The organism is Pseudomonas sp. GL_135 (genome assembly GCF_057834665.1).
In genome coordinates this window covers 2183981-2299323 of sequence record NZ_CM174408.1, presented here as the reverse complement: position 1 = coordinate 2299323, position 115343 = coordinate 2183981, and the positions used below count along the sequence as shown (strand labels likewise).

77 protein-coding genes and 1 pseudogene (1 of these 78 cut by a window edge) are annotated in these 115343 nt (G+C 62.4%); 36 read left to right on the top strand and 42 right to left on the bottom strand.

What is annotated here, in order from left to right; translation table 11 throughout:
- Positions 1-1624, top strand: partial view of a dipeptidase gene (locus tag AC3ISG_RS10280; RefSeq protein ID WP_489299172.1) — the 3' portion only. Its footprint begins 113 nt before the window's first position; 1624 of the gene's 1737 nt are visible here — the last part of the coding sequence; its start codon lies off the left edge, out of view; the stop codon is at positions 1622-1624.
- A 68-nt stretch (positions 1625-1692) separates the two neighbouring features.
- Here the strand turns inward: AC3ISG_RS10280 and AC3ISG_RS10275 are convergent, their stop codons facing one another.
- The 6 genes and pseudogenes from AC3ISG_RS10275 to galU form a co-directional block, all read right to left on the bottom strand.
- A complete protein-coding gene (locus AC3ISG_RS10275) occupies positions 1693-1998 on the bottom strand; it encodes a DUF1883 domain-containing protein (RefSeq protein WP_489299171.1) in 306 nt (101 codons plus the stop codon).
- Positions 1999-2377: 379 nt separating this feature from the next.
- Positions 2378-3940 carry an alkyl hydroperoxide reductase subunit F gene (gene ahpF, locus AC3ISG_RS10270; protein ID WP_122534641.1) on the bottom strand — a complete coding sequence of 521 codons (1563 nt, stop codon included), beginning with the start codon at positions 3938-3940 and terminating at the stop codon, positions 2378-2380.
- A 159-nt stretch (positions 3941-4099) separates the two neighbouring features.
- Complete coding sequence (ahpC, locus tag AC3ISG_RS10265) at positions 4100-4663, bottom strand: alkyl hydroperoxide reductase subunit C (RefSeq protein WP_122534640.1); 564 nt, start codon at positions 4661-4663, stop codon at positions 4100-4102.
- 156 nt (positions 4664-4819) lie between these two features.
- Positions 4820-6478: pseudogene (locus tag AC3ISG_RS10260) on the bottom strand (hybrid sensor histidine kinase/response regulator); the annotation flags it as partial.
- 168 nt (positions 6479-6646) lie between these two features.
- Positions 6647-8002: a glutathione-disulfide reductase gene (gene gorA / locus AC3ISG_RS10255; protein WP_122624850.1), complete on the bottom strand. Its 1356-nt coding sequence runs from the start codon at positions 8000-8002 to the stop codon at positions 6647-6649.
- A gap of 136 nt (positions 8003-8138) precedes the next feature.
- The gene (gene galU, locus AC3ISG_RS10250; protein ID WP_489299170.1) at positions 8139-8981 is read right to left on the bottom strand and encodes a UTP--glucose-1-phosphate uridylyltransferase GalU; all 843 of its coding nucleotides are present in this window, start codon (positions 8979-8981) and stop codon (positions 8139-8141) included.
- A gap of 349 nt (positions 8982-9330) precedes the next feature.
- Here galU and AC3ISG_RS10245 point away from each other — a divergent pair, with 349 nt between their 5' ends.
- Together AC3ISG_RS10245 and AC3ISG_RS10240 are read left to right on the top strand one after the other, a co-directional pair.
- Positions 9331-9516: a hypothetical protein gene (locus tag AC3ISG_RS10245; RefSeq protein WP_065987194.1), complete on the top strand. Its 186-nt coding sequence runs from the start codon at positions 9331-9333 to the stop codon at positions 9514-9516.
- 181 nt (positions 9517-9697) lie between these two features.
- On the top strand, positions 9698-9979 hold the full coding sequence (locus AC3ISG_RS10240; RefSeq protein ID WP_065987192.1) for a hypothetical protein: 282 nt from the start codon (positions 9698-9700) through the stop codon (positions 9977-9979).
- Positions 9980-10035: 56 nt separating this feature from the next.
- Here AC3ISG_RS10240 and AC3ISG_RS10235 read toward each other — a convergent pair whose 3' ends face one another.
- Positions 10036-10392 (bottom strand): hypothetical protein, encoded by a 357-nt coding sequence (locus AC3ISG_RS10235; protein ID WP_122534636.1) that lies wholly within the window; start codon positions 10390-10392, stop codon positions 10036-10038.
- A gap of 202 nt (positions 10393-10594) precedes the next feature.
- Between AC3ISG_RS10235 and AC3ISG_RS10230 the strand changes: the two genes are divergently transcribed.
- From AC3ISG_RS10230 to alkB, 3 genes are all read left to right on the top strand, one after another.
- A complete protein-coding gene (locus tag AC3ISG_RS10230) occupies positions 10595-10900 on the top strand; it encodes a DUF1883 domain-containing protein (RefSeq protein ID WP_037010615.1) in 306 nt (101 codons plus the stop codon).
- A gap of 80 nt (positions 10901-10980) precedes the next feature.
- On the top strand, positions 10981-11160 hold the full coding sequence (locus AC3ISG_RS10225) for a hypothetical protein (RefSeq protein ID WP_122534635.1): 180 nt from the start codon (positions 10981-10983) through the stop codon (positions 11158-11160).
- A 24-nt stretch (positions 11161-11184) separates the two neighbouring features.
- Positions 11185-11868 (top strand): DNA oxidative demethylase AlkB, encoded by a 684-nt coding sequence (gene alkB / locus AC3ISG_RS10220; RefSeq protein WP_163023040.1) that lies wholly within the window; start codon positions 11185-11187, stop codon positions 11866-11868.
- A gap of 723 nt (positions 11869-12591) precedes the next feature.
- Here alkB and AC3ISG_RS10215 read toward each other — a convergent pair.
- From AC3ISG_RS10215 to gnd, 4 genes are all read right to left on the bottom strand, one after another.
- Entirely contained in the window at positions 12592-14397 is a 1806-nt protein-coding gene (locus AC3ISG_RS10215; RefSeq protein WP_489299169.1) for a glycoside hydrolase family 15 protein, read from the bottom strand.
- Positions 14398-14493: 96 nt separating this feature from the next.
- A complete protein-coding gene (locus AC3ISG_RS10210) occupies positions 14494-15312 on the bottom strand; it encodes an HAD family hydrolase (protein ID WP_489299168.1) in 819 nt (272 codons plus the stop codon).
- Positions 15309-16832 carry a glucose-6-phosphate dehydrogenase gene (zwf, locus tag AC3ISG_RS10205; protein ID WP_489299167.1) on the bottom strand — a complete coding sequence of 508 codons (1524 nt, stop codon included), beginning with the start codon at positions 16830-16832 and terminating at the stop codon, positions 15309-15311. The genes AC3ISG_RS10210 and zwf overlap by 4 nt, the downstream gene beginning before the upstream one ends.
- A complete protein-coding gene (gnd, locus tag AC3ISG_RS10200) occupies positions 16832-17809 on the bottom strand; it encodes a phosphogluconate dehydrogenase (NAD(+)-dependent, decarboxylating) (protein WP_489299166.1) in 978 nt (325 codons plus the stop codon). Before gnd ends, zwf begins: the two co-directional genes overlap by 1 nt.
- A gap of 321 nt (positions 17810-18130) precedes the next feature.
- On the opposite strand from gnd, the gene AC3ISG_RS10195 reads away from it, so the two are divergent.
- Positions 18131-18304 carry a DUF6026 family protein gene (locus AC3ISG_RS10195; protein ID WP_122624856.1) on the top strand — a complete coding sequence of 58 codons (174 nt, stop codon included), beginning with the start codon at positions 18131-18133 and terminating at the stop codon, positions 18302-18304.
- Between the two features lie 338 nt (positions 18305-18642).
- Positions 18643-20388 (top strand): phosphoethanolamine transferase CptA, encoded by a 1746-nt coding sequence (locus AC3ISG_RS10190; RefSeq protein WP_489299165.1) that lies wholly within the window; start codon positions 18643-18645, stop codon positions 20386-20388.
- A 93-nt stretch (positions 20389-20481) separates the two neighbouring features.
- Here AC3ISG_RS10190 and AC3ISG_RS10185 read toward each other — a convergent pair whose 3' ends face one another.
- Positions 20482-22038: a TerC family protein gene (locus tag AC3ISG_RS10185; RefSeq protein WP_489299164.1), complete on the bottom strand. Its 1557-nt coding sequence runs from the start codon at positions 22036-22038 to the stop codon at positions 20482-20484.
- A gap of 400 nt (positions 22039-22438) precedes the next feature.
- A complete protein-coding gene (locus tag AC3ISG_RS10180; protein ID WP_122534629.1) occupies positions 22439-22930 on the bottom strand; it encodes a GNAT family N-acetyltransferase in 492 nt (163 codons plus the stop codon).
- Positions 22931-23534: 604 nt separating this feature from the next.
- On the opposite strand from AC3ISG_RS10180, the gene glgA reads away from it, so the two are divergent.
- From glgA to AC3ISG_RS10140, 8 genes are all read left to right on the top strand, one after another.
- The gene (glgA, locus tag AC3ISG_RS10175; RefSeq protein WP_489299163.1) at positions 23535-25121 is read left to right on the top strand and encodes a glycogen synthase GlgA; all 1587 of its coding nucleotides are present in this window, start codon (positions 23535-23537) and stop codon (positions 25119-25121) included.
- 26 nt (positions 25122-25147) lie between these two features.
- Entirely contained in the window at positions 25148-26974 is a 1827-nt protein-coding gene (treZ, locus tag AC3ISG_RS10170; RefSeq protein WP_489299162.1) for a malto-oligosyltrehalose trehalohydrolase, read from the top strand.
- On the top strand, positions 26964-29036 hold the full coding sequence (malQ, locus tag AC3ISG_RS10165; RefSeq protein ID WP_489299161.1) for a 4-alpha-glucanotransferase: 2073 nt from the start codon (positions 26964-26966) through the stop codon (positions 29034-29036). Before treZ ends, malQ begins: the two co-directional genes overlap by 11 nt.
- Entirely contained in the window at positions 29033-31819 is a 2787-nt protein-coding gene (locus AC3ISG_RS10160; protein ID WP_489299160.1) for a malto-oligosyltrehalose synthase, read from the top strand. The genes malQ and AC3ISG_RS10160 overlap by 4 nt, the downstream gene beginning before the upstream one ends.
- 16 nt (positions 31820-31835) lie before the next feature.
- A complete protein-coding gene (locus AC3ISG_RS10155) occupies positions 31836-32309 on the top strand; it encodes a DUF2934 domain-containing protein (RefSeq protein WP_489299159.1) in 474 nt (157 codons plus the stop codon).
- Between the two features lie 174 nt (positions 32310-32483).
- Complete coding sequence (gene glgX, locus AC3ISG_RS10150; RefSeq protein ID WP_122534623.1) at positions 32484-34670, top strand: glycogen debranching protein GlgX; 2187 nt, start codon at positions 32484-32486, stop codon at positions 34668-34670.
- Between the two features lie 666 nt (positions 34671-35336).
- Positions 35337-35666 (top strand): hypothetical protein, encoded by a 330-nt coding sequence (locus tag AC3ISG_RS10145; RefSeq protein ID WP_074885710.1) that lies wholly within the window; start codon positions 35337-35339, stop codon positions 35664-35666.
- 220 nt (positions 35667-35886) lie between these two features.
- Positions 35887-36192, top strand: a complete 306-nt coding sequence (locus AC3ISG_RS10140; protein WP_122534621.1) for a DUF6482 family protein — start codon at positions 35887-35889, stop codon at positions 36190-36192.
- A gap of 782 nt (positions 36193-36974) precedes the next feature.
- Here AC3ISG_RS10140 and adhP read toward each other — a convergent pair.
- Genes adhP through AC3ISG_RS10120 form a run of 4 tightly spaced genes read right to left on the bottom strand, consistent with a single transcriptional unit; the run spans position 36975 to position 44063 of the window.
- Entirely contained in the window at positions 36975-38006 is a 1032-nt protein-coding gene (gene adhP, locus AC3ISG_RS10135) for an alcohol dehydrogenase AdhP (RefSeq protein WP_489299158.1), read from the bottom strand.
- A 54-nt stretch (positions 38007-38060) separates the two neighbouring features.
- A complete protein-coding gene (locus tag AC3ISG_RS10130) occupies positions 38061-40244 on the bottom strand; it encodes an ornithine decarboxylase (protein WP_489299157.1) in 2184 nt (727 codons plus the stop codon).
- A gap of 49 nt (positions 40245-40293) precedes the next feature.
- The gene (locus AC3ISG_RS10125) at positions 40294-42798 is read right to left on the bottom strand and encodes a phosphoketolase family protein (protein WP_489299156.1); all 2505 of its coding nucleotides are present in this window, start codon (positions 42796-42798) and stop codon (positions 40294-40296) included.
- Positions 42799-42857: 59 nt separating this feature from the next.
- A complete protein-coding gene (locus AC3ISG_RS10120; protein WP_489299155.1) occupies positions 42858-44063 on the bottom strand; it encodes an acetate/propionate family kinase in 1206 nt (401 codons plus the stop codon).
- Positions 44064-44271: 208 nt separating this feature from the next.
- Here AC3ISG_RS10120 and AC3ISG_RS10115 point away from each other — a divergent pair, with 208 nt between their 5' ends.
- Both AC3ISG_RS10115 and AC3ISG_RS10110 read left to right on the top strand, forming a co-directional pair.
- Complete coding sequence (locus tag AC3ISG_RS10115; RefSeq protein WP_489299154.1) at positions 44272-45012, top strand: helix-turn-helix domain-containing protein; 741 nt, start codon at positions 44272-44274, stop codon at positions 45010-45012.
- Between the two features lie 24 nt (positions 45013-45036).
- Positions 45037-45468 carry a potassium channel family protein gene (locus AC3ISG_RS10110; RefSeq protein WP_172612590.1) on the top strand — a complete coding sequence of 144 codons (432 nt, stop codon included), beginning with the start codon at positions 45037-45039 and terminating at the stop codon, positions 45466-45468.
- Between the two features lie 397 nt (positions 45469-45865).
- Here AC3ISG_RS10110 and AC3ISG_RS10105 read toward each other — a convergent pair whose 3' ends face one another.
- The 5 genes from AC3ISG_RS10105 to AC3ISG_RS10085 form a co-directional block, all read right to left on the bottom strand.
- The gene (locus AC3ISG_RS10105) at positions 45866-46651 is read right to left on the bottom strand and encodes a sulfite exporter TauE/SafE family protein (RefSeq protein WP_489299153.1); all 786 of its coding nucleotides are present in this window, start codon (positions 46649-46651) and stop codon (positions 45866-45868) included.
- 146 nt (positions 46652-46797) lie between these two features.
- On the bottom strand, positions 46798-47301 hold the full coding sequence (locus AC3ISG_RS10100) for a cupin domain-containing protein (RefSeq protein ID WP_489299152.1): 504 nt from the start codon (positions 47299-47301) through the stop codon (positions 46798-46800).
- Between the two features lie 71 nt (positions 47302-47372).
- A complete protein-coding gene (gene tam, locus AC3ISG_RS10095) occupies positions 47373-48137 on the bottom strand; it encodes a trans-aconitate 2-methyltransferase (RefSeq protein WP_489299151.1) in 765 nt (254 codons plus the stop codon).
- 150 nt (positions 48138-48287) lie between these two features.
- Positions 48288-49373, bottom strand: coding sequence for a glycoside hydrolase family 3 N-terminal domain-containing protein (locus AC3ISG_RS10090; protein ID WP_272635132.1), 1086 nt, complete (start codon positions 49371-49373; stop codon positions 48288-48290).
- 14 nt (positions 49374-49387) lie between these two features.
- Positions 49388-49585, bottom strand: a complete 198-nt coding sequence (locus tag AC3ISG_RS10085; RefSeq protein WP_489299150.1) for a hypothetical protein — start codon at positions 49583-49585, stop codon at positions 49388-49390.
- A gap of 88 nt (positions 49586-49673) precedes the next feature.
- On the opposite strand from AC3ISG_RS10085, the gene AC3ISG_RS10080 reads away from it, so the two are divergent.
- From AC3ISG_RS10080 to AC3ISG_RS10065, 4 genes are all read left to right on the top strand, one after another.
- A complete protein-coding gene (locus AC3ISG_RS10080) occupies positions 49674-50021 on the top strand; it encodes a hypothetical protein (RefSeq protein ID WP_122624867.1) in 348 nt (115 codons plus the stop codon).
- Between the two features lie 217 nt (positions 50022-50238).
- Entirely contained in the window at positions 50239-50802 is a 564-nt protein-coding gene (locus tag AC3ISG_RS10075; protein ID WP_122534615.1) for a type 1 glutamine amidotransferase domain-containing protein, read from the top strand.
- Between the two features lie 197 nt (positions 50803-50999).
- Entirely contained in the window at positions 51000-51665 is a 666-nt protein-coding gene (locus tag AC3ISG_RS10070; protein ID WP_489299149.1) for a glycosyltransferase family 2 protein, read from the top strand.
- Positions 51666-51815: 150 nt separating this feature from the next.
- Entirely contained in the window at positions 51816-53090 is a 1275-nt protein-coding gene (locus AC3ISG_RS10065; RefSeq protein ID WP_489299493.1) for an Nramp family divalent metal transporter, read from the top strand.
- Between the two features lie 430 nt (positions 53091-53520).
- On the opposite strand, the gene AC3ISG_RS10060 is transcribed toward AC3ISG_RS10065, so the two are convergent.
- Entirely contained in the window at positions 53521-54012 is a 492-nt protein-coding gene (locus AC3ISG_RS10060) for a copper chaperone PCu(A)C (RefSeq protein ID WP_489299148.1), read from the bottom strand.
- Entirely contained in the window at positions 54012-54620 is a 609-nt protein-coding gene (locus AC3ISG_RS10055; RefSeq protein WP_122534611.1) for an SCO family protein, read from the bottom strand. The genes AC3ISG_RS10060 and AC3ISG_RS10055 overlap by 1 nt, the downstream gene beginning before the upstream one ends.
- 439 nt (positions 54621-55059) lie before the next feature.
- Here AC3ISG_RS10055 and AC3ISG_RS10050 point away from each other — a divergent pair, with 439 nt between their 5' ends.
- From AC3ISG_RS10050 to AC3ISG_RS10040, 3 genes are read left to right on the top strand one after another with little or no spacing between them, the layout of a single operon-like run.
- Positions 55060-56106, top strand: a complete 1047-nt coding sequence (locus AC3ISG_RS10050) for an acyl-CoA dehydrogenase family protein (protein ID WP_489299147.1) — start codon at positions 55060-55062, stop codon at positions 56104-56106.
- Positions 56103-56864, top strand: a complete 762-nt coding sequence (locus AC3ISG_RS10045) for a PIG-L deacetylase family protein (protein ID WP_172612601.1) — start codon at positions 56103-56105, stop codon at positions 56862-56864. Before AC3ISG_RS10050 ends, AC3ISG_RS10045 begins: the two co-directional genes overlap by 4 nt.
- On the top strand, positions 56861-57460 hold the full coding sequence (locus AC3ISG_RS10040) for an SAM-dependent methyltransferase (RefSeq protein WP_489299146.1): 600 nt from the start codon (positions 56861-56863) through the stop codon (positions 57458-57460). The genes AC3ISG_RS10045 and AC3ISG_RS10040 overlap by 4 nt, the downstream gene beginning before the upstream one ends.
- Positions 57461-57468: 8 nt before the next feature.
- On the opposite strand, the gene AC3ISG_RS10035 is transcribed toward AC3ISG_RS10040, so the two are convergent.
- A complete protein-coding gene (locus AC3ISG_RS10035; RefSeq protein ID WP_489299145.1) occupies positions 57469-58200 on the bottom strand; it encodes a GNAT family N-acetyltransferase in 732 nt (243 codons plus the stop codon).
- Between the two features lie 355 nt (positions 58201-58555).
- Between AC3ISG_RS10035 and AC3ISG_RS10030 the strand changes: the two genes are divergently transcribed.
- Positions 58556-59353, top strand: a complete 798-nt coding sequence (locus tag AC3ISG_RS10030; protein ID WP_420793088.1) for a CAP domain-containing protein — start codon at positions 58556-58558, stop codon at positions 59351-59353.
- A 44-nt stretch (positions 59354-59397) separates the two neighbouring features.
- On the opposite strand, the gene AC3ISG_RS10025 is transcribed toward AC3ISG_RS10030, so the two are convergent.
- Positions 59398-59997, bottom strand: coding sequence for a hypothetical protein (locus AC3ISG_RS10025; protein ID WP_489299144.1), 600 nt, complete (start codon positions 59995-59997; stop codon positions 59398-59400).
- A 146-nt stretch (positions 59998-60143) separates the two neighbouring features.
- Entirely contained in the window at positions 60144-61295 is a 1152-nt protein-coding gene (locus tag AC3ISG_RS10020) for an ABC transporter ATP-binding protein (protein WP_489299143.1), read from the bottom strand.
- A 242-nt stretch (positions 61296-61537) separates the two neighbouring features.
- Between AC3ISG_RS10020 and AC3ISG_RS10015 the strand changes: the two genes are divergently transcribed.
- From AC3ISG_RS10015 to AC3ISG_RS09995, 5 genes are all read left to right on the top strand, one after another.
- Positions 61538-62872 (top strand): ABC transporter substrate-binding protein, encoded by a 1335-nt coding sequence (locus tag AC3ISG_RS10015; protein WP_489299142.1) that lies wholly within the window; start codon positions 61538-61540, stop codon positions 62870-62872.
- A gap of 155 nt (positions 62873-63027) precedes the next feature.
- The gene (locus tag AC3ISG_RS10010; protein ID WP_489299141.1) at positions 63028-63933 is read left to right on the top strand and encodes a carbohydrate ABC transporter permease; all 906 of its coding nucleotides are present in this window, start codon (positions 63028-63030) and stop codon (positions 63931-63933) included.
- A gap of 1 nt (position 63934) precedes the next feature.
- Positions 63935-64801, top strand: a complete 867-nt coding sequence (locus AC3ISG_RS10005) for a carbohydrate ABC transporter permease (protein ID WP_489299140.1) — start codon at positions 63935-63937, stop codon at positions 64799-64801.
- Positions 64802-64837: 36 nt separating this feature from the next.
- Entirely contained in the window at positions 64838-65818 is a 981-nt protein-coding gene (locus AC3ISG_RS10000) for a sugar-binding transcriptional regulator (RefSeq protein WP_489299139.1), read from the top strand.
- A gap of 23 nt (positions 65819-65841) precedes the next feature.
- Positions 65842-66561, top strand: coding sequence for an SDR family oxidoreductase (locus AC3ISG_RS09995; protein ID WP_489299138.1), 720 nt, complete (start codon positions 65842-65844; stop codon positions 66559-66561).
- Positions 66562-66582: 21 nt separating this feature from the next.
- Here AC3ISG_RS09995 and AC3ISG_RS09990 read toward each other — a convergent pair whose 3' ends face one another.
- Both AC3ISG_RS09990 and AC3ISG_RS09985 read right to left on the bottom strand, forming a co-directional pair.
- Complete coding sequence (locus AC3ISG_RS09990; RefSeq protein WP_489299137.1) at positions 66583-67302, bottom strand: dienelactone hydrolase family protein; 720 nt, start codon at positions 67300-67302, stop codon at positions 66583-66585.
- A gap of 131 nt (positions 67303-67433) precedes the next feature.
- On the bottom strand, positions 67434-67955 hold the full coding sequence (locus tag AC3ISG_RS09985) for a sterol desaturase family protein (protein WP_489299492.1): 522 nt from the start codon (positions 67953-67955) through the stop codon (positions 67434-67436).
- Between the two features lie 199 nt (positions 67956-68154).
- Between AC3ISG_RS09985 and ppnN the strand changes: the two genes are divergently transcribed.
- The 3 genes from ppnN (at position 68155) to AC3ISG_RS09970 (ending at position 70925) form a co-directional block, all read left to right on the top strand.
- Positions 68155-69528 (top strand): nucleotide 5'-monophosphate nucleosidase PpnN, encoded by a 1374-nt coding sequence (gene ppnN / locus AC3ISG_RS09980; RefSeq protein ID WP_065991552.1) that lies wholly within the window; start codon positions 68155-68157, stop codon positions 69526-69528.
- A gap of 209 nt (positions 69529-69737) precedes the next feature.
- The gene (locus tag AC3ISG_RS09975) at positions 69738-70331 is read left to right on the top strand and encodes a GNAT family N-acetyltransferase (RefSeq protein ID WP_122534596.1); all 594 of its coding nucleotides are present in this window, start codon (positions 69738-69740) and stop codon (positions 70329-70331) included.
- Between the two features lie 147 nt (positions 70332-70478).
- The gene (locus tag AC3ISG_RS09970; RefSeq protein ID WP_122534595.1) at positions 70479-70925 is read left to right on the top strand and encodes a CBS domain-containing protein; all 447 of its coding nucleotides are present in this window, start codon (positions 70479-70481) and stop codon (positions 70923-70925) included.
- A gap of 83 nt (positions 70926-71008) precedes the next feature.
- On the opposite strand, the gene AC3ISG_RS09965 is transcribed toward AC3ISG_RS09970, so the two are convergent.
- The 13 genes from AC3ISG_RS09965 to AC3ISG_RS09905 form a co-directional block, all read right to left on the bottom strand.
- Positions 71009-73003, bottom strand: a complete 1995-nt coding sequence (locus tag AC3ISG_RS09965; protein ID WP_489299136.1) for a methyl-accepting chemotaxis protein — start codon at positions 73001-73003, stop codon at positions 71009-71011.
- 116 nt (positions 73004-73119) lie between these two features.
- The gene (locus tag AC3ISG_RS09960; RefSeq protein WP_489299491.1) at positions 73120-73821 is read right to left on the bottom strand and encodes a hypothetical protein; all 702 of its coding nucleotides are present in this window, start codon (positions 73819-73821) and stop codon (positions 73120-73122) included.
- 410 nt (positions 73822-74231) lie between these two features.
- The gene (locus AC3ISG_RS09955) at positions 74232-74357 is read right to left on the bottom strand and encodes a hypothetical protein (RefSeq protein WP_272635146.1); all 126 of its coding nucleotides are present in this window, start codon (positions 74355-74357) and stop codon (positions 74232-74234) included.
- Between the two features lie 277 nt (positions 74358-74634).
- On the bottom strand, positions 74635-76851 hold the full coding sequence (locus AC3ISG_RS09950) for a TonB-dependent siderophore receptor (RefSeq protein ID WP_489299135.1): 2217 nt from the start codon (positions 76849-76851) through the stop codon (positions 74635-74637).
- A 175-nt stretch (positions 76852-77026) separates the two neighbouring features.
- The gene (locus tag AC3ISG_RS09945; protein ID WP_489299134.1) at positions 77027-78457 is read right to left on the bottom strand and encodes an aspartate aminotransferase family protein; all 1431 of its coding nucleotides are present in this window, start codon (positions 78455-78457) and stop codon (positions 77027-77029) included.
- Complete coding sequence (locus tag AC3ISG_RS09940; RefSeq protein WP_489299133.1) at positions 78450-94622, bottom strand: non-ribosomal peptide synthase/polyketide synthase; 16173 nt, start codon at positions 94620-94622, stop codon at positions 78450-78452. The genes AC3ISG_RS09945 and AC3ISG_RS09940 overlap by 8 nt, the downstream gene beginning before the upstream one ends.
- The gene (locus AC3ISG_RS09935) at positions 94622-104368 is read right to left on the bottom strand and encodes an amino acid adenylation domain-containing protein (RefSeq protein WP_489299132.1); all 9747 of its coding nucleotides are present in this window, start codon (positions 104366-104368) and stop codon (positions 94622-94624) included. Before AC3ISG_RS09935 ends, AC3ISG_RS09940 begins: the two co-directional genes overlap by 1 nt.
- Positions 104369-104496: 128 nt before the next feature.
- Positions 104497-105843: a lysine N(6)-hydroxylase/L-ornithine N(5)-oxygenase family protein gene (locus AC3ISG_RS09930; protein WP_489299131.1), complete on the bottom strand. Its 1347-nt coding sequence runs from the start codon at positions 105841-105843 to the stop codon at positions 104497-104499.
- A gap of 163 nt (positions 105844-106006) precedes the next feature.
- Entirely contained in the window at positions 106007-107701 is a 1695-nt protein-coding gene (locus AC3ISG_RS09925; RefSeq protein WP_489299130.1) for a multidrug ABC transporter permease/ATP-binding protein, read from the bottom strand.
- Between the two features lie 45 nt (positions 107702-107746).
- Positions 107747-108316: a sigma-70 family RNA polymerase sigma factor gene (locus tag AC3ISG_RS09920; RefSeq protein WP_272635152.1), complete on the bottom strand. Its 570-nt coding sequence runs from the start codon at positions 108314-108316 to the stop codon at positions 107747-107749.
- Between the two features lie 129 nt (positions 108317-108445).
- Positions 108446-109024 (bottom strand): GDP-mannose pyrophosphatase NudK, encoded by a 579-nt coding sequence (gene nudK / locus AC3ISG_RS09915; RefSeq protein WP_108119691.1) that lies wholly within the window; start codon positions 109022-109024, stop codon positions 108446-108448.
- A 1215-nt stretch (positions 109025-110239) separates the two neighbouring features.
- Positions 110240-111166: a Gfo/Idh/MocA family protein gene (locus AC3ISG_RS09910; RefSeq protein ID WP_489299129.1), complete on the bottom strand. Its 927-nt coding sequence runs from the start codon at positions 111164-111166 to the stop codon at positions 110240-110242.
- Between the two features lie 65 nt (positions 111167-111231).
- Entirely contained in the window at positions 111232-112419 is a 1188-nt protein-coding gene (locus tag AC3ISG_RS09905) for a XylR family transcriptional regulator (RefSeq protein ID WP_489299128.1), read from the bottom strand.
- Between the two features lie 188 nt (positions 112420-112607).
- Here AC3ISG_RS09905 and xylA point away from each other — a divergent pair, with 188 nt between their 5' ends.
- Positions 112608-113924, top strand: a complete 1317-nt coding sequence (gene xylA / locus AC3ISG_RS09900) for a xylose isomerase (protein WP_489299127.1) — start codon at positions 112608-112610, stop codon at positions 113922-113924.
- Positions 113925-114212: 288 nt separating this feature from the next.
- Positions 114213-115214: a D-xylose ABC transporter substrate-binding protein gene (gene xylF / locus AC3ISG_RS09895; protein ID WP_122534585.1), complete on the top strand. Its 1002-nt coding sequence runs from the start codon at positions 114213-114215 to the stop codon at positions 115212-115214.
- Positions 115215-115343: the final 129 nt, after the last annotated feature.

Below are 115343 nucleotides of genomic sequence, written 5' to 3'. Positions count from 1 at the left end.
CAGTTTCAAGGAAAACGCCGTTACGGATTTCCGCCAGTTCCTCAAGACCGTCAGCACCACCGACGTGGCCAAGGCTGCGGGCATCGAACCGGCGATCAACGCTTTCCTCGCCAACAAGAAGCTTTCAGCCGATGAGCAGAACGATATCCATCGCCTGCTGGGCATTTACGCGCGGGTGAAGTACGGCAGCGCCGCCACCGAAACCCTGCGCGAACTGGTCGCCATCCCGACGTTCCAGACCGCTGGCGTCGCGCAGCACGACAACCCGGCGTTCATCAAGATTGCCGAGAAAATCAAAACCCTCGCCCAGTCGTTCGACCTGACCTTCCGCAACATCGACAATCGCGTGTATGAAGTCTCGCTTGAGGGCTCAAGCCCTGAGGTGGTGGGGATTCACGCCCACGCCGACGTCGTGCCGGTCACCCCGGAAAACTGGGTGCTGGCCGACGGCACTCGCCTCGATCCATTCAAAGTGACCCTGATCGGCGACCGCATGTACGGGCGCGGCACCGAGGATGACAAGAACGGCATCGTCGTCGCGCTGTACGCGATGAAGGTGATCAAGGAAGAAAAGCTGCCCCTGGCGCGCAACTTCAAGCTGCTGATCGACACCACTGAAGAAACCTCCGGTGACGCCATTCCCTACTACTTCGAGCGCAACCCGACGCCGGCCTACAACCTGGCGCTCGACGGCAGCTACCCGGTGGTCATCGCAGAGAAAGGCTACGGCACGGTCATGGCCAGCTTCCCCCGTCGCACCGCCGAAGGCACTGGCGCGGAAATCACCTCGATGACCGGCGGCATGGCGACCAACCAGATCCCGTCAAAATCAGTCGTGACGCTGGTCAGCGACCACCCCGCTGAACTGGCAGCCGAGTTGCAGAAAGCCGGCGCCGAGTACGTCCAGCGAAACGGTGGCAACTTCAAGGTCGACGCAGAAGTCGCGGGCAAGGACGTCAAGCTGACGGTCACCGGCGTCTCGGCCCACTCCTCCGAGCCTGAATCAGGAGTTAACCCGGTGGCGCGGATGCTCGATTTCATCAACGGCCTGGACGGCAAAGTCGCGCTCAAGCACAACGCGATTACCGACGCCGCCCGCTACGCCGCTGACAACTGGGGCCTGGATTACCTGGGCGCCAAACTGGGCGTTGGCTTCAGCGATGAGTTCATGGGCCCGCTGACGGCCTCGCTGACCTACGTGGCGATGGACGACAAAGCCTTCAAGCTGGCGGTCAACCTGCGCGTGCCAAGGGGCAAAACACCGGAAGCGCTAAAGGCGGAAATCGCTCAGAAGCTGACGGCCTGGACCCAGCAGAGCCACATCACGCCGGGCTTTGATTACTCGATCGCCGAGCCGATGTACCGCAATCCCGAGGGCGAGTGGGTCAAGGCGCTGCTGGCCGTCGCGACCGAGAACCTGGGCATGGAGCACAAGTTCGGCACGTCCGCCGGCGCCACGTCAGTGCATGAGCTGCCGAACGGGGTGCAGTTCGGTCTGGCCAAACCCGACGTCAAATACACCGGTCACACCGACGCCGAGTTCAAGACCACCGAGCAGTTCCTGCTGGACCTGCAGATTGTCACCGAAATGATGGGCCGCATCGGTCAGCTGCCGAAACTCTGACCACACGTCCCGGGCCCGCTGCAATGGCGGGCCTGATTCGCGCCGCTGAAGATGCGTGCATCAAGAGCTCAGTGCTGAAGTTTTGAGCCTGTCCGGCGCACGATCTTGATCGAGTGTTTGAGGTTGGGCTTGCGCGTCACGCTGATTGCCCGCTGCGTGATCGTGTCGAGGGTGATGTTCCAGAAGCCGGTGCTGGGCACGACGATTTTCGCCGGAAAGCGGTCGAAGGCGCCGCCGTGATAAGTGTGCCGACCGCCGTTCTTGAAGCTGCGGAAGTTGGCGTCACTCATGAGGCGGATGTTGCAGGCGTTCGAGGACTCGATCACCACGATGTCGCCTTCATTCAGGTGTTCGCGTTGATGGATGAATTTCACGGGGTTTCCACGGCAGTGAATAAAAACGGGCGCGAGAATAGCACGGAGGCCCGCCCCTAGAAGGCAGAGATGTCATGAACGCATAAGTGACAGACCCAAAAAAAACCTCATGATCGCTCATGAGGTTTTTTTGTCTTTTTTAGTGGGACCGGCTTCAGCCGGGAAGAGGCTGGTGTGTACCCCATCAATTTCCAGTGTCGCAACCGACGCCTTCCCGGCTAAAGCCGGTCCCACGAGTCGGCGTACACCCGATCCCACTGAAAGCACGGGATGCCTTTAGTGGGACCGGCTTTAGCCGGGAAGAGGCCGGTGTGTACGCCATCATTTTTGCAATGTGGCAACCGACGCCTTCCCGGCTGAAGCCGCCTCTAATAAACCATCACGCCGGGGCGCTGGTGCGGATCAGGTGGTCAAAGGCGCTGAGCGACGCTTTGGCGCCCTCGCCGACCGCGATCACGATCTGCTTGTACGGCACGGTGGTCACGTCACCGGCAGCGAAAATGCCCGGGATGGACGTCTCGCCGCGCTGATCGATGATGATCTCACCCCGTGGCGACAGCTCGACGGTGCCCTTGAGCCATTCGGTGTTCGGCAGCAGGCCGATCTGCACGAAGATGCCTTCCAGCTCTACGGTGATTTCTTCACCGGTGAGGCGGTTCTTGTAGCGCAGGCCGTTGACCTTCTGGCCGTCGCCGGTCACTTCGCTGGTCAACGCGCTGGTCAAGACCGTCACGTTGGGCAGGCTGTGCAGCTTGCGTTGAAGGACCGCATCGGCGCGCAGGTTGGCGTCGAATTCAAGCAGGGTCACGTGGGACACGATACCGGCCAGGTCGATCGCCGCTTCCACACCGGAGTTGCCGCCGCCGATCACCGCGACGCGCTTGCCTTTGAACAGCGGACCGTCACAGTGCGGGCAGTACGCCACGCCCTTGTTGCGGTATTGCTGCTCGCCCGGGACGTTCATTTCACGCCAGCGTGCGCCGGTCGCCAGGATCACGGTCTTGCCTTTGAGCACGCCGCCGCTGGCGAACTTGACTTGGTGCAGCTCGCCGTTCTTGCCCGGAATCAATTGCTCGCCGCGCTGCAGGTTGATCACGTCGACTTCGTACTGCTTGACGTGCTCTTCGAGCGCAACCACCAGCTTTGGCCCTTCGGTGTGCTGCATCGAGATGAAGTTCTCGATCGCCATGGTGTCCAGTACCTGGCCGCCAAAACGCTCGGCCGCCACCGCGGTGCGGATACCTTTGCGGGCAGCGTAGATCGCTGCGGCTGAACCGGCCGGGCCACCGCCGACGACAAGCACGTCGAACGCTTCTTTGCCATTGAGCTTCTCGGCCTGACGATCACCGGCGCTGGTGTCAATCTTCGCCAGAATCTCTTCCAGGTTCATGCGGCCCTGGCCGAACAGCTCGCCGTTCAGGTAGATGCTAGGCACGGACATGATCTGGCGGTCGGTGACTTCTTGCTGAAACAGGCTGCCTTCGATGGCGACGTGCTGCACGTTCGGGTTGAGCACGGCCAGCAGATTCAACGCCTGGACCACGTCGGGGCAGTTCTGGCAGGTCAGCGAGAAGTAGGTTTCAAACTTGAACTCACCGGTCAGGCTGCGGGCCTGCTCGATGGTTTCCTCGGAGGATTTGGACGGGTAGCCGCCGACTTGCAGCAGCGCCAATACCAGGGAGGTGAATTCGTGACCCATTGGCAAGCCGGCAAAGCGCAGCTTGATGTCCTGGCCCGGGCTGTTCAGGGCGAAGGACGGCGTGCGTGCATCGCTGCCATTGGTGTCCAGGGTGATCTTGTCGGAGCTGCTGACGATGTCATTGAGCAGGGCCAGCATTTCCTGAGATTTTGCGCCGTCATCAAGGGACGCAATGATCTCGATCGGGCGAGTGATCCGCTCCAGGTAAGATTTCAACTGAGCTTTAAGATTGGCGTCCAACATGGTTCGGCTTCCTTCTTCACTTTCAGGGTCCGGATCCTGTTCAGAATCCAGCGAGTTCTACAAAAAAAAACGCCCGAGCGATAACCGCCCGGGCGTTTTTTGGGGGCGATGCGGTTTACGTGCCTATGGGCTCATAGCCCCCGATCCGGTCATGACGACTTAGATCTTGCCAACCAGGTCCAGGGAAGGAGCCAGAGTGGCCTCGCCTTCTTTCCACTTGGCTGGGCAGACTTCGCCCGGGTGTGCAGCAACGTACTGAGCGGCCTTGATTTTGCGCAGCAGCTCGGAAGCGTCACGGCCAACACCGCCATCGTTCAGTTCGACGATTTTGATTTCGCCTTCCGGGTTGATCACGAAAGTGCCACGGTCAGCCAGACCTGCTTCTTCGATCAGTACGTCGAAGTTGCGGGAGATGGTCAGCGTCGGGTCGCCGATCATGGTGTACTGGATTTTGCCAATGGCTGGCGAAGTGTTGTGCCAGGCAGCGTGGGCAAAGTGGGTGTCGGTGGAAACGCTGTAGATCTCGACGCCCAGCTGCTGGAAGGCAGCGTAGTTGTCGGCCAGGTCTTCCAGCTCGGTCGGGCAAACGAAGGTGAAGTCAGCCGGGTAGAAGAACACCACAGACCATTTGCCTTTCAGGTCGGCGTCCGACACTTCTACGAAGTTGCCGTTCTTGTAAGCGGTTGCTTTGAACGGTTTGACTTGGCTGTTGATGATAGGCATCGGTGAATCTCCTGAGGGTTGTGAAAATAGGTGCTGCAAATTCGATGGGGAGGATACTACGCAAAATCGTCGGCAAGAACTCATTGGCAAAGCTCATGCTAACGATTGGTTTTGACTATAAACGCGGATTATTAATAGAAGACGTTGTGAGCGCGGTCAGGGGGTCTCGATCAGCCGACTCACTCGCCGGGCAAGTTCGTCGATGCTGAACGGCTTGGTGAGCAACTCCATGCCATCGTCGAGAAAGTCGCCGCGCACTTGTGCTTCGCGCGCATAACCGGTCATGAACAATACCTTCAGCCCGGGGCGATGCTGGCGGGCGACTTCTGCCAACTGGCGGCCATTCAAACCCGGCAGCCCAACATCCGTCACCAGCAAATCGACCGGCTCGGCGCCCTGCAGGACCAGCAGCGCTTCATGGCTGTCGCAGGCCACCTGGACGCGATAGCCCAGGTCCTTCAACACATCCACCACCAGCATGCGCACATCGGGCTCGTCTTCGACCACAAGGACCCGCTCGCCCTGACTGGCGCGCAGCGGCTCGATGCTGCGATCGACGGCAGGCGCCTGCTCCGCCGCATCGTGATGACAGGGCAGCAGCAAATCGATTCGCGTGCCGCGCCCTTCTTCGCTGGTAATGCTGACGCGCCCCCCGGTCTGGTTGATGAAGCCATACACCATCGACAGACCCAGGCCGGTGCCCTGCCCGATCGGCTTGGTGGTGAAAAACGGATCGAACGCTCGCGCAATCACTTCGCTGGACATGCCCAGCCCGGTGTCCTGCACCCGAAGGCGAACGTAGTCGCCCGGCGCCAGAGCGTCCTGCAACAACGGGATGTGGGTGAGTTCGGTCTGGATCAGCAGCCGGCCGCCGTCGGGCATCGCGTCGCGGGCATTGATGACCAGGTTGAGCAAAGCGTTTTCGAGCTGATGCTCATCGGTGTTGGTCAGGCACGACGTCGCGTGCAGATCGACTTCCAGCTCGATGCTTTCACCGATGGTGCGGCGCACCAGTTCATCCATGGACATGACCATGTGGTTGACGTCGACGGGGCATTGATTGAGCGACTGGCGACGGGCGAACGCGAGCAGGCGATGGGTGAGCGACGCGGCGCGGTTGGCGGAACTCATCGCGGCCTCGATGTAGCGATCGATTTCCGACACTCGCCCTGCCGCCACCCGACGTTGAATCAGATCCAGCGCGCCGAGCACCCCGGTCAGCATGTTGTTGAAGTCGTGGGCAATGCCACCGGTCAACTGGCCGATAGCATCCATCTTCTGCGCATGGCGCAGCGCCTCTTCGGCCTGGGCGCGCTCACTGATTTCGACCTGCAGGCGCTGATTGCTTTCAGCCAGTTCACGAGTGCGCGCAGCGACGCGCTGCTCAAGGCTCTCGTTCAGCTCGCGCAGCGCGTCTTCGGCACTGACCTGCGCCGTGATGTCCGTGCTCGTGCTCAGCCAATGGATGATGCTGCCGCGCTCATCGCGGATCGGCAACGCACGGGAGAGGAACCAGCGGTACTGGCCGTCCTTGCCTCGCAGGGGAAAGGTGTCTTCCCACAACGAGCCGGTGGCGAAGCAGCGCTTCAGACGCGACTCGACGCGCTGGCCATGGTCAGGGTGATGCAGTGATCGCCAGCCCAGCGCCATCATCGCCTCGTGAGAGGTACCTGTGTAGCTGTACCAGCGCTCGTTGTACCAATGGATGCGCCCGGCGGGATCGGCGATCCAGGCCAACTGACTCATGTTGTCGGCGAGGCTGCGAAACTGCCGCTCACTTTCTTCGAGCGCTTCGGTTCTGGAAAGCGCCTGGTCGTCAGGTCCTGCTGGATTCAAGGGCATGGCTGCCGAAAAACTCGTGCTGGTCAAAGAGTGGGTCCGTCCCTAAAAACAATGGCTCGTCCAGCTCCCTCCATGGAGGCCGGACCGTTCACGTGTGCGTTGTGCTGTGTGCGATGTTGAATGACGCGTGCTGCGAAAGGCTTAGCGCGCCGGCGTGCGCATGGTGACGAATTCTTCCGCCGCCGTAGGATGCACGCCAATGGTGTCGTCAAAAATCTGCTTGGTGGCGCCGGCCTTGAGTGCGATCGCCAGGCTCTGGATGATCTCGCCGGCGTCCGGGCCAACCATGTGGCAACCCAGCACGCGATCGGTTTTGGCGTCGACCACCAGCTTCATCAGGGTGCGCTCCTGGTTGTCGGTCAACGACAGCTTCATTGGCCGGAACTTGCTTTCGAATACCTGCACCTCATACCCGTCCTTCATGGCTTCGGCCTCGGTGAGGCCCACCGTGCCGATGTTCGGCAGGCTGAACACGGCAGTGGGAATGTGGCGGTAATCCACGGGGCGGTACTGCTCGGGTTTGAACAGACGCCGCGCGACGGCCATGCCTTCGGCGAGGGCCACCGGCGTCAACTGCACGCGACCTATGATGTCGCCGACGGCGATGATCGAAGGCTCGGTACTCTGGTAGTCACCGTTGACCTTGATGAAGCCCTTGTCATCCAGCTCGACGTTGACGGTGTCCATGCCCAGGTTGTCCAGCATCGGACGGCGTCCGGTGGCGTAGAACACGCAATCGGTATTGAAACTGCTGCCGTCATTCAGGCTCAGTTGCAAGGTGCCGTCGGCCAGCTTCTCGATGCTGTTGATTTCGGTCTTGAAGCGAATGTCCATCTCGCGCTTGGCGAGTTCTTCATGCAGATGGGTGCGCACGCTTTCGTCGAAGCCGCGCAGGAACAACTCGCCGCGGTACATCAGCGAGACGTCAGCGCCCAGGCCGTTGAAGATCGAGGCGAACTCGACTGCGATGTAGCCGCCGCCGACCACGACGACGCGCTTGGGCATCTGTTCGAGGAAGAACACTTCGTTGGAGGTGATGGCGTGCTCACGGCCCGGAATCTCCGGCACCTGAGGCCAGCCACCGGTGGCGATCATGATGTGTTCAGCGGTGTGAACCTGGCCGTTGATTTCGACTTCGTGTGGGCCGCGCAGGCGCGCGTGGCCTTCCATCAACGTGACGCCGCTGCTGTCCAGCAACTTGCGGTAGACGCCATTGAGGCGGCTGATTTCCCGGTTCTTGTTGGCGATCAGGGTGGGCCAGTCAAAATGCGCCTCGCCACTGCTCCAGCCATACCCTTTCGCCTGTTCGAAGTCTTCGGAATAGTGCGCGCCGTAGACCATCAGCTTCTTCGGTACGCAACCGACATTGACACACGTGCCCCCCAGATAACGGCTCTCGGCCACGGCCACGCGCGCACCGAAACCGGCGGAAAACCGCGCCGCCCGGACGCCGGCCGAGCCTGCGCCAATTACAAAAAGGTCAAAGTCGTAACTCATGTGGATCTCCTAAGCGAGGCGTTAGCATAACCGCTTGAGCGCGCTCGGCAAGTTCCGTAGGACAGAAACGACAAAGCCACCCGAAGGTGGCTTTGTCTGACAGCACAGCTAAACGCTGACTACCGATACAGATGCATCACTGAGTCGATTTGCCGGTCTTGTAGAAGTGCTCGAAGCAGAAATTGGTGGCTTCAACGTAGCCTTCAGCGCCACCGCAGTCGAAGCGCTTGCCCTGGAATTTGTAGGCCAGCACGTTGCCTTCAGCCGCTTGCTTCATCAGGGCGTCGGTGATCTGGATTTCGCCGCCTTTGCCTGGCTCAGTGTTTTCGATCTTCTCGAAAATGTCCGGGGTCAGGATGTAACGACCGATGATGGCGAGGTTGGACGGAGCAACGTCAGGCGCCGGCTTCTCGACCATGTCAGTGACGCGGAACAGGCCTGGCTTGATTTCTTCGCCAGCGATCACGCCGTACTTGTTGGTCTCGTTCGGGTCGACTTCCTGAATCGCAACGATCGAGCACTTGTACTGCTGGTGCAGTTTGACCATCTGCGCCAGAACGCCGTCGCCATCCAGGTTTACGCACAGGTCATCCGCCAACACCACGGCAAATGCCTCGTTACCGATCAGCGGACGACCGCTCAGAATCGCGTGACCCAGACCTTTCATTTCGGTCTGGCGAGTGTAGGAAAAGCTGCACTCTTCGATCAGCCTGCGGATACCGACCAGGTACTTTTCCTTGTCGGTGCCCTTGATCTGGTGCTCCAGCTCGTAGCTGATATCGAAATGGTCTTCCAGCGCGCGCTTGCCGCGGCCGGTGACGATGGAAATTTGGTTCAAACCCGCAGCCAGTGCTTCTTCCACGCCGTATTGGATCAGCGGCTTGTTGACAACTGCCAGCATCTCTTTGGGCATGGCCTTGGTCGCTGGCAAAAAGCGAGTGCCGTAACCGGCTGCAGGGAACAAGCATTTCTTGATCATATAAATCCTTGATGAGCTGGGGGTGTTGCGGCGCAGTCTAATGAGGCGGCGATAACCTTACAATGCCGCTACTGGCCGTTCGCTGCCTAGGTAGAGGAACGCTGACGCGGATAGTTCCGCAAATGGCTGCGCAAATCGCTCAGCACACCGATCTCTCGCCACGCTTCACCCACTGATTGTTGGAATTCCATGCTGTCCTTCGTACGAGGGCATCCCGCGCCGCGTAACCGCCGTTCGGTGACCTTCGCAAGCGTAGCCCTGTTCGCCATCGCCCGTGGGAAATTGTGCGATTGCCCTTTGGCATTTGCCGATTATCATGGGCGCCTGAATTATCTATCGAGACGAGTCGATGTCTGAAGTCAAAAGCGTTAACGGGTACCAGATCAAAAAGCTCCAGGACGGCCAATGGTGGCTGGTAGGCCACGACGGTGAAGCCGTGGCAGGCCCGTTCTCCAGCGAGAGCAGCGCCATTGAAGTCGCCGCCGTGTTTGAGGACACGCCAGCCCCGCGTCGTCGGGCTGACAAGAAGGACTGATCAGGCGGCCCCGGCCCGCTCTGCAATGGAGTGCGGCCGAGGCCTTTCTTGCGCGGCTTCGGCCTCGAATGTGGCCGCAGGAGGCCTGCAAAAAATCTACGGTGATGCCGGAACGATGGCACAGCCTTTCAGTCTCAGACTAGCAATTCCCACACCGGCCCTCATTGCGAAGCATTCCACCATGATCAAGATCTTATCCGTCATTGCTGTACTGGCCCTGACCGGCTGCGCGACTGCGCAGAACACCTACCTCAAAGACGGCAAGCAGGCGTTGAGCATCGACTGCTCCGGCGAAGCCATGTCCTGGGCCGCCTGCTACGAAAAGGCTGACGCTTCCTGCGCGGGCACCGGTTACAACATCGTCAGCACCAACGGCACGCCGCAACCCAAGGAAGATGACAAAACCCTGGGTGTCGATGTCGGCAACTATAAAAACCGCACGGTGCTGGTGGTCTGCAAATAACGCCTCACCCGTCTAACCGTTGAAACGCGTCACGCTTGATCCGCCCCGCCACCGCATCACTCGCCCGAGATACAGGCCGTCACGGCGTGCTGCACGTCTTTGGGCCGCAGCGGGTTATTCGACAAGCGCTCGAACAGCTTGATAGAGCTGCCGCTGGAGCGGGTCTCGATGTCGACGATGGCAGCAGGGTCACTGGTCAGCAACTTCTGTGGAACGATGATGCGCAAGCCCTCTTTGTGGGGCTCGATCTGCGGCGGCTTGCGGCTGTCAGAGATACGTCCGACAAAGCACGCGGCATAATCTTTCGGCGACTTGCCGGACATGACGCTCATGGTTGCCGGGGTGTGTTCGATGTCCGTGACTGTGGCGCAACCGGTCATCGCCAGTGCCAGAATAACAACCGCCAGTTTCATACAATCCCTCCAGTAAAGGTGCTTACGACAAGCCTGATCCGGATTAAATCCCGCGCGTCAGCTTTTTTAACTGCCAGGCTGGCTGTCAAGGCCGCGTCGATAAAGCGAGTCCTTGTTTAATTAAACCCGCCGTGATGATCAATGCTCAGGCTCGCCGTGCTATCGTTTCGGGTTTTCGAGAACGCTGTCTCCGGAGACACCCATGAAATTCGTTCACCAGCGCGAGCATCTCAACGAAGACGACATGGTCGTCATCGAGTGCTCCCAGCTTTGCAACATACGCCTGATGAGTGATGCCAACTTCCGCAGCTTCAAAAACGGCGGCCGTCACACCTACCACGGGGGCGCATTTGATCGTTTCCCTGCCAAGATCGCGGTGCCCAGCACCGGCTTCTGGAACATCACCATCGACACCGCCGGCCGCAAACTCGACAGCCATGGCGGGCGCAAGACTGCCTTCACCCATTCGATCAAAATCGTCCGCCGCTCGTCCTCGCGTCTGAGCTGATGCGCCATTGAACACCGGCTGGCGTGAAAGCTTCGTGTTTTTTTCGCGGTCATCCGGTCAGCGTTTCCAAGGAGTCAAATGTGAGCACCCCTGCCCCCGTCGTCAAATACGCCATCAGCTACAAGCTCAACGGCGAGCGTCGTTTTGAATTCGCCCTGTTGCAGTCGCCTTCCGCCGATGAGGCGTTGGCGGCTCTGCAGAAGATGCACGGTGACAGCGCCGATATCATCAGCGATGTGAAGGTCAGCAAGGCCCTGTAAGCGAAATCTGAACCGGGGAAGCCCATGGTGATGCAGCGCAAAGGCACGACGCCGGCCACGTTCGATCTGTTCGCGGAGGATACCCCGCAAGCGCCCTCACGGGAGCAGATCGGGCCGGAGTCGTTCGTGTTCCGTGGCTTCGCCCTGCCCTTTATCAAGCGTTTACTGCCTGCGCTGGAGTCGGTTCTGACTCAGGCGCCGTTCCGCAACATGGTCACGCCCGGCGGTTACACGATGTCGGTGGCGTTGAGCAGTTGCGGGGAGTTCGGGTGGACCACTGATCGCAGTGGCTATCAATATTCTCCGAACGATCCTCTTACAGGTCAGCCGTGGCCGGCGATGCCCGACGTGTTTCTGGAGCTGGCGGTGGCGGCCGCTTCAGAGGCGGGGTTTGCGGCCTTTGTGCCGGATGCGTGCCTGATCAATCGTTACATTCCCGGGGCCAAGATGTCGCTTCATCAGGATAAGGATGAACGCGGTTTGGAGTGGCCGGTGGTGTCGGTGTCGCTGGGGTTGCCGGCGATGTTTTTGTTTGGCGGGCATCAGCGCAGTGATCCGACCGAGCGGGTGCCGTTGTTTCATGGGGATGTGGTGGTGTGGGGCGGGGTTGATCGTCTGCGCTTTCATGGGGTGATGCCGGTTCGGCAGGCGGAGCATCCGCAATTGGGGGAGCAGCGGATTAACTTTACGTTTCGCAAGGCGCGGTGATTGGGGTTTACGTCTACAGATCAAGATCAAGGGCGTCTGCCTGGGGGCAGACTGTTTCGCCTTCGGCGACTTACTTTTGAAAAGCACCAAAAGTAAGCAAAAGTGCCTGCTCTCGGTTGGGCCCTTCGTTCCTCAGGGTTCCTTCACTCCGGCCCCGCTCCGTGGGCCCGCGCCGAACGGGCATCCATGCCCTGACGGCGCTCTCGCCGCATCCATGCGGCTCGGCCCACTGCGCGAGACCTGCGTTCAGCCTGCACCCAAGTCGCGATTGTCGTCGCCTGGGCGTTATGTGTTTGAAGATCAACATCAAAAGCAGATCAACAGCTTCCCGGCTGAAGCCGGTCCCACAGAGTGCGCCGCCAATCTCAATGACTGCACGCGCTGCTTTTTTAGTGGGACCGGCTTTAGCCGGGAAGAGGCCGGTGTGGGCACTCTCAATCCAGCGGTGTGATTCCGACGCCTTCCCCGCTGATGCCATTTCCGCTATGACGGTGTGGCCGCGCGGCTCTTGACGGGGCAGACGACTCGGTGAAGATGTTGATCGTGCCCACGCTCCGCGTGGGTATGCATCCTCGGACGCTCCGCGTCCATCTCAGGCTGAGGCCGATCCAGCTGGCTGCACGAATTCTTGGTAGGACCGGCTTGAGCCGGGAAGAGGCCGGTGTGGGCACTCTCAATCCAGCGGTGTGATACCTGACGCCTTCCCGGCTGAGGCCGGTCCCGCTAGGACGGTGTGGCCGCGCGGCTTTTTACGGGGCAGATGACGCGGTGAAGGTTCAGGGCGGTGTTGATGATGCCGATGTGGCTGAAGGCCTGGGGGAAGTTGCCGAGCATGCGGTTTTGCTGGGGGTCGTATTGTTCGGCGAGGAGGCCGACGTCGTTGCACAGGCTGCACAGGCGTTCGAAGAGGAGTTGGGCTTCTTCGTCGCGGCCTTGGAGCACGTAGACGTCAGCCAGCCAGAACGAACAGACCAGGAAGGTCCCTTCGCTGCCCGACACGCTATCGGTGCTGCGTTCGCTGTCGTAGCGCAGCAGCAGGCCGTCCTTCATCAGCGACTGTTCAATCCGTGTGACGGTGCCGGTGACGCGGGGGTCGTCGATGGGGAGGAAGCCGGTCAGCGCGATCTGCAGGAGACTGGCGTCCATTTCCTGGCCGCCATAGGTCTGCACGAAGCTGCCCAGCGCGGCGTCGTAACCGTTGGCGCAGACGTCGGCGTGTATCTCATCGGCGACCGCCCGATAATGCCGTCCCCGCTTGCGGTCTTCAGGGTTCTCGCTGTGCGCAAGCACACCGGCATTACGATCGAACGACACCCACGCCATGACTTTGGAATGGGTGAAATGCCGCGGTGCCGAGCGGATTTCCCAGATGCCGGCGTCCGGCTGGTGCCAGACCTTTTCCAGAAACGGCATGATCACTTTCTGGATTTCCGTGCTGCGCGGTAACGCCGGCAAACCGTTTTTGAGTGCCTGGGTCATGGCGTCGGCCACTTCGCCGTACACGTCAAGCTGCACCTGACTGGCCGCGCCATTGCCAATCCGCACGGGACGTGACTGCTCGTAACCGGCCAGCCAGGGCAACTCATACTCCAGCAAGCGCCGCTCGCCCGCCAGGCCATACATGATTTGCACCTGCTCCGGATTGCCGGCGATGGAGCGCAGCAACCAGTTGCGCCACGCGGTCGCTTCTTCGAAGTAACCGAGGTTCATGAACGCCAGCAAGGTCATGGTCGCATCGCGCAGCCAGCAGAAGCGGTAATCCCAATTGCGTTCGCCGCCCAGTTGCTCCGGTAACGAGGTGGTCACCGCCGCGACAATCCCGCCGGTTGGCGCGTAGGTCATGGCTTTGAGGGTGATCAGCGAGCGCTTGACCTGATCCGTCCAGGGACCGACATCGGGACAACGGTCGGAAAAATCACGCCAGAACCTTTCGGTCTGTTGCAGCGCCGAGTCGACATCAAAGCCCGCGCGGACCGGCTCGTGGGAGACCTGCCAGGACAGCGCAAAACCCAGGCGCTGGCCGGCTTCAACGCTGAAGAAACTCTCGGTGTGATGGTCCATCGGGTGCAGTTCGGCGGGCGTGCGCAGCACCAGCATGTCCGGTCCTGCAACGGCGGTCATGGTGTGCGGCTCGCGTTTCTCGACCCACGGCACGGTGCTGCCGTAGTCGAAGCGAATCGCCAGATCCATAGAAAAATCCACACGCCCTTCCACGCCAACGACGATCCGGACCACGCTGCTGTCGATTTCCATGGGCATGAAATCGATAAGCAGCGCCTGTCCGGTGTCGGTAGTGAAAAGGGTTTCGAGAATCAGTGTGCCGTCCCGATAGCGACGGCGTGATTGCGCACTGCCGTCCACCGGGGCCAGCTTCCAGCGCCCGTTGTTGCTGTCGCCCAGTAGCGCGGCAAAACAGGCGGGCGCATCAAAGCGCGGGAAACACAGCCAGTCCAGCGACCCGTCGCGGGCCACCAGCGCTGCGGTCCGACAGTTGCCGAGCAGCGCGTAGTCTTCAATCAACACAGCCATCGGGCGGTTATCCCTCTTGGTGAGCACTTTATTCTTGTTGTCCGCCGCGCCCTCGAGTGGCGATACCCGTGAGCAGCAGCGCAACCGCTGCCCCGATTATCGAGGCAGGATGTATCGCTCGATGGCCTTGGCCAACCCGTCATCGGCATTGCTGTCGGTGACGTAATTGGCCTGAGTCTTGACGCCGACTTCGGCCTGCCCCATCGCGATCGACAGCCCGGCGCGCAGGAACATCGCCACGTCGTTGCCCGCATCACCGATCACTGCCGTGTGGGACAGCGGCACCCCCAACGCATCGGCCAGCGTCTCAAGGGCTGTGCCCTTGTTAGCGTCCAGCGCGGTGACGTCCAGGTAGTAGGATTGCGAACGCGCTGCCAGTGCGGACTTGGCAATCAGCGGGTTGAGTTGGACCTCAAGGCGCTTGAGCAGCTCGAAGTCCTTGCTCGCCGCGACGATCTTGTCGATGCGGTCCAGGTAGTCGTCGAAGCTGTCGACCTGAACGAAGTCATAGCCCAGCGTGTTGCGCTCATGCTCCACGTAATACCCTTCGGGATTGAGCAGCAGCCACTGGTCATCCGCAAACACCCAGACCGCCACCGCTTCGCTGGCGAACAGCTCAAGGCTGGTACGCGCCGCGGTGGCAGGGATGCGGTGAGCCTTCAACAGGCTGCCGTCCGGATTGATGATGTTGGCGCCGTTGAACGCCACGGTCGGCAGTTTGATGCCAAGGGCCTCGATCTGTTGACGCATGGCCCGTGGCGGACGGCTGCTGGCGACCGAGAAATGAATCCCGGCCTCCTGCAGTTTGCGCACCGCGTCGATATTGGCCTGGCTGAGGCTGTGATCGGGGTGCAGCAGCGTGCCGTCGATGTCGGACAACATGAACTGGATGAGGGGTTGCGAGACCTCACTCATCCCAGACGCTGCCATGTGCGACCGTCACGGGCCAGCAACTCATCGGCCTCCGAGGGCCCGTCCTCGCCTGCGTGGTAGAGGTCCACTTGCGGATCCTTGGCCCAGGCATCAATGAACGGTTGCACGGCACGCCAGCCGTTCTCGATGTTATCGGCGCGCTGGAACAGGGTCTGGTCGCCGGTCAGGCAGTCGTAGATCAGGGTTTCGTACCCGGTCGACGGCTGCATCTCGAAGAAGTCCTTGTAGGCAAAACCCAGCTCGATGGTCTGCATGTCCAGGGTCGGACCGGGCTTTTTCGCCTGCAGATCAAACCACATGCCTTCGTCAGGCTGGATCTGGATTTTCAGGAAATTCGGCGCGACGCTGTCGACATCGGTGTCACGGAACTGCGCGTAGGGCGCCGGCTTGAAGCAGATGGCGATCTCGGTGTCGCGCACGCTCATGCGCTTGCCGGTGCGCAGGTAGAACGGCACGCCCATCCAGCGCCAGTTGTCGATCATCACCTTGAGCGCGACGTAGGTTTCGGTGTTGCTCTCGGGATCGACACGGTCTTCCTCGCGGTACCCGGTGACCGCCTTGCCATCGATGCTGCTCTCGGAATACTGACCGCGCACCGAGTTGGCCAGCGCTTCCATTTCCGACCAGGGCCGGATCGCGCCGACCACCTTGGCCTTCTCGCCGCGCACGGCATCCGCGCCGAAAGCAGCGGGCGGTTCCATTGCCACCATCGCCAGCAGCTGGAACAGGTGATTGGGCACCATGTCCCGCAGCGCGCCAGTGGTTTCATAAAAGCTGCCACGGGTTTCAACGCCCACGGTTTCGGCCGCGGTGATTTGCACGTGGTCAATGTAATGGTTGTTCCAGAACGACTCGAACAGACCGTTGGAGAAACGGCTGACCAGAATGTTCTGCACCGTTTCCTTGCCCAGATAATGGTCGATCCGGTAGATCTGCTTTTCGCTCATGACTTTCAGCAAGCAGTTGTTCAGCGCCACGGCGCTGGGCAGGTCGTGGCCGAACGGCTTCTCGATCACCACGCGACGGAAGCTCTCGTCGTCTTCGACCATCAGCCCGGAAGAGCCCAGACGCTGGGTCACTTCACTGAAGAAGCGCGGCGCGGTCGCGAGGTAGAACACGGCGTTGCGGGTGCCCGTGCTCTTGATCTTTGCGTCGATGTCGGCATACGTGGAGTCGTCGAGGAAATCACCGGTGATGTAGGTGATTCGCTTCGAGAGGCTGCCCCACAGCGCCGGATCCAGAGGCTCTTCGCCGCCCTGAGCGACCTTGCGGGCCGCCTCCTGACGAATGAAATCCTCGAGCTTTTTGGCAAAATCGGCATCGCTGACGGTGTTGTGGTCAACGCCGACGATGTGCAGGTCCTCCCCCACCAACCCGTCGCGAAACAGGTTGTAGAGGGCCGGCATCAGCAGCCGTTTGACCAGATCACCATGGGCGCCGAAGAGAAACAGCGTGGTCGCCGGAGCGACCGGCGCATTCTGCTTGCTGCGGGACAGACCCATTATTTTGGTTCCTTATGACCACCGAATCCGAAACGCATGGCGGACAGCATTTTGTCGCCGTACGTGCTTTGTTGACGGGAGCGGAAGCGGGCGAACAGCGAGGTGGACAAGACCGGAACCGGTACCGCCTGTTCCATGGCCGCTTCAATGGTCCATCGGCCTTCACCGCTGTCGGCCACGGAGCCGGAATAGGCGTTGAGCTGTGGGTCGGTGGCCAGCGCATCGGCGGTCAGGTCCAGCAGCCAGGAGGACACCACGCTGCCGCGACGCCAGACTTCGGCGATGTCGCCCAGGTTCAGGTCAAAGCGCTGTTCAGCCGGGAGGTTGTCCGAATTCTTGGTCTTGAGGATGTCGAAGCCTTCGGCGAAGGCCTGCATCATGCCGTACTCGATGCCGTTGTGAATCATCTTGACGAAGTGCCCGGCGCCCGGCGGGCCGGCGTGGATGTAACCGTGCTCGGCGCGCGGATCGGCGTCTTTGGAACGATCTTTGGTGCGCGGGATCTCGCCGATGCCCGGGGCCAGGGTCTTGAAGATCGGGTCGAGGCGCGTGACGACGTCGGTTTCGCCGCCGATCATCATGCAGTAGCCGCGTTCCAGACCCCAGACGCCGCCGGAGGTGCCGACATCGACGTAGTGCAGATTTTTGTCTTTCAACGCGAGGGAGCGACGGACGTCATCCTTGTAGAAGGTGTTGCCGCCGTCAATGATCACGTCGTCGGCATCGAGCAAAGACGCCAGCTCGTTGATGGTGTCTTCGGTTGGAGCGCCAGCAGGCAACATCACCCAGACGGCTCGCGGTTTTCCCAGGGCAGCGACCAGTGACGCGAGGTCGTGGGCTGGTGTCGAACCTTCGTTGGCAAGCGTGGTGCGAGACTTCTCATCGCGATCATAGACCACAGTCGTGTGGCCATTGAGCATCAGTCGACGTGCGATGTTGCCGCCCATGCGGCCTAGTCCAACAATCCCGAGTTGCATGTAGAGGTGCTCCTTAATCAAATTCAGAGGTGCCTCAGTTTATAGCCCAGTGCCGCATAGTGGGTTAGTCCGGGGAGGCAAACTATGGTTTCCCGGTGAAAAAAGTTTCATGTGCAGGTTCGCAGAGGTCTGCAAGACTGCCCTATGGAGCAGGTTTTCGCGATCAAGAAACGTTCGCGACAATCATAAATAAAAAAGTTCCTTTTTTACGCAAAAGAAATCAGAATCCCGGCCGATAGAGGTAGTGAGCAGGACATGCCGAGTAGCAGACGTCCTTGCTTGAACCTTATGAAGTTGAACCCGCCATTTGCGAGGTGTGCAATGGGCACAGTAATGACAGCCAATGCTCCACAGACCCTTTACGTCACCATCCGTCGTGACGAGCTGCGCCAGCTCAGGGAAGAACGCGCCGTATTGCAGAACAAAGTCGCCCAGCTGACTTCGATGCTGCAGCACGCCCAGCTCATCGGCAGCGGCACGGCCCTGCACGCCTGACCCGCGACGCTCCTTCGCCACGCATTACCAGGCAAGCCCGATTTGCAGGCTTGCCGGCGCATCGTTCGATTCCTTGCTTGTGTCTTTATAGTGCCGCACACCTGGCACGCATTTCGACCTTCGTCGGACCCGACACACGCTGTTACGTTCCCCGCCCCGCTCTGTCGTGCGCGTTTGTAGCAGCTTTTTCCCGTCTCACCACCCTCCCCTGACAAAATTTTCACTCGCCTGAAAACATAATCCCGACCCTCAACGTATAGGTTGCTGGCCAATTGCTGGCACCTGAATGAATTCGGGCGATGTTTCGTCGCCTGAAAAAGTCTGTAGCGGAGCGCCTGATGGCAACGATGAAACGGAGCACTGCGACTCCGAAAGGGTTCGACTGGGCCGGCGTGATCTGGATGTTTGTGTTTTTCTGGTACTTCTCCGGTATCACCCAGCTGCTTATCCAGCTCACCGGCATCACCGGTTTTGCCGGCTTCCGCCAGGCATTCGTCATCAGCGGCATCTGGCTCGCGCCCATGTTGCTGTTTCCCCGCAAGACCCGCGTCATGGCCGCCGTCATCGGCGTGATTCTGTGGGCCTGCTCCATGGCGAGCCTGGGTTACTTCTTCATTTATCAGCAGGAGTTTTCCCAGAGCGTCATCTTCATCATGTTCGAATCGAACATTTCTGAAGCCGGCGAGTACATGACACAGTACTTTGCGTGGTGGATCGTACTGGCGTTCATCGCCCACACCGCTTTTGCGATTTTCCTGTGGACACGCCTGCGTCCGGTGTACATGCCGCGCCCGCGCGCCTACGCCGTTGCAGCGGCGCTGTTGATCGGCATCATTGGCTACCCGCTCGCCAAACAGTTCGCGCGGTTCGACGAAGCATCGACCGCACTGGAAGCCTTTGAATCACGCATCGAGCCGGCGGTGCCATGGCAGATGATCGTTGCCTACCACCGTTACACCCAGCAACTGGACGGCATGCAGGACATGCTGACCAGCAGCAACAACATCGCGCCGCTGAAAAACCTCAAGGACCAGCAGGCCAACCTGCCGACCACTCTGGTGCTGGTGATCGGCGAGTCGACCAACCGCGGCCGGATGCACCTCTATGGCTACCCGCGCCAGACCACACCGAACCTGGACGCCATGAAGGATCAGCTGCAGGTGTTCAACAACGTCATCACGCCACGGCCTTACACCATCGAGGCCCTGCAGCAGGTACTGACCTTCGCCGACGAAGAGAACCCTGACCTTTACCTGAAGACGCCATCAATCGTCAGCGTGATGAAACAGGCGGGTTACAAGACCTTCTGGATCACCAACCAGCAGACGATGACCAAGCGCAACACCATGCTCACCACCTTCTCCGAGCAGGCTGACGAGCAGGTCTATCTGAACAACAACCGTAATCAGAACGCCCGCCAGTACGACGGCGACGTGCTGGCGCCGTTCGCCAAGGCCCTGACTGACGCCGCGCCGCGCAAGTTGATCGTGGTGCATTTGCTCGGTACGCACATGGCCTACCAGTACCGTTTCCCGGAGGAGTTCGCGAAATTCAGCGGACGTGACGGCGTGCCGGCGGACATTGATGACAGCAAGCTGGAGTTCTACAACAGCTACGACAACGCGGTGCTGTACAACGATTTCGTGGTGTCCAGCCTGATCAAGGAGTACGGCAAGGCCGACCCGAACGGCTTCCTGCTGTACCTCTCGGATCACGGCGAAGACGTCTATGACTCGCCAGGCCGCAACACCCTGGGCCGCAACGAGAACAAGCCGACCATCCCGATGTACACCGTGCCCTTCATTGCCTACGCCTCGCCGAAGTGGAAGCAGACCCATGACTGGAATTTCGAGAGCATCCACGATCGGCCTTACACCAGTTCGAACCTGATCCACACGTGGGCGCAACTGGCGGGTTTGAGCTTTGATGAACTCGACACCACGAAAAGCCTGGTCAGCCTGGACTTCAAGGCACGGCCCCGCTTGATCGGCGACCCCTACGCGCCGAAAGGCCTGAGTGATTTTGCCCACATGGAGAAAGCGGCCAGCCAGCCCGGCGCGATGCCCGAGGTGGTGCAGAAGTAGCTGAAGCGAATGAGCGTTCGCTGCAAACGAAAAGGCCTGCGCAATGCAGGCCTTTTTTGTTTTCGTGTCGGGAAGCTTATGCGTCAGCGACGATCATGAAGAAGGCGTCTGGCGCAACAGCACCCGGGTCACCCGCCGCTCCTGCACGTGCACGACCTTCATGTGCCAACCCTGCCACTGCACCTCATCGCCGATTACCGGCAATCGATCCAGCAGGCTCACCACCAGTCCGGCCAGGGTCTGATAGTCGTCCGTCGCCCGCGCTTTGAAGCCGATGCGATCGCGCAAATGACTCAGGTTCATGGCGGCATTGACCAGCACGCCCTCGCCTTCTTCGATCAAGTCCGGCCCCTCGATCTCGCTGGCGTCCGGCAGTTCGCCGGCGATGGATTCGAGAATGTCGGTCATGGTCAGGATGCCAGCGAAATCGCCGAATTCGTTAATCACGAACGCAATGTGCGTGGACTGCGCGCGCATCTGTTCCAGGGCGTTGAGGATCGAGAAGCTCTCAAGCAGGTTGAGCGTCGGTCGGACCAAGTGTTCGATGTTCGGCTCGACGCCGGACAGCCAGGCGTTGAGCATTTCCTTTTTGTGCACGAAGCCCAGCGGCTCGTCGATGCGCCCGCCGCGGATCAGCGGCAGCCGTGAGTACGACGAGCTGACCAGACGCTGGCGAATGCCGTCCGGCGTGTCGTCCAGATCGATTACGTCGACGTCGCTGCGCACCGTCATCACACCGCGAATGGGTCGCTGCGCCAATTGCAGGACGCCGCTGATCATCACGCGCTCACGGCGGTCGAACACCACCTCGTCGCTGTCGCCCTCGAGCATGTCGGCGATTTCCTCACCGACCTCCTCTGCGCTCGGCCTGCGCCCACCCAACAGGCGCAACACGGCATGGGCGGTGCGCTCGCGGCGTGGCAGGTCGCCTTTGACGCTGCGTTTACGCCGTGCCCGGGCGATCTGGTTGAACACCTCGATCAGGATCGAGAAACCGATGGCGGCGTACAGATAGCCCTTGGGAATATGGAAACCCAGTCCGTCGGCGGTCAGGCTAAAGCCGATCATCATCAGAAAGCCCAGGCACAGCATGATCACCGTCGGATGGGCGTTGACGAAGGCGGTCAGCGGTTTGCTGGCAATGATCATGATGGCGATCGAGAAGACCACGGCGATCATCATGATCGACAGTTCATCGACCATGCCCACGGCCGTGATCACGGCGTCCAGGGAGAACACCGCGTCGAGTACGACGATTTGCGCGACGATGGGCCAGAACAGCGCGTAGGTCGTGCTGCCGGCGCGCTGAGTAACGTGGCCTTCGAGGCGCTCGTGCAATTCCATGGTCGCCTTGAACAGCAGGAACACACCGCCGAACAGCATGATCAAGTCGCGCCCGGAGAAGCTCTTCCCGAAAATCTCCAACAGCGGCTCGGTCAGCGTGACCATCCACGAAATGCTCGCGAGCAGGCCCAGACGCATGATCAAGGCCAGCGACAGGCCCAGGACACGCGCGCGGTCGCGCTGCTCGGGCGGCAGCTTGTCGGCGAGGATGGCGATGAAAACGAGGTTGTCGATGCCAAGCACCAGCTCAAGCACGATCAGGGTCAACAGGCCAAGCCAGGCCGTGGGATCAGCGATCCATTCCATGGGTCAGCGCCCCTTCACAGTCAATGGGACAGACACGAAAAGGCCCGACGTGCCGGAGGGCAGGTCGAGCCAGACAGAAATTTTGTTTAGACGGGATAAAGCGAGGTGAACACCTGCAACCCTGTATGAAGGGAATCGGCGACTGGGAGGTTCCAGAGAGAGCGACATGTGAGTCCTGAAAGCAATACGGAAGGCGATCCTATCGCGCTCCCGGAATCGTCTTACAGGACAGAACTGTTACAAATGGTTTGGAAGGTGTTGCCTGGGCAACAACACAAACACCGCGGGTATTGAGTGGGACCGGCTTTAGGCGGGAAGTCGTTGCGTACCACGCCGCAAAATTGAGGGCGTTCAAACCGGCCTCTTCCCGGCTGAAGCCGGTCCCACTGACAGCGCTTCGCTACAGCGCTTTCTGCCAGAACAACGCGCGGCCCATTTGCGGGTCCAGCTGGTAGTCGGCGAAGCCGAGCTTGCGGTAGGCGCCTTTGGCCGCTTCGTTGCCTTCCAGTACTTCAAGGGTGATTTTGCAGCAGCCGCGCTGACGGGCGATTTCCTCGACCTTTGCCAACATCTTCTGGCTGATGCCCTGGCCTCGCGCCGAGGCGATCACCACGACATCATGAACGTTGACCAATGGCCGGCAAGCGAAGGTCGAGAACCCTTCGAAGCAGTTGACCAGTCCAACCGGCTCGCCAGCGATGAACGCCAGCACGCTGAACGCATGGGGGCGCTTGGCCAGTTCAATCGCCAGTTGCTGACGCGTATCAGCAGACAGTGACTGTCCACCTCCCATGGCATCTTCGGCGTAGTGATTGAGCAGGAATCCGATGGCTTGGGCATGTACCGAATTGCTGTAGCTGGCTTGCAGTACCAGAACCTCAGGGGCTTGCATTGACTTCCTCTACCGCTGATGAAACCTCAACAGGCGCTCGACTCAGTGTGCCGACGTGCCGCGTGGCGGCGATTCTAACGCTCTGGCCGAAAAAATATCCTTATACGGAAGTAGGAAATGTCTCTGATGGGGCAGGAATTTATCCTGCACGCACTGAGAAAAGGCAACTCGGCCAGATTGTTCTTTCCTCGACCCATAAAAGCGCAGGGGCCGGTCGGGAGTAGACCATTGGCCCGTTCATTGTCCAACAATCCGACCGGCGGCACCCCTGAATAAAGGCCCAGACCCCATGCTCCACAACGGCGCATTCAGGGCGTTGCAGATCGATGCAGTGCCTCGGATTCTACGATGCACCCTGGCGCAACCCCGCGGGCCAGAGATGACACCCAAAAATAGTCGAAACTTCTGCGTGGGCGCAGAGGTCATGTGAATAGAGCAACTATGCTGTAGAAAAATCGAAGCAGAGTCCGCTTTCACCTTGTCCCTTAATGTGCAGTCGGTAAATGGGTATCGATCTTGCGTAGGTCTTGTGTGCCTGGCCATAGGGAATGGCCGTTTACAACCAAGTGCTGTACCAACACTGCATATCGAACTGGAGAAAACGATGATTAGTGCCGCTGTCAAAACCCAGAAGGGAGAGAGTTTTAATCAGCCGGCCAGCGAGCTGACCCATCTGCCGGTCTTCGCAACGACGAGCGCACCTGTGCTGCAACTGCCTCCTGTTCAACCAGTGATTTCTTCGGTTACCCGCAAGAAAGTCCTGTTCGTGACTTCAGAGATGGCCGACCTGGTGAAAACCGGCGGCCTGGGCGACGTGTCTGCCGCACTGCCGCGCGCCATGCGCCACCTGCACGATGTACGCGTGCTGATTCCCGGCTATCCACAGGTCATCAACAGTGGCAACCCGATCCACATCATCAGTGAGCTGCCCGGTCATGCCGCGCTGCCTCCCTGCAAGATCGGCCGGATGGACATGAAAGACGGCCTGGTCATCTACGTCCTGATCTGTCCCGAGTTGTATGAGCGTGAAGGCACGCCCTACGGTGACGATGACGGTCGTGATTGGTCCGACAACCACATTCGCTTTGCCCGCCTGGGCCTGGCGGCTGCCGACTTCGCAGCTGGCGCGGTCAAGACCCAATGGTGCCCCGAGCTGGTTCACGCCCACGACTGGCCAGCGGGCCTGGCGCCGGCGTACATGAAATGGCGCGGGCAGACCACGCCGTCGATTTTCACCATTCACAACCTGGCGTATCAGGGCTTTGTGAGCATTGCTTCCAGCCGTGAGCTGGGCATTCCCGACTCGGCATTGAGCCCGGAAGGCATGGAGTTTTACGGTCAACTGTCGTTCATCAAGGCCGGCATGGCGTACTCCAGCCATATCACGACCGTGAGCGCGACCTACGCCAAAGAAATCACCACCCCTGATTTCGGTTGCGGCCTGGAAGGTTTCCTGCAGAGCAAAGCCGATCGCGGTCAGCTCAGCGGCATCCCCAACGGCATCGACGAGAGTTGGGACGCTGCCACCGACGAGCACCTGATCTGCCGCTTCGCTCCGAACGAGTGGACCCGCAAGGAAATCAACGCTGACTACGTGCGCGAGCTGTTCGAGCTGGAGCCGTCCACCGGCCCGCTGTTCGCTGTGGTCTCCCGTCTGGTTTACCAGAAGGGTCTGGACCTGACCATCGGAGTTGCCGAACACATCGTCAACAACGGCGGGCAGATCGCGATCATCGGCCGCGGCGAGCCTGAAGAAGAAGACGCCATGCGTGAACTCGCCGCCCGTTTCCCGGGCCAGGTCAGCGTTCGGGTGGGCTTCAACGAAACCGACGCACGTCGCATGTTCGCCGGCAGTGACTTTCTGCTGATGCCGTCGCGCTACGAGCCCTGCGGCTTGAGCCAGATGTACGCGCAGCGCTTCGGCTCGCTGCCGATTGCACGCCGCACCGGCGGTCTGGCTGACACCATCGAGGACGGCTGCACCGGTTTTCTCTTCGATGAATCCACCGTTGAAAGCTACAGCGAAGCCCTGACCCGTGCGTTCAAGGTCTTCGAGAGCCCATTGCTGCTTAACGCCATGCGTTGCCGCGCCATGGCCGCTCCGTTCGATTGGCACAAAGCGGTAGAACCCTACGCTGATCTGTACCAGGAGCTGCTGAAGAAAAACGCAGGTGCGGCTCTGCACTATTGATTGCACAACTGATTAAGGAATGACGGATGCCTTCGCGCACGGATCAAAACTGGCGCCACGGCGCCATCATGCTGGATTCACAACACACCCGGTTCGCCCTCTGGGCGCCGGATGCCAAAAGCGTCAGCGTCGAATTCGAAAACGGGCCTGCCCAGGCCCTTCAGTCAGAGCAGGACGGCTGGTTCGTCCTCGACACCGACTGCGGCGCCGGCACTCGTTATCGCTTCAACGTCGCCCTCGATGGACGAAACAACCTCACCGTTCCTGACCCGGCTTCCCGGGCTCAGGACGGCGACGTGCACGGCTACAGCATCGTCGTCGACCAGGCCGCCTATCAATGGAAGAACACCGAGTGGCAGGGACGGCCCTGGCACGAGGCGGTCATTTATGAGCTGCACGTCGGTGCACTGGGTGGCTTTGAAGGCGTTGAACAGCGCCTGCAGCATTTGGTGGACACCGGGATCACCGCTATCGAGCTGATGCCCATTGCGCAATTTCCGGGTGATCGCAACTGGGGCTACGACGGCGTACTGCCTTACGCTGCGCAGTCTTCCTATGGCACGCCCGAGCAACTCAAGCACCTGATCGACACCGCTCACGGTCTGGGTCTGGCGGTCATTCTCGACGTGGTCTACAACCACTTCGGCCCGGACGGCAATTACCTCGGCGCCTACGCCAAGCACTTTTTCCGCAGCGACAAGAAGACGCCGTGGGGCGACGCGATCGATTTCCGCCGCCGTGAAGTACACGACTTCTTCATCGACAACACGATGATGTGGCTGCAGGACTACCGCTTTGACGGCCTGCGTTTCGACGCCGTGCACGCCATCGAAGACCCGACCTTTCTGCAAGACCTGGCAGAACACGTACGCGAGACGATTCCGTCGGAGCGTCACGTCTGGCTGACCCTTGAAAACGAATTCAACGAAGCCAAGCGCATGGATCAGGGCTACGACGCCCAGTGGGATGATGACGGCCACAACACGCTGCACGTCCTGCTGACCGGCGAGACTGACGCGTACTACACCGACTTCGCCGAAAAACCCACGCAAAAGCTTGCGCGTCTGCTGGGCGAAGGCTTTGTCTATCAAGGCGAATCCACCCGTCATGGCCACGCCCGGGGCGAACCGAGCGGCCACCTGCCGCCAACCTCCTTCGTGTTGTTTCTGCAGAACCACGACCAGATCGGCAACCGGGCCTTCGGCGAACGTCTGGTGCAACTGTGCCCGCCCCAGGCGTTGCAGGCGGCGACCGCGCTGTTGCTGCTGTCACCGATGATCCCGCTGATGTTCATGGGCGATGAGTGGGGCGCAAGCGAGCCGTTCCTGTTCTTCACTGACTTCCATGACGAGCTGGCAGACGCCGTGCGTGAAGGACGCCGGGGCGAGTTCAAGGATTTCGCCGCGTTCAAGGATCCGGCCAAGCGCGAGCAGATCCCTGATCCCAACGCGCTGAAAACCTTCGAGGCCTCGCGCCCGGCGTTCGATGCGTTGCTGCTGGAAACCGACAAGGGTCAGGACCATCGCAACTGGCTTGAGCTCTACAAAACCTTGCTGCACATTCGCAAGACCGAGCTCTACCCTCGCCTGCACGGCGCCAGTGCATTGGGCGTGAAAGAGCTGGGCGACAAAGCCGTCAGCGCACGCTGGGAACTGGGCGACGGCAGCGAGTTGCGCATCGACCTGAACCTCAGCGCCGAATCGGTCGAGACTGACGATTTCACGGCTTACCGAGTGCTTCATCAATCACACGTCAAGTCCGCAGAACTTTCCCCCTCCGCCACCCTCAATCCCTACACGGCCATTGTCAGCCTGAAATCGAGTGACGTTGTGGAGGAACAGGATGAGCAATGAGCAACTGGAAACGCTGGCAGCCCAGGCGGGCCTGTCGGTTGACTGGAAGGACGCCAACGCCAAACCGCAACACGTAAGCCCCGAGGTCCTGCGCAAGGTGCTCGGCGGTCTGGGTTACCCCGCCGATACCGAACAAGACGTCGAGGCCAGCCTCAAACGCCTGAACGAAGAAAGCCAGCCGGCCACTCCGCCACCGTTGATGACCGTCGACCATGGCAAGGATCTGGACCTGTCGAGCTGGTTCGCGCCAGCCACCGCGTTCAAGCTGACGCTGGAAGACGGCTCGCTGCTTGAGGCGAAGCTGACCGACAAGGCCGCCCTGCCAGGGCTGGCCGCCGTTGGCTATCACCAGTTGGACGTCGATGGCCAGCAGTTGACCATCGCCGTCGCGCCGAAGACGTGCTTCAGCCTGACCATGGCTGGCAAGCAAGCGATTGCCCGCGACTGGGGCCTGACCACTCAGCTGTACTACCTGCGTCGCGAAGGCGATGGCGGTATCGGCGACACCCAGGGGCTGGAAGCCTTCGTTCGCGACGCCGGCACGCGTGGCGCGTCGGCCGTGGCAATCAGTCCGGTCCACGCGATGTTCTCCAACGACAGTGAGCGCTACAGCCCGTACTCGCCGTCCAGCCGCCTGTTCCTCAATGCGCTGTACGCAGCGCCGGGCACCATTCTAGGTGACCGCGCGGTTGAGCTGGCAATCGAGAAAGCCGGATTGGCCGACGAGTTCAAGCGTCTGGAATCTCTTGAGCTGATCGAATGGCCCGCCGCAGCCAAAGCAAAATATGCCCTGCTGCGTGAGTTGTATGCCGGTTTCATCGGCAGCGATCACCCCTTCCATGAGGACTTCAAAAGCTTCCGCCGTGCAGGCGGTGAAGCCCTGGAAAACCATTGCCGTTTCGAAGCCTTGCGCGATGCGGGCGACGAATTGGGCATCGGTGGCAACTGGCATGAATGGCCGGAGCAGTACAAGAATCCGAAGAACCCTGCTCTCGACGCCTTTGCCGCCAAGCATGAGAAAGAGATCGGTTTCCATGCTTTCGCCCAATGGCTGATCGCTCGCGGCCTTGAGCGCGCGCAGACCGCTGCCCGTACAAGCGGCATGAGCGTCGGCCTGATCGGTGATCTGGCGGTAGGCGCCGACGGTGCCGGCAGTCAGGCTTGGAGTCGTCAGGACGAGCTGCTGTCGGCACTGACCGTGGGCGCGCCGCCGGACATTCTCAATCGCTCGGGTCAAAGCTGGGGGATCTCGGCGTTCTCGCCGACGGGCCTCAAGCGCAACGGCTTTCAGGCGTTCATTGAAATGCTTCGCGCCAACTTCGCCCACGCCGGTGGCCTGCGCATCGACCATGTGATGGGGCTGCAACGCTTGTGGGTGGTCCCGATGGGATCACCGGCGAGTGAAGGCGCTTATCTGAACTACCCGCTGGACGACATGCTGCGCCTGTTGAGCCTGGAGTCCTGGCGTCATGAGGCGATCGTGCTCGGCGAAGATCTCGGCACCGTGCCAGAAGGTCTGCACGAGAAATTGTCCGAGCGCGAGATTCTCGGTATGCGCGTGCTGTTGTTCGAACAGGATGACGCGACGTTCAAGCCCATCACGAAGTGGTCCAGGGACGCGCTGGCGACCACCAGCACCCACGACCTGCCCACCCTCACCGGCTGGCTGAGCGAGCTGGATGTGGACTGGAACAAGAAGCTTGGGCTTGTCGATGACGAAGCCGAGCAAAAAATGCGCGACGGCCGCGACCGGGAACGCAAGGGGCTGATTACAGCGCTCAAGCAGAACTACACGCTGCCAAGCGATGCTGCGCAGGACGTCATCGATTACAGCATTGCGTACCTCGGCCACACCCCGGCACCGCTGGTGCTGCTCCCTATCGAGGACGCCCTCGGCATCGAAGAGCAGGCGAACTTCCCCGGCACCATCGACAGCCACCCTAACTGGCGACGTCGGCTCAACGGCGACAGCGGTTCACTACTGGACAACGCCGATGCAGCGCGACGTCTGAAAATTCTGGCAGCGGCACGGCAACAAGCCGCGGAGCGTGATCAAAAATGAGTACCCCTCTTAAATCCCTGCGCGCCACCCAGCGCCTGCAGTTTCACAAAGACTTCACGTTGGACGACGCCACCAGGCTGGTGCCGTACTTCGCCAGCCTCGGCATCAGCCACATCTACGCCTCGCCGCTGCTGAAAGCCCGCGCCGGTTCCATGCACGGTTATGACGTGGTCGACCCACGGGTGATCAACCCCGAACTGGGCGGCGAGCCAGCGTTGCTGCGCCTGGTTGCGGCGCTGCGTGAGCACGGCATGGGCCTGATTCTCGACATCGTCTCCAATCACATGGCGGTCGGCGGCAATGACAACCCGTGGTGGCTTGACCTGCTCGAATGGGGTCAACGCAGTCCCTACGCGAAGTTTTTCGACATTCAGTGGAATTCCCCGGACCCGCTGCTCAAGGGCCAACTGTTGCTGCCGTTCCTGAGCACCGACTACGGCACCGTCTTGCAGAACGGCGAAGTGCCCCTGCGCTTCGATGCTGAAAATGGCAGCTTCCATGCCGAGCACTATCAGCATCACTTCCCGATCAACCCGGCCACGTATGCGCCGCTGTTGAAGGCGGCGAAACGTCCCGAACTGGACGAACTGGCCCAGCGTTTCGCGGAGCTCGATCACTATCCTCAGGCCTACGAGCGTGCCCGTCAGGCCAAGGCGGAGCTGGCCGAAGCGGTCAAAGCCAAGCCCGAGCTGGTCAAAGCCGTGGAAGAAGGCCTGGCCGATTTTGATTCCAGCAAACCGGAAGGCTTCGATCGCCTGCACCGTTTGCTTGAGCAGCAGGATTACCGTCTGGCCAGCTGGCGTACGGCGGGCGACGACATCAACTGGCGGCGCTTCTTCGACATCAACGAGCTGGGCGGCCTGAAGGTCGAGCGCTCGCAGGTGTTCGAGGCCACCCACGGGAAGATTTTCGAACTCATCGCCAAAGGCCTCGTGGACGGCCTGCGCATTGACCACATCGATGGCCTGGCCGATCCGCGCGGTTACTGCCGCAAGCTGCGCCGTCGCGTCGACAGCCTGATGAAGCTGCGCCCGGCGGGCACTGAAGTGGATCGCCTGCCGATCTTCGTCGAGAAGATCCTCGGCCCTGATGAGCAGCTGCGCACTGACTGGAACGTCGACGGCACCACCGGTTATGAATTCATGAACCAGGTGTCGTTGCTGCAGCACGACCCGAAAGGCGAAGCCGTGCTGGGCGAGATGTGGAGCCGCATCAGCGGGCGCACGGCCGACTTCAACAAGGAAGTGCTGGAAGCCCGCGATCTGGTCCTGCACGGCACCCTGGCGGGGGATTTCGAGAACCTGGCCCAGGCGCTGTTGCAGGTGTCCCGCAGCGACGTGATGACCCGCGACCTGACCCTCGGTGCCATTCGCCGTGCGTTGCTGGCGCTGGTCAGCAACTTCCCGGTTTACCGCACCTACCTGAACGCCTGCGGCCGTTCTGCTGAAGACGAGCGTTTCTTTCAGCAGGCCATGGACGGTGCACGCGAAATGCTCAGCGAAGGCGATTGGCCGGTGCTGGACTCGCTCAAGCTGTGGCTGGGTGGCGAGAAGCTCCGCGACTACCCGACGGGCCCGCTGCGCGAAATGCGCCGCAAGGCTGGCAACCGTTTCCAGCAGTTGACCTCCCCAGTGGCGGCGAAGTCGGTGGAAGACACCTCGTTCTATCGCTCTGCCGTGCTGCTCTCACGCAACGACGTGGGCTTCCATCCGCAACATTTCAGTGCGCCGGTGGAGGCGTTTCATAAGGTTTCCATCGAGCGTCACAAGAGCTTCCCGAACAACCTGCTGACCACCGCGACCCACGACCACAAGCGTGGCGAAGATACCCGCACCCGTCTGGCCGTGCTCAGCGAACTGGCGCCCTGGTACGCCGAGCAGGTCGAGCGCTGGCAGCAGCTGTCGGCGCCGCTCAAGGCGGGTGAAATCCACATCAGCCCGGGTGACGAGCTGATGCTGTATCAAGCGATTATCGGCAGCTGGCCGCTGGATCTCGAAGGCGAGCCGGCTTTCGAGGACTACGCAAAACGCCTGACCCAGTGGCAGGAGAAAGCCCTGCGCGAAGCCAAACTGCAGAGCAGCTGGAGCGCGCCCAACGAGGCGTACGAGACCGCTTGCCGCGAGTTTCTTCAGCACGTGCTGCTGAACGCCGATGGCCTGGCACTGCGTCAATCCATCGGTGCCACGGCTAATCGCATCGCGACGGCCGGCGCGCTCAACAGTCTGGCGCAAACTTTGCTGCGAATGACTGCGCCCGGTGTGCCTGATCTGTATCAGGGCACCGAGTTCTGGGACTTCAGCCTGGTGGATCCGGACAACCGTCGTCCGGTGGATTACCCCGCTCGCGAACGTGCGTTGCAGGCGTCCGTGCCGGTCGCCGAGCTGTTGAACCAGTGGCACGACGGCCGGATCAAACAGGCGTTGATTGCCCAGGTGCTTAACTTGCGCAATGAGCATCCCGCGCTGTTCAGTGAAGGCGAATATCTACCCCTTGAAGTGGTGGGTGAAAAAGCCGACCACGTCATCGCTTTTGCCCGGGTGACGAAAGAGATGCGGGCTATTGTTGTGGTTCCGCGCTTGCCGGCTGAACTATTGGGCACTGCGCAAACTCCATTCATCAATGCAGCAAATTGGGGCGATACACGAATCAACCTGCCGTTCGCTGATTCACATCCAAATTGGAAGGGACTTTTTTCACAGGCTACAGTCACATCCAGCAAGGAAATGTTGCTCAGCGCAGCGCTCAAGGAAATTTCTGTAAACCTGCTTATACAAACCTTGTGATACCGGGAGTGTCGAGATGAGTGCCGACGATAAAAGAATCAGCGAGCTTGCCCACCAGATCTGGGAAACGGAAGGCAAGCCACATGGGCAAGATGCCCGCCACTGGGAAATGGCTAGCAAGTTGGCCGCCGCCGAGGCGAAGTCGCCTAAAAAACCGGCTGCTGCTAAGACGGCGAAGTCCAAGCTTGACGGCAAGGCGGAGCCCAAGGCTGCCGCCGCCAAACCTGCTCCTAAGGCTGCTGCAAAACCGGCTGCGAAGTCTGTTGCAAAGCCTGCAGCCAAATCTGCAGCCGCATCAACAGCAAAATCAGCAGAGAGCTCCGCTGATCAGGCTGCAGCCAAGCCCGAAGCAAAAGCTGACGCCAAGCCAGCAGCCAAGGCGCCTGCGAAGCCCAAGGCGGCTGCAAGCGGCGCCGATGCTGCTAAACCGGCCAAGCCGGCCGCCAAGTCTTCTGCCAAGAAGCCTGCCGCGACCAAGCCTGCATCTTGATGACACACCGTAACGCGTCACTGCTGCGCAGCTAACACCCCTACCGCAGGGTCCGACTCACAACCGTCGTCACCCTGCGGTAACTTTCAAACCTGTTGCATCGATGGCGCAGTCCTGTACTGAGGCCACGGCTTTGTTCGCCTTCAGGAACTCATTCGCACGTCAGGAATACACATGAGCACGCAAGATAAGAAATCCGCTACACAGAATGAATCCGGCAACGCTGGCAGCCCCGAAGTCACGGCCTCGCGCATTCGGGAAGGCCTGCCCTTCCCGCTCGGCGCCAGCTGGGACGGCCTCGGCGTCAACTTCGCCATCTTCTCCGCCAACGCCACCAAGGTCGAACTGTGCCTGTTCGACTCCGCTGGCGAAGTCGAGCTTGAGCGTATCGAGCTCCCGGAATACACCGACGAGATCTACCACGGTTACCTGCCCGACGCCCACCCGGGTCAGGTGTATGGCTACCGGGTTTACGGTCCGTACGATCCGAAGAACGGCCATCGCTTCAACCACAACAAGCTGCTGATCGACCCGTATGCCAAGCAACTGGTCGGCGAGTTGAAGTGGTCTGAGGCGCTGTTCGGTTACACCATCGGTCACCCGGACGACGACCTGAGCTTCGACGAGCGTGACAGCGCCCCGTTCGTGCCCAAGTGCAAGGTCATCGACCCTGCCTACACCTGGGGCCGCGAACAGCGGGTGGACGTCCCGTGGGACAAGACGATTTTCTACGAGACCCACACCCGCGGTTTCACCATGCGTCACCCGTCCGTACCCGATGAAGTCAAAGGCACGTTCGCCGGCCTAATGGTCGATGACGTGATCAAGCACATCAAAGGTCTGGGCGTGACCTCGATCGAATTGCTGCCGATCCACGCCTTCGTCAACGACCAGCATCTGCTGGAAAAAGGCATGACCAACTACTGGGGCTACAACACCCTGGCGTTCTTCGCTCCGGACCCGCGCTACCTGGCCCACGGCAAGATTTCCGAGTTCAAGGAAATGGTTGCGCACATGCACCATGCCAACCTGGAAGTGATTCTGGACGTGGTTTACAACCACACCGCCGAAGGCAACGAGCGCGGCCCGACCCTGTCGATGCGCGGTATCGACAACGCCTCGTACTACCGCCTGATGCCGGATGACAAGCGTTACTACATCAACGACTCCGGTACCGGCAACACCCTCGACCTGAGCCACCCGTGCGTCCTGCAGATGGTCACCGACTCGCTGCGTTACTGGGCGACCGAGATGCATGTCGATGGCTTCCGCTTCGACTTGGCCACCATCCTCGGCCGTTACCACGATGGTTTCAGCGAGCGCCACAGCTTCCTCGTGGCCTGCCGCCAGGACCCGGTGCTGCGTTCGGTGAAATTGATCGCCGAGCCATGGGACTGCGGCCCGGGCGGTTATCAGGTCGGCAACTTCGCCCCGGGTTGGGCGGAGTGGAACGACAAGTTCCGCGACAACATCCGTGCGTTCTGGAAAGGCGACGAAGGCCAGCTGGCCGACTTCGCCAACCGCATGACCGCGTCGGGCAACCTGTTTAACCAGCGTGGCCGTCGGCCGTACGCGTCGGTGAACTTCATCACCGCCCACGACGGCTTCACCCTGCACGACCTGGTGTCGTACAACGACAAGCACAACGAGGATAACGACGAGAACAACCAAGACGGCAGCAACGACAACCGTTCATGGAACTGTGGCGTCGAAGGCCCGACGGATGATCCGGAAATCAACGCGCTGCGCCTGCGTCAGATGCGTAACTTCTTCTCGACGCTGCTGCTGGCCCAGGGCACGCCGATGGTGGTCGCCGGTGACGAGTTCGCCCGCACCCAGCACGGCAACAACAACGCCTATTGCCAGGACAGCGAGATCGGCTGGGTCAACTGGGATCTGGACGAAGACGGCAAGGCCCTGCTGGCGTTCGTCAAGCGCCTGATCAAGCTGCGTCAGTCGTACCCGATCCTGCGTCGTAGCCGCTTCCTGGTAGGCGATTACAACGAGGCACTGGGCGTAAAAGACGTGACCTGGCTGTCGCCAAGCGGCGAAGAGATGAGCATCGAGCAGTGGGAAGATCCAAATGGTCGCTGCCTGGGCATGCTGATGGATGGCCGCGCGCAGGAAACCGGTATCCGTCGTCGCGGCTCTGAAGCCACGCTGCTGCTGCTGGTCAACTCCCATCACGACGGTGTCAACTTCACGCTGCCGGAAGTGCCGGAAGGTCTCAACTGGACCAGCCTGATTGACACCAATCAGCCAGAGATCGATGGCACGGATCAGTTCGAGTTCGGCAGCGAGTACACGGTGACGCCGCGTTCGCTGTTGCTGTTTGAACTGCAAAAGGCTCCACAGGCGTAAGGCGCTTCGCCTGACGTCCAAGCGACACCCGCTTGCCCGCGATGGGGTCAGTCAGCCAGATGTAAAGGCTGACTGATCCCGTCGCGGGCAAGTGTCGTTTCAAGCCCCCCGCTTCCCCCACTGCGTTCCGTCCCTGTGCTGTGCCCCCCGGATTCATTGACTTTGTAGTCACTAATCGACCTTCGTGTTCTGAAACTACAAATTATGTAGTGCCTTAAAATAATCACTACAAAACCGTTGACGAGGGCTTTTGCCGACGGCATAGTGCAGGCGTCTCCCCGATCGGGAGAGCTGGCAAAAGTATTCCGGGCCCGTTCGACACAGCCGTCGAACACCCTCTGGATGTGTGCTGCCCACAAGGCAGATTGATGAAGCGGAACCTGCAAGATCGACCCACCAGGCCGAGTGCTGGCGAAACGTCCTCATGACACTTGTGGTCGACCACTCAGTCGCACGTGTCTTCAAGACGTCCGCCCTTGCTCTCCCGGATTCGACCTTCCTTCTCTGCGCTCATCAATACCCACACCCTCGCGGCCCGGCACCGGCTCTGTGTACCGACGGACCTTGCCTGTCAGCGACTGGAAGGACTGCGAATCGGCGGACGATTCGCCAATGCGTTTGAACTCACTCGATAGATTAACCAGTGGTCAAAAAGGGGTAACAACCATGAACCTGAACAACCAACCTACCATTGATCAATTGGCTCGACTGTTCGCCGCACGCAAGGATTCCCTTGATAGCCACATTCTCTGGGTGTGCGAGGAAGGCAACGTGCACATGGACGGCCTGGGTGCCTGCACCGAAGAAGAACAGTTCGAGAGCCAGCACCCGCACATGCGTGCCCGGCTGAAGATGTACCGCAAGGGCCACGGCTACGTGGGCAAGAAGGCCGCAGCGGACAAGCAGTTCCTCGGTCAGGTGCTGGAGACCCTGAGCAGTGAGTGGGGCGCCGTTCAGCAAGCGCCTGGCCTGCGGGTTATTGACAAGCTCTGCTGATGGAAACGCCGTTGCCTGCCCGTCTTCGATGGGCAGGCAACGGCGGTTTTTTCGCGGCGCTGATCCCGTTGCAAGCCCCCGCCAACGCCCCCTCGTCCGCCTCCCCTGTTTATGTTGAACTTGGCACCGTCATCCTCTTCCAATGCAAGCGAGCCGCGTCGACGGTTACGCATCAATCCATGGAACAGACAACGCCCGCGTGCGTAATTAAGGTGCCGTAATGGATCTGGACAAGCTCAGCAAACACGTCAAAGCCGGCGACATTACCGAGGTCAATCTGGTGTCGATCGAAGGTGGCTCGTATGCCATACATGCGCTCATGGACGGCAAGTCCAATGCCGTTAACAGCCCGGACGGTAAAGTGCTTCACGTGGCCTCGGTCGACGAAGCGCGCAAATGCCTGTCGTCCCTTCAGGACGTGAAGCTGTTCATCGTGCACCCGGTGGTCTACGACGAAATGGTCGGGCAGCCGCACACCACGCCCGAAGCGCCCCGCCAGCCCATTCCGTTTCGCTCGGGTAACTGATCTAAGTGCGCGCGATGCGTGCCGGTGCTTGCTGGGCGCACGCGGTGCAGTAGGACCGGCTTCAGCCGGGAATCGGCCAGTGTGAGCATCCTCGTTTTTTGCGGCGTGACGCATGACGCCTTCCCGGCTAAAGCCGGTCCCACAGGTTCGCGTCGCGTCAATTCTCACTGGGTGCATGCAGGACACTAGTGGGACCGGCTTCAGCCGGGAATAGGCCAGTGCGAGCATCCTCGATTTTGCAGGGTGACGACTGACGCCTTCCCGGCTAAAGCCGGTCCTACAAGTCAGCGCCAACGCCAATCCCACTGACTGCATGCAGGACACTAGTGGGACCGGCTTCAGCCGAGAATCGGCCAGTGTGAGCATCCTCGATTTTGCAGGGTGACCACTAGCGCCTTCCCGGCTAAAGCTGGTCCTACAAGTCAGCGCCAACGCCAATCTCACTGACTGCATGCAGGACATTAGTGGGACCGGCTTCAGCCGGGAATAGGCCAGTGCGAGCATCCTCGATTTTGCGGCGTGGCGACTGATGCCTTGCCGGCTAAAGCCGGTCCTACAAGTCAGCGCCAACGCCAACGCCAATCCCACTGACTGCATGCAGGACACTAGTGGGACCGGGTTCAGCCGGGAATAGGCCAGTGTGGACAGCCTTGATTTTGCGGGGTGGCATCTGACGGCTTCCCGGCTAAAGCCGGTCCCACAGGTTTGCGTCGCGTCAATTTTCAGTGCCTGCATGCAGGACATTGGTGGGACCGGCTTCAGCCGGGAAGAGGCCGGATCGATCACCCGCGAAAATCGATGACGATCCTTGACTGCACTTCGCCGTCGCCCAACTCCCTGAACACCTCATTGATGTCTGCCAGCGGTCGCAGCTCGATGTCGGCCTTCACCTTGCCCTCGGCGGCGAACGCCAGCGCTTCGGCCATGTCCTGCCGGGTACCGACGAACGATCCGCGCACGGTGATGCAATTGGCGACCACCTGGAACAACGACAAGGGAAACTCGCCCGGTGGCAGCCCGACCAACACACAGGTGCCCCGTTTACGCGTCATGCCCACCCCTTGCTTGAAGGCGGCCAGCGAAGGCGCGGTGATCAGCACGCCATGGGCCCCGCCGTCGGTAAGATCCTTCACAGCTTGCACCGGATCGCCGTGGCGGACATTCACCACCGCATCCGCACCCAGCCTGGTGGCATGGGCCAGCTTGCCGTCGTCGACGTCCACCGCACACACGCGCAGGCCCATCGCCCTGGCGTACTGCACCGCCAGATGCCCTAGCCCGCCAATCCCAGAGATCACGATCCACTGACCCGGCCTCACATCGGCCTCTTTTATGCCTTTGTAGGTGGTCACCCCGGCGCAGATGATCGGAGCGGCCTCATGGGGGGCAAGTCCGGCCGGAATGTGCGCGACGTATTCAGGGTCAGCGAGGATGTATTCGGCGAACCCGCCATTGCGGGTGTAGCCGCCGAACTCGGCGCTGGCGCACACCGTTTCCAAGGCGCTCAGGCAATACTCGCAATGACCACAGGCGGAATACAGCCACGGCACGCCGACGCGATCCCCCTCGCCTACGCTGGTCACGCCAGCGCCCAGGGCGACCACAATGCCGATGCCTTCATGGCCCGGAATGAAAGGCAGCGTCGGCTTCACCGGCCAGTCGCCCCGCGCCGCGTGCAAGTCGGTGTGACAGACCCCGCACGCTTCGGTCTTGATCAGGATCTGCCCGGGGCCCGGCGTGGGGATGTCCCACTCGCGAAGCACCAGGGGGCTGCCGAACGCTTCTACAACTGCCGCTTTCATTGTGCCGTTCATGGCGTTTTCCTTTGCTTGGACAAATTAGGTTCGGGCGACGGGCACGCGTGCCGCTCACTGCTGAAGCACATGCCCATACGCGCGAATGCGGCCATCTGTTTCAGTGCGCAGGTACACGCCCTGAAGCTCCGGATTGAACCCGGGAAATTGGTTGATCGCGTCTTGCAGGGCGAGAAAATACGCCAGCACCGCGCCGTCCCAGACCTCGCCGGGCACCACGCACAAGACCCCCGGGGGATACGGCAATGCGCCTTCGGCTGCCATGCGTCCGCGCGCCTCTTCCAGCGCAATCAGCTCGACTTTGCCGCGTACGAACTCCAGATTGGCCTCGCGGGGATCCATCGCCACGACGGGCATGCTCGCCTGGCGGAACATGGCCTTCTGCAGCTGCTTAACGTCGTGGCGGGCATACAACGAATGCATTTCCTGGCACAGCTGGCGGATGCTGTAGTCGCGGTAGCGGGCCTGATGGGCTTGATAGACCGCTGGCAGCACATCGGCCAGGGGCGCGTCGTCCTTGATGAACCGCTCGAAACGACCGATTTGCGCCACCAGATGCTCCATTTTTGCCTTGCCTTCGGCCGGGGTCAGCAGAAACAGAATGGTATTGAGGTCGTTTTTTTCAGGGACGATTTCGAACTGGCGCAGGAAGGTCGCCAGCACCCCGGCGTGAATGCCGAAGTCAGTGTATTCCCCGCTCACGGCATCAATCCCGGGGGTGGTGAACAACAGCTTGCAGGGGTCGATGAAGTACTGGTTTTCCGTGTAACCCTCAAACGCGTGCCAGCGTTCGTCCGGGTGAAAACGGAAGAAGCGCAGGTCGCGGGCGATCTCGTCCGTGGGGTAGTCCTGCCAATAGCGACCGTCGATGGTCGGCGGCACGAAAGGTTTGATCAGCGTGCAGTTGTCCATCATCAACTTGCGCGCCTCAATACCGGCCCGCACGCATTCGTCCCACAACCGATGGCCGCTGCGTCCGCTGTGCATGCGCGCGTTTACATCCAGGCAGGCAAACAGCGGGTAAAAAGGGCTGGTCGAGGCCTGGGCCATGAATGAATTGTTCAGGCGCAGGTGGTTGCAGTAGCGCGCCTGGCCCTTGATGTGACGGTCCTTCTTGTGAATCTGCGAGGCCTGGGAAAACCCGGCCTGCTGCTTGTGAATCGACTGCGTGACGAAGATCCCCGGATCCTCGGGGCCCAGTTCCAGCAACAAGGGCGAGCAGTCTTTCATCATCGGGATGAACTGCTCGTACCCCAGCCACGCCGAATCAAACAGGATGTAATCGCACAGGTGGCCAATACGATCGACGATCTGCCGCGCATTGCAGACCGTGCCGTCGTAGGTGCCCAGCTGAATGATCGCCAGGCGGAACGGCCGCGCGTCATCGGCTTTGGCCGGCGCAATGAGGCTCAGTTGCTCGCGTAAATAACCCTCTTCAAAGCAGTGCGAATCAATGCCGCCGATCAAGCCATACGGGTTGCGCGCCGTTTCCAGATACAGCGGCGTCGCACCCGCCTGAAACAACGCGCCCTGATGAATGGACTTGTGGTTGTTGCGGTCGAACAGCACCACATCGCCTGGGGTCAGCAAGGCTTGAGTCACCACCTTGTTGGAGGTCGAGGTGCCGTTGAGGACGAAATAGGTCTTGTCGGCGTTGTAGACCTTTGCGGCGCGCTTCTGCGCCTCCAGGGGTGCGCCCTCGTGAATCAGCAGGTCGCCCATTTCGATGTCGGCGTTGCAGCGATCCGCGCGAAACAGCGTTTCTCCGAAGAAGTCGAAAAACTGCCGGCCCGACGGGTGCTTGCGAAAGAACTGCCCGCCCTGATGGCCCGGGCAGGCAAAGGTGGTATTGCCGCGCTCAACGTAGTGCTTCAGCGCGCCGAAGAACGGCGGCAGCAAAGCTTCCTCATACAGCGTCGCCGCCCGCTCCAGTTTGTGGCCATAGAACTCGGCATTGTCAGCGCCCAGATCAAACACGCCGCTGACTTGCAGCAGCACCTTTTCCACATCGAGAATCGCTTCCCGGGTCAGCTCGTCCTCTTTGGCCACGGCGAAAAACACCGGTATGTCGAAGCCGGATCGGCAGACATCATCAACGCGGCCCTCGCGCCAGTCCTGCGCAGTGAGTACGACTGCCGCAACGTCGGTCAGGTCGGTCGCGCTGAAATCCACCAGCTCGCGGGAGGTGTTAAAGCAACTGCGCGCTTCTGCGCTGGCGACGATTTTGAGTCTGTTCATGTAGGCGGCCTTCCGTTGCAGGTGGGAAATCGATTGATCGGGCGGCCCGTCACGCGTCCGTAAAGGTCTGCCCGCGGACATGCCCCCTGGCCAACGGCGGCGGCGTTTCGGACTCGCTGAAATCGGCTGTCCAGCGCCAGTTTCTGATCTCCGGCATGTCCTCGAAGTGCTCACGAATCCAGGCGTCATGTTTGCGTAGCTGGCTCTCGAAGAAGTGCACGGCGTCCAGGCTGTGGGCGCGCAGATGCGGGACGTGGCTCAACGCGTCAATCGCCAGGTGGTAGCGGCTCATGTGGTTGAGCACCACCATGTCGAAGGGCGTGGTGGTGGTGCCTCGGTCGCTGAAACCGCGGACATGAAAACGGGCTTCGTTGGCGCGGCCGTGGACCATCGAGTGAATGACCCAGGTCGAGCCGTGGAAGGCGAACATCACGGGCGCGTCCCGGGTGAACAGCGCCTCGAAGGAGGCGTGATCCATGCCGTGGGGCCGATCTTCGGGGGCACTCAAAATGCCGAGGTCGACCACGTTCACCAGTCTCACCCGAATGCCCGGCACGTACTTTTGCAGCAACCAGGCCGCGGCCACGGCCTCGGTGGTGGGCACATCCCCCGCACAGCCGAGCACCACGTCCGGGGCTTCGTCATCACCGCTGCCGGCAAACGACCAGATCGACGCGCCCCGAGAGCAGTGCCTGAGCGCCGCATCGAAGTCCAGCCACTGGAAATCCGGCTGCTTGCCACAGGTCACGACGTTCACGTAGTTGCGGCTGCGCAGGCAGTGGTCAAAGACATTGACCAGGCAGTTCGAGTCCGGCGGGTAGTACACGCGAACCACATCCGAGCGACGTTGCAGCACGTTGTCGACGAACCCGGTGGACTGATGGCTGAAGCCATTGTGGTCGTTGCGCCAGGCGTGACTGCTGATCAGGATGTTCAGCGAGGCCAGCGGCCGGCGCCACGCAAACTCACGGCTCTGCTGCAACCACTTTGCGTGCTGCGTGACCATGGAATCGACCACTTGCGCGAACGCTTCGTAGGTTGACCACATGCCGTGGCGCCCGGTGAGCAGATACCCTTCGAGCCAGCCTTCGCAGAGATGCTCACTCAGCACCTCCATGACACGCCCGTCGGAGGCGAGGTGGTCGTCGATGTCCAGACACGGCCCGGCGGCGGTCCGGTTGCTCGCTTCGAACACGGCATTGAGCCGGTTGGAATTGGTCTCGTCCGGCCCGAACACGCGAAAATTGCGCGGGTTGTTACGCATCACGTCGCGCAGGTACTCGCCGAGCTTGCGCGGCGCTTCGGCGATGACCTGGCCCGGTCCTGGCACCTCAAGGCCGTATTCGGCGAAGTTCGGCAGGTCCAGCGCGACCAGCATACGGCCGCCGTTCACGTAGGGAATTGCGCCCATGCGCAGGGCCGGTGGCGGTGTCAGTGCTTGCAGTTCCGGCGCCAGACGCCCCTGTTCATCGAACAGCGTCTGGGGTTCGTAGCTGCGCAACCAGTCTTCCAGTTGCTGGAGGTGCTCGGGGTTGCCGATGACGTTGGCGAGGGGAACCTGATGGGCGCGGAACGTGCCTTCGACCGGCAGCCCGTCGACCACCTTGGGGCCGGTCCAGCCTTTGGGGCTGCGCAAAATAATCATGGGCCATCGCGCGCGCACGGCTCCACCGCCCTCTCTGGCGGCGGCCTGGATCTCGCAGATGATGTCGTCACAGCGGTTGAGCGCGGCGGCGAAGCGCTGGTGCATGCCCGGCAGGTCATCGCCGGCGACGATGATCGGCTGGTAACCCCGGCCTCGGTAAAGCTCGAGCAGATCGTCATCGGCGAGCCGTGCCTCGACCGTCGGCCCGGAGATTTTGTAGCCGTTGAGGTGCAGAATCGGCAGCACTGCGCCGTCCCGGCGGGGATCGAGGAAGTGCACGCTTTTCCAGCTGCCTTCCAGCGGACAGGTTTCGGCTTCGCCGTCGCCGATCACGCAGGCCACCAGCAATGAGGGGTTGTCGAACACCGCGCCAAAAGCATGCATGAGCGAATAGCCCAGCTCGCCCCCTTCATGGAGCGAGTTGGGCGTGTGCGGCCCGCAGTGACTGGGCACGCCGCCGGGGGTGGAGAAGCTGCGAAAGAAGCGCTGCATGCCGGCTTCGTCTGCAGAGATGTGCGGGTGCACTTCGCTGTAGGTGCCTTCAAGCCACGCGCAGGCGTTCATGGTCGGACCGCCATGCCCGGGCCCGGAAATAAAGAGGGTCTCGGTGCGACGCTCGCTGATCAGCCGGTTCAAGTGCACATAGATGAAATTTTGCCCGACCGAGGTCCCCCAGTGCCCCAAGAGCCTGGGCTTGATGTGCTCGGCCAGCAGCGGTTCACGCAGCAGTGGGTTGGCCTTGAGGTAGATCTGACCGACGCACAGGTAATTCGCAGCGTTCCAGTAGCGGTGCAAGCGCGAGAGCAGTTCGGGAGCCAAGGGGCCTGGCGAGGTGTCGGGCTCGATCCACGACACACGGCTGACGTTGGTTTCATCGACGCTGGAGAGTGACGGGTTGAAGCTGTACATGGCGACTCCGCTGGATGCAATTCGCAAGGTGTGCGGCGCACGAATGCGCTCAGGTCGATTCACGCGCCGCTGTGCAGCAGCTCGAGGGCGTGGCGGGCGATGACTGCGTTTTCGTCAGTGGCAATGGTCCATGCTGAAACTTTGCTGCCGGGCAGCGACAGGCAGGCGCCTGGTGGCGCGTCGGATGAAGACGAGTGCTCCAGGCCAAGCCAGGCGCAGCCATCAAGGATCGCGTTACGAACCGGCGTCGAGTGTTCGCCGATGCCGCCGGTGAAGACCAACGCGTCAAGCCCGCCCAAGACCGCCGCCATCGCACCAATCTCCCGCACCACGCTGCGCACGAACAAGGCAACGGCCTCTTCCGCCGCTGGCGCCGTGCTGGCTGTCAGTTCGCGCATGTCACTGGCAATGCCGCCGGACACACCCAGCAACCCGCACTGGTGATACAGCAGGTCTTCGAGGGCTTCGGCGTTCATGCCCCGCTCGCGCATCAGGTACAGCAGAACGCCAGGGTCCAGCCGACCGGGACGCGTGCCCATCAACAAACCGTCCAGTGTGCTGAAGCCCATGGTCGTGGCCCGGCTGACCCGGTTATGCATCCCACACAGACTGGCGCCGTTACCCAGATGCGCGACAACCGTGCGGCCCTGGGCGGCACGCTGATCGTATTGAGGCAGGACGCCGGCAATGTATTCGTAGGACAGCCCGTGGAAACCGTAGCGGCGCAGCCCCTGCCCGGTCAGTGCACGGGGCAATCCGAAGGAGGTCTCCAGCGGATCGAGCGTGTGGTGGAAGGCCGTGTCGAAGCAGGCATATTGAGCAAGGCCGCTGTGCTCTCGAGCCAGATAGAGAATGGGTGCCAGGCACAGCGGCTGATGCAGGGGCGCCATGGGCACGAGCGCGTGAAGCTCGCGCATGAGGGTCGAATCCACGCGGGCGCCTGTCAGCGTGCGGTCGCCGCCGTGGACCACGCGGTGGGCTGCCGCGCAAAGGCGTCCTTCGGTGTGTTGCTCAATCCACCCCATCATGTTTCGCAACGTGCCGGTGTCTGCTGGGCCGTCGGCGTGTGGCCATTGTGCGCGTTGATGCGTGCCGTCGGCGTGGCGGAAGGTCAGGTGCTCAGCGTCGGCGTGCACCTCGAAACTGCCGTGGCCGAGACAGGCGTTGTCCGCTGCGGCATCTGCGGCGGCGTCGTAGAGGGAAAACTTGACGCTGGAAGAACCCACGTTCAGCACCAGCAGTGACGGGCGCGAATGATCAGTCATGGAGTTGCCTCATGAGCCTCCCATGATCGCGATGGGTTTGGCGGTGGCTGACCAGAATCAACCGACGACCAGTGTGCTCGTCTGAAGTGGCCCGGTATTGATCTGGATCAAGAAGCCCTGAGTCAGCGCCCCCGCTCATCCACTTCAACAATGCCCGCTGTCACTGGCCCGCGCGGGCGCCTATGCTGGACCGCTCAAGGAGATGCACATGACTGCCCATCTGGCTGCCGTTCCCGGTTTATTCCTCAACGCAGCGCGCGCTTTCTTCGATGTCGGCGAGCTGTCCCTGTCCCTTGGCATGAGCGTGCATGACACCGAACGCTTGTCCTCCATCATTGCGCAACGACTGAAAATCAAGAAAGGCGCCGTCCTGTACCGCGCCGGTGATCCTCTGCACTCGCTCTATGCGGTGCGCTCGGGCTATTTCAAAACCACACTGTCGTCCCGGGACGGGCGTGAACAACTCACCGGCTTTCCCATGTCCGGGGAATTACTGGGCTGTGATGCCATCAGCCGTGAGCGCCATGAATGCGATGCCATGGCGCTGGAAGACAGCGAAGTCTGCCCCATCCACTTCAGCCAGCTGGAGCGGCTGTCCCGTGAGATGCCCTCGTTGCAGCGCAACCTCAATCGGGCGCTGAGTCAGGAAATCGTGAGGGATCACGAAATGCTGCTGATGATGGGCAACCTCAACGCCGAGGAGCGGCTGGCGGCCTTTCTGCTGGACCTTTCCTGCCGTATGGCGGCCCGGGGTTATTCCGAGACTGCCTTCGTGCTGCACATGAGCCGGGAGGATATCGGGGGTTATCTGGGCCTGCGCCTGGAGACGATCTGTCGCGCCATCGGTTCGTTGCGCAATCAGGGCATCGTCAGGATCTCCGGACGCGCGGTGGACATCCTCGACCTGGAGCGGCTGCGAACCCTCATCAGCGGTTGCGAAAAAGCCTGACGACGCTTTGATCGGGAGAGCGTCATGTTCGCCGTCACCCTCATCAATATCGTGATCATCACCACGGTGGTGCTCGTGCACTACGAATGCCTGATTCGCCTCAATCAGCTCATGCCCAGGCTTGGGGTTCGGCATCGGTTCAGGGTCGTCATCGGCGTGCTCGGTGCACTGGTCGCCCACGCCGTTGAAGTCTGGATCTTTGCCCTGGGCTATTACCTGATGAACCGGTCCGACACATTGGGCCGTCTGACAGGAAATTTCGACGGCAGCTTCATGGACTCGGTGTACTTCTCGTTCACGACCTACACCACCATCGGTTTTGGCGACATCACGCCCAGCGGGCACCTGAAATACCTGACGGGGCTGGAAGCGTTGACGGGGCTGGTTCTGATCACCTGGACCGCATCGTTTCTGTTCATTGAGATGCAGCGTTACTGGGGGGCGGAGAAGGAGTGAGCCCGGGCGTGCGGGCGCTGAAGGTCTTGCAGCTAGGGAGTGACCGGGGTGGCGCTCCACCTTGCTCACGAAGACGGCATTCCAGTCATTGAAGATTTAGCGGATGTACCGGCCTCTTCGCGAGCAAGCTCGCTCCCACAATTCGTGTATCCGTCGCCACATTCGCGTTGGTGTTTGATGAGAATGAGCTTGCTCACGGAAACGAGCAAGGTGGAGCGCCACCCCGGTCACTCCCACGCATCCGTATTAAACCCGAACATTTGATTGTTCGCGGATCCTGTGGGAGTGAGCTTGCTCACGAAGACGGCATTCCGACCACTGAAGATCCCGCGGATGTTCCCAACCCAGCAGGCCGACGCCCATGACTGCTATGTCGACAGGGGCCTCTGAACAGCTTTTAGAATGCCAATTTGTACCCGATCGCCAACAGCATCAGCGCCAGGCACGGGCGCAGGATGGCGTCGGGGATGCGGCCGGTCAGGTGGCTGCCGATATAGATCCCCGGCAGCGAGCCCATCAGCAGGTAGCCGAGCATCGACCAGTCCATGTTGCCCATGCTGGCGTGGCCGATGCCGGCGACCAGGGTAAGCGGCACGGCATGGGCGATTTCGGTGCCGACCAGGCGCCGGGTTTCGAGGAAGGGGTAAAGCAGGAACAGCGCCACGGTGCCGAGCGCGCCGGCGCCGATGGACGTGAGCGCAACCATGGTGCCGAGGATGACGCCGGTCAGCACCGTCAGCCCGTTCAGGCTTCGGCTGCTGAGGCGGTAACGATCACCGGCGTGACGCTGGGCAAATGCCAGCAGGCGTTTCTTGAAAAAGATCGCCAGCGCCGTCAGCAGCAGCACCACGCCCAGCGCCTGTTTGATCACCAGGTTCATCGCGTCCGGTGCAGTGTGCAGCGTGCTCAGGTACCACAGCGTGAGCCCGGCAGCCGGCACGCTGCCCAGGGTCAGCCAGCCGGTAATACCCCAGTCGATGTTGTCGTTCTTTTTGTGAACCAGCACGCCACCACTTTTGGTGATGGCGGCGTACAGCAGGTCGGTGCCGACCGCGGTGGCGGGGTTGATGCCGAACCACAAAAGAATCGGGGTCATCAGCGATCCGCCGCCTACCCCGGTCATGCCAACGATGAAACCGACCACCAGCCCTGCGACGACGAAACCTGCGTTGCCAAAATCCATTGCTCTGCCTGACTGCACATTCAAAAGCCGGCAGGCAGGATAGCGATTTTTGCTCTAAGGACTGCGGTTTTTCTTATATCGAGCCTAGATCGAGACGTTCTATGGTTATAACCAAACGAGCCAACGGCGCACACATGACCCTTGCATCAAGGCTCGCCCTCCCAGTAATCCAGTGTCGCGTCGGGGCGCTGCACGGCCGCAAACGCACGTGCTCCGTTCAGGGTGACCATCGCCTGATACTTGCCGGAGTCCGGGTATTCGCACACCTCAGGCGTCTCGCGGGTGCTGATGGATAAATACTTCAGCGGCGCGTCAGAGGTGTTGATGATCTGATGGGGGTACTCCGGACCGGGCGGAATGAAGATCACATCGCCGCTGCGGATCGGCAGCATTTCACCTGCAACGCGCAAGGTGCCCTGCCCGTCGAGGATAACGAACATCTCTTCCTGAGCGTAATGAAAATGATAGGGGCAAGAACGCTTGCCTGGCGCGACGATGTCCACCGACGCGCCCAGCTTCTGCGCGGCGGTGTCGGTGCCCAGACGTGCGGCGTCGCTCTCGTACAGCGGGTCGCGGCGCTCGTGCTGCAGCGGCACATCGTTGAAATTGCGAATCAGGCGCGCGGCCAGTTCGGCGGGGTCATTGCTCATGCTCACTCCATCAGAAAACGGCGGTGTCGATCACGGCTCGCAAAACAGCGGCTTAACGCAAGCCGCAGGCTTCAACGTGTCGCAACGATGAACAAGCGCGGGAACGGCAGCAGCACCGTGCCGTCGTCCAGCGCCGGGTAGGCCTGGCGGATTGCCTGCAAATAGGTTTCGAGAAACGCTTGTTGCGCCGCCTCGTCGAGCTTTTGCAAATAGGGCCGTAGCGCCGAGCCCTTGAACCACTCGACCACCGCCCCGTGCCCACCGGCAAGCGGGTGGTGATACGTGGTGCGCCAGACATCGACCTCAGCGCAATGGGGTCGCAGCAGCTCGAAATAATAGGCCGCTGGGTGTCGGTCCGGGTGTGTGACGCCGCCGATCCTGCTCGCCCATTCGCTGCTCGCGGCGATTTCCCGTGCCAGACGATGGGCTGGCTCCTCCAGGTTGTCCGGTGTCTGCACCGCCAGCACACCACCGGCATTCAGCCGGCTGACCAGCCGCGGATACAGCGCCGCGTGGTCGGGCACCCATTGCAGCGAGGCGTTGGCAAGGATCACGTCGTAGGTCTGCGCCGGGTTCCAGGCGCCGATGTCGGCCAGCTCGAATGACACGTTTGGCAGCCGCTGACGGGCATCGCGCAGCATGTCGTCGGAGCTGTCCAGCCCCGTCACCGTGGCATCGGGAAAACGCTCGGCAAGGACTTCGGTCGAATTGCCGGGACCGCAGCCGAGGTCGACGGCGGCGAGTGCGGACGCCAGAGGGATGGCGGCGACGAGGTCGCGGACCGGTCGTGTGCGTTGCTGCTCGAACAGGGAATACTGCGTGGCGGACCAGCTCATCGGGCCTTCCTTTTGGTTGTACAGAGTGGGGTGTACAGAAGGGCGAGAGTAGAACGCGCGGGCCGGGAGTACAAATGAGGTGAGCGGCAAGCGGCAAGCTGCAAACTGCAAGCTGCAAGCTGCAACTGTTCGGCAGCAAGCAGCAGGGGTTCAGATCATGACTCGGCGGGTCAGATGCCCACCCGAGACCGGGTAGGACACGTACAGGCCTGCCTCCACCTGGGCTCGGGATGCATGGGCGTGGGCGCGGACTGTGTGCGCCGCTGCCAGCAGGCGTTGCGCATCAAGTGCTCGCTGAGCCACGGCATCGACGATGGCTTGGGCAAGGTCGTCCAGGCCCGCTTCGGCTGACACCAGCAACAGATGCGCGCCGGCATTCAAGGCCGCGATGGCGGTGTCGGCGATGCTGTTGCCGCGCAGGATGGACACGGCGTCGAGGTCGTCGGACACGATGAGCCCATCAAAACCCAAGGTTTCTCGCAGCATGCCGATCACCGCCGCCGAGGTGCTGGCCGACTGCTGCGGATCCAGCGCCGGGAACACCGCAGGCCCGGGCATGATCGCCCCGACGCCGGCTGCAATGACCTGCCTGAACACGTCCATTCCGTCGCTGAGCGCGGCGGCGTCATCGGGCACGAATGCCCGCGCTGTCGCCGGGTCGTGCTCGACCCGGTGATGACCGGGAAAGTGCTTGGCCGTGGCGATCACGCCGGCACGCTGCACACCCCGGATGAATGCGCAGGCAATGCGCGCCACTTCGACGGGATCGGGACCGAGATTGCGCTGATGCAGCCAAGGGTTGACCCCGGTGACCACGTCGACAATGGGCGCCAGAGCGAGATTGACGCCCATGACCCGCGCCGAGCTGGCCATTTCATAACAGCGCGCCTCGATGTCTTCGCTGCTCATCTGCGTCAGTTCGGTCGAGCTCGGCATGCCAGGGACCAGACCGTGCAGGCGCTGGATACCGCCGAGCTCCTGGTCCACAGCGATCAGCACAGGCGCGGCCGCAAAGAGCGCCGCTTCCCTGGCAATGGCGGAAAAATGCCCATGGGTCTCTGCGCGGCGGCGCTCGAAACTCATGCTCCGGGCCAGGTATTCGTCGCGGGTCTCGCCCAGCAATACCGACACCCCGCCGGCTTGCAGATGGCGACGCAGGGGTTCATCCAGCGCCAGCCCGGAAATCGCCGGCATGAGGACTGAGCGCGCAGCCCTGTGCAGTTCATCGTGTGGCATGTGCTCTCCGTCGATCAGGCGATGACGAGCCAGAAGCCGCAACAATACGACTGCTCGTTTATGCTCACTTTATTCATTAAACGAGCAATGTCAATCGAACCGAGCAACATACGGCGCAGTGGCATGGAGAGAAAAACGCTGAAAAAATCCCTCGCAGGCTCGACGCGCGCTGCGGCCAACAGGCGTGGACGCGAGAGAAAAATTTTGATCACCCGTGCTTTTCATTTGCACGGTTGCTGGTCAACATAGGCGCCCATCGACCCGGTCGAACTGTTCCGTTTTCTTATTCAGGATGAATTGATGCGCCGTTTATTTCCGTACTCATTACTGGGCTGCGCAATGGCCGTGGTACTGACGGGTTGCAACTCCACACCGAACAACCCCTCGTTCAATTTCGACACCGCCAAGACGCCGTCCGACTACGCCAAGTGCATCTACCCCAAGTGGCAACAACTCAAGCCCGGCACGACGATGACCGAAAGCAAGGGCCACTACAAACTGCTGGTCTCCGGAAAGATCGCGTCCGATGAGATTCTCGAGGTCTACAAAGGCAACCCCAATACCCGGGTTTTCCTGTATCAACGCGCCCCGCTGTCGTCAGCTTTCGGCCGCAATGCGCTGGAAAAAGCCGTTCGCGAATGCCTGTGACGACGGTGTAAATCACGCTGCGCCGTTTCGTCGCACGACATTGTTCCCAGACCCCGAAATCCGGGTGCGCGGCCTGGGTTGCGGGACACCGTCCTCAAACCCGGCCACGCAATCGGGCTGAACTTTTGCTTTTCCGGCTTCCTCTGAAAGTGACACCGCCTGCTCGCAGCAGGTGCAGTTTCAACTTCAGCACTTCAATTCAGAGGAAAGCGAAAGCATGAGCAATCAATTGAACGGCAAGAAGGTTTTGATCATCACGTCCAATACCGGCATCGAGCGCGACGAACTGCTCAAGCCGCTGGAAGCGTTGAAGGGTCAGGGGGCTGCGGTCACCCACGCCTCCATCGAAGGCGGCACTGCGCAACTGTTCCTGAACGACACCGACAAAGACGCCGTCGTGACGTCCGACACCAAGCTGGCCGGCCTGTCTGCCAATGATTTCGATGCACTGGTCATCCCCGGCGGCACGGTCAACGCCGACACCCTGCGCCAGGACAGCGACGCCCAGAAGCTGGTCAAGGCGTTCGCCGATGCCGGCAAAACCGTCGCCTCGATCTGCCATGGTCCATGGCTGCTGATTGATGCCGGCGTCATCGAAGGCAAGACCCTGACTTCATACCCGAGCGTACGCACTGACCTGGTCAATGCCGGCGCGGCCAATTGGGTCGACGCCGAGGTCAAGCAATGCCCGGCCAACGGCTGGACCTTGATCACCTCCCGCACGCCGGACGATCTGCCTGCGTTCAACGAGGCCATTGCCAAGGCGCTGCTGGCGGGCTGAAGCCTGATTCGCACGCTACTACGTAACGCCACCGACGCCGCTGACCAGCGGCGTCGGTGCGTTTGGGGTAAGGCTCAGACCCTGACAAGCGAAACGCTAGTCCTCGCAAACGAAAATAGTTGAAACCAATTTTCCCTCGCTTCGGTCGACATCGAAGGACGCCGCGATCAGCGCAGGTGCCGAGACGAGACACTTCGATGATTGGAATTATTGTCCCCGCACACAACGAAGAAGATTTCCTGGACGACTGCATCAAATCCCTGATCGCCGCTTCCGTCCACGAAGACCTCCACAGCGAGCCCGTGGAAATCCTGATCATGCTTGACGACTGCTCCGATGCCTCGGCCCGGGTCGCCGCAGCCCATGGCATCACGACTCACGTTTGCGCCTACCGCAACGTTGGCATGACCCGCGCGGAAGGCGCACGCCTGATGCTTGAGCGCGGCGCGCGCTGGCTGGCATTTACCGATGCCGACAGCGTCGTGCCCTACGCCTGGTTGGCGCACCAGGTCAGCCTGAAGGTGGACGCGGTGTGCGGCATTGTCGAAGTCGATGACTGGTCCGGGCATCCCGAGCATGTGCGTCAACGCTACGACTCGCTGTACCGCCCGGTCGATGACCATCGGCACATCCACGGCGCCAACCTGGGCGTGAGTGCCGATGCCTATCGGCGCGCTGGCGGGTTCAAAGCATTGGCCGCCCATGAGGACGTGCATCTGGTCGCCGACCTCCAACGCATCGGGGCGTCCATCGCGTGGATTTCCGGGAACAGCGTCACCACCAGCGCCCGAAAGGACTACCGCTGCAAGGAAGGCTTTGGGGATTATCTAAACTCCCTGGCAGCAACGTCGTTGTCGCGTTGAGGCTTACCGGGTTTTCCGCAGTACCGTTCATTGGCGCCGGGCGCCCTGCCTCCCCCACCCCTTTTGACTCTTTGCTCTTAACGCCGGAATTCCTTGATGCCGCCCATCGATCACCCTGCCAGCCCTGGCGACGACACACTCGGCGGGGGCATGCCCAGCGCCAGTGTCGCCATGCCCAAGACCGGCAACTGGTTCAAGCGGCTGCTCGCGTTCACCGGCCCCGGCTACATGGTCGCCGTGGGTTACATGGACCCGGGCAACTGGGCCACCGACATCGCCGGCGGTTCGAAATTTGGCTACCTGCTGCTGTCCGTGATCCTGTTGTCGAACCTGATGGCCATCGTGCTCCAGGCACTCTCGGCTCGGCTGGGCATCGTTACCGGCTGGGATCTGGCGCGGGCCTGCCGCGAGCGCTGCAGCCGGCCGGTGTGCATCGCGCTGTGGATGGCCTGCGAGATCGCGATCATCGCCTGCGACCTGGCCGAGGTGATCGGCACCGCCATTGCGCTGAACCTGCTGTTCGGCATTCCGCTGATCTGGGGCGCGGTGATCTCGGCCGTCGATGTGTTCCTAATCTTTCTGCTCATGGGCCGCGGGTTTCGGGCGCTGGAGGCGTTTGTCATCGCGCTGCTGCTGGTCATCTTTGGCTGCTTCGCGATTCAGATGGTGCTGGCGCAGCCTGATCTGGCGGAGCTGTTTGCCGGCTTCATTCCCAAGGCCGAGGTGGTCACCAACCCCGAGGCGCTGTACCTGGCGATCGGCATCATCGGTGCAACGGTGATGCCGCACAACTTGTACCTGCATTCGTCCATCGTGCAGACCCGCGCCTACCCGCGCACGGATGAAGGCCGGCGCATCGGCCTGCGCTGGGCGGTGACCGACAGCACCATCGCGCTGACCCTGGCGCTGTTCGTCAACGCGGCGATTCTGATCACCGCGGCCACGGTGTTTCACAAGGCCGGCAAGACCGATGTAGTGGAAATCGAGCAGGCCTACCATTTGCTTTCGCCGATGCTGGGGGTGGGCGTGGCGTCGATGCTGTTCGGTGTGGCATTGCTGGCGTCGGGGATCAATTCCACGGTCACGGCAACCCTGGCCGGGCAGATCGTCATGGAAGGTTTTCTGCGTCTGCGCCTGCCGGGCTGGATCCGCCGCCTGCTGACCCGGGGTCTGGCGATCATTCCGGTGATTGTAGTGACCAGCATTTATGGCGCTCAGGGCACCGCGAAATTGCTGGTGCTGAGCCAGGTCATTCTGTCGATGCAACTGCCCTTCGCCATCGTGCCATTGGTGCGCTTCGTGTCGGACCGCAAGCTGATGGGGGATTTCGTGACCGGGCCAATCTTGACGACCCTGGCCTGGGGCATCGCGCTGCTGATCATCGTGCTGAACGTGGTGTTGCTGCTGGGGGCGTTTGGGGATTAAGGCATGCCCAATAGCGAATGCGGTCTTGTGGGAGCGAGCTTGCTCGCGAAGGCGCTGGTACATCCACTGAATTTTCAGGGACCGGACTAAAGTCTTCGTGAGCAAGCTCACTCCCACCGGTTTTTCATTCCATGCAGATATTCGGTCAGGGCCGGAAACTGGATGTTGGTGGAACTGTCAGGTCCCACTGAGCCTACGCGGTGCATTTGTAGAACTGGGTTTAGCCGGGAAGACGCCGGTTTGAGCACCATCAATTCTGCGGTATGGCGCCTGACGCTTTCCCGGCTGAAGCCGGTCCTAAACTGGATACGCGGTGCCTTTGTGGGACCGGCTTTAGCCGGGAAGGCGCCGGTTTGCGCACCATCAATTCTGCGGTATGGCGCCTGACGCTTTCCCGGCTGAAGCCGGTCCTACACGTCGGGGGTCCTGCTTAATGCGTCATCCCATGATCATGACTCATGTCCATCGCTCCGCGCGCCGGGGCGGTGACGTTCACGACTTCGGTCTCGCCCTTGGCATTCTTCACAGTCAGGGTCAGTGGCACCTGATCGCCCTCTTTGATCTGGCCGTTCAGGCCCATGAGCATCACATGATAGCCATCCGGGTCAAGCGCCACGGTCTTGCCAGCCGGCAGCGGTACGGCGTCGACCGGGCCCATGCGCATGACGTCGTTGGTCATGCTCATTTCGTGGATCTGCACGTCTTTGGCCACCGGTGAGGTGACGCTGAGCAGCGCGCTGTCGGTGTCGGCGGTGATACGCATGAAAGCCCCCGATGACGGCTGACCAGCCACCGTCGCACGCACCCACGGATCCTCGACCCGCGTCTGCGCGGCAGCAGTCAGGCTGACTCCAGCCAGAAGAGCAAACGCAACGGCACGTGTAACGAATGAGCGCGAGACAGCATTCAACAAATCATTCATCAGCAGACTTCCATGACAGTGAGCAAATCTTCCGCACATTGCTTGGCGGAAAGCGAAGGCGACAGCCCCAGGCGCAGGTTACCCCGGGAGTCGAAAACGAAGCTGGTGGCGGTGTGGGACATGGTGTAGGTATTTCCCGCAGGGACCTTCTCGTAGAACACGCCGAATTCTTTGGCCACGTGAACGGTTTGTTCCAGGGTGCCGCGCAGGGCGACGAAGGTCGGATCGAACTGTTTGACGTAGGCGTCGAGGACCTGCGGCGTGTCGCGCTCGGGATCAACGGTGATGAAGATCACCTGCAGCGTCTTGCCGTCTTCGCCCATCAGCTTTTTGATCTGCGCAGCGCGGGCCAGTGCCGTCGGGCACACCGCCGGGCATTGGGTGAAGCCGAAAAACACCATCGGCATCAAGCCGCGATAACTCGACAGGGTTTTGACCTCACCGTCGGTGTCGGTCAGCTTGAAGGTGCGGCCCATGATCTTGTTGCTCAGATCTTTGCCGTACTTGAAATCCAGCGCAGTGGTCGAACCGTCACAGCCGGCCAGCAGGCCCAAGCCCAACAGGCCCATGCCGGTGACCACCTGACGGCGGGTCAGAAACTCATTCATCTGGCGAACTCTCGAAAGCAGCGGCTGGCGCCCACGCCAACCCTTTTTTCGTCCACCTTGCAGTAGCGCAGGCGTTATTGGCAGTCGCACTGCAGCAGCAAGGGACGAAGCGAAAAAAACAGGTGCCCCACAGTGTCGCGCAAAACCGGGCTGAATGGGTTACGAGCGCATTTTGCCGACACCACTCGATGGCGCTGCACCCCTTGACGCCCATGGGTCGAGAAACGCCCACTGCGACAAAACCGCGCACCCGGGCGTTTACCGTCGAGCACCGTGCTGGCCTATTCTCCCTGTGGAAATCATCCAACCGGCCCGGCAGACGAAATGTTTGAACCCCGCCCCGCTGGCGCTGCCGAATGCCATCAGCAGGCCACGCAAGCAGGCCATGCCACAGCCCGCGCACCTCGCGTCGGCGTCAACGGGACGGAGGCAGTCAGCCATGCGGGACGATGCACAAGGACTTGAATCACTTTTGGCGGATTTCGCCCAGCGTGACAATCCCCAGGTATCGGCCGCTCCCCTGCGTGATGCCATGCTGCGCTGCCTCAACAGCGGCCTTGACCGACTGCCGTTGCCGGGCGGCGGTCAAACCCTCGAACGCTGGCGCCAATTGGCGACGGTGGCGGGCGTCGATCTGGCGCTGCTCAAGCTCTACGAAGGCCATACCGACGCCCTCGCCATTCTTCATGAGTTGAGAGCTAATGAACTCAATGCCGCGCCTTTCGAAGCACCCGGTATCTGGGGCGTGTGGGCCGCGGAGCCGCCCGACGCCAAAGTCGGCGTCAGTCAACGACACGGCAACAAAGTGCGCCTCAATGGCCGAAAAGCCTGGTGCTCCGGCGCCCAACAGCTGGATTATGCACTGCTCACCACCTGGGCCAGCGATGAGGCGCCGCAACTGGTGGCCGTCGATTTGAAGCAGCCGGGCGTGCGCTTCAGCAGCGAGACCTGGCAGGCCGTGGGCATGGCCGGGACTGCCAGCGGCGACGTGCACTTCGACGGCGCGGTCGGGATTTGCGTGGGCAATAGCGGCGACTATCTGACCCGGCCAGGGTTCTGGCAAGGCGGTGCCGGCATCGCTGCTGCCTGGTACGGCGCGGCAGTGGCACTGGCGAAGACCTTGCGCGCGCACCGACACAATGGACGACCCGAGCCCCACGCCGACGCTCATCTGGGCAGTGTCGATGCAGCGCTGTGTGGCGCGGCGGCGGCCTTGCGCGAATGCGCCGAATGGATCGACGCGCATCCGCACAAGGACGCGAGCCTGCCGGTGCAGCGCCTGCGGGCGCAGGTCGAAATGGCGGTCGAACAGGTGTGCCGGCATGTCGGTCGGGCGCTGGGTGCCACGCCGTTCTGCCGCGATCCGCACTTTGCCCGCCTGGCCGCCGACCTGCAGGTGTTTATCCGACAAAGCCACGCCGAACGTGATCTGGCGCATCTGGGCCAGCGCGTCGCTACGGGCGAAACCGAGGATTGGTCACTATGAACGAAGCACACCCATTCGGCGTCAGCGGGACACCGTTGAGCGCCTGGCAAAACAGCGTGGCGTTACGCGGCGTACGCACCATCACCCTGGAAGAACTGGTCCCGCCGGGTGCGCGCCTGATCGTGCTCGCGCCGCACCCCGACGATGAGATTCTGACCTGCGGCGGCCTGCTCGCGGCGATGGCCAGGCGGCAGAACGATGTGCAGCTGGTTGCCGTCACCGACGGAGAAGGCAGCCACCCGCAATCACCGCTGTGGCCCGTGCAGCGTCTGCGCACCGAGCGTCGGCGGGAAAGCGAGCAGGCCGTCGCGCACCTCGGCCTGGACGTGTCGAGGTTGTCCTGGCAACGGCTCGGCATGGGCGACGGCCAGGTGGCCGAGCATGCCGAGTCGTTGATTGCCCTGCTCAGCGAAGACCTGCGTCCCTCGGACGTCTTGCTGACCACCTGGCGCCACGACGGTCACTGTGACCACGAAGCCGTCGGTCATTGCGCGGCCCAGGCGGTCGCCAACACCGGCGCCACGCTGGTGGAAATTCCGGTATGGGCCTGGCATTGGGCGGAACCGAACGACCCGCGCATCCCCTGGGAGCAGGCCCGCAAATTCTGGCTCAGCGATGAGCAACTGCGGCGCAAGCGCGAGGCCATCGGCGCCCACTTGAGCCAGCTGGAAAAAGACCCGAGCACCGGCGCGCCTGCGGTGTTGAACCCCCAGACGCTAGAGCGTCTGCTGCAACCTTTCGAACTGGTGTTTCTGTGAGCGTTTCCGGTGAGTATTTCGACGCATTGTTCGCCAACAGCGACGACCCGTGGGCCTTCCGCACGCGCTGGTACGAACACCGCAAACGCGACCTGACCCTCGCCGCCCTGCCGCGCCAGCGCTATGGACGCATCTTTGAGCCTGGCTGCGCCAATGGCGAATTGAGCCTGCGCCTGGCCGAACGCTGCGACGCGCTGCTGTGCATGGACCTCAGCCCCCGGGCCGTCACCCTGGCCCGCGACCGCCTGAGCGGGCACGCCCATGTTCAGGTGCTGGAAGGCTGCCTGCCCCAGAACTGGCCGGCGGGGGAATTCGATCTCGTGGTCATCAGCGAATGGGCCTATTACCTGACGCCGGATGCCTTTGGGGAAATCATCGAGCGCATTCGCGAAAGCCTGACGCCCGATGGCGCGGTGCTCGCCTGCCACTGGCTGCACCCGATCGAAGGCTGCCCGATGGAAGGCCACGAAGTGCATCAGGTCCTGGCGCGGCATCTGGCCATGGAACGCACGCTGCATCACGCCGAGCGGGATTTCCTGCTGGAAGTGTGGAGCAAGGACCCGCGCGGAATCGACCTCAATGAGGCCGTTCGCTGAAGCGTGAGTTAAACCAGCCGTGGACCAATAAAGGCGTCCGCCCCCGACTCGCCCAACAATCCGTTCACGAACAGCCGCGCCTGGCGGGTCAACTGGTCGATGTGCCGATCACGCTGTTTTTCCGCATCGGTCATCGCGCGCTTGCCGTGCTGCTTCAACAGATAGCTGTGGATCTGCCGCACCTCCAGCGAGTTGTAGATCGGCGCGATGTCGAGCACGGCCAATAATCCCTCGGTCTGTTGCTCGCGGGTGTTCATCAGCACCTGTGGACCGCGCGCGCCCAATACTTGAAAGCCCAGCGCCTCGAACACCGGCACCTTGGCGACGAAGCACGCCAGCTCGGCATGGGGGTAGCGTTCGGTCATTTTCTCCAGCATGGCCCGCGCCACGCCCTGACGACGGCGCGCCGTCTGCACCGCCATGTACGCCACAGCGCACGCCTGCGGGTCCTGCTGGACCGGCAGATAGAGCAAAAAGCCGATGACGATCGAAGGGTCCTCGGCATCCAGCGCCACGATCAGTTCCACCGCAATCCCGCGGGACCCGTCCATCGCCTGCACGTACTGATGCACTTCGTGACCGACGCCGTATTGATACAGCGGGTACAGCGGATTGCTCGGGGCGATGGCGACCATGCTGAGCTCGGTGACGTAGTCGATCACCATGTGCATGATCTGGCTCTTGATCGATTCCGGTGGTGTGGCGTCGAGGCGCATGACAGTAAACGTGGGGCTGGGCATTGTGATCCTGAATCCGGGCGATGGCGGTAGCGTGCAGAGCGGTAACCTGTAGAGCGCTGCATCATACCTGCCCGGCCCGGCACGCGGCACTCATCAAGGTCTGCGCAGGCGGAAAATGGATACAGCCCGCCGGCTGGCCGCCGATCAAAAGCGCTCGTCACTGACCGATTCACCTGGTTTTCGCGCCGGCTATTGCAAAATCCTTGCTGATCGCTGCAACCTCCACGGTTTGTGCGGCTCAGACTATTCGCGACAGGTAAAATCGCGCACCGTGGGCGCGTCAGTTCGAGGGAGATTTTCCATGGGTTTCAGATCATTCATCCAGTGTCTCGCCGTTGTGCCCCTGGCATTGCTGATGGCAGGGACAGCCGTGGCCAGCGAAGAAGCGCAGCTGATCCAGTCAATCAATTCATACCGCAGCCAGGCCCAGCCTTGCGCCAATGTGGCGTCGAACGAGCTGCCGCCGCTGAACAGCGACCCGCGCCTGAACCTGCCCGCCAGCGGCACGGTCGATCTGCAACCCATGCTGGCCCGGGCGTCGTATCCGATGGTCAGCGTTCAGGCGATCACCCTCTCGGGCCCGCGCGATGCGCAAGCGGCCATGGCGGCGATTCAGGAAAGTTTTTGTCAGGTGGTGCTCAATCCGCAGTTCGTCGACATCGGCGTCAGCCGCAACGAACGTGACTGGCGCATCGTACTGGCGCGTCCACTGCTGGCAGGCGGCTTGGGCAATGCGCAGGCCGAGGGACAGAAACTGCTGGGCCTGATCAATGAAGCGCGCAGGCAGCCTCAGCAATGCGGCGCTCAGTCGTTTTCCGCTGCTGCCCCGCTGGTGTGGAACGACACCCTGATGAGCGCAGCCGAAAGCCATTCGCGCTCCATGGCCAATAACAATTACTTTGATCACAAGGGCCGCAACGGCGGGACGCCGGGGGATCGTGCGGAGCTGGCCGGGTACATCGGCCAGCAGATCGGCGAGAACATCGCCGCCGGGCAGGACAACGCGCGCAAGGTGGTCGAAGGCTGGCTGGCCAGCCCCGGCCATTGCGCCAACCTCATGAACCCGCAGTTTCATGACCTCGGCGCTGCGTACGCCACCGACCCGAAAAGCGACGCCGGCATTTACTGGACGGCGCTGTTCGGGGTGCAGTGAAGGCTGATCGCGAGTGCGAGCCGCTTTAGCAGGCGGCTCCGCGATCAAAGGCCATCAGCAGCGTGCAACGTGCGCAGTTCAACGTCCGCCGCGCTTTTCTTCTGCCAGACTGGCCAGTACTCAACCCGCTTGGACTCGACCGAGGTTTTGTTGCTCTCGAACCAGCTCAGGGATTTCGGCGAGTTGGTCATCAACTTGGTGTCGGCGATCCAGTCCTTGAAGTCGCTGGACTGAGAGCTGTATTCAGCCTTCGGATCGCGGGCGACCGGCCATGGCGAGAAGCGCGCTTTCCACATGCCCATGCGCGGGATGATCATCGAATAGTAGGTCTTGCCCGGGGCGAGGTCGGCTTCCATGAAGTCCGCCGCTTCGGAGACCACCATGAAGGTGTGGTGACCCGGCGTCGTCGGGTAGGCGACCTTGGTGCCGTTGGCCAGAATGCCGATGAACTGGGTCTTGCCGCCGGTCACGTCATACACGGAGGCATCGATGGCCTTGGCCATGAACGCGCTGCGCATGAAAACAACCTGTGCGCTGTCCTGGGGACTGGCTTCGATAACCTGGTTGTCGGCAGGTTTCATCATGGACGAACAGCCGGTCAGCAGTACGGTGCCGACCAACGCCAGAAGGTGGTTAATGCGCATTTACAGCTCCTTGAGATAAACATCCGGCCCGAAAACGGATCGAGCCCGGGGCTGTATCGGCGCTGACACTCTTCTCTTGAATGAAAAATCAGCGCAAGGCCTCTGGAACGGGCGTCCCAAGGCGCCTTGATCCAAGCTCAGGCCGATTACCCCGCTTGGATCGCCGACGCCGGAACCTGCCCGTCACTCACGTTCGCCTCGGTGTAATGTTGCCGGTGCGCCAGCGCCTGACCCTGTTCATCGAACAAATGGCAACGGTGGCCCTGCACACCGACGCGCAGCAACTGCCCCGCCTTGACCGCCGACATGCCCTCGCCTTTGACCATCAGATCATGGCCCTCGTCCGTCTGTGCGTGGGTAAACGTCTCCCCGCCCAGATGCTCGACCACCAGGGTTTTAACCGGAATCTGCGCGTCGCCCTCGCCTCGATCCGACAAATGCTCGGGGCGCAGGCCCAGGGTCAACGGGTCGCCCGCTTTAACGTGCTCGGCCGTCACCGGAACCCACAACAGCTCGCCACCCGGCAGGCTGACCTGAACGCCTTCGGCACTGATGGCCGCCGCCGTGACGGGTAGAAAACTCATCTGCGGCGAGCCGATAAAGCCCGCGACAAAGCGGTTGCGCGGATGGTGATAAAGCTCCAGCGGCGAGCCCACCTGTTCGATGCAACCCTTATTGAGCACGACGATTTTGTCGGCCAGGGTCATGGCTTCGACCTGGTCATGGGTGACGTAGACCATGGTCGCCTGGAGGTCAGCGTGCAGCTTGGCGATCTCGATACGCATCTGCACGCGCAGGGAGGCGTCCAGGTTGGAAAGGGGTTCGTCGAACAGAAAGACTTCCGGCTCATGGACGATGGCCCGGCCGATGGCGACGCGCTGACGCTGGCCACCCGACAATGCCTTGGGCTTGCGGTCGAGCAGCGGTTCGAGCTGCAGGATGCGCGCGGCGTTGCGCACCTTGGCTTCGATCTGCTCCTTGGGGGTCTTCTGCATCTTCAGCCCGAAGGCGATGTTGTCGTAGACCGACATGTGCGGGTACAGCGCGTAGGACTGGAACACCATGGCCACGCCACGATCGGCTGGCTCCAGGTAGGTCACGTCGCGGGCGCCGATGCGAATCTGACCCTGGGTGATGCTCTCCAGGCCAGCGATACAGCGCAGCAAGGTTGACTTGCCGCAGCCCGAAGGCCCGACGAACACCACGAACTCGCGGCTCTCGATACTCAGGTGGATGTCGTGCAAGACCTTGATCTCGCCATAGGCTTTCTCGACGCCACTCAAACTGAGCTCAGTCAAAATCGTATCCCCTGAATTATTGTTGTTTGGGCATCTTTTACGGCAATGGCGCCGTGATTTGACAGCGATGTATTTTGTCCTACGATCATTTGTAATTCGTAAATTACAAATGTCAAGGAGCTCATCAAAAGCGGCTGGCCCGCCAAGCATGTCGGCCAGAAATCACCATCAGCACCCTGCAGGCATCGCACGCACATGTCCCCCGCGTAACCCTCACCCACAACAATAATGAGGTCACGTAAATGAAGAAGCTGGTTTGGAATGCCCTGGCGCTGTCGATTGCGCTGGGTTCCGGCGCCGCACAGGCCTGGACGCTGGAAGAGGCCGCCGCGCCATACAAGGGCACCGAAATCAAGGCGATTTTCCTCGACCGCCCCGGTTATGCCGCCGCCATCAAACTGCTGCCGGAGTTCGAGAAAAAAACCGGCATCAAGGTCAGCTACGAAACCATCCCCTACGAGAATAGCCGCGAACGCGAGGTGCTGAGTTTCACCTCCGGCGAGCAGCTCGACGTTGTGCTGACGGACGTGGTGTGGATCGGCGAATTCGCCGGCAACGGCTGGCTTGAACCGGTCACCACCTTCACCCAGGACGCCAAGCTCGCCGACCCGGACCTCAAGCTGGAGGGGTTCTTCCCGATCCTGCTGGAGTCCTTCGGCAGTTGGGACAAACAGACCTACGGCCTGCCCTTCGATAACTACTCCGGCCTGCTGTTCTACAACAAGTGCATGCTCAAGGACGCCGGCTTCGACAAACCGCCGGCCACGTGGGACGAGCTGCTTAAGGATTACGCGCCCAAGCTCACCGACAAGACCAAAGACCGCTACGCCTACGCCCTGCAATCGCGGCGCGGTGAAACCCAATCGGCGGACAGCTTCATGCGCTTCCTCTGGCCGTTCGGTGGCTCACTGCTGGACGATAAATTCAAATCCAATCTCAATTCCAAGGCGTCCCAGCAAGGCCTGCAATTCCGGCAGGACCTGATGAAATACATGCCGCCGGGTATCGTCGATTACGACCACAACGAAGCGGTCAACGCCCTTGCCCAGGGCAAAGTGGCGATGATCACCGAATGGTCGGCGTTCTACGGCACGCTGGCTGACCCGACAAAATCCAAGATCACCGAGTGCCTGGCCGTGGCCACCGAGCCAAAAGGCCCGGCCGGTCTGAAGCCGGCGCTTGGCGGGTTCTCGCTGGGCGTCAACGCCAAGTCCGACGACAAGCAGAAGGCCGCTGCGTGGCTGTTTATTCAGTGGGTCACCTCCGAAGCCATGGCCCGGCCGTACCTGGACGCCGGTGGCGTGAGCGGGCGGATGTCGGTGTACAAGGACGCCGACGTGCAGAAGAAATACCCGTTCGTGCAGCCGATGGTGACCTCGTGGGAAGGCGGCGTGCCTGACTACCGCCCGCGCTTCCCGCAATGGCCGGAAATTTCCGAAGTGGTCGGTGAAAACGGCACGGCGATCATGCTTGGCAAAACCAGCGTGGAAGACGGTGCCAAGGCAATCGGCAGCAGGATGGAGGAGATCCTGAAGAAGGCCGGGTATTACGACGGCAAGGTCAAATTGCTGAAGTGACGGTTTGACCACACTCCCGTAGGAGCCGGTTTGCTGGCGAATGGAAAACGTCTGACACCTCTGCGGTGAATGGCACAGCGTATTCGCCAGCAAGCTGACTCCCACAGGGGTTCAGCGTAATGCCGTGAGATGCCCGCACCTTCGAGACCCAACACATGCCGAACAAGAAAAAACCACCCTTCCCGACCCTGTGGAACAACACCCGCGCGGCCTTTGCCTTTCTCGCGCCGGCCACCGTTGCCCTGGCACTGATCGGCATCTTTCCGACGGTGTTTGCGCTGGTCAACTCGTTCCGCCAGTACAACCTCGCCCGGCCAAGGGACGCGACGCCTTTCATCGGCTTCGACAACTACCTCAACGTGCTTAACGACGCGTCGTTCTGGGCCGCGTTGGGCCGAACCGGGCTGTTTCTGATCACCGTGGTGCCGATCCAGCTGGCGCTGGGCCTGATCATTGCGCTGATGCTGCACAAGCCGGGCCTCTCCGGTTTCAAACTGCTGGCGCGCATGAGCCTGGTCATCCCGCTGGCCACCGCGCCCGCCGTGGCCGGGCTGATTGGCCGGCTGATCTTCAACCGCGATTTCGGGGTGGCCAACGCCCTGCTCTCACTGGTCAACGCCGGGCCGGTCGAATGGCTGGGCGACACCACCAACGCGTTCATTGCCGTGGCGCTGATGGACATCTGGCAGTGGACGCCCTTCTGCGCGCTGGTGCTGCTGGCGGGGCTGACCATGGTCCCCAATGAGATTGAAGAGGCCGCGCGCCTGGAAACCCGCAGCCGCTGGCAGATCGTGCGTTATGTGCAGCTGCCGTTTCTATTGCCCAGCGCGACGGTGATTCTGATTCTGCGCACCGCTGACATCCTCAAGATGTTCGACACCGTGTTCACCATGACCCGCGGCGGGCCTGGGGCGGCAACCGAACTGGTCAGCGTGTACATCCAGCGCATCGGCTTTCGGGTGTTCGATCAGGGCGTCGCGTCGGCGCAGGCGATCCTCATGCTGATCCTGACCATCGTGCTGGCCCGGCTGTACATCAAATTCGTTTATCGGGAGATCTGACATGGCCACCGTACCCGCTGCAAAACACCCGGCCGCTCCCGCTTTCGCTCGCCCACGCAAAAGGGTCAATGCCTGGCATCTGGTCGGCCTGCTGGCGATCTTCCTGTTCGCGGTGTTTCCGTTCTACTGGATGGTCGCCACCAGCCTCAAGACCCAGGCCGAAGCCCTCGCCTCGCCGCCGATCTGGGCGTTCACGCCACACCTGGATAACTACGTGAAAGTGCTGTTCGAGCGCGACGTGCTGCACAGCCTTGGCAACTCGCTGATCGTCGCGGTCTGCACCACCGTGCTCGCCGTGGGCCTCGGCACACCGGCGGCCTACGCCCTGGCGCGGTTCGAATTCAAGGGCAAGGAAGACCTGTGGTTCTGGTTCATCACCAACCGCATGCTCAGTCCGATTGTCGTGGCGCTGCCGATCTTCCTGATGGCGCGCAACATAGGCCTGATCGACACCCATCTGGTGCTGATCCTGATCTACCTGACCTTCAACCTGCCCATCGTCGTGTGGATCTGCACCGACCAGTTTCGCGGCGTGCCGAAGGACCTGGACGAAGCTGCGCGGCTGTCCGGCGCGTCACGCTTCACCATCTTCTGGCGCATCGCCTTGCCGCTGGCGATGCCGGGGGTGGCGGTGTCAGCAATCTTCTCGTTCATCTTTTCCTGGAACGAGCTGCTCTATGCGCTGGTGCTGACGCGCAATACCGCCCGCACCGCGCCGGTGACCGCCACCAGTTTCATGAGCGGCTACGACTTGCCCTGGGGCGAGATCATGGCCACCGGCACACTGATCGTGTTCCCGGTGATCATTTTCGCGTTGATGGTCTCCAAGCATCTGGTACAAGGGCTGACCATGGGCGCCGTGAAATAGACGCCCCGCGTTAACGGCCACAGTAAGGACACCGCCGTGCAGAACCTTTACCCGGACACCCCCTTCACCACCGAAACGGTGAGCGCCGAGGATCAGCTCAATATCCGCATCGCCTGGTCCTATTACGTCAACAACATGACCCAGCAGCAGATCGCCGACCGGCTGGGCATCACCCGCGTGCGGGTCAACAAGGCCCTGGCGACCTGCCGCGAAACCGGCGTGGTCCAGATTCGCATCACCTCGCCGCTGGCGGCCTGCATCGAACTGGAAGAGCATCTACAGAACCGCTTCGGCCTGCGTCGCGTCACCGTCGTGCCCTCGCCCGACGATCCGTCGAGCATCTTCCGTGTGCTCGGCGTCGGCATCGCGCCAAGCATCGAGGAATACCTCGTCGACGGCAGCATCGTCGCCGTGGGTTGGGGCCGCACCCTGCGCCAGGCCGTGCGTGAACTGTCCGCACGGGCGCTGCCGAACCTGACCGTGCTGTCGCTGCTCGGCGGCCTGCATTACGGCTCGGCCAACAACACGGTGGAGATCGCCTCGAGTTTGGCCGGGCTGTTCGGCGGCTCCTGGTACTACCTCGCCGCGCCGGTGTTCGCACCTTCAGAGCAATACCGCGACATGTACCTCGAAGAGTCCTCAGTGCAGGCCGTGCTCGGCAAGGCGCGGCAAGCCGACCTGGCGTTGCTCACCGTCGGTGATCTCAGCGAGCGTTCGCTGATGCTGGAACTGGGGCTGGTCAACGATGAGGACGCGCGCTCGCTGCGTGCCGCCGGTGCCGTCGGAGACCTGCTCGGCCGCTGGCTGGACCGCGACGGCATCGAAGTCGATCACCCGCTGAACCGTCGCGCCGTGTCGCTGGACCTGGAAGACCTGCGACGGATCAAGAAGGTCGTGCTGGTCTCCGGCGGGCCGTACAAGGCCGACATCATTCGCGCGGTGCTGCTGCGCAATGTCGTCCATGAGCTGGTCATCGACGAAAGCGCGGCCCGGCAACTGCTCGATCAGGACAATTGACCCACCCTTCTGGAGCGATCGCGATGGCCCATCATGACTTTGGCGGCAAGCGGATTCTGGTCACCGGCGCGGGCAAGGGCATTGGCCGCGAAACGGTGCAGTGGCTGGAGCGATGCGGTGCAGAGGTGATCGCCATGGGGCGCAATCCGAAGGATCTGGCCTATTGCGCACACTCGGCGGTGGCGGATCTGGCCGACGTAAACGCCACCCGCGCGGCCGTGGCCTCGGTGCTGCCCATCGACTTGTTGGTCAACTGCGCGGGGGTGGTCGAGCTGGAATCATTTCTCGACACATCGGTGGAGACTTTCGATCACTTGATGGCGGTGAACACCCGGGCGCCCATGGTCGTGGCGCAAGTCGTCGCCCGCCACCTGATCGCTCGCGGTGTGCCGGGCGCCATCGTCAACGTCTCAAGCCTGGCGGCCGCGGTCGGTACGCGGGACCATCTGGCGTATTGCGCGTCGAAAGCCGCGCTGGATGCCATGACCCGGGTAATGGCCGTCGAACTTGGCCCCCACGGCATACGGGTCAACAGCGTCAACCCGGTGGTGACGTTGACGCCGATGGCGGACAAGGCCTGGAGCGACCCGGTCAAGGCCGGCGCGATGCTGTCGCGGATTCCCCTGGGCCGCTTCGTTCAGCCCGGGGAAATCGCCGCGACCATCGCCTTTTTACTCAGCGACGACGCGGGCATGATCAACGGCGTGACCCTGACAGTGGATGGCGGTTTCAGCGCTGGCTGATGCCCGCGCCTAACGCCTGGCTCAGCCCCACAAGGTGCGGCCGAAGAACGTCAGCGTGCGGTCCATGGCCAGTTGCGCCCAGACCGGATCGTACTGCGTGCCCGGAATCCGGCCAGGGCCGACGGCTTCTTCGTTGGCGAAGGCGTGGTGGGCCAGATAGCGGTGGAATTCGACGTTAACGCCGCCTTCGCTGAGTTTGGCTTCGAGCTGATCGACGCCGTCCGCCGGGAAGAATTCATCCTGGGTGCCCCAATGCGCCATCACCGGCACCTTGATCGCGGCAGGGTCAAGGAATTCCAGCGGCGGCATGCCGTAGAAGGCCACACCGGCGGACAGCTCGGGAATGAAGTTCAGCGCCAGCAGGGTCAGTGCGCCGCCCATGCAGAAACCGGTGACACCGACGTTCTGGCTGTGGCCCTTGAGGTACTGCACGGCGCCGCGGATGTCCTGGTTGGCGGCATCGGCGAAGTCGAGTTTGTCCATCAAATGGTGGGCTTCTTCTTCCTCGACCGTCATTTCGCCACGGTAAAGATCGGGCACCAGCGCCAGATAACCGCACGCCGCCAGCCGATCAGCCACGCCACGGATCTGATCGTTCAGGCCCCACCATTCCTGAATCACCACCACGGCGGGTGCGCCTTCGGTCTTGGCCGGGCTGGCCAGATAGCCACTCAACTCTTTGCCGTCCGGGCGCTTGAACGTGATGGTCTTGCCCGTTGCCTGTGTGGATGCCTGAGTCATGGGGTTCTCCGGATAAGAAATTCGGTTGGATTAACAGCGTGAGACGACTGACCGTCAGTTCTACGACAGCAACACGACGATGAAAAGCGTGACCCACGTGAAATTAATGACAGGTTCGGCGCGGGCCCCGTTCAACCGTTCTGCAAATCCGTGCCCATCCCGCCCAGATCCCGGCAGCGCCCGCAGCCTGCAGCAGAGCGCTGATCGCGCAGCTGCTTTTTCAGCGTGGCCGCCGAGGGCGCGTAAAGGAAGCCAAACGACACGCTGTTGCGTCGGCCTTTCACCGCATGGTGCATCAGGTGCGCGTGGTAGAGGCGTTTGAGGTAGCGACTGCGCGGCCGCGGTCGCGCAGGCCAGTGGCGATGGACCATGCCGTCGTGAACCAGCACGTAAATCAGGCCGAACGCCGCGACGCCGGCGCCCACCCATTGCAGTGGATCATGGCCGCTGTTGCCGGCCACGATGAGCGCAACCGCCACCAGGCCCAGCGCCAGCAGATAAACATCGTTGGTTTCGAACGCGCCGAGGTGTTCTTCGTGGTGGGACTTGTGCAGGCACCAGCCCCAGCCGTGCATGACGTACTTGTGGGCGAGAAAGCCGACCCCTTCCATGGCGACAAGGGTGAGGAGAAAAATCGTGAAGTTGAAGATCATAGCGTCGGGAAGGCCGATGGGTCTGGGCGTCGACGTGCAGCATACCGGGGTCACGGGAAATTTCCAGATTCGCGCTCACAACGTTTGCTTTCCTGACCAACCGATGTAAAAAATGGCCCATGGGTGAGCGTCCCGGACGTTCACTGTATTCGTGCCCTGCCCCTTCGCGGCGCCCGGCACCGCTTTCAAGGAATCAAGAATGGCTCCAAGACACGTCATCAACGCTTCGGTCAGCCCGAAAGGCAGCCTGGAAACCCTGTCGCAACGTGAAGTCCAACAGCTCAGTGCCGCAGGCTCCGGCAGCATCTACACCTTGTTCCGCCAGTGCGCCCTGGCCATCCTCAACACCGGCGCCCATGTCGATAACGCGAAAACCATCTTAGAGGCCTATCAGGACTTCGAAGTGCGCATCCACCAGCAAGACCGTGGCGTGCGCCTCGAACTGCTGAACGCCCCGGCCGACGCCTTCGTCGACGGCGAGATGATCGCCAGCACCCGGGAAATGCTCTTCAGCGCCCTGCGCGACATCGTCTACACCGAGAGCGAGCTCGACAGCCAGCGCATCGACCTGAGCAGCTCTCAGGGCATCACCGACTACGTTTTCCACCTGTTGCGCAATGCCCGCACCCTGCGCCCCGGCGTCGAGCCGAAGATGGTGGTGTGCTGGGGCGGCCACTCGATCAATACCGAAGAATACAAATACACCAAGAAGGTCGGCCACGAGCTGGGCCTGCGCAAGCTGGACATCTGCACCGGTTGCGGCCCCGGCGTGATGAAAGGCCCGATGAAGGGCGCCACCATTGCCCACGCCAAGCAGCGCATCACCGGCGGCCGCTATCTGGGCCTGACCGAGCCGGGCATCATCGCGGCCGAAGCGCCGAATCCGATCGTCAACGAACTGGTGATCCTGCCGGACATCGAAAAGCGCCTGGAAGCCTTTGTGCGGGTGGGCCACGGCATCATCATTTTCCCGGGTGGCGCAGGCACGGCGGAGGAATTCCTCTACCTGCTCGGCATCCTCATGCACCCGGACAACCAGGACCTGCCGTTCCCGGTCATTCTCACCGGCCCGAAAAGCACCGCGCCGTACCTGGAGCAATTGCACGCGTTCGTCAGCGCCACGCTGGGCGAAGAAGCGCACAAGCATTACCAGATCATCATCGACAACCCGTCGGAAGTGGCGCGACAGATGACCCTGGGCCTTGCGTCGGTGCGCCAGTTCCGCCGCGACCGCGCCGACGCCTTCCACTTCAACTGGCTGCTGAAGATCGAAGAAAGCTTCCAGCGTCCCTTCGACCCGACCCACGCCAACATGGCCAGCCTGCAACTGCGTCGCGACCTGCCGCCCCACGAACTGGCGGCGAACCTGCGCCGCGCGTTCTCCGGGATTGTGGCGGGGAACGTCAAGGACAAAGGCATTCGCCTGATCGAGGAACACGGCCCGTATGAAATCCACGGCGACGCCGAAGTGATGCAGCCGCTGGACAAGCTGCTGCAGGCTTTCGTCGAACAGCACCGGATGAAACTGCCGGGCGGCGCCGCGTATGTGCCCTGCTATCGGGTTGTTTCATAACACTGTATCCGCCTGTGGTCATACTTCAGGCGCCACACCGCACCACCCTGTGGGAGTGAGCTTGCTCGCGAAGAGGCCCGATCGGCCAACGCATATCTGGCGGTAGTGAAACCGCCTTCGTGAGCAAGGTGGAGCGCCACCCCGGTCACTCCCACATGAACCACATTGTTCGTAAGCCCTGCATCTCCCCCGAATTCCGGAATCGCCCCATGATCCACATCCGCCCCATGACCGCCGACGACTTCGAGGTCTTCTGGCCCACCTTCCAGGCCGTGATCCGGGCGCAGGAAACCTACGCCTACGCCCCCGACCTGACCGTCGAGCAAGCCCGGCACCTGTGGCTGGAGTACCCGCTGCACACCCTGATCGCTGAAGAAGACGGCGTGCTGCTCGGCAGTTTTTACCTCAAGGCCAACGCCGCCGGCCCTGGCGGTCATGTCAGCAATTGCGGCTACATGGTCACCCCGGCAGCGCGGGGTCGTGGCGTCGCGCGCCTGATGTGCGAGCACTCCCAGCAGTTGGCGCTGGACAGCGGCTTTTCGGCCATGCAGTTCAACTCCGTCGTTGCCACCAACGACGTCGCGGTCGCACTCTGGCAGAAACTCGGTTTCGAGGTGGTGGGTCGCCTGCCCCGCGCTTACCGCCATGCCCGGCTCGGGCTGGTGGATTGCCTGGTGATGTACAAATGGCTGGCCGACATGCCGGCCTCGCGCAAAGCCAAAAGCCCGCTGCTGATCGGACGCAAGAACATCGAATCAGTGATCTCCCGCCCCCGGCGCAAGCCCTCTGACGGGCCTGTCTGATCTTTCCGGCATCGACTCCCCACGTCGGCATGGCGCGTTTGGGGCGCTGCATGGCGCTTTCAAACTTGCCGTAATGCCATCTCTCGACGATTCTCTATGCACGGCCAGACGGGCCGTGCTCACAAGAAACGCGCGGGAGAGGCCAGCATGACGACCGTAGCCGAACTACTGAAGTTGAAAGACTCACACCACGCTGACGTCCATACCGTCGGGCCCGAACAGATGGTCATCGAGGCGATCAAATTGATGGCCGAGAAAAACATCGGCGCCGTGCCCGTGGTCCGGGCCGGCAAGGTGGTCGGCATCGTCAGCGAGCGGGACTACGCCCGCAAGATGGAGCTCAAGGGCCGCGCCTCGGTCGGCACGCCGGTCAGTGACATCATGACCCACGAGGTGCTGACCGTGGGTTCGCAGCACACGGTCGAGCACTGCATGAACATCATGACCGACCGCCGATTGCGCCACTTGCCGGTGGTGGACGAGGGCCGACTGATCGGCCTGTTATCCATCGGCGACCTGGTCAAGGCGGCCATTGCCGAACAGGCCAAGTTGATACAGCAGATGCAGGATTACATTCGCGGCGACAGCTACTGAGCAGGGAAATCTTTGCCGCGCAACGAAAAAGCCGGAGCTTCATGGGCTCCGGCTTTGCTTTGCGCGTGTGAATGGATTGCCGGTTAGCGGACCTTGAAGCGATCGATCATCGCCACCAGTCGCTCGTTGGACGCCATCAGCGCGTCCACGCTGGTGTCGGTCTGCTGACCACAACCCACCAGTTCGCCGACCATGTGCCGAATGGCGATCATGTTCTGGTTGATCTCCTCGGTCACCGCGCTTTGCTCCTCTGCCGCGGTTGCAATGTGCGCACTCAGGTCATGGATGCGCAGCACCGAACCGGCCATGCCATCCAAGCCTTCGTTGACCCGCGACGTGCGGTCCGCGGTCGACTGGCAGCTGACCTTGGTTTTTTCCATGGCGCCCACGGCGGTGCTCACGCCCTGCTCCAGCCGCGCGAGCATCTCGTTGATCTCCGACGTGCTCTGCTGAGTGCGACCGGCCAGCGCCCGCACCTCATCGGCCACCACCGCAAAGCCTCGGCCCTGCTCGCCGGCCCGCGCGGCTTCGATGGCTGCGTTCAGGGCCAGCAGGTTGGTTTGCTGGGCGATGCCGCCGATGACCCCGAGCACGTCAGTGATGCGCTTGGCGTCAACCTGCATTTCCTGCACGTATTTAGTCGCGTCTTCGACTTCCGCCACCAACGCCCGCACGCTGACCGACGCTTCGTCGACGACGTCACGGGAACGCTGGGCGGCATCGTTCGCCGATTGAGTAAAGCTCGCCGTCTGCGTAGCGCTCTCGGCGACGCTGTCGGCGGTGGCGCTCATCTCGTTGATTGCGGTCACGGCCTGATCGGTTTCCGAGGCGTGACGGTTGAGGATCTGGTTGATGTTGCGCGACTGGTCCTGCAACTGCACCAGCCCGGCCGAGATCTGCTCGGTGCCGCTGCGCACCTCGACAATCATGGCTTGCTGGAAGGCGATGAACTTGTTGACCGAATGGCCGACAGCGTCCAGTTCGTCCTGGCCTTTGATGGGAATACGGCGGGTCAGGTCAGCTTCACCCGAAGACAGCGCGTCGATGTTGGTGCGCAGCACGGTCAGGCGTGCCAGCAGGCGATGGAAAGCAAAGCCCAGCACCACCAGCAGCAGAATGACCAGTGGAATCTGCAACCAGCCCAGGGTCTTGAGCACTTCGGTGCTGCTGGCGGTGAGCATGGCCGTCGGCAGCGACGTGGCGATGACCCACGGCGTGCCCGCGACCGGCCGCAGGAAGAAGGTCAGGTCACCCAGTTGCGGGTCGATGTATTCCTGGGAATACACAGCGTCGCCGGAGATCTTGCCGAGGCCCTCCTGAATGGCCTTGGCGAACATCGACTGGCCGCTGAAGCCGGAAATGGTCTTGAGGATGATTTCGCCGGGGATGCGGCTCTGGTTGGTCAGGATTTTGCCGTCGCGCTCGACGATCATCACCTGACCCTGAATGTCTTTTTCCTTCTCCTGGATCAGGCCGTTGAAGAAGCCCAGGGTGACGTCGATGGTCGAAACGCCGTACAGCGCGCCGTCTTTGTAGATGCCCATCGCGCAGTTGGTGCGCGGCTGCGGGCTGGCTTCGTCCTGATAGGCGGCGGCCCAGGCGCATTTGCCTTTGGGTGCGTTCTGCCCGGCACGGTGCCACGGCTGTTCCCAGTAGTTGGGTGCAGGGTCGGAGTTCCAGAACGTGCTCACCACCAACTGGCCGCTGCCGTCGCGGTGGACAAACGAGCTGTGCTTGTTGCGCCCCGGGGTGCGTTTGTCCGGCATCGGCCAGACGCCGCCACCAAAGACTTTCTGATCGCCATATTGATCGACCAGCCCTGGCAGCACCTTGTCGATGCCATCGCTGTCCAGCAGCGGCACCGCCTGGGTGATCGCCCGGGACTGGGCCTCGACGCGGGCCAGGTCCGAGAGGATGCGCGTACCAATCTGGTCAACCTGGCTCAGGACCACCTGCTCCTGGGTCGCACGGACCTTGGGGGTAACCAAGTGGACGATGCCCTGCTCGGTGATCACCGCGATCACCACAATCAAGGCCACAAATATGACCGTATAGCGCGCCTGCACTGTTTTAAACATCGTCGTCCCCATGCCAAATATTTTGTAATTGTTTTGCATACTCCTGATGAGCTATCGACCGGAAGTCGACAAGGATGAGGGGCTGCGGAAAGGTTTTTTCACCGCGCAGCGGGGCGTCATTGCACTGGCAGGAAGTTCAAGAACAGCAGGCTCTGGGCGTAATTCAAGCCGATGCGTCTATATCGCTCGTCGAGCATCTGGGTGAGCAGATCAAGGCGTGCCACGATCTTGCCAAATTCGGTGGCAAAGCTGAGGTTGCTGCCCTCCTCCGAAATCTCGTTGGAGAACAGCAACAGCTCGCCGTTGGCGTTCTGGCGCTGGCTCAGCAGCCAAGTGGCCTTCTCGATATTGCGCGCGGCGTTGCTGACGAAGGTCGGGTTGATCTGGTCGGTCATGAAGAATTCAAAGCGCCCGCCGTGGGCCGTGACCAGCATGCTGCCAATGGCATAAATGAAGGCGCCCACGCGATCGCCGAGAAACTCCGGGCTCAGGGCGTAGCTCAGTGCCGCAAGGTCGCGCCGGGTGCCCAGCTGAGGCAACGGCTTTCGCTGGTCAATGGCCTCGCGCACGTTGCGCTCTGCGGCGGCGGCGTCAACAAAGCCGGACTTGCGCCACTCGCCAGGATTGCGCAGGTAGAGCTTGTTCATCAGCAGATAGAGGCTGTCGAGGTTATCGCGCATGGCCAGTGTTGCCATGCGGTCCACGCTGGTCTGGAAAAACTCCTGGGGGCGCGTCTCGCTGAACTGCGTGGCGACATCCTGACCGTCCTGGCGGGTACAACCTGCCGCGCCGAGCCCAAAAATGCACAGGGCAAACAGCGGGCGAAGGCGTCGGCAAACGGAAAAAACAGTGAACACGGCGAGCATCAATCCCAAGCTTCAACGAACTGGACGCCGCGTGAATCGCCGCGTCCCGGCCAAGGTCAGAACGGCTCACGGCCAAAAAGTGCAATTCGGGCGGCAAGCTTCCATAGATCGGGCGTCGGGCCGCAGCTCAATGATCAGCTAGGTCGCCATCAATCTCGCGGTGTGACTGCCGACGCCTTCCCGGCTAAAGCCGGTCCCACTAAAAGCAGCGCGTGCAGTCAGCAAGCATCGCGGCGGCCTCGACTGTGGGACCGGCTTCAACTGGGAAGACGTGGCCGTCGGGCCGTAGTTCAATGATCAGCAGGGTCGCCATCAATCTCGCCGTGTGACTGCCGACGCCTTCCCGGCTAAAGCCGGTCCCACTAAAAGCGGCGCGTGCAGTCAGCAAGCATCGCGGCCACCTCGACTGTGGGACCGGCTTCAGCCGGGAAGCCGTGGCCGTGGGCGTGGCCGTTGCCGTGGCCGTGGCCGTTGCTTTTGATCTTCATACGCAGGAAGTCCAGACGACACCCATCGCGACTTGGGTGCAGGCTGAACGGAGGTCTCGCGGAGTGGGCCGAGCCGCATGGATGCGGCGAGAGCGCCGTCAGGACATGGATGTCCGTTCGGCGCGGGCCCACGGAGCGGGACCGGAGTGAAGGAACCCGACGAAGTCGGGCCCAACCAGGAGCAGGCACTTTTGCTTACTTTTGGTGCTTTTCAAAAGTAAGTCGCCGAAGGCGAAACGTCTGCCCCCAGGCAGACGCTGTTGATGTTAAGAGCGGATTACCAGCGAAACGCGACGGTCCCGAGCACGGTCCGCTCTTCGCCCCAATAACACCGACCCGCGTTATTGCAGCCGCTCACATACTCCTTGTCGAAGAGATTCTTCGCGTTCACATCCACCGACCAATGCTTATCGATGTCATACCCCACCAACGCATCCACCAGCGTCACATCACCCGTCTTCAACTTCCCGTACAGCGTCGGCGCGGTATACGCGAACGTATTATCGAAATAACGCACCCCGCCACCCACATGGAAACCGCTCATCGGACCATCGAGGAACCGATACGTCGCCCACGTACTCGCCTGATTACGCGGTATGCCGGTCAACTGATGATCCTTGAACAGCGAACCCGCTGTGTCCTTGGTCACGCGGGCATCGGTGTACGTATACGAAGCCGTCAAACTGAGGTTCTTCGTCACATCACTGTTCATCTCAAGCTCGACGCCCTTGGACTCGCTCTTGCCGACCTGACGGCTGAAACCGGTGCTATCGGGCACGACGTCGTCGGTTTTGGTGAGATTGAACACCGCCGCGCTGAAGGTCGTGTTCCAGCCCCTCGGCTCATACTTCAGACCCATCTCGTACTGCTCGCTCTTGATCGGATCGAACAGCCCTCCGGTCGGACTCGACGACTGCTGTGCCGGGGTAAACGCAGTGGAATAACTGACATACGGCGACAAGCCGTTTTCAAACTGGTACATCAACCCGGTTTGCCAGCTGAACTCGTTATCCCATCCATCCAGATCGGTGCCGGCAACGGCAGCACTGCCCGCCCGCGCGGCGCTGGCGCGGTTACGGTATTCGCTGTGCACCCAGTCCTGGCGGCCGCCCAGCAGGAAAATCCAGTTGTCATACTTGCTTTGCAGCTGCGTGTAGGTGCCATACATGTGCTGGTCGAGTTGCGAGTTCTGCACGTATTGCGTGGTTCTCGGAGGAACCGACGAAAACACCGGATTGAAGACGTTGTAGGTTCCGCCGAGCCCTGCATTCCAGTCCTGATTGAACGAGGTGCGGTCGTAGCTCACGCCCAACAACAGGGTGTTATCCAGGGCACCGGACGTGAAGTGGCCTTCAAACTGGTTGTCCACCGAGTAAGTGACCGATTTATTGTCGCGGTCGTACGCCGTGCTGCTCAGCGTGCTGCCGAAGCCACGATTGTTCAGGTTATTCGGCCAGGTCTCATGACGGTCCAGACGCGATTCCATGAAGCGCGAGTTCTGGCGGAACTGCCAGGTGTCGTTGAGCTGGTGCTTGAACTCGTAACCCAGGGTCCAGGTTTCGCGCTCGAAGTCGTCCCAGTTCGGGTTGCCGTTGAACTGGTCCTTGCCGATCTTGCCGTTGACGTTGTTCAGCAAGGTGCCTGCGGCGGGGTAGCCGAGCAGCAGCTTGGTGCGGTCGCGCTGGTAGGACGAGAGCAGGGTCAGCGCGGTGTCTTCGTCGAAGTTGAAGGTCATCGACGGCGCGATATAAATGCGGTCGTCAGGCACCGAATCCACTTGGGTGTCGGCGTTGCGGCCGAGCATGACCACGCGGCCGAGGACGCGGTTGTCGTCGGTCAGCGGGCCGGAGACGTCGAGGGACAGCTGGCGGCGGTTGTTGCTGCCGTAGGTGAATTTGGCTTCGCCCTGAGCGGTTTCGGTCGGGCGCTTGCTGACCAGGTTGACCAGCCCGCCCGGTGCGTTTTCGCCGTAAAGGATCGAGCTCGGGCCGCGGAACACTTCGGTGCGCTCCAGGCCGTAGGGTTCGGTGGTGGTGTCGTAGCGGTTGCCTTGCAGACGCAGGCCGTCCTTGAGCAGGCCGTAACCGTAGTCAGTGGCGTTGTAGCCGCGAATGGAGAACAGATCGCCCGCGAGACTGTCGCCGACGGCGAATGGCGGGGCAAAGATGCCGGGGACGTAACCGAGGATGTCGGTCAGGGACTGCGAGCCCTGATCCTGAATGCGCTGGCGTGTCACCACTGACACCGAGCGCGGGGTTTCCGACAGCGGTGTGCTGGTCTTGGTGCCGGCTGTGCTGTTTTTCACCTGATAGCCAACGGTTTGCTCCCCTTCGGGTGCTTCGCCGGTGACCATCGAATTCTGCAGTTCGATGGTGGCGCCCTGCTCGGCCTTGGCCGGGGCATCCGCGGCCCAGGCTGCGCCATGGCAGGCGACCGTTGCGACCAATGCTGCCAAGGCATTGACCTTGAATTGACCCTTGTTATTGCTCGCCATCCGAACTCCCCCTCCCTTTGATATCACACGGGGCAACGCCCCAAAATTGACCGCTTATGTCAAAAAATCGTGAAAATTTAACAAAGAACGTTTCTCATTACCATTATTATTCTTCGAAATTGGCGAAAGGCCATCCCTGGCCTTTCGCGTTGTTTCACGGGTGATACAGAGAGGTTCAGAGTCGCTTGACGGCCGCTGAAACGGCGGCGGCAAAGATGTCGCCGATCTGGTCGATCTGCGCGGCGGTGACGATCAGCGGTGGCAGGAAGCGGATGACCGACGAGTGCCGCCCGCCCACTTCGATGATCAACCCGCGCTGCAGGCATTCACGCTGTATGGTCGAGGCCAGCGCACCGCTGTGGGGGAAGTGGCCAAGGGCGTCGGGACGTCCCTCGAGATCGACCATTTCCACCCCCAGCATCAAGCCCATGCCGCGCACATCGCCCATCTGCGGGAAGTCCTTCTGCAACGCGCGCAGGTGCCCGATCAGGCGCTCGCCCATGGCGGCGGCGTGCAGGTCCAGCTGCTGTTCGCGGACGATGCGCAGCGTGGTGGAGCCGGCGACCATCGCCAGTTGATTGCCACGGAAGGTGCCGGCGTGGGAGCCCGGTTTCCACACGTCCAGCGCCTTGTTGTAGACCACCACCGCCATCGGCTGGCTGCCGCCGATGGCTTTGGACAGCACCAGCACGTCCGGGACGATGCCCGCGTGTTCGAAGGCGAACGGCTTGCCGGTGCGGCCCACACCACACTGGATCTCGTCGAGAATCAGCGGCACCCCGGCGTCGCGGGTGATGCGGCGGATTTCCCGCAGCCAGTTGGCCGAGGTCGGCACCACACCACCCTCCCCCTGCAGGGTTTCCAGAATCATCCCGGCCGGCGGCAACACACCGCTTTCCGGGTCGGTCAGCTGGTTCTCGATGTAGTGCAGGCCGATGCGCTCGCCCGCTTCGCCACCGACGCCGAACGGGCAGCGGTAGTCGTAGGGAAACGGCAGGAACTGCGCGCCGCCGGCCATGCCGTCCAGGTAGGTCTTCGGCCCGAGGTTGCCCATCAGCGCCAGCGCGCCCTGGGTCATGCCGTGGTAGGCGCCATGGTAGGCCATCAGGTTGCTGCGTCCGGTGGCGGTGCGCACCAGTTTTAGCGCCGCTTCCACCGCATCGGTGCCGGCCGGGCCGCAGAACTGAATGCGCGCGTCCTTGGCGAATTCCGCCGGCAGCAGGGCGAACAGCTCGTTGATGAAGTCGTCCTTGGCTTCGGTCATCAGGTCCAGGGTGTGCAGCGGACGCTGGCCGTCGAGGGTGGCGCGCATGGCCTGGATCACTTCGGGGTGGTTATGCCCCAACGCGAGGGTGCCGGCGCCGGCCAGGCAATCGATGAACCAGCGCCCTTCGCTGTCTTGCACGTGAATGCCTTGGGCGCGCTTGAGTTCCAGGGGGATGCGCCGCGGGTAGCTGCGCGCATTGGATTCCACGGCGGCCTGGCGCTCCAGTCGCGGGGTCGGCGCAAAGCGGTAGTCGGCGTTGGTCACGGCGGCGTCCGGGCTGCTCGACAGCGCCTCGCTGTGGCGGGCGGCAATCGGCGTCACGTTGTGTTGGCTATGCATGTTCGTGCTCCTGGAAATCGTGGGAATGAGGGCGTTCGTTGACCTGCGCGAGGGCCTCGGCAAGCTGAGTGATGAACCGCTGATCACGGACGATCGAAAGGTGGTCGGCGTCGATCCAGGCCGAAACCTGCAAGCGAACACCCATGCCCTGCTCCAGAAGAGCCGGTGCGTTATCGTTATTTTCCGGCGAGCGCTCGGCCCACCAGGCGTAGACCGGCACCCTGAGGGCGTGGATCTCGCGGCATTGATTGGCCAACTGGCGCATATGCCGCTCAACGCCGAGCAACTGTTGCCAGTGGGCGTCGGCTTCCAGGCCTTCATCGCCGTCAACAGCGTCAAGGGCCACGCTGTCCGGCACCGCAGGACGTGGCTGACCGGCGCCCGGCACGTAGCCGTCGATCAGGCCGACGAACTCGACACGCTTGCCGAGTCGGGTCAGGAGTCGGGCCATTTCCAGGACCATGGTCCCGCCCATCGACCAGCCGATCAGCCGGTACGTGCCGGACGGCTGCTGTTCAAGCAGCGCCTTGACGTAGTCGCGGGCCATTTGCTCGATAGAACTGTCGCGCCACTGGCCGTCCAGCACCTGGCGGTTCTGGATGCCACACACGTCCCACTGCGCGGACAGCCGCCGGGCCAGCGCGTAGTAGCCGACCACCGTGCCGCTGACCGGGTGCACGCAGAACACCGGCGGTTTGTCGCTGGCGCCGCTGCTCAGACGGATCAATGGATTCGGCGCGCCGTCGCGGCTGACCGGCAGGCTTTGCGGTGCAACCGGTTGCGCCGACGGCAGGCTTTCCAGCAACGCGACCAATGCGTCGCGATAGGCCGTTTGCAGGCGTTCGATGGTCTGGCGCTGGTAACGCTGACCGCTGAAGCGGAAGGTCAGCCCCAGTTGCCCGGCGAAGACCTGACCGTTGATTTCCAGCTCGCGGTTCAGCGGCGTGGACGGATCCACCAGCGCACCGGCCGATACCTTCGACGGCGTGAAGCGGCCATCGCCCAGGTCCCGATCGAATTGCCCCAGGTAGTTGAACACCACCTTGGGCTCCGGCAGCGCGGCCAGTGACTGACGCGCCGACTCGTTCCCCAGATAGCGCAGCAGGCCGAAGCCGACGCCCTTGTCCGGCAAGCCCCGCAGGCTGTCACGCACCCCAATGAGGGTCTGGCGAATATCGTTGGCCGCCCGCACCCGCAGCGGGAACAGACTGGTGAACCAGCCCACCGTGCGGCCCACATCCAGGCCATCCGCCAGCGCTTCGCGGCCATGACCTTCCAGCGCGACGAGATTATCGGGCTGGCCGCTCCAGCCCCTGAGCGCTTCGGCGAGCACCGCCAACAGAATTTCATCGGTGCGCGCCGCCAGTGCCGCCGGGGCTTCGCGTAGCAGACGACGGGTCTGCCCCGCGTCCAGCAGCAGTTCGCACTGCTCAAGGTCCTGTTGCGTGGCGCGGCCTTGCGGGTGATCCACCGGCCAGACCGGCTCGGCGGTGCCGACCTGTTCCCGCCATTGCGCAACTTCGGTTTGACGCTCAGGCGCTTGTGCCGCGTCGACCAGATGCCGCGCCCAGCGCTGGAAGCTGCTGGATTTCGGCCCCAGATCAACCGCGCTGCCCGAAGCGGTCTGGGCGTAAGCCCGCGCCAGATCCTCCAGCAACACCCGCCACGACACGCCATCGACCACCAGGTGATGAGCGACCAGCAACAGCTTTTGCCCTTCCGGCATCTGCGCCAGCACCACGCGCAACAGCGGGCCGTCGTGCAGATCAAGGCTGCGCTGGGCCTGTTCGCACAGCGCGGTCATGGCGCGGTCGTCGGCCACGTCACGCCGCCAGAGGCTGTCGGCAGCCGGTGTTGCTCGGTACTGCTGCTGCCAGCGACCGTCGGCGTGCTGATGGAAACTCAGGTTCAGCGCATCGTGATGACTCAACAGCGCGGCCAGCGCCTGGCTCAACAGCGTCGCGTCCAGAGGACGCTGCACGTCCAGCAACAACGCCTGGTTGAAGTGAGCGCGGTTGCTCATCGGCTGCTCGAAGAAATGCGCCTGAATCGGCGTCAACGGCAGCTCGCCAGTGGGCGCGTCTTCAATCAACAGCGCTGCGCCGGCCTCGATGATCGTCAGGCGCAGGGCCAGATCCTTGAGTCGCGGATGGCTGAACACGTCCTTCGGCAGAAGCTTGAAACCGACCTGACGCAGACGGGTGATCACTGCCAGCGACTGGATCGAGTCGCCGCCCAGCTCGAAAAAGCTGTCCTGACGGCCGATGCTCTCTACGCCCAGCAACTGCTGCCAGACCCGCGCCAGCTCGACTTCGCGCTCACCTTCCGGCGCTTCGAAGGCCTGACTGCCCAACTGCGGATCGGGCAGCGCATTGCGGTCCAGCTTGCCGTTAGGCAACTGCGGCAGACGTTCCATGACCACGATGTGCGCCGGGACCATGTACTCCGGCAGGGTGGTTTTCAGCTGCTGCTTGAGGCTGTCTTCCGACAGGTCATTACCACCGACGTAGCCGAGCAACTGCTTGCCGTTGCCTTTGTCGCGCACGATCACCAGCGCTTCACGCACGCCGTCGCAGGCTTTCAGCGCCGCTTCGATCTCGCCGGCCTCGATGCGGAAGCCACGGATCTTGATCTGGTGGTCGATGCGGCCGAGGTATTCCAGCAGCCCTTCGCTGTTCAAACGCACACGGTCGCCGCTGCGATAAATGCGTTCACCGGCGCGGAATGGATGCGGCAGGAAACGCTCAGCGGTTGCGCCCGGACGGTCCAGATAACCCCGCGCCACCGCGCCGCCCAGATAGAGTTCGCCGGCAATCCCTTGGGGCAGCGGATTGAGGTCCGCGTCCATCACGTAGCCCTGACGATCCCCCACCAGATCACCGATCGGCGCGTAGGCGGTGGTGAAATCGGCGGTCTCGGCGGAGGCCAGCCACAGGGTCGGTGTGACCACGGTTTCCGTCGGGCCGTAGCCGTTGATGATCCACAGCGGCTGCAAATTGCGGATCACGTCATGGAGCATCTCCCGACTGAAGGCTTCACCGGCGAAGCAGTAGGTTTTCACTCCTGGCCCCTTGCCCTGCACACCGGCCCAGTCAGACAGCTGACGCAGGTAGCTCGGCGGGAACGAGGCGACGGTGATGCCTTCGCGAATCAGCGTGTCGTAGGTCTGCTCGACGCTCCACAATTCCTGATCGCGCAAGACCACGCGGGCGCCATAACACAGCGGCATCATCCAGCCTTCGTGGGCGCCGTCGAAGCTGATCGACAGGAAGTGGAATTTGCGGTCCTCCGGCGTGAAGCGGTAGCGCTCGCCGATGGTCTGGATGTGCATCGAAATGTCGGCGTGGGCAATCGCCGCGCCTTTCGGCTTGCCGGTCGAACCCGAGGTGTAGATCAGGTAGGCCAGTTGCTGCGGATGAATGACCACATCCGGTGCAGTCACCGGCTCGGACGAGCAGTCCAGTTCGTCGAGATTGAGCAACGGCACATCGCCCACCGGTACGCGATCCAGCGCGGCATCGTGGCTGATCAGCAGTTTCACACCGCCGTCTTCCAGCATGTAACGCAGGCGCTCGGTCGGGTAATCCGGGTCCAGCGGGATGTAGGCGCCGCCGGCTTTCAGCACGGCATAAAACGCCAACCACAGATCAATTCCCCGCTCCATCGCGATTGCCACGCGGACTTCGGTGCCTATGCCCCGGGCGCGCAAGGCGTGGGCCAGTTGGTTGGCACGACAGTCGAACTCGGCGAAGGTCAGGCGCTGCTCGCCATGGACCAGCGCAATGGCGTCGGGCCGAATGCGCGCGTGGTCGGCGATCAGCGCGTGAATCGGCCGATCGACGTAAGGCGAGAACGGCGGCGTGTTCCACTGATCCAGCGCGGCCAGGTCCGTCTCGCCGAGCAACGGCAGGTCGCCGATGGCGGCATTCGGTTGCGCGCAGATCGCCCGTAGCAGCGTCACCAGTTGTTCGAACAAACGCGCTACGGTCGAGGCGTCGAACAGGTCGGTGGCGTAATCGAGGTAGCCGCTGATGCGGCCGTCGCGGTGTTCGAAGGTGCCCAGCACCAGATCGAATTGCGCGCCCTTGATGTCCCACTGGCGGGCTTCGCAGCTCAGGCCATCGAACTGCAGCAGCGACAGATCCGGCTGTTGCTGGTGGTTGTAGCTGACCTGGAACAGCGGGTTGACGCTCAGGCTGCGCGCCGGTTGCAGCGCTTCCACCAGTTGCTCGAACGGCAGGTCCTGATGGGCATGGGCGCCGAGCAGATTGTCCTTGACCTGAGCAAGCAGCGCGGTGAACGGCTGGTCGCCGCTGACCTGGGCGCGCAGCACCAGGGTGTTGACGAAGAAGCCGATCAGGCCTTGGGTCTGTACGTCGGCGCGGCCGGCCACCGGCACGCCGATGCGCAGGTCGCGCTGCCCGCTGAGGCGATACAGCAGGGTGTCGAACGCGGCCAGGAACAGCATGAACAGCGTGGCGTCGTGGTTTTTTGCTGTCTGGCCCAGCGTGTCGGCCAGCTCTTGCGGCAGTACGAAGGCGTGGCGCCCGCCCTTGCCATCGCGTTCGGCGGGACGCGACCGGTCCGCCGGCAGCTCCAGCACCGGTTGCTCGTCGCCCAGCGCCTCCCGCCACCAGTTCAACTGGCGCTCGCGCTCGGCACCGCTCAGGTGTTCGCGCTGCCAAGCGGCGTAGTCGGCGTAGTGGACGCTCAGCTCAGCCAGTTGCGCGTCGCTGCCTTGGGCAAACCGACGATAGAGCGCGGCGAAGTCTTCGAGCATGACCTGCACCGACCAGCCGTCGGAGATGATGTGGTGCATGCACAGCAGCAGGCGCCACTGATCATCGGCCACCCGCGCCAAGGCTACCCGCCACGGCGCTCGCTCGGCGTCGAGGTCGAACGGCTGGTTCATGAACGCCTCGGCCAGGGCGTCGAATGCGGCTTCCGGCGCGGCGTTGTCGCGCAGGTCGTGGCGGGGGATGTGCACGCTGCTGACCGGCAAAATCCGCTGCTGCGGCACCGTCTCCCCGTTTTGCATCGAGGACGGACGGAAACAGGTGCGCAGGGTTTCGTGACGGGCCGCCAAGGCGTCGAAGGTCTGCTGCAGGGCGTCGAGTTTCAGCGCGCCGCTGAGGTTGAGCACGCACGGCAGGTTGTACGCGACGCTCTCGGGCTCCAGCTGCGCGAGGAACCACAGGCGTTGCTGGGCGAAGGACTGCGGCGCGAACTCCCGGTCGGTGCGACGCTGCAGCACCGGCATCGCCGTGGGGAGTGCCTGGGTGTTGAGGTAGTGGGCCAAGTCGGCGAGGACCGGCGACTCGAACAACGCTCGCAGGGGCAATTCTAGCTTCAGGTCGCGGCGGATCTGCGCCACCAGTTGAATGCCCATCAGCGAATGCCCGCCCAGGGCGAAGAAGTTGTCCTGACGGCCGATCTGCGCGACGCCGAGCAGGTTCTGCCACAGGGCGGCCAGTTGGGTTTCGACTCCCGACAGTGGCGCTTCGAAGGCCCGTTGCTGGATCTGTGGGTCGGGCAGCGCTTTGCGATCGAGCTTGCCGTTGGCCGACAGAGGCAGGCTTTCCAGCGTGACGAAGTGAGCCGGGACCATGTAGTCCGGCAGGCGTTGTTTCAGCTGGGTGCGCAGGTGTTCTTCGTCAAAATCGTCGGCGACCAGATAGCCCACCAGTTGCATGCCCGTGCTGAGTTCACGGGCAATGACCACGGCTTCGCTGACGGCTGGGTGATCGAGCAGCGCCGCTTCGATCTCGCCAATTTCAACCCGCAAGCCGCGCAGCTTGATCTGGTGATCGAGACGGCCGAGGTATTCCACCACGCCGTCGGCACGCCAGCGGGCCAGGTCGCCGGTGCGGTACAGCCGCTCGCCGTTGCCGAACGGGCTGGCAACGAAGCGCTCGGCGGTCAGGCCGGGACGCAAGTGGTAGCCGCGAGCGAGGCCGTCGCCGCCGATGTACAGCTCGCCCGGTACGCCGATGGGTTGTGGGTTGAGACGGCTGTCGAGGATGTGGATCTGCAGATTGGCGATGGGGGCGCCGATGGGGACGGACACGCCCGGCTCATCAACACACGTCCAGTGGGTGACGTCGATGGCGGCTTCGGTCGGACCATACAAATTGAACAGGCTGGCATGCGGAAGACGCTGCAAGGTTTCCCGGGCGAGATCGGCGGGCAAGGCTTCGCCACTGCAGACGATACGTTTCAGCGAAGCGCAGCCAGTGAGATCGTCCTGGGCCATGAAGGCACCGAGCATCGACGGGACGAAATGCAGCGTGGTGATGTGCTTTTGTTCGATCAGCGTCTTCAACACCAGCGGATCGCGATGATCCCCCGGTTGAGCGACCACCAGACGCGCGCCCACCATCAACGGCCAGAAAAACTCCCAAACCGACACATCGAAACTGAACGGCGTCTTTTGCAATACCGCGTCTGATGCGTCGAGTGAATAAGCCTCTTGCATCCAAGCCAAGCGGTTGAACAGCGCGGCGTGAGTGTTGCCCGCGCCCTTCGGTTTACCGGTCGAGCCGGAGGTGTAAATCATGTAGGCCAGTTGCTCGGGGTGCAGCTCTACAACTGGCGGTGTGACGGGATAATCCGCCAATGCCAGATGATCCAGGTTCAACACTCGCAGGCCTTCAACAACCGGGAGGTCATTGATCACGGCATCGTGGCTCAGCAGCAACCCGATCCCAGCGTCTTCGAGCATGTAGCGCAGACGATCAGCGGGGTACTCAGGATCAAGCGGCACATACGCCGCGCCCGCTTTCAGCACGGCATACAGCGCAACGACCATTTCTACCGAGCGCAACGCCGCCACGCCCACCAGCGATTCACGTCCCACGCCCTGCTCGCACAGGTAATGAACCAGCTGATTGGCTCGCTGATCCAGTTCTTGATAACTCAGCACCTCATCGCCAAAGCGCAGCGCTTCCCGCTCCGGATGCGCCTGCGCCAGACGCTCAAACTGGCGATGAGCAAATGGCTCATCGGCAGCCCAATCCCGCGCCCTGTCATTGACCAACGCCAACTGCGCACGGTCTTCGGCATCGAGCAATTCAAAGTCACCAATCGCCGCATCCGGCTGCTCGATCAACTCGGCGAACAGTTGCTCAAAGCGCCCATGCAAGCGCTCGATACTGCCGTGATCAAACAGATCCGTGGCGTAAGTCCACGATCCACCCAGCCCGCCCTCGGCGTCTTCGTGGGTGTTCAGCGCCAGGTCGAACTGGCTGCTGCCATCGTCCAGCGGCAGCACGTCCGCGCGCAGGCCCGGCAGCCCGGCGAGTGATTCAAAGCTCTGCTGCTGGTGGTCGTAGGCGACCTGGAACAACGGGTTGTGGCTCAGGCTGCGCGCAGGTTGCAGCGCTTCGACCAATTGCTCGAACGGCAAGTCCTGATGGGCCTGGGCGCCGAGGGTCCGCGCCTTGGCCTGCTCCAGCAACTCGCAATAGCTCAGCTCGGCAGACACCTCGGCGCGCAGCACCTGGGTGCTGACGAAAAAGCCGATCAGCCCTTCGACTTCCAGCCGCGAACGGCCGGCAATCGGCACGCCGATGCGCAGGTCGTTCTGCCCGCTCAGGCGGTGCAGCAAGACTTGGTACGCCGACAGGATCGCCATGAACGGCGTAGCACCCTGCTGTCTGGCGAACTCACGCACGCGCTGACTGAACGCGGCGTCGAAGGCGAACAGCACGCGGTCGCCGCGGTAGCTTTGCTGGGGCGGACGCGGCCGGTCGGTCGGCAGTTCCAGCACCGGATGCTCGTCGCCCAGTTGCTCGCGCCAGTAGTTCAACTGCCGCTCGCCCTCGCCCGCCGCCAGCCATTCACGCTGCCAGGCGGCGAAGTCGGCGTATTGCACCGGCAATGGCGCCAGCTGCGGCGCGCGGTTTTCCACGGCCGCGCGGTACAGCTCGCAGAATTCCTGCAGCAGCACGCGCACCGACCAGCCGTCCGAGATCATGTGGTGCAGGCACAGCAGCAAACGCTGCTCATCAGGCGCGACACGCACCAGCGCCAGTCGCCAGACCGGGCTGCACGACAGATCGAACGGGCGCTTGACGAAGTCTTTGGCCAAGGCGTTGAAGGCGGTCTCAATGTCTGGCTCGGCGGTGATGTCTATCCGTTCAATCTGCACGGACTGGGCCGGCTCGATCTGTTGCATCGGCGCGCCGTCGACCGCCAGGAACCGCGTGCGCAGCACTTCATGGCGTGCGGTCAAGCCGTCGAAGGTCGCCTGCAATGCGGCCTCGTTCAGGTCGCCGCACAAGCGCACGGCGCCCGGCAGGTTGTAGGCGTGGCCGCCAGGTTGCAGCTGATCGAGGAACCACAGGCGCTGTTGGGAAAACGACTGCACGGCAAGGGTCTGCCGGCGAAAGGTCAGCTCAAGCTGGGTGGCCTCGGTGGATACCAAGCCCGCGATGCGCTGGGCGAAATCACTGAGGCGCGGGGCGTCGAACAGGGCACGCAACGGCACGCTCAGTTGATGCTCATGGCGCAGCCGGGAAATCAGCTGCATCGCCAGCAGCGAGTGGCCGCCGAGTTCGAAGAAGTGATCATTGCGACCCACGGCGTCGATGCCCAGCAGTGGCTGCCACAGCGCCGCCAATTGCTGTTCAAGTAGCGTTTGCGGCGCCTGATAATCGCTGGAGATCACCTGCGGGTCAGGCAGCGCGTTGCGGTCGAGCTTGCCGTTGGGCAACTGCGGCAAGCGCGCCATGACCACGATGTGCGCCGGCACCATGTATTCCGGCAGGGTGTTTTTCAGCTGTTGCTTGAGGCTGTCCTCGGCCAGACCGTTGCCGCCGACGTAACCCAGCAGGACCTTTCCGTTCGCGCTGTCACGGACAACGACCAAGGCCTCACGCACGCCGTCACAGGCTTTCAGCGCCGCTTCAATTTCGCCCGCTTCGATGCGGAAGCCACGGATCTTGATCTGGTGGTCGATACGGCCCAGATACTCCAGCAGCCCTTCACTGTTCAGACGCACGCGGTCGCCGCTGCGATAGAGGCGTTCACCGGCCTTGAAAGGATGCGGCAAGAAGCGCTCGGCGGTCGCGCCCGGACGGTCCAGATAACCCCGCGCCACCGCGCCACCCAGGTACAGCTCACCAGCAATGCCCTGGGGCAGCGGGTTCAAATCCGCGTCCATCACGTAGCCCTGACGATCACCCACCAGATCACCAATCGGTGCGTAGGCGGTGGTGAAGTCAGCGGTTTCAGCAGAGGCCAGCCACAGCGTTGGCGTGACCACGGTTTCGGTCGGGCCGTAGCCGTTGATGATCCACAACGGCTGCAGATTGCGAATCACGTCATGGAGCATCTCGCGGCTGAAGGCTTCGCCGGCGAAGCAGTAGGTTTTCACGCCTGGGCCTTTTCCCTGCACCCCGGCCCAGTCAGACAGCTGACGCAGGTAGCTCGGCGGAAACGAGGCGACGGTGATGCCTTCGCGAATCAGCGTGTCGTAGGTCTGCTCGACGCTCCACAGTTCCTGATCCCGCAACACCACCCGAGCGCCGTAGCACAGCGGCATCATCCAGCCTTCGTGGGCGCCGTCGAAGCTGATCGACAGGAAGTGGAACTTGCGGTCCTCCGGCGTGAAGCGGTAGCGCTCTCCGATGGTCTGGATGTGCATCGAAATGTCGGCGTGGGCGATGGCCGCGCCTTTGGGTTTGCCGGTCGAGCCCGAGGTGTAAATCAGGTAGGCGAGTTGCTGCGGGTGGATAACCACATCCGGTGCCGTTTCAGGCTCGGACGAGCAATCAAGCTCATCAATGTTCAGCAACGGCACATCACCGACCGGCACGCGATCAAGGGCCGCATCGTGGCTGATCAGCAGCTTCACGCCGCCGTCTTCCAGCATGTAGCGCAGGCGCTCGGTCGGGTAATCCGGGTCCAGTGGAATGTATGCCCCGCCAGCTTTCAGCACGGCATAAAACGCCAACCACAGATCAATCCCGCGCTCCATGGCGATTGCCACGCGAACTTCGGTGCCGATGCCCCGCGCACACAAGGCGTGGGCCAGTTGGTTGGCGCGGCGGTCGAACTCGGCGAAGGTCAGGCGCTGTTCGCCATGGACCAGCGCAATGGCGTCAGGACGAATACGCGCGTGGTCGGCGATCAGCTCATGGATCGGCCGATTCACGTAGGGAGAGAACGGCGGCGTGTTCCAGGCGTGCATGGCGTCGATGTCGCCTTCGGTGAGCATCGACAGCTCGCCGATGCGCGCCTCGGGGAAGCGGCAGATCCCGTCCAGCAGTGTCTGAAAATGCCCGCACAGACGCGAGATCTGTTCGGCGCTGAACACGTTGCTGTGGTAGTTGACGTGAACATGGGCCTGCTCGCCCGCCACCACCGCCAGGCTCAGCGGGTAGTGAGTCTTGTCGCTGAGTTCAACGGAACCCAGGTTTACGCCGTTGGCCTGCTTGTCTCGCAGCACCGCGTCTACCGGGTAGTTTTCGAACACCAGCAGGCTGTCGAACAGGTCACGACCGGCATGACCCGCGTAGCGCTGGGCCTCGAACAGCGGGGTGTGCTCGTGCTCGCGCAGCGCCAGGTTATGGGCTTGCAGGTCATTCAGCCAGTCGCCGACCTTCTGCTGCGCTTGCGGCGCCTGCACCAGTGGCAGGGTGTTGATGAACAGCCCGAGCATGCGTTCGATGCCCGGCACTTGGGCGGAACGGCCGGACACGGTGGCGCCGAACGCGACCCGCTGCTGCCCGGTGTAGCGCTGCAACAGCAACACCCACACCGCTTGAATCAGCGTGTTGACGGTCACGCGCTGACGGCGGGCGGCGCTGTTCAGCAGTTCACTGTTCAGGTCCATGGAAGTGACCCGCACCTGGTTCGGCAACGGCTCGCCGGTGCTGGAGGTCGGCGCGGTCAGGGCTGCGGCCATCATGGTGGGCTGGTCGAAGCCGGCCAGGTGGGTCTGCCAGAACGTCTTGCTACCCTCGGCATCGCGGCTCAGCAGCCAATCGACGTAGTCGCCGTAATGCCCGGCGGACTGCGGCGTGGCGTCGGACATCGCCGCCTGAATCACTTCGCCCAGCACTGCGGCACTGCTCCAGCCGTCCAGCAGAATGTGATGGAAGGTCCAGACCAGTTTCCACAGCGTCTCGCTTTGGCGAACCAGCAGCACGCGCATCAGCGGCGCGGCGTGCAGGTCGAAGGGGGTTTCACGCTCGTTCGCCACTACGTCGGCCAGTGCCTGATCGCTGGTGCGCAGGTCAAGCTCACGTACGACCAGCGCGGCATCGCGACGGATCAACTGCACTGGCCGTTCACTGCCGGGGACGCGCAGGAACGCCGCGCGCAGGATCGGATGCCGCTGAACCGCCGCCGCCCATGCCGATTTGAAGCAGGCCACCGGCAGGTGTTCGATGTCCAGCGCCACCTGATTGATGTACAGATCGCGGGCGCTGCCGGGATCGACGTTCTCGCTGCCGCTCAGCTCGGTGTGGAACAACAGGCCCTGCTGCATCGGTGTCAGCGGGTACAACTGCTCGATGTCCCAGGCGGCAACCGGCAATGCGTCGAGTTGTGCCTGAGTCAGAGCGAGTGCCGGGAAATCCGACGGCGTCACGGCTGAATGGCGACGGCAGTGTTCGATCACCTCGTCCAGCGCTTCGCCGTAGGCATCAAGCAGGCGTTGAATCGACGCCGACTCATGGCGATCGCCGCTGAAACTGCAGGTCAGGCTGAACTGGCCGTCACGGATTTGCGCATCAATGGACAGTTCGCCATTGAGCGGCGCATCGGCGGCGCGCTGGGCACCGCTGCCCTCCTCGGCCAGGCTGAAAAGCCCGCTGCTGTTTTGCAGCCGGCCCATGTAATTGAACAGCACGCAGCCGTCCAGCGCCGGCAAGGCTTCGCCACGCAGGTGGCGCAACAGGCCATAACCGAGCCCGCCGTTAGGCACGGCGCGCAGGGTTTCCTTGGTCTGTTTGAGTGCGGCATCGAGGTCGTCGTAAGCATGCAGGCTGACCGGGTACAGGCTGGTGAACCAGCCGACGGTGCGCGCCGGATCAATCCCGTTGAACAGGTCTTCGCGGCCATGGCCTTCCAGGGCGATCATCGCCTGTGATTCGCCACTCCAGCGCTTCATCGCGCGGACCAGTGCGGTCAGCAGCAGGTCGTTGATCTGCGTGCGGTACGCCGCCGGCGCTTCGCTGATCAGCTTTTCGGTACGAGCAGCGTCCAGTTGCAAATGCAGCTGAAGCAGGTTGCCTTGTCGCGCTTCGCCCTCGGGATTCGCGCAGGGCAACGCAGGTGCTGGCGTCAAGTTGCGCCAGTAGTCGGCTTCCGCCAGCACGGCGTCGCTGTAGGCGAAATCCAGCAGGCGGTTGGCCCAGCGCTGGAAGGACGCGGTTTTGTCGCCGAGGTCGAGGGTGAGGCCCGCTTGCGCCTGGGTGTAGGCGTTTTGCAGGTCCTCCAGCAGGGTGCGCCACGACACGCCGTCGACCACCAGGTGATGCACTACCAGCAACAGACGCTCGCCGCCTTCGGCCAGGGTGAAATGCACGGCGCGCAGCAACGGGCCGTCCCTCAGATCGAGGCTGGTCTGGGCTTCGTCGCAGGCTGCGGCCAGCTCGTTCAGAGGGATTTCGCGCTGCCAGATCAGGCCGTTTCGGGTCTGCTCGTCCGTAGAAAGCTCTGCACGATAGCGTTGCTGCCACTGGCCGTTGTCCTGCTGCACAAAGCACATACGCAGGGCGTCGTGATGGTTAACCAGCGCGTGAAGGGCCTGGGTCAGCGCCGGAAGGTCCAGCGCTTCACTCGGGTTCAGCAGCAGCGACTGGTTCCAGTGGCTGCGCTGTTTCATCGGTTGTTGGAAGAACCAGTGCTGAATCGGCGTCAGCGGGATGTCTCGGTTCAGCTCAATGCGTTCGACTGCCGGCGCAGCCTGACTGACCACCTGCGCGACCTGGGCCAGCTCGGCGATGGTCTGGCGTTCGAACATCTGCCGCGGCGACAGCACGATGCCGGCCTTGCGGGCGCGGGAAATGATTTGCAGGCTGAGGATCGAGTCGCCGCCGAGGGCAAAGAAGTTGTCCTGACGACCGATTTGCGCGACGCCGAGCAGGTCTTGCCACAACGCCGCCAGTTGGGTTTCGACCCCGGCCAGCGGTGCTTCGAAGGCGCGCTGCTGGATCTGCGGGTCTGGCAGTGCCTTGCGGTCGAGCTTGCCGTTGGCCGACAGCGGCAGCTTTTCCAGGGTGACGAAGTGCGCCGGCACCATGTAATCCGGCAGGCGTTGTTTCAGTTGGTTGCGCAGGTGTTCTTCGTCAAAATCGTCGGCGACCAGATAGCCCACCAGTTGCATGCCCGTGCTGAGTCCACGGGCAATGACCACGGCTTCGCTGACGGCTGGGTGATCCAGCAGCGCCGCTTCGATTTCGCCGATTTCAACCCGCAGACCGCGCAGTTTGATCTGGTGATCGAGACGGCCGAGGTATTCCACCACGCCGTCGGCACGCCAGCGGGCCAGGTCGCCGGTGCGGTAGAGCCGCTCGCCGTTGCCGAACGGGCTGGCAACGAAGCGCTCGGCGGTCAGGCCGGGACGCAAGTGGTAGCCGCGAGCGAGGCCGTCGCCGCCGATGTACAGCTCGCCCGGTACGCCGATGGGTTGTGGGTTGAGACGGCTGTCGAGGATGTGGATCTGCAGATTGGCGATGGGGGCGCCGATGGGGACGGACACGCCCGGCTCATCAACACACGTCCAGTGGGTGACGTCGATGGCGGCTTCGGTCGGACCATACAAATTGAACAGGCTGGCATGCGGAAGACGCTGCAAGGTTTCCCGGGCGAGATCGGCGGGCAAGGCTTCGCCACTGCAGACGATACGTTTCAGCGAAGCGCAGCCGGTGAGATCGTCCTGAGCCATGAAGGCACCGAGCATCGACGGGACGAAATGCAGCGTGGTGATCTGCTGCTGATCAATCAGCGCTTTCAGCATCAGCGGATCGCGATGATCCCCCGGCTGAGCGACGACCAGACGCGCGCCGACCATCATTGGCCAGAAGAATTCCCAGACCGACACGTCGAAACTGAACGGTGTTTTTTGCAACACGGCGTCTGAAGCATCGAGGGCATAGGCCTCTTGCATCCAGGCCAGACGGTTGAACAGCGCGGCATGGGTGTTGCCGGCGCCCTTGGGTTTGCCGGTCGAACCGGAGGTGTAAATCATGTAGGCCAGTTGTTCGGGGTGCAGCTCTATAACAGGCGTCGTGACGGGTTGGCCTGAGAGATCAAGCTGGTGCAGATTCAGTACCCGCAGGCCTTCAACAGCCGGCAGATCAGCGATCACCCCATCGTGGCTCAGCAACAAACCGATCCCGGCGTCTTCGAGCATGTAGCGCAAACGATCGGCCGGGTACTCAGGATCCAGCGGCACGTACGCCCCGCCCGCTTTCAGCACCGCATACAACGCAACGACCATTTCCACCGAACGCAACGCCGCGACGCCCACCAGCGACTCCCGGCCGACGCCCTGCTCGCGGAGGTAATGCGCCAGCTGGTTTGCCCGCTGATCCAGCTCGCGATAACTCAATACCTCATCGCCAAAGCGCACAGCCTCCCGCTCGGGATGCACCTGCGCCAGCCGCTCAAAGTGGCGATGAACAAAGGGTTCGGAATCCCAATCCCGCGCGGTTTCATTGACCAACGCCAGTTGCGCGCGGTCTTCAGCATCCAGCAATTCAAAATCACCAATCGCAATATCCGGCCGCTCCAGCAACTCGGCGAACAGCTGCTCAAAACGCCCATGCAGCCGCTCGATGCTGCCGTGATCAAACAGATCCGTGGCGTAGTTCCAGTTGCCCGCCAGTTCCCCCGCCGCGTTTTCCCAGGTGTGCAGCGCCAGGTCGAACTGCGCGCTGCCGTTGTCCAGCGGCATCAGCGTGGCGTTGAGGCCGGGCATCAATTGCAGCGCTTCGTCCTGGCGTTGCTGATGGTTGTAGAGCACCTGAAACAGCGGGTTGTGGCTCAGGCTGCGTTCCGGCGCCAGGGCGTCCACCAGTTGCTCGAACGGCAGGTCCTGATGGGCTTGTGCGCCTTGGGAGGCCAGGCGAACGCCGTCGATGATCTGGTTGAAACTGGCGTCGGCCTGGACCTCGCCGCGCAGGATCTGAGTGTTGACGAAGAAGCCGATCAGGCCTTCGGTTTCGGCGCGCTGACGCCCGGCAATGGGCACGCCGATGCGCAGATCGGTCTGCCCGCTCACCCGCTGCAACAGCACTTGATAGGCCGCGAGCAGGACGGTGAACAAGGTCACGCCGCGCTGGCGGGCCAGTTCACGCATCCGCCCGGACAGTGCCGCGTCGAAGCTGAACGGCAGGCGCGCGCCCCGGAAACTCTGGCGCGCCGGGCGCGGACGGTCCGCCGGCAATTCCAGCACCGGCGGCTCGTCGCCCAGTTGTTGCTGCCAGTAGGCGAGTTGCCGATCACCCTCGCCCGCGTCCAGGCAGGCGCGTTGCCACAGGGCGACATCGGCGTAGCTCAGCGGCAGCGGTGGCAGTGAGCGGGTGTCGTTTTGAATGGCAGCGCGATAGGCCTCGACGAAGTCCAGCAGCAACACTTGAATCGACCAACCGTCAGCGATGATGTGGTGCAGGCACACCAACAGCACGTGATCGTCTGCCGCGCGCTCGATCAACGCCACGCGCCACAGCGGGCCCTGGGCCAGGTCGAACGGGCGTCGGGCGAAGGCATCGGCCAGTGCCTGCACCTCGGCTTCGTCACCTGCGTGCAGCCGTTCAAATGGCAAACCTTGAGCACCGCAAATCACCTGTTCGGGCGTACCGTCTTCCGCAGTGACGAACACCGTGCGCAGGCTGGCATGTCGCTCGGCCACGCGCTCGAACGCCGTTCCCACGGCTGCAACATTCAGCTCGCCCTTCAGGCGCAACGCACCCGGCAGGTGATAGGTGCTGTTGCCCGGTTCCAGTTGCTCCAGAAACCACAGCCGTTGCTGGGAAAACGACGCCGGGCTGCGCTCGCCCGCCACGCCCGGCGGCACCGGCAGCGACGACGCGTCCAGGCCCTGCTCGCGCAGCTTATTCAGAAACACCCGACGCTGAGCGCTGCCAAGGCTGAGGAAACGCGTGGCCAGGGCCAGCAGCTTGCTCTGTGAAGTCATGCTCGGTTGCGACATCAGTTGCTTTCCTCCAGCTCATTCATTAACTCGTCCAGGGCATCGAGCCGGTCGAGTGTCAGGGTCTGCCCCCGCAAGGTGTCGATCAGCGCCGCCTGGGCGGCGACGGTGGTGGCTTCGAAGGCCTGGGCCAGCGGGATGCTCACCCCGAGGCGCTCGCGAATGCGCGACAGCAGCCGCGTCGCCAGCAATGAATGGCCACCGAGCTCAAAGAAGTTGTCGTGGCGGCCGACCTGCTCAACCTTCAGCAGGCTCTGCCAGAGTTCGGCGATGACTTCCTCGCGCTCGCCCTGTGGCGCTTCGAACACGCGTTCTTCCAGGCTCGGCGCCGGCAGCGCCTTGCGGTCGAGCTTGCCGTTGGCGTTGCGCGGCATCTGCGCCAGCACGACGATGTGCGCCGGCACCATGAACGCCGGCAGCGTCTGCGACAGCGCGGTTTTCAGCACGTCGCTGGACAACGCCTGCTGCGCCTCGGCGACCACGTAGGCCACCAGTTGCGGGCCGTGGGCCGTCGGTTGCGCGCTGACCACGGCGTCGTGCACCGAGGGTTGCGCCAACAGCAGGTTCTCGATTTCGCCCAGTTCGATGCGCTGGCCGCGGATCTTCACCTGGAAGTCCGCACGGCCGACGTATTCCAGCGCGCCGTCGGCGTTCCAGCGGGCCAGGTCGCCGCTGCGGTACAGCCGCGCACCGGTTTCGCCAAACGGGTCGGGCAGGAAACGCTCTGCGGTCAGGCCAGGCCGCGCCGCGTAGCCACGGCCCACACCGACGCCGCCGATGTACAGCTCGCCCACCACACCGGGCGCGGCCAGTTGCAGGTTGGAATCCAGCACGTACAGGCAGTTGTTGTCGGTAGGCCGGCCAATCGGCATGTTGGCGTTGAGGGCCGGCGCGGCGGTCAGGGTGTGCAGCGCGACATCGTCGGCGCACTCCGCCGGGCCGTAGGCGTTGACCAGCGGCACCTCGGGGTAGCGGGCAAACCAGCGCGCAGCGAGGTCGGTGGTCAGCGCTTCGCCGGTGGGCAGCAGCCAGCGCAAGGCATCGAGCCGCTGGGGCGCGACCGCGAGCATGGCGTCGATCACCGCCGGCACGCACTCCAGCACGCTGACCTGATTGGCCGCGACTTCTTCCAAGAGGCGTTGCGGATCCTGAACCACGGCGTCCGGCAGAATCTCCACGCGCCCGCCGAACAGCGGCGCGGTCAGGAACTGCCACACGGAAATGTCGAACCCGGTGGCGGCGGTCTGGGCAATCACATCGCCCTCGCCCAGCCGCAGATAAGGCAGCTTGGACATCTGGTTGTTGAGCATGCCGCGCTGGTTGACCATCACCCCTTTCGGCTCGCCGGTGGAGCCGGAGGTGTAGACCACGTAGGCCAGTTGCTCGGCCGTCGCGTAGCGGCCCGGGTTCTCGTCGGCGGCCTCATCGGTGCCAGTCAACAATTCTTCGAGCACCAGCACACGGGGTTTGCGCTCAGCCAGGGCAACGATCGCCTCGACCTGAGGCAGACACTCCCGCGGCGTCAGCAACACCGGGGCGGCGCTGCTCACCAGCATGCGCGCACTGCGTCCAGCCGGGTGACGATCATCCAGGGCCAGATAGGCAGCACCGGCCTTGAACGCGCCGACGATCATGCTCAACAACGGCAGGCCGCGCGGTGCAAACAGCGCCACCACGTCGTCGCTCTGCACGCCCGCCGCGATCAGCCCGTGACCGATGCGGTTGGCCTGACGATTGAGTTCGCGGTAGCTCAGGCTTTGACCCTGACAACGGGCCACTTCCTGGGCGGGATGGCCCAGCACCCGCGCCTCGAAACGCTCCAGGTAGCTGATGTCGTACCAATGCTGTTGCACCGGGCCGAGACCCTGGGCCAGCAACTGCTCGCGCTCGTTGTGCTCAAGGACCTGCAACTGGCTCAGCGCCTGCTGCGGGTTGTCGATCAACTGGGTCAGCAAGCGGCGGAAATGGCTGACCAGCGTGCCCATCTCGGCGTCGTCGAAGTGCCGGGTGTCGTAGGTCAACTGCAATTGCAGGGACTCGCCCGGCAGCAGCACCACGGTCAGCGGGTAGTTGGTGTGGGTGCGGTTGGCCAGCGGATTGATGCGGTATTCGTTCACGGCCTGCTGCACCTCGGCGCCCAACGGAACGTTCTCGAAAACAAACAGGCTGTCGAACAGCGGCTGGCCGCGCGGGGTGTCGGCGAGCAGCTGAATGTCGGCCAGGGACAGGTGTTCGTGCTGGCGCATGTCGGCGTTCTGCCCCTGCAAGGCACTGAGCAACTCCAGCGCCGAGGCGCCGATGCCCGGCCGGCGGATGCGCAGCGGCAAGGTGTTGATGAACAGCCCCAGCGCGCCTTCGATGCCTTCCAGCTCGGTGGGACGACCAGCCACGGTGACCCCGAACAGCACTTCGTCGCGGTCGGCATGGCGCATCAACAACAACGCCCAGGCGGCCTGCACGAAGGTGTTCGCCGTCAGGCGATGCTGACGGGCTTGTTCGGCCAGTTTCGTCGTCTGCTCGACACCCAGCGCCAGGGTCACGTCGCGCATCTGCGTTTCACCCTGCTGGTTACGCTGCACACTGTGGCGATACGGCAGCGGCGTGACGTCGGTGAACCCCGCCAATGCGTTGCGCCAGTAATCGCGGCTCACCGCTTCGTCCTGCTCGGCGAGCCAGGCGAGGAAGTCGCGATACGGCCTCGCCGGCGGCAGGCTGACCTGACGCCCATCCAGGAACGCGCGGTAATGGGAGAAGAATTCGGTGAGCATCAGGCCCCGGCACCAGGCGTCGATCAAGGCGTGGTGGTGGCTCTGAACGATGCGGAAATCCGCCTCGCCGAACTTGATCAGGCGCAGGCGCAGCAACGGCGCCCGGGCGAAATCGAAGCCCTGCTCGCGCTCGCTTTTCAGCAAGTCATCAAGCTCGGCTTCGGCGGCGGCGCGAGACAGATGACTGAGGTCGATCAGTTGCACCGGCGACGGCACGCGACGCATGACAATCTGACGCTGCACCCCGCTTTCCAGGCCGTGAAACGCCGTGCGCAACGCCGGGTGACGCTGCACCACTTGCTGCCAGGCAAATTTGAACGCGTCGAAATCCACGTGGGCGCCGACGTTGTACTGGTCCTGCATCAGGTAGATGCCGTTGCCCTGCTCCAGGAGGCTGTGCAGCAAAATGCCCTGCTGCATGGGCGCCAGCGGCAGGATGTCTTCGATCTCCCGCGCGGGGATGCCCAGTGCGTCGAGCTGGGCCTGATTCAGGCCGGCCAGCGGGAAATCCGACGGCGTCAGGCCGGCGTGGGCTTCGTCGCTGCAATGGGCGATCAGCTGCAGCAACTGCGCTTCATACAGCGCCACCAGTTGCTCGATGCTGTCGCGGCTGAAACGTTCGCGGCTGAAGGTCCAATCGAGCTGCAACTGGCCGTCGCGCACCTGACCGTCCACCGCCAGGGCATTGGCCAGCGGCCCTTGGGGGTCACGCAGATTCCCCGGCGTGCGGCTCGACAATGCGAACAGCGCGCCCTCGCTGTCGTCGAAGCGGCCGAGGTAGTTGAAGGTCACGCCCTGGCCGATCAGCTCCGGCAACTTTGCGCCAGCCAGGTACTTCAAGACACCGTAGCCGAGGCCTTTTTCCGGTACCGCGCGCACGGCTTCCTTCACTGCCTTGAGGGTAGCGATCGCGTCGTCTGCCGCGTCCAGCGCCAGCGGGTACAGGCTGGTGAACCAGCCGACGCTGCGGCTCAGGTCCAGGTTGCCAGTAGCGTCCTCGCGGCCATGACCTTCGAGGCTGATGACGTGGCGACGGCGGCCGCTCCACTGCCACAGCGCCTGGGACAGCGCCGCCAGCAGCAGGTCGTCGATGCGCGTGCGATACGCCGCCGGGGCTTCGCTGAGCAGACGGCGGGTGTTGGCCGCGTCAATTTTCAGGTGCAGGGTTTCACTGTCGCCGACCCGGCTTTGCACCGACGCATCGCCGTGCAGGGTGGCGTCGGCGGCGTTCAGTGCTTGCCAGTACGGCAGTTGTTGTTGCAGCTCAGGGCTGTGCGCCAGGCTGCTCAACGACTGCGACCAGGCCTGGAAGCTGGCGGTTTTGTCGGCCAGGGCCACGTTGTTACCGGCCGCCAGCTGGGTGTAAGCCAGTTGCAGGTCTTCCAGCACCACCCGCCACGACACGCCGTCCACGGCCAGGTGATGGATCGCCAGCAACAGCCGCGCCTCGCCCGACGGCAGGCGCCCATGGACCACGCGCAGCAGCGGACCGGTGTCGATGTTCAGGCTGCGCTGGGCTTCGTCGTTGAGCGAATCCAGATCCTCTTCGCGGCTCAGCTCGCAGGTCCACAGCACGCGCTCGGCACTTTCGCTGTCGCGATAACGCTGCTGCCACTGGCCTGCATCATTCTGATGGAAGCTCAGACGCAGGCTGTCGTGATGCGCCAGCACGGCGGCGAGGGCCTGTTGCAACCGCGCGGTGTCCAGCGCTTGGGGCACGTCGAGCAGCAGCGACTGGTTCCAGTGCTGACGCTGGGCGACCGGCAGGCTGAAGAAGCGAGCCTGAATCGGCGTCAGAGCAAACTCGCGGGGTGCGACGGCTGCCGTGACAGGCGCGGCGGCAGGCTTGGCTTCGGCCACCGTGGCGACCTGGGCGAGTTCGGCGATGGTCTGTTTTTCGAACAGCTGCTTGGGTGTCAGGCGAATGCCCTGACGCCGGGCACGGGCGATGATCTGCAGGCTGAGAATCGAATCGCCGCCGAGGGTGAAGAAGTTGTCATGACGGCCCACCGCCTCGACGTTCAGCGCCGCTTGCCACAGCGCCGCGAGTGCGGCTTCGACCCCTTCGTGGGGCGCTTCGAAATCGTCGGAGGTTGTGGTCGGCGTCGGCAGCGCGCTGGCGTCGAGCTTGCCGTTGGCGGTCAGCGGGAAGGCGTCGAGGGTCAGGATGTGGCTGGGCACCATATAGTCCGGCAGGCTTTGCGCCAGTTGCGCGCGCAGGGACTCGCCGTCCACGGTGGCACCACTTGTTACCAGCACATAAGCGATCAACTGACCGCGATCATCGACGCGCACATGGGCGTCACGAACGCCGTCCAGCTGGCGCAGGCGCTGGGCGATTTCACCCAGGGCCACGCGGTAGCCGCGCACTTTGACCTGATCGTCGGCGCGGCCGAGGAACTGAATCTGCCCGTTGGCCAGCAAGCGCGCGCGGTCGCCGCTGCGGTACAGCCGCGCACCGCTGCCCCTCGGGTCCGGAATGAAGGCCGCAGCGGTCATGGCCGGACGCTGGTGATACCCGCGCGCCAGCCCCGGCCCGCCGATGTACAGCTCACCGATGTCGCCCTGCACCACCGGCTGCAAGTGGTCGTTGAGAATCAGCGCGACGGCATTGGGCAGCGGCCGACCGACGGGCACACTGTCGCCCATCGACGCTTTAAACGCCTCATTGCTCAGCACGCCGACCGTGGTTTCGGTTGGGCCGTAATGATTGATGACCCGGCAGCCAAGCTTCAGGCGCTTGACCTTTGCCACCAGCTCCCACGGCAGCGCATCGCCGCCGAGGATCAGCGCGTGTTCGGGCAGTGCATCGGCCGCATTCGTCGCCTGCAACAGGCCGTTCAAATGGGTCGGCACGATCTTCAGCACGCCGACCTTGTGCTCGGCCATGTAGGCGGCGAAGCGGTCGGCGTCGTTGGTGCGGTCGGGACTGATCAGGTGCAGCGAACGCCCCGAGCACAGCGCGCCGAACAGCACGGTGTGGCCCAGGTCGGCGCCGACGGTGGAGACCATCGCCATGCTCGCCTCGGGGGCGAGATCAAGACGGGCGAGCAAGCCCTGGACGTAATCGGCCAGCGCGCCGTGACTGATGACCACGCCTTTCGGCGTGCCGCTGGTGCCAGAGGTGTAGATCAGGTACGCGGCCTGATCGGCGTGGGGGCGCAGGTCCGAGGCGTGCGCCGGCAACAAGCGCCATGCGGCATCGGCAGCCACGCTGATGACGTCGCCATGATAGTGACCCGGCGCAGCCCCATCGCTGATCAACCCGCTGGCATCGCTGTCGGCCAGAACAAATGCCTGACGCTCGGCCGGCCATTTCGGATCCATCGGCACAAACGCGGCGCCGCTCTTGAGCACCGCCAGCAGACCGACGACGAATTCCAGCGAGCGCTCCAGCAGAATCCCCACGCGGCTTTCCACGCCCACACCGGCCTGACGCAGGTGCTGCGCCAGTTGATTGGCCTGGGCATCGACCTCGGCAAAGCGGGCGCTGCGCTGCTCGTCTTGCAGGGCCAAACGATTCGGCTGTGCATGGACGCTGGTATCCCACAGGCTCAGCACATCGGTGGCCGGGAACGTCAAGGGTTCGGCAGCAAGGCATGAAGGCTCGGCGCCGATCTGCAGATCTGCCAGACGCACCTGAGGTTGCGCCACCACTTGCGCGCAGATCCGCAGCAGATCACCCGCCAGACCGGCGATGCGCGGCTCATCGAACAGGTCGCACGCATAGGTGAACACCGCCTGGATACCGTCGGCGTCATCGGTGATGTCCAGGCCTAAATCGAAGTGCGCCGAGTAGTCGTCGAGCTGGCTGACGTCCATGCGCACGCCGGCCATGTCGACGTTCTGTGGCAGCGGGAACTGCTGGGTAAATTTCACCTGGCACAGCGGGTTGTGGCTGAGGTTGCGCGACACGCCGATGGCTTCGACCAGTTGCTCGAACGGCAGATCCTGATGGTGTTGCGCGCCCAGCGCGGTGTGGCGCACGGCCTCAATCAGCGTGCTGAACGACTGCTGCGGCGACAGCTCACTGCGCAGCACCAGGGTGTTGACGAACAGGCCGATCAGCCCTTCGGATTCGGTGCAGGTACGCCCCGCCACCGGCACGCCGACGCGCAGATCGGTCTGGCTGCTGTAGCGCTGCAACAGGGTTTTGTAGGCGGCCAGCATGACCATGAACAGGGTCGCGCCGTGGCGGCTGGCGAGGTCGCGCAGGCCCTGGCTCAAGTCACGGTCGAGGGCGATGGCGTAACGGGCGCCGCGATGACTTTGCTGGGCCGGACGCGGGCGGTCGGCAGGCAGGTTCAAAACGGTCTGGGCATCACCCAATTGCTCACGCCAGTAAGCCAGTTGCCGCTGACCTTCGCCACCGGCCAGACGCGCGCGCTGCCAGGCGGCAAAGTCGGCGTATTGAATCGGCAGCGGCGGCAACGCCGGCTCCGCGCCCTTTACATGGGCGCTGTACAGCGCGGCGAATTCCTTGAGCATGACCTGCACCGACCAGCCGTCGGCGATGATGTGATGTAGCACCAGCACCAGTTGCTGCCGATCCGCCGCCAACCGCACATTGAGCACGCGCCACAGAGGACCGTTCTGCAAATCCATCGGTTGCTCGACCGCCGCTCTGGCCAGTTCGCTCAACGCGTCCTGCGGGTTAGTGTCCTCACTCAGGTAATGCCGTTCAATCAGCACCGGGCCCGGCGCGTGAATACGCTGCACCAGCTTTTCGTTAGCGTCGATGGCGAAGGTGGTGCGCAGGCTTTCGTGGCGGGCGGCCAGATCGTCAAGGCTGCGTTGCAGGGCAACGTCATCCAGCGCGCCGGTCAGGCTCAACTGGCCGCACAGGTGATAGGCGCTGCTGTCCGGTTCCAGTTGCGCGAGGAACCACAGGCGCTGCTGGGCAAAAGACTGCTCGGGGTCGGTGTCGCGGGAAATACGCGGCACGCCAGCAGGGCGTTCAGTGCTGCGGCCGAGGGTGGAGACGTGCGCGATAACGTGGGCGTTGAAGGTCCCGAGGGTCGGGTGTTCGAACAGGTGCGCGGGCTCAAGCTTCAGGCCGAGCTCACTGTTCAGGCGCGACAGCACTTGCACCACGCCCACCGAATCACCGCCACGGGCGAAGAAGTGGTCGGCGGCATTCAGGTCGCTTTTGCCGAGGACCTCCTGCCACGCGGCGACGACTTCCGGCAACAACGGCGAAGCCTCAACCGAGACGTCCGCGCTGTCAGCACCGAGCACGCGGCCGTCCTGCCAGATCGCGAAGCTGTCGAGGCTGCCGTTCTGCCAGCCGCTGCGGCAGGCGGAACGCTGCAGTTTGCCGCTGGTGGTGCGCGGCAGCGCGCCCGGCTCCAGCAGCACGATGACTTTCGGCGCCACCAGAAACAGCTCGGACACCGCGTCGCGCACCGCTTCGCAGATCATCGGCGGCTTCATCAGGCGGCGCACGTTGCGGCTGATTTCCAGCGCCAGGCCGACGCCTTCGACGCCCTGCTCGTCCGTCACCGGGAAGGCGGCGATGCGCCCGCGACGCAGCAGCTCGACGCTTTTCTCCAGCGCCTGCTCGACGTCCTGGGGGTACAGGTTCTGGCCGTTGAGGATGATCAAATCCTTCAAGCGGCCGGTGATGAACAGCTCGTTGTCGCGGGCAATGCCCAGATCGCCGCTGCGCAACCAGCGCTGGCCGTCTTTCTCGACGAAGGTCTGGGCGGTGGCTTCTGCGTTCTGCCAGTAGCCCTGGGCGACACTCGGCCCGGCAATCCAGATCTCGCCCACATGACCGGACGCGAGTGGCTGACCGGTGGCCGGATCGACAATCCGCAGGTCGTGATCGGGCCGACACCAGCCGCACCCCGGCAGACGACTTTTGGCGTTCTGATCAGCGAATACCGCTTCAGACGCGTCCCCGGCGGCGAGCTGGCTGCCGTCGAAATGCTTGATACCGAACGGCCTGTCGCGCTCGGCGGCGCTCACGTACAGGGTCGCTTCGGCCAGGCCATAACTCGGCGTCAGGGCGCGGCGGTCGAAACCGGCCGACGCAAAATGCTCGCTAAAGGCGTCCAGGGTGGCGATGCGGATCGGCTCGGAGCCGGAAAACGCCAGGCTCCAAGGGTCCAGCTTCAGGCTTTTCACGGCGCTGGGTTTGATGCGCTCGACGCACAGGCGATAGGCGAAATCCGGGCCGCCGGAGAAGGTCCCGCCGTACTGACTCATCGCTTCCAGCCAGCGCGCCGGGCGGCCGAGGAAGTAGTTCGGCGACATCAGCGTCAGCGTGCCGCCGTAGTACAGCGGCAACAGCAGGCCACACATCAGGCCCATGTCGTGGTACAGCGGCAGCCAGCTGACCCAGCTTTCCAGCCCTGAATCGGAGACAAAGTGCCGGGCCATGGCGACTTCGTTGGCCATGAGGTTGTCGTGGGAGACCATCACGCCTTTCGGTGCGCTGGTGGAGCCCGAGGTGTATTGCAGGAAGGCCAGCGACGTCGTGTCGATCAGCGGCGCCTGAAACCTTGCGTGGCCGTCGCTGATCTCCTCGACCGCCGCGAAACGCCCGCCAGCGGGCATGAACGGCTGCAGCAGGTGCTGAAATTTATCCAGGTCTTCCCGACGGCCGAGGACCATCTGCGGCGCGGCGTCGTGGAGGATGCCGGTCAGCCGGTCAAGGTGCGTCTGCCGGTTGTATTCGGGGGCGAAGGCCGGCACGGCGATGACCTTGGCGTACAAACAGCCGAGGAACGCCGCCGCGTAATCGGCGCCGGTCGGCAGGATCAGCACGCACCGCTCGCCGCCCTGCGCACCGAGATGCTGCTGCAGGCAGGCGGCAATCGAACGCGCCTTGGCATCCAGCTGGGCGTAGGTGGTCAGCAGCGGCGGCTGGTCCTCGTGGACGATGTGTCGAAGGGCAATCCGGTCCGGCTGGGTCTGCGCATAAAAGCCCACCAGTTCGGGAAAATGCGCGGCCTGATCTCGTATGGATTTCATTCTTTCACCTGTTTGTATCGGCAAGGCTCAACCCGCAGGCCGCGCGAAGGCGGCCCACAACGTTGTGAGAAAAGAGTGCGTGGCCGCTGACGACCACCGCTGTGACGGACTTTGTTTGCTGCCCGGATTTAGCGCGCCAGCTTGAGAGCCACGCGCGGCTCGGTCTGCGCCTGCAACGCCCCCTGAGCAGAGCGCGCCGAACACGGTTGCGCCTGGTCACCGAAGATCGATTCGACGACTTCCTGGGAGCGGATCGCCAGCACCGACAACAGCGTGTCGCTCAAACCGTGGCTGTCTTCGCAGCAACCCTGGAGAAAAATGCCGGCCTCGCTGCCGGGGCTCAGGGGCAAGCGATAGTGACGGTCGACATTGGCGCCCTGGATGTATTCCTGAATGCCCGAGAGCAGTTCCAGGTGGTAGTCGCGGCGGTAACCGGTGGCGAGCACGACAACGTCGAAGGACTCGCTGTGCATCTGGTCATGGGGCGCGTCGCGCAGGAACAGCTCAATGCCGTCGGCGGCCACTTCGGCGTGCACCACTTCGCGGTTGGTGAGCATGCGGTGGCGCTCTTCGCCGCGCACCTTCTGTTGGTACATGCGCTGGAAAATCGTCTCGATCAGGTCGGTGTCGACCACTGAATAGTTGGTGTTGCGGAACTCGTCGAACAGCGCGACGCGACGCTCCTGGCTGTGGTTGAAGATCGTGTCGGTGAACGACGGGTTGAAGATCTGATTGACGAAGGGGCTGTCATCGGAGGGCTTCAGCGCGCTGCCGCGAATCACCAGGGTGGCCTCGACGTTGTCGAAACGCGAGGCCAGGTCTTCGAAGATTTCCGCTGCGCTCTGACCGCCGCCGACCACCGCCACGCGCACCGGGCCGGGGCGATTGGCGAGGAGCTTTTCGATGCCGCCGCGATAGCCCGCAGAGTGCAGCACGCGCGCATCTTCAAGGCCGTCGAAGGCCGCCGGCGCCTGGGGAATGCCGCCGATGCCGAACACCAGATTGCGCGCGCGACGGCGGGAAACTTCACCGTTCGCATCGCGGGACAGCACGTCCATGGCGACAAAGCGGCCGTCTTCGAAATGCGGCTCCACCGACATCACCTCGGCGCCGTAATGAGCTTGATCGGTGAAGTGCGAGGCCGCCCAGGTCAGGTAATCGGTGTATTCCTCGCGGGTCGGAAAGAAGGTCTTGAGATTGATGAAGTCCTGCAGACGGCCACGCTCGTTGAGGTAGTTGACGAAGGTGAAACGGCTGGCCGGATTGCGCAGGGTCACCAGGTCCTTGAGGAAGGAAATCTGCATGGTAGAACCGTCGATCAGCATGCCTTCGTGCCAGTTGAACGCCGGCTTTTTCTCGAGGAAACACACGTGGGGCGCCAGACCGCTGCGCTGGGCATGCTCCTGGGTGGCAATGGCCAAAGCCAGGTTCGACGGGCCGAAACCGATGCCGATGAAGTCGTAGACGAGTTCCATGCTTCCCTCTCGTAAGGCGCGATGGGTGATCGACTCCGGCAGGCCGAACAACAAGGTCGCTGGCGCCGGATGGCCGTTCACGCGCATCAAAAATGTTTAAGACTGATTCTCATTAACATGACGACTGAGGCTGACGGCTGTTTAGTCCCGGTCGCCGAAAAACTTACAAAGCCTTTACAGTTTTCATCTGATACGCGGCGCCGATCTCTTCCACCGCGTCGCGGCTGGCGTTTTCGCGGCGATCACCCTGCAGCTCGCTGAGCTGCCCGGACTCCATCTTCACCAGACGGTCGGCGAGGTCGAAGTACTGGTCGTCGTGGCTGATGGCAAACACCGTGACGCCAGCCTTTTTGAACATCGGCAGCAGCTCGCGGTAGAAAAAGCGGCGGAACAACGGGTCCTGATCGGCGGCCCATTCGTCCAGCAGCAGAATGTCGCGCTTCTCCAGCAGCGCCAGCATCAGCGCCAGGCGCTTGCGCTGTCCCTGGGAAAAACGCGTGTCGAGCAGGTGCCCGTCGGCGAGCTGCACCTTGTGCTTCATGTGCAGTTTTTCCAGCCAGTGGTCGACGTCAGCGACATCGGCGTTCTGCCCATCGGGCCCGAGCAATTGCGCAAACAAATGGAAGTCGGTGAACACGCTGGCGAACAGCTGACGGTAGGCCAGCCAGTCGTCAGAACCGATGACCTGGCCATCGATCAGAATCGCCCCTGCCGACGGTCGATACAGGCCGCTGAGCAAGCGCGCCAGGCTGGATTTACCGCTGCCGTTGCCGCCCATGAGGAACACGGTTTCGCCCCGGCGCAAGGTCAGGTTGACCGGGCCGACATCGAAACCGGGCTCGTCACCCTGGGGCGCATAGTGGTATTCGACGTCACGGAGTTCGAGGGTCTGCCAGTGACCGGCGATATGGCTCGGGGCGACGTCGAAGCTTTCGTGATGGTCGGCCAGGGCCAGCGACTCGACTTTATCCAACGCCACGCGCCCGGAGATCTGCGCCGGGATCGCCGCCACCGCCAGCACCAGCGGCGTGCGCATGAACAGCACGGTCAGCGCGTAGGTGGCCGCCACTTCCGTCGGCGCCCAGCCCAGGCCGTTGGCCAGGTAAAACGCCAGGCCAATGGTGCCGAGGACCATGATGTTGGCCCAGTTGCTGGCCAGGCCGTGGTAACGGTCGGCCAGGGTGAAATGCTCGCGGTAGCGCTGGGCGGCGACGTCGAAGGTTTCTTCGTACAGACGGCGCGCGCGGTCGCGGTTGAGGGTCAGCTCCTTGCGCCCGTCAATCACTCCCTGGTAGCTCTGATAGAGCTTGTCTTCGGACTCACGCAGCGCGCGGATGTGGGCGTTGAGTTTACCGACCAGCAGCCAGCCCACGCCGAGGGTGAAGGCCATCCAGCACAGCGTGGTGATGAACAGCGACGGCGACAGCCAGGCCAGGTAGCTGAACGACGCGACGCTGAGCACCGAGCCGTAGATCAGGTCCGGCAGCTGCACGAAGGCCATGGTCACGGCGCGAATGTCGCTGGACAGGCTGGCGAAGATCTTCGCCCCGCCGATGGATTCGATGCGCTCGATGTTGGTGTCCAGCAGGCGCTTGACCATCACCCGGCGCAGGCCATAAACGAACCGGTGACCCAGGGCGGTCAGCGACAACGACGCCCCGGACGCCAGCGCCAGCAGCACGGCGAGCATCAGGCCGAATTGCCACAGCGCGGTGCCGAGGCCGTCGTGACTGCTGATCATGCGTTGGTTGACGAAGGCAATCACGCCGACGCTCAACAACCCGCTGCTGACGCTCAGCAACAGCACCATCGCAAGCGGCCAGCGGTATTGCTGGAAGACCAGACGAACTAATTTCATGAATGACTCCGGGCAGTGAAAACGAAAGACATGACGCGGCGATGCCTAGAGCTCGCCGAGCCGCGCGCGGCAGTGAGAGAGGGTGTCGCGCAGGAGGAAATTGACCATGGTCGGCGAGGTGCCGATGACCTTGGCCACGTCGCGCTGGGTGTAGCCCTGGATCTGGCTGAGGTCGAAGACGATGCGCATGCGCTTGGGCAATTCGTTGAGCGCACCGACCAGTTGATCGAGGGACTCGCGGCCCGCCAATACACGCTCGGGGGACACCTCGAAACGTATCTGCTCTTCCTGCTCGGCTTCAGCGCCGTGGTTGCGTTCGAGACGCTGGCGGCGGAGACGGTCGATGGACAGATTGCGCACGACGCGAAACATGTAGCGCGCAGGCTCCGCCGATGCGAGGTCGCTTTCGAGCATCTTCACGAAAGCGTCCTGCACCACGTCTTCGGCGCGAGCGCGACAGCCGAGGAATTTGGCCGCCAGCCGCAACAGCGCTTCGCGGTGGGTGTTGTAGGTGCCCATCAGCGCGTCGAGGCGCGGGTCTCTCGCGCCGCGGGTGGCGCCAACACACGGTGAGCCGACCCGGGTGGGGTGGCCCATTGCAGGGCGAAAATCCATCTTGTTCGACATCCCTGGTTACAAAGGAACGCGAAGGATAACGCAAACGATTCTCATTGCAACGTAAGAAAGTTTACCGATCGGTGAAACTTTATCGCCGTACCCCGAGTCGTTTCAGTCCTGCGGTTCTCATTTCATCAGGCGCAGCTCCAGGTATTGCAGGAGCATGATGGTCTTGCCGTCATTGATTTCACCGCTTTCGACCATGGCGATGGCCCGCTCGAAATCCAGCTCCAGGACCTCGATGTCCTCGCCCTCCTCTTCCAGCCCGCCGCCGTCGCTGACCCGATCGTCCGGCTGGTATTCGCCGATGAAAAAGTGAATGCGCTCGGTCACCGAACCCGGGCTCATGAAGGCGTCGAATATCTTCTTCACCGAGCGCACGACGTAGCCGGTTTCTTCCTCGGCTTCCAGGCGAATGCGCTCTTCGGGGCTGGCATTGTCCAGCAAGCCCGCAGCGGCCTCGATCAAGTAGCCGTCGTGGCCGTTGACGAAGGCCGGCATGCGGAACTGCCGGGTCAGCACCACGGTGCGGCGTTCGAGGTTGTACAACAGAATCGTCGCGCCATTGCCCCGGTCGTACACCTCGCGGGTTTGCGACTGCCAACTGCCGTCACGGCGTTGCAGCTCGAAGCTGTATTTCTTCAGCACGTACCAGTTGTCGGAGAGGAGTTGTTCATCGGTGATGCGGATGGGCGTGGAAGGCATGGTGGTCCTTATGGGTAGGGGGTTAGCTGGATGGCTTGGACTGGGGCAGCTACCGAGGATTAGGCAATGACGCAAACCTTGTAGGAGTGAGATTGCTCGCGAAGAGGCCGGTACATCCGCCACATCTCCAGCGGCTGGAATGCCATCTTCGTGAGCAAGCTCACTCCCACAAGGGCAGCGTTTGCCTTGCGAAAGCAGCGGGTCAGAAAGATGGGCTCTGCTCAATCATGACCACACCAGAGATGTATCAGTTGCCGCAAATCCTGTGGGAGCGAGCTTGCTCGCGAAGAGGCCGGTACATCCGCCACATCTCCGGCGGCTGGAATGCCATCTTCGTGAGCAAGCTCACTCTCACAAGGGCAGCGTTTGCCTTGCGAAAGCAGCGCGTCAGAAAGATGGGCTCTGCTCAATCATGACCACACCAGAGATGTAGCAGTTGCCGCAAATCCTGTGGGAGCGAGCTTGCTCGCGAAGAGGCCGGTACATCCGCCACATCTCCGGCGGCTGGAATGCCATCTTCGTGAGCAAGCTCACTCCCACAAGGGCAGCGTTTGCCTTGCGAAAGCAGCGCGTCAGAAAGATGGGCTCTGCTCAATCATGACCACACCAGAGATGTAGCAGTTGCCGCAAATCCTGTGGGAGCGAGCTTGCTCGCGAAGAGGCCGGTACATCCGCCACATCTCCGGCGGCTGGAATGCCATCTTCGTGAGCAAGCTCACTCCCACAAGGGCAGCGTTTGCCTTGCGAAAGCAGCGCGTCAGAAAGATGGGCTCTGCTCAATCATGACCACACCAGAGATGTAGCAGTTGCCGCTAATCCTGTGGGAGCGAGCTTGCTCGCGAAGAGGCCGGTACATCCGCCACATCTCCGGCGGCTGGAATGCCATCTTCGTGAGCAAGCTCACTCCCACAAGTTCAACATCTGCCGCATCCACCTGCTTTCTCCTCAAAAACCCCGAACTATTGTTTCCATCGATTGCCAACATAGTCACGAACGCCGTTCTGCTTGCCCGTGCAAATCCGGATGATGGCGGCACTGATTAACCAGACAAGGATTTGCCCGCAATGTCCATCAACATGACCATTCTGTTGACCCTGATCGTTTCGTTTTCCATCGCCCTGGCCGGTGTGGTGCATATCTGACAAGGCGTTCGCCGTGCAGTAAGCGCTGAGGCCCGATCCGGCACGACAGACCGGGCCATTGATCGGCACTTTTTTATTCGTGAAAAGCCGCCACCGTCTCCTTGCTGCCGACAAAAAAGCTGTCGGCGACGATACGCAGCGGCTGCAGGTCCAGATCGCTTTTGCCCGCACCGATCAGGCGCGCAAAGTGCCCGTACATGGCCGGGTACTCGCCCTCCTCCGACACGCTCTGCGCCACGCCGTCGATGCTGACCTGCGCGCCGCCGGCGTCCAGGCGCATCATGCCTTCGTCGCAGTGCAGCTCAATGCTCCACTGCTCGTTGACGCTGTGATCGAAATCCAGTTCGGCAACCACCTGAACGTTCTCACCGGAGCGCATCTGCAACGACGCAGCAATCGGCGACTGGCAATTGCTTGGCACGCTCAGGTTGGCGCTTTCAACGAACAACGCGCGGGGCAGTAATTCGGTGACGATCGACAACGCATTGATCCCCGGATCGAACACGCCCAGCCCGCCCGCCTGCCAGATCCACGCCTGGCCCGGGTGCCATTTGCGCACCTGCTCTTTCCAGTCGATCCTGACCTGCTTGAGGGCCTTGCCTTCAAGCCACTGCACCGCGTTGCGCACGCCCGGGGCAAAGCGTGAATGCCAGGCGAACAGGCCGCTGACGCCCGCTGCATTGACCTCGTCGATCAAGGCGAGCGCTTCGCCCAGGGTCGAGCACGGCGGTTTCTCCACCAGCACGTGTTTGCCAGCCTTCAGCGCCTGTTCAACCAGCGCAAAACGCCCTTGGGGCGGGGTGCAAAAGGCGATGGCGTCCACCGCCGGGCCTTCTGTGAGCAGTTCAGCCAGAGAGCTGAAATTGGGCACGCCCGGACAGTGCTGACCCAGCGTCGCCACCGCCACAAGCTCAAAGCGGTCACTGCCGTGGATGGCCGGCACGTGCTGGTCCTGGGCGATCTTGCCGTAACCCACCAGCCCTAAACGAATCGGATGCATCGATGACTCCTGTGATGTTGTCGTTGTTATGACAGACGCGTCCCAAACGGGGCGCCCTAAACCAATCAATGAATCGGTGCGGCTTCGCCCTGCTGAAATTCGCGGGGGGTGCAGCCGAATTCCCGGCGGAACACCGTGTGCAGGTATTGCGCGGATTTGAAGCCGCAGTTCTGCGCGATCTCGGCGATGGCCGTATCACCGTGTTTCAGACCTGACGCGGCGGCGGTGAGTTTGAAGCTCAAAATCTCGTCATGCACGCTGCAGCCGCGCTCCTTGCGAAAGTGCGATTCCAGGGAAGAACGGGAAATACCGACGTAGCCCGCGACCTGGGCGGTTTTGATGCCCTGGCAGGCGTACTGGCGAATGAAATGCAGCGCCTGCATGACGTAGGGGTTGCCCAGTGGCTGATGCAGGCTGGAAGCCTGAACGTTGATGGCCTCGGGCGGCACCAGAATCTGGCGGGCGGTCGAGGGCATGCCGTGGAGCATCTGGTGCAGCAACTGCGCCGCCGTTCGCCCCATGCTTTGCGTGCCCTGGGTCACCGAACTGAGGGGCACCCGCGTGAGGGTGCGGGTCAGCGGGTCATTGTCGATGCCGATCAGCGCCACTTGCTCGGGCACCGCAATGCCCGCGGTCAGGCACGCCTGCAACAACTGACGCGCGCGGGCGTCGCTGACGGCGATGATGCCGATGGGTTTGGGCAGGCTTTGCAGCCAGGTGATTTGCTGCTCCACGGCGCTGTCCCACATCGGCGCGCTGGTGCTCAGGCCGCGATAGACCTCGCCGTGCAAACCATCACGCTGCAACAGCCGGCGGAAGGCTTTCTCACGTTCCTGAGCCCAGCGATTGCTCTGGGCTTCCGGCAGGCTGAAACAGGCGAAGCGCGTCAGACCGGCTTCGATCAGGTGCTCATAGGCCAGTTTGATCAGCGCGAAATTGTCCGTGGCGACGTAGGGAATGTGTGTCGGGTAGGCCCGCTCGTCCTCGTAGGAACCGCCCACGGCCACCACCGGCAAAGTACTTCCGGCCAGCGCCTCGCCGATCAGCGGATCATCGAAGTCGGCAATGATGCCGTCGCCCTGCCAGCGCTCGATGCCTTTGAGCCGGCACAGAAAATCTTCTTCCAGAAACAGATCCCAGGAGGCCCGGGTGCTGCTCAGGTAGTTGCCGATGCCGGTGATGATGCCGCGGTCGTAGACCTTGCCGCCGTTGAACAACAGCGCGATGCGGTGAGCGGGCGGGACGGTTTTCATTATTGTTCCCCGGGCCTGTGAAACGAGTCGGCACAGACTAGGCCTGCGCCGGGGGAATCTCAATACTCAAAATCGAACACCGAGTTGGTGATTTTCGCAATCGGCGCCGACGGGGCCGTTGCTAGTATCGGGAGCAGCCAAGACAACAACGTGCAGAACGCCGCCGATAAAACAATAAGGAAACCCCGATGCCCTGCTTCCCCGATATCGACACCATTCGCTACGAAGGCCCCGGCAGCGAGTCGCCCCTCGCCTTCCGCCATTACGACGCCGACAAAATCATCCTCGGCAAGCCCATGCGCGAACACCTGCGCATGGCCGCGTGCTACTGGCACACCTTCGTCTGGCCGGGGGCCGACATGTTCGGCGTCGGCACCTTCAAGCGTCCGTGGGTCAAACCGGGGGACGCCATGGAGCTGGCGCGTTTGAAAGCCGACGCGGCCTTCGAGTTTTTCTCCAAACTGGGCATCGACTATTACAGCTTCCACGACACCGACGTCGCCCCAGAAGGCGCCAGCCTGAAAGAGTACAGCCACAACTTCGCGCAGATGGTCGACGAACTGGAACGCCATCAGGAACAGAGCGGCATTCAGCTGCTGTGGGGCACCGCCAACTGCTTCAGCAACCCGCGCTTCGCCGCCGGTGCCGCGAGCAATCCGGACCCGGAAGTGTTCGCCTTCGCCGCCGCCCAGGTGTTCAGCGCGATGAACGCGACCCATCGGCTCAAGGGCTCGAACTACGTGCTGTGGGGCGGTCGCGAGGGTTACGAGACGCTCCTCAACACCGACCTCAAGCGCGAGCGCGAGCAACTGGGGCGCTTCATGGCCATGGTGGTCGAGCATAAACACAAGATCGGTTTTACCGGCCACCTGCTGATCGAGCCCAAACCCCAGGAGCCGACCAAGCACCAGTACGATTACGACACCGCCACGGTGTTCGGTTTTCTGCAACAGTTCGGGCTGGAGAAGGAGATCAAGGTCAATATCGAGGCGAACCACGCCACCCTCGCCGGCCACAGTTTTCACCATGAAATCGCCACGGCGGCGTCCCTCGGCATCTTCGGCAGCATCGACGCCAACCGCGGCGATCCGCAGAACGGCTGGGACACCGATCAGTTTCCCAACAGCGTTGAAGAGCTGACTTTGGCCACCTACGAGATCCTCAAGGCCGGCGGTTTCAAAAATGGCGGCTACAACTTCGATTCCAAGGTACGCCGGCAGAGTCTCGATGAGGTCGACCTGTTCTACGGCCACGTTGCGGCCATGGACGTGCTCGCGCTCTCGCTGGAACGGGCGGCGGCGATGATTCAGGACGACAAATTGCAGGCGTTCAAGGACCAGCGCTATGCGGGCTGGGACCAGCCGTTCGGGCGCGCCGTCCTGTCGGGGGATTTCAGCCTGGATGCCCTGGCGCAGCACGCCATGGACAACGAACTTAACCCGCAGGCCGTGAGCGGCCGCCAGGAAATGCTCGAAGGCGTGGTGAACCGGTTTATTTATCCCTGACAGGTGATGATCGCAAAGCTTCCCGGCTAAAGCCGGTCCCACTAAGGGCATGCGATGCTTTTCGTAGGACCGGCTTTAGCCGGGAAGAGGCCAATGCGCGCAACATCCATCTTGCGGTGTGACGCCAACAGCTTCCCGGCTAAAGCCGGTCCTACTAAGGGAATAGCGTTGGTTACATTCTCACGACAATTCCCTGCTCGCGGCGCGCGGCCAGTATCTACAGTTCCACCGGCAAACCCATACATGCTCGAAAAGTGTCTCTAAACAAAAATAACAGGACGCAACCCCATGAAGAGTTTCAAGACCACCCTGCTCGCCAGTGCCCTGGCCCTGCTCAGCCTGCCGGTCATGGCCGATTCGGCCCATCCGAAAATCGGCTTTTCCATTGATGACCTGCGCCTCGAACGCTGGTCCCGGGACCGCGACTACTTCGTCGCAGCGGCAGAGAAAATGGACGCCAAGGTGTACGTCCAGTCCGCTGATGCCAACGAAGGCAAACAGATTTCCCAAATCGAAAACCTGATCTCCCGCGGCGTCGATGTGATCGTCATCGTGCCGTTCAACGCCACCGTGCTGACCAACGCCGTCGCCGAAGCCAAGAAGGCCGGCATCAAAGTGGTGTCTTACGACCGGCTGATCCTCAACGCCGACATCGACGCCTACATTTCCTTCGATAACGAAAAGGTCGGCGAAATGCAGGCGGCCGGCGTGCTCAAGGCCGCGCCCAAAGGCAATTACTTTCTACTCGGCGGCGCGCCCACCGACAACAACGCCAAGGTCCTGCGCGAAGGCCAGATGAAAGTGCTGCAGCCGGCCATCGACAAGGGCGACATCAAGATCGTCGGCCAGCAATGGGTCAAGGAATGGAACCCGACCGAAGCCCTGAGCATCGTCGAAAACGCCCTGACCAAAAACAGCAACAAGATCGACGGCATCGTCGCCTCCAACGACGCCACCGCCGGCGGCGCGATTCAGGCCCTCGCCGCGCAGAAGCTGGCCGGCAAGGTGCCGATCTCCGGGCAAGACGCCGACCTGGCAGCCGTCAAACGGGTGATCGACGGCACCCAGACCATGACCGTCTACAAACCGCTGAAACTGATCGCCTCGGAAGCGGCAAAACTGTCGGTGCAACTGGCGCGCAACGAGAAGCCGACCTACAGCTCGCAGTACGACAACGGCACCAAGAAGGTCGACACCATCCTCCTGACCCCGACGCCGCTGACCAAGGACAACATCGATCTGCTGGAGAAGGACGGGTTCTACACCAAGGATCAGATCGCGGGTAAGTAAGGCATCAAGCTGAACAGGCCTGATTCGCCGCATTAATGCCAAGCCCTGTGGGACCGAGGTGATTCGGTGCCACGGGGTTTTGCGCAAGCCGGCCCTGCTGCACCCGTCTTCTGCTTCTGCGCGAGATCC

Bases quoted from the DNA above. Each gene is read 5' to 3' on its own strand.
- AC3ISG_RS10195 (WP_122624856.1), top strand. From the start codon at position 18,131: ATGGGCACAGTAATGACAGCCAATGCTCCACAGACCCTTTACGTCACC.
- AC3ISG_RS10015 (WP_489299142.1), top strand. From the start codon at position 61,538: ATGAAGAAGCTGGTTTGGAATGCCCTGGCGCTGTCGATTGCGCTGGGT.
- AC3ISG_RS10140 (WP_122534621.1), top strand. From the start codon at position 35,887: ATGGATCTGGACAAGCTCAGCAAACACGTCAAAGCCGGCGACATTACC.
- AC3ISG_RS09935 (WP_489299132.1), bottom strand. From the start codon at position 104,368: ATGAAATCCATACGAGATCAGGCCGCGCATTTTCCCGAACTGGTGGGC.
- AC3ISG_RS10030 (WP_420793088.1), top strand. From the start codon at position 58,556: ATGGCAGGGACAGCCGTGGCCAGCGAAGAAGCGCAGCTGATCCAGTCA.
- treZ (WP_489299162.1), top strand. From the start codon at position 25,148: ATGCCTTCGCGCACGGATCAAAACTGGCGCCACGGCGCCATCATGCTG.
- AC3ISG_RS10105 (WP_489299153.1), bottom strand. From the start codon at position 46,651: ATGGATTTTGGCAACGCAGGTTTCGTCGTCGCAGGGCTGGTGGTCGGT.
- AC3ISG_RS10125 (WP_489299156.1), bottom strand. From the start codon at position 42,798: ATGTACAGCTTCAACCCGTCACTCTCCAGCGTCGATGAAACCAACGTC.
- AC3ISG_RS10215 (WP_489299169.1), bottom strand. From the start codon at position 14,397: ATGGCTGTGTTGATTGAAGACTACGCGCTGCTCGGCAACTGTCGGACC.
- AC3ISG_RS10055 (WP_122534611.1), bottom strand. From the start codon at position 54,620: ATGAATGAGTTTCTGACCCGCCGTCAGGTGGTCACCGGCATGGGCCTG.
- AC3ISG_RS09955 (WP_272635146.1), bottom strand. From the start codon at position 74,357: ATGAAGATCAAAAGCAACGGCCACGGCCACGGCAACGGCCACGCCCAC.
- ahpF (WP_122534641.1), bottom strand. From the start codon at position 3,940: ATGTTGGACGCCAATCTTAAAGCTCAGTTGAAATCTTACCTGGAGCGG.
- AC3ISG_RS09965 (WP_489299136.1), bottom strand. From the start codon at position 73,003: ATGTTTAAAACAGTGCAGGCGCGCTATACGGTCATATTTGTGGCCTTG.
- AC3ISG_RS10025 (WP_489299144.1), bottom strand. From the start codon at position 59,997: ATGCGCATTAACCACCTTCTGGCGTTGGTCGGCACCGTACTGCTGACC.
- AC3ISG_RS09970 (WP_122534595.1), top strand. From the start codon at position 70,479: ATGACGACCGTAGCCGAACTACTGAAGTTGAAAGACTCACACCACGCT.
- AC3ISG_RS10190 (WP_489299165.1), top strand. From the start codon at position 18,643: ATGGCAACGATGAAACGGAGCACTGCGACTCCGAAAGGGTTCGACTGG.
- AC3ISG_RS09905 (WP_489299128.1), bottom strand. From the start codon at position 112,419: ATGAAAACCGTCCCGCCCGCTCACCGCATCGCGCTGTTGTTCAACGGC.
- AC3ISG_RS10155 (WP_489299159.1), top strand. From the start codon at position 31,836: ATGAGTGCCGACGATAAAAGAATCAGCGAGCTTGCCCACCAGATCTGG.
- AC3ISG_RS09930 (WP_489299131.1), bottom strand. From the start codon at position 105,843: ATGGAACTCGTCTACGACTTCATCGGCATCGGTTTCGGCCCGTCGAAC.
- AC3ISG_RS10120 (WP_489299155.1), bottom strand. From the start codon at position 44,063: ATGACTGATCATTCGCGCCCGTCACTGCTGGTGCTGAACGTGGGTTCT.
- AC3ISG_RS10115 (WP_489299154.1), top strand. From the start codon at position 44,272: ATGACTGCCCATCTGGCTGCCGTTCCCGGTTTATTCCTCAACGCAGCG.
- AC3ISG_RS09990 (WP_489299137.1), bottom strand. From the start codon at position 67,302: ATGACTCAGGCATCCACACAGGCAACGGGCAAGACCATCACGTTCAAG.
- AC3ISG_RS09950 (WP_489299135.1), bottom strand. From the start codon at position 76,851: ATGGCGAGCAATAACAAGGGTCAATTCAAGGTCAATGCCTTGGCAGCA.
- AC3ISG_RS09925 (WP_489299130.1), bottom strand. From the start codon at position 107,701: ATGAAATTAGTTCGTCTGGTCTTCCAGCAATACCGCTGGCCGCTTGCG.
- AC3ISG_RS10240 (WP_065987192.1), top strand. From the start codon at position 9,698: ATGATCAAGATCTTATCCGTCATTGCTGTACTGGCCCTGACCGGCTGC.
- gorA (WP_122624850.1), bottom strand. From the start codon at position 8,002: ATGAGTTACGACTTTGACCTTTTTGTAATTGGCGCAGGCTCGGCCGGC.
- AC3ISG_RS10080 (WP_122624867.1), top strand. From the start codon at position 49,674: ATGCGCCGTTTATTTCCGTACTCATTACTGGGCTGCGCAATGGCCGTG.
- AC3ISG_RS09945 (WP_489299134.1), bottom strand. From the start codon at position 78,457: ATGCATAGCCAACACAACGTGACGCCGATTGCCGCCCGCCACAGCGAG.
- AC3ISG_RS09940 (WP_489299133.1), bottom strand. From the start codon at position 94,622: ATGTCGCAACCGAGCATGACTTCACAGAGCAAGCTGCTGGCCCTGGCC.
- AC3ISG_RS10180 (WP_122534629.1), bottom strand. From the start codon at position 22,930: ATGCAAGCCCCTGAGGTTCTGGTACTGCAAGCCAGCTACAGCAATTCG.
- AC3ISG_RS10235 (WP_122534636.1), bottom strand. From the start codon at position 10,392: ATGAAACTGGCGGTTGTTATTCTGGCACTGGCGATGACCGGTTGCGCC.
- tam (WP_489299151.1), bottom strand. From the start codon at position 48,137: ATGAGCTGGTCCGCCACGCAGTATTCCCTGTTCGAGCAGCAACGCACA.
- AC3ISG_RS10230 (WP_037010615.1), top strand. From the start codon at position 10,595: ATGAAATTCGTTCACCAGCGCGAGCATCTCAACGAAGACGACATGGTC.
- gnd (WP_489299166.1), bottom strand. From the start codon at position 17,809: ATGCAACTCGGGATTGTTGGACTAGGCCGCATGGGCGGCAACATCGCA.
- AC3ISG_RS10035 (WP_489299145.1), bottom strand. From the start codon at position 58,200: ATGCCCAGCCCCACGTTTACTGTCATGCGCCTCGACGCCACACCACCG.
- ahpC (WP_122534640.1), bottom strand. From the start codon at position 4,663: ATGCCTATCATCAACAGCCAAGTCAAACCGTTCAAAGCAACCGCTTAC.
- xylF (WP_122534585.1), top strand. From the start codon at position 114,213: ATGAAGAGTTTCAAGACCACCCTGCTCGCCAGTGCCCTGGCCCTGCTC.
- alkB (WP_163023040.1), top strand. From the start codon at position 11,185: ATGGTGATGCAGCGCAAAGGCACGACGCCGGCCACGTTCGATCTGTTC.
- AC3ISG_RS10060 (WP_489299148.1), bottom strand. From the start codon at position 54,012: ATGAATGATTTGTTGAATGCTGTCTCGCGCTCATTCGTTACACGTGCC.
- AC3ISG_RS10185 (WP_489299164.1), bottom strand. From the start codon at position 22,038: ATGGAATGGATCGCTGATCCCACGGCCTGGCTTGGCCTGTTGACCCTG.
- ppnN (WP_065991552.1), top strand. From the start codon at position 68,155: ATGGCTCCAAGACACGTCATCAACGCTTCGGTCAGCCCGAAAGGCAGC.
- AC3ISG_RS10090 (WP_272635132.1), bottom strand. From the start codon at position 49,373: ATGCCACACGATGAACTGCACAGGGCTGCGCGCTCAGTCCTCATGCCG.
- adhP (WP_489299158.1), bottom strand. From the start codon at position 38,006: ATGAACGGCACAATGAAAGCGGCAGTTGTAGAAGCGTTCGGCAGCCCC.
- galU (WP_489299170.1), bottom strand. From the start codon at position 8,981: ATGATCAAGAAATGCTTGTTCCCTGCAGCCGGTTACGGCACTCGCTTT.
- xylA (WP_489299127.1), top strand. From the start codon at position 112,608: ATGCCCTGCTTCCCCGATATCGACACCATTCGCTACGAAGGCCCCGGC.
- AC3ISG_RS10210 (WP_489299168.1), bottom strand. From the start codon at position 15,312: ATGAGTGAGGTCTCGCAACCCCTCATCCAGTTCATGTTGTCCGACATC.
- AC3ISG_RS10130 (WP_489299157.1), bottom strand. From the start codon at position 40,244: ATGAACAGACTCAAAATCGTCGCCAGCGCAGAAGCGCGCAGTTGCTTT.
- AC3ISG_RS10100 (WP_489299152.1), bottom strand. From the start codon at position 47,301: ATGAGCAATGACCCCGCCGAACTGGCCGCGCGCCTGATTCGCAATTTC.
- AC3ISG_RS09975 (WP_122534596.1), top strand. From the start codon at position 69,738: ATGATCCACATCCGCCCCATGACCGCCGACGACTTCGAGGTCTTCTGG.
- AC3ISG_RS10045 (WP_172612601.1), top strand. From the start codon at position 56,103: ATGAACGAAGCACACCCATTCGGCGTCAGCGGGACACCGTTGAGCGCC.
- glgA (WP_489299163.1), top strand. From the start codon at position 23,535: ATGATTAGTGCCGCTGTCAAAACCCAGAAGGGAGAGAGTTTTAATCAG.
- zwf (WP_489299167.1), bottom strand. From the start codon at position 16,832: ATGGGTCTGTCCCGCAGCAAGCAGAATGCGCCGGTCGCTCCGGCGACC.
- AC3ISG_RS10005 (WP_489299140.1), top strand. From the start codon at position 63,935: ATGGCCACCGTACCCGCTGCAAAACACCCGGCCGCTCCCGCTTTCGCT.
- AC3ISG_RS09985 (WP_489299492.1), bottom strand. From the start codon at position 67,955: ATGATCTTCAACTTCACGATTTTTCTCCTCACCCTTGTCGCCATGGAA.
- AC3ISG_RS10110 (WP_172612590.1), top strand. From the start codon at position 45,037: ATGTTCGCCGTCACCCTCATCAATATCGTGATCATCACCACGGTGGTG.
- AC3ISG_RS09995 (WP_489299138.1), top strand. From the start codon at position 65,842: ATGGCCCATCATGACTTTGGCGGCAAGCGGATTCTGGTCACCGGCGCG.
- AC3ISG_RS10050 (WP_489299147.1), top strand. From the start codon at position 55,060: ATGCGGGACGATGCACAAGGACTTGAATCACTTTTGGCGGATTTCGCC.
- AC3ISG_RS10145 (WP_074885710.1), top strand. From the start codon at position 35,337: ATGAACCTGAACAACCAACCTACCATTGATCAATTGGCTCGACTGTTC.
- nudK (WP_108119691.1), bottom strand. From the start codon at position 109,024: ATGCCTTCCACGCCCATCCGCATCACCGATGAACAACTCCTCTCCGAC.
- AC3ISG_RS10160 (WP_489299160.1), top strand. From the start codon at position 29,033: ATGAGTACCCCTCTTAAATCCCTGCGCGCCACCCAGCGCCTGCAGTTT.
- malQ (WP_489299161.1), top strand. From the start codon at position 26,964: ATGAGCAATGAGCAACTGGAAACGCTGGCAGCCCAGGCGGGCCTGTCG.
- AC3ISG_RS10065 (WP_489299493.1), top strand. From the start codon at position 51,816: ATGCCCAGCGCCAGTGTCGCCATGCCCAAGACCGGCAACTGGTTCAAG.
- AC3ISG_RS10245 (WP_065987194.1), top strand. From the start codon at position 9,331: ATGTCTGAAGTCAAAAGCGTTAACGGGTACCAGATCAAAAAGCTCCAG.
- AC3ISG_RS10070 (WP_489299149.1), top strand. From the start codon at position 51,000: ATGATTGGAATTATTGTCCCCGCACACAACGAAGAAGATTTCCTGGAC.
- glgX (WP_122534623.1), top strand. From the start codon at position 32,484: ATGAGCACGCAAGATAAGAAATCCGCTACACAGAATGAATCCGGCAAC.
- AC3ISG_RS09920 (WP_272635152.1), bottom strand. From the start codon at position 108,316: ATGGATTTTCGCCCTGCAATGGGCCACCCCACCCGGGTCGGCTCACCG.
- AC3ISG_RS10010 (WP_489299141.1), top strand. From the start codon at position 63,028: ATGCCGAACAAGAAAAAACCACCCTTCCCGACCCTGTGGAACAACACC.
- AC3ISG_RS09910 (WP_489299129.1), bottom strand. From the start codon at position 111,166: ATGCATCCGATTCGTTTAGGGCTGGTGGGTTACGGCAAGATCGCCCAG.
- AC3ISG_RS10075 (WP_122534615.1), top strand. From the start codon at position 50,239: ATGAGCAATCAATTGAACGGCAAGAAGGTTTTGATCATCACGTCCAAT.